General features: G+C 56.0%; 109 protein-coding genes and 2 tRNA genes (2 of these 111 running past the window's edge). 61 read left to right on the top strand and 50 right to left on the bottom strand.

The window, feature by feature from the left end; translation table 11 throughout:
• Positions 1-340, bottom strand: the beginning of a protein-coding gene (locus AAC621_RS01435; RefSeq protein ID WP_340251476.1) for a GH1 family beta-glucosidase. 989 nt of this gene lie to the left of the window's left edge; only the first 340 of its 1329 coding nucleotides appear in the window; its start codon is at positions 338-340; the stop codon falls past the left edge of the window.
• 60 nt (positions 341-400) lie between these two features.
• Complete coding sequence (locus AAC621_RS01430; RefSeq protein ID WP_340251469.1) at positions 401-1420, bottom strand: substrate-binding domain-containing protein; 1020 nt, start codon at positions 1418-1420, stop codon at positions 401-403.
• 337 nt (positions 1421-1757) lie between these two features.
• Between AAC621_RS01430 and AAC621_RS01425 the strand changes: the two genes are divergently transcribed.
• The 7 genes from AAC621_RS01425 to eda all read left to right on the top strand — a co-directional run bounded on the left by AAC621_RS01425 (position 1758) and on the right by eda (position 10758).
• Positions 1758-3119: an ABC transporter substrate-binding protein gene (locus AAC621_RS01425; RefSeq protein WP_340251466.1), complete on the top strand. Its 1362-nt coding sequence runs from the start codon at positions 1758-1760 to the stop codon at positions 3117-3119.
• Between the two features lie 92 nt (positions 3120-3211).
• The gene (locus tag AAC621_RS01420) at positions 3212-4213 is read left to right on the top strand and encodes a carbohydrate ABC transporter permease (RefSeq protein ID WP_317654513.1); all 1002 of its coding nucleotides are present in this window, start codon (positions 3212-3214) and stop codon (positions 4211-4213) included.
• Positions 4213-5391, top strand: a complete 1179-nt coding sequence (locus AAC621_RS01415; protein WP_340251463.1) for a carbohydrate ABC transporter permease — start codon at positions 4213-4215, stop codon at positions 5389-5391. The genes AAC621_RS01420 and AAC621_RS01415 overlap by 1 nt, the downstream gene beginning before the upstream one ends.
• 9 nt (positions 5392-5400) lie before the next feature.
• Positions 5401-7053 carry an alpha-amylase family glycosyl hydrolase gene (locus AAC621_RS01410; protein WP_340251460.1) on the top strand — a complete coding sequence of 551 codons (1653 nt, stop codon included), beginning with the start codon at positions 5401-5403 and terminating at the stop codon, positions 7051-7053.
• A gap of 34 nt (positions 7054-7087) precedes the next feature.
• Positions 7088-8221, top strand: a complete 1134-nt coding sequence (locus tag AAC621_RS01405; protein ID WP_340251457.1) for an ABC transporter ATP-binding protein — start codon at positions 7088-7090, stop codon at positions 8219-8221.
• Positions 8222-8292: 71 nt separating this feature from the next.
• Positions 8293-10098 carry a phosphogluconate dehydratase gene (gene edd, locus AAC621_RS01400; RefSeq protein WP_340251454.1) on the top strand — a complete coding sequence of 602 codons (1806 nt, stop codon included), beginning with the start codon at positions 8293-8295 and terminating at the stop codon, positions 10096-10098.
• An 18-nt stretch (positions 10099-10116) separates the two neighbouring features.
• On the top strand, positions 10117-10758 hold the full coding sequence (eda, locus tag AAC621_RS01395) for a bifunctional 4-hydroxy-2-oxoglutarate aldolase/2-dehydro-3-deoxy-phosphogluconate aldolase (protein WP_340251451.1): 642 nt from the start codon (positions 10117-10119) through the stop codon (positions 10756-10758).
• Here the strand turns inward: eda and AAC621_RS01390 are convergent.
• Positions 10755-11123 (bottom strand): MmcQ/YjbR family DNA-binding protein, encoded by a 369-nt coding sequence (locus tag AAC621_RS01390; protein ID WP_340251447.1) that lies wholly within the window; start codon positions 11121-11123, stop codon positions 10755-10757. The two genes, eda and AAC621_RS01390, sit on opposite strands and share 4 nt — an antisense overlap.
• Before the next feature lie 194 nt (positions 11124-11317).
• Here AAC621_RS01390 and cysS point away from each other — a divergent pair, with 194 nt between their 5' ends.
• The 3 genes from cysS to AAC621_RS01375 all read left to right on the top strand — a co-directional run bounded on the left by cysS (position 11318) and on the right by AAC621_RS01375 (position 15169).
• Complete coding sequence (gene cysS, locus AAC621_RS01385) at positions 11318-12685, top strand: cysteine--tRNA ligase (protein ID WP_340251444.1); 1368 nt, start codon at positions 11318-11320, stop codon at positions 12683-12685.
• Between the two features lie 88 nt (positions 12686-12773).
• Positions 12774-14396: a citramalate synthase gene (gene cimA, locus AAC621_RS01380; protein ID WP_340251442.1), complete on the top strand. Its 1623-nt coding sequence runs from the start codon at positions 12774-12776 to the stop codon at positions 14394-14396.
• Positions 14393-15169, top strand: coding sequence for a squalene/phytoene synthase family protein (locus AAC621_RS01375; RefSeq protein WP_340251440.1), 777 nt, complete (start codon positions 14393-14395; stop codon positions 15167-15169). Before cimA ends, AAC621_RS01375 begins: the two co-directional genes overlap by 4 nt.
• Positions 15170-15171: 2 nt before the next feature.
• Here AAC621_RS01375 and AAC621_RS01370 read toward each other — a convergent pair whose 3' ends face one another.
• The gene (locus AAC621_RS01370; RefSeq protein ID WP_340251438.1) at positions 15172-16389 is read right to left on the bottom strand and encodes an MFS transporter; all 1218 of its coding nucleotides are present in this window, start codon (positions 16387-16389) and stop codon (positions 15172-15174) included.
• A gap of 100 nt (positions 16390-16489) precedes the next feature.
• Between AAC621_RS01370 and AAC621_RS01365 the strand changes: the two genes are divergently transcribed.
• From AAC621_RS01365 to AAC621_RS01345, 5 genes are all read left to right on the top strand, one after another.
• Positions 16490-17116 carry a DNA-3-methyladenine glycosylase family protein gene (locus AAC621_RS01365; RefSeq protein WP_340251436.1) on the top strand — a complete coding sequence of 209 codons (627 nt, stop codon included), beginning with the start codon at positions 16490-16492 and terminating at the stop codon, positions 17114-17116.
• The gene (locus AAC621_RS01360) at positions 17113-17784 is read left to right on the top strand and encodes an alpha/beta hydrolase (protein WP_340251434.1); all 672 of its coding nucleotides are present in this window, start codon (positions 17113-17115) and stop codon (positions 17782-17784) included. The genes AAC621_RS01365 and AAC621_RS01360 overlap by 4 nt, the downstream gene beginning before the upstream one ends.
• A gap of 187 nt (positions 17785-17971) precedes the next feature.
• Positions 17972-18556, top strand: coding sequence for an HNH endonuclease (locus AAC621_RS01355; protein ID WP_340251432.1), 585 nt, complete (start codon positions 17972-17974; stop codon positions 18554-18556).
• A 9-nt stretch (positions 18557-18565) separates the two neighbouring features.
• Positions 18566-19405 carry a YdcF family protein gene (locus tag AAC621_RS01350; RefSeq protein ID WP_340251430.1) on the top strand — a complete coding sequence of 280 codons (840 nt, stop codon included), beginning with the start codon at positions 18566-18568 and terminating at the stop codon, positions 19403-19405.
• 37 nt (positions 19406-19442) lie between these two features.
• A tRNA-Leu gene (locus AAC621_RS01345) sits at positions 19443-19527 on the top strand.
• 15 nt (positions 19528-19542) lie between these two features.
• Here the strand turns inward: AAC621_RS01345 and AAC621_RS01340 are convergent.
• A complete protein-coding gene (locus AAC621_RS01340) occupies positions 19543-20229 on the bottom strand; it encodes a haloacid dehalogenase type II (protein ID WP_340251428.1) in 687 nt (228 codons plus the stop codon).
• A gap of 617 nt (positions 20230-20846) precedes the next feature.
• On the opposite strand from AAC621_RS01340, the gene AAC621_RS01335 reads away from it, so the two are divergent.
• Positions 20847-21503, top strand: coding sequence for a Hint domain-containing protein (locus AAC621_RS01335; protein ID WP_340251426.1), 657 nt, complete (start codon positions 20847-20849; stop codon positions 21501-21503).
• Here the strand turns inward: AAC621_RS01335 and AAC621_RS01330 are convergent.
• The 5 genes from AAC621_RS01330 to AAC621_RS01310 are packed head-to-tail and all read right to left on the bottom strand — an operon-like array spanning position 21500 to position 26064.
• A complete protein-coding gene (locus tag AAC621_RS01330; protein ID WP_340251424.1) occupies positions 21500-22147 on the bottom strand; it encodes a nucleotidyltransferase family protein in 648 nt (215 codons plus the stop codon). The two genes, AAC621_RS01335 and AAC621_RS01330, sit on opposite strands and share 4 nt — an antisense overlap.
• The gene (locus tag AAC621_RS01325) at positions 22101-23402 is read right to left on the bottom strand and encodes an HlyC/CorC family transporter (RefSeq protein WP_340251422.1); all 1302 of its coding nucleotides are present in this window, start codon (positions 23400-23402) and stop codon (positions 22101-22103) included. The genes AAC621_RS01330 and AAC621_RS01325 overlap by 47 nt, the downstream gene beginning before the upstream one ends.
• Positions 23395-24360, bottom strand: coding sequence for a tyrosine recombinase (locus AAC621_RS01320; protein ID WP_340251420.1), 966 nt, complete (start codon positions 24358-24360; stop codon positions 23395-23397). Before AAC621_RS01320 ends, AAC621_RS01325 begins: the two co-directional genes overlap by 8 nt.
• A 12-nt stretch (positions 24361-24372) precedes the next feature.
• Positions 24373-25923 (bottom strand): hypothetical protein, encoded by a 1551-nt coding sequence (locus AAC621_RS01315; RefSeq protein WP_340251418.1) that lies wholly within the window; start codon positions 25921-25923, stop codon positions 24373-24375.
• Positions 25924-25929: 6 nt separating this feature from the next.
• Complete coding sequence (locus AAC621_RS01310) at positions 25930-26064, bottom strand: hypothetical protein (RefSeq protein ID WP_340251416.1); 135 nt, start codon at positions 26062-26064, stop codon at positions 25930-25932.
• Between the two features lie 168 nt (positions 26065-26232).
• Here AAC621_RS01310 and AAC621_RS01305 point away from each other — a divergent pair, with 168 nt between their 5' ends.
• Together AAC621_RS01305 and aroB are read left to right on the top strand one after the other, a co-directional pair.
• Positions 26233-26814 (top strand): shikimate kinase, encoded by a 582-nt coding sequence (locus AAC621_RS01305; RefSeq protein ID WP_340251414.1) that lies wholly within the window; start codon positions 26233-26235, stop codon positions 26812-26814.
• Positions 26811-27926, top strand: coding sequence for a 3-dehydroquinate synthase (gene aroB / locus AAC621_RS01300; RefSeq protein ID WP_340251412.1), 1116 nt, complete (start codon positions 26811-26813; stop codon positions 27924-27926). The genes AAC621_RS01305 and aroB overlap by 4 nt, the downstream gene beginning before the upstream one ends.
• Here the strand turns inward: aroB and gpt are convergent.
• The 3 genes from gpt to fabI are packed head-to-tail and all read right to left on the bottom strand — an operon-like array spanning position 27923 to position 29904.
• The gene (gene gpt, locus AAC621_RS01295) at positions 27923-28441 is read right to left on the bottom strand and encodes a xanthine phosphoribosyltransferase (RefSeq protein ID WP_317654549.1); all 519 of its coding nucleotides are present in this window, start codon (positions 28439-28441) and stop codon (positions 27923-27925) included. The genes aroB and gpt overlap by 4 nt on opposite strands.
• Positions 28442-28460: 19 nt before the next feature.
• On the bottom strand, positions 28461-29081 hold the full coding sequence (locus AAC621_RS01290) for a LysE family translocator (RefSeq protein ID WP_340251410.1): 621 nt from the start codon (positions 29079-29081) through the stop codon (positions 28461-28463).
• A gap of 7 nt (positions 29082-29088) precedes the next feature.
• A complete protein-coding gene (gene fabI, locus AAC621_RS01285) occupies positions 29089-29904 on the bottom strand; it encodes an enoyl-ACP reductase FabI (protein WP_340251408.1) in 816 nt (271 codons plus the stop codon).
• A gap of 153 nt (positions 29905-30057) precedes the next feature.
• Here fabI and pdxH point away from each other — a divergent pair, with 153 nt between their 5' ends.
• The 8 genes from pdxH to AAC621_RS01245 all read left to right on the top strand — a co-directional run bounded on the left by pdxH (position 30058) and on the right by AAC621_RS01245 (position 39640).
• Positions 30058-30669: a pyridoxamine 5'-phosphate oxidase gene (pdxH, locus tag AAC621_RS01280; protein ID WP_340251406.1), complete on the top strand. Its 612-nt coding sequence runs from the start codon at positions 30058-30060 to the stop codon at positions 30667-30669.
• Between the two features lie 238 nt (positions 30670-30907).
• Positions 30908-31414, top strand: coding sequence for a cold-shock protein (locus AAC621_RS01275; RefSeq protein WP_340251404.1), 507 nt, complete (start codon positions 30908-30910; stop codon positions 31412-31414).
• Positions 31415-31433: 19 nt separating this feature from the next.
• On the top strand, positions 31434-31877 hold the full coding sequence (locus tag AAC621_RS01270; protein WP_340251402.1) for a DUF192 domain-containing protein: 444 nt from the start codon (positions 31434-31436) through the stop codon (positions 31875-31877).
• A gap of 54 nt (positions 31878-31931) precedes the next feature.
• Positions 31932-32008 (top strand) — tRNA-Pro (locus AAC621_RS01265).
• A gap of 547 nt (positions 32009-32555) precedes the next feature.
• Complete coding sequence (locus tag AAC621_RS01260) at positions 32556-36215, top strand: vitamin B12-dependent ribonucleotide reductase (RefSeq protein WP_340251399.1); 3660 nt, start codon at positions 32556-32558, stop codon at positions 36213-36215.
• A gap of 417 nt (positions 36216-36632) precedes the next feature.
• Complete coding sequence (locus AAC621_RS01255) at positions 36633-37646, top strand: glycine betaine ABC transporter substrate-binding protein (RefSeq protein WP_340251397.1); 1014 nt, start codon at positions 36633-36635, stop codon at positions 37644-37646.
• Between the two features lie 84 nt (positions 37647-37730).
• The gene (locus AAC621_RS01250; protein ID WP_340251395.1) at positions 37731-38621 is read left to right on the top strand and encodes an ABC transporter permease; all 891 of its coding nucleotides are present in this window, start codon (positions 37731-37733) and stop codon (positions 38619-38621) included.
• Positions 38618-39640: a quaternary amine ABC transporter ATP-binding protein gene (locus AAC621_RS01245; RefSeq protein WP_340251393.1), complete on the top strand. Its 1023-nt coding sequence runs from the start codon at positions 38618-38620 to the stop codon at positions 39638-39640. Before AAC621_RS01250 ends, AAC621_RS01245 begins: the two co-directional genes overlap by 4 nt.
• Here the strand turns inward: AAC621_RS01245 and AAC621_RS01240 are convergent.
• Positions 39637-40311, bottom strand: coding sequence for a helix-turn-helix domain-containing protein (locus AAC621_RS01240; RefSeq protein ID WP_340251391.1), 675 nt, complete (start codon positions 40309-40311; stop codon positions 39637-39639). The two genes, AAC621_RS01245 and AAC621_RS01240, sit on opposite strands and share 4 nt — an antisense overlap.
• On the opposite strand from AAC621_RS01240, the gene AAC621_RS01235 reads away from it, so the two are divergent.
• Positions 40298-40453 (top strand): hypothetical protein, encoded by a 156-nt coding sequence (locus AAC621_RS01235; RefSeq protein WP_340251389.1) that lies wholly within the window; start codon positions 40298-40300, stop codon positions 40451-40453. The two genes, AAC621_RS01240 and AAC621_RS01235, sit on opposite strands and share 14 nt — an antisense overlap.
• A gap of 126 nt (positions 40454-40579) precedes the next feature.
• Here the strand turns inward: AAC621_RS01235 and miaA are convergent, their stop codons facing one another.
• Entirely contained in the window at positions 40580-41470 is an 891-nt protein-coding gene (gene miaA / locus AAC621_RS01230) for a tRNA (adenosine(37)-N6)-dimethylallyltransferase MiaA (RefSeq protein WP_340251386.1), read from the bottom strand.
• A gap of 201 nt (positions 41471-41671) precedes the next feature.
• On the opposite strand from miaA, the gene pyrH reads away from it, so the two are divergent.
• The 9 genes from pyrH to AAC621_RS01185 all read left to right on the top strand — a co-directional run bounded on the left by pyrH (position 41672) and on the right by AAC621_RS01185 (position 50349).
• On the top strand, positions 41672-42403 hold the full coding sequence (pyrH, locus tag AAC621_RS01225; protein ID WP_340256242.1) for a UMP kinase: 732 nt from the start codon (positions 41672-41674) through the stop codon (positions 42401-42403).
• Between the two features lie 69 nt (positions 42404-42472).
• A complete protein-coding gene (gene frr / locus AAC621_RS01220) occupies positions 42473-43039 on the top strand; it encodes a ribosome recycling factor (protein WP_340242782.1) in 567 nt (188 codons plus the stop codon).
• Positions 43040-43063: 24 nt separating this feature from the next.
• Positions 43064-43774 (top strand): isoprenyl transferase, encoded by a 711-nt coding sequence (locus tag AAC621_RS01215; RefSeq protein WP_340251384.1) that lies wholly within the window; start codon positions 43064-43066, stop codon positions 43772-43774.
• Entirely contained in the window at positions 43771-44559 is a 789-nt protein-coding gene (locus AAC621_RS01210) for a phosphatidate cytidylyltransferase (RefSeq protein WP_340251382.1), read from the top strand. The genes AAC621_RS01215 and AAC621_RS01210 overlap by 4 nt, the downstream gene beginning before the upstream one ends.
• 15 nt (positions 44560-44574) lie before the next feature.
• Positions 44575-45753, top strand: coding sequence for a 1-deoxy-D-xylulose-5-phosphate reductoisomerase (gene dxr, locus AAC621_RS01205; RefSeq protein WP_340251380.1), 1179 nt, complete (start codon positions 44575-44577; stop codon positions 45751-45753).
• 15 nt (positions 45754-45768) lie between these two features.
• Entirely contained in the window at positions 45769-47100 is a 1332-nt protein-coding gene (gene rseP, locus AAC621_RS01200; protein WP_340251377.1) for an RIP metalloprotease RseP, read from the top strand.
• 94 nt (positions 47101-47194) lie between these two features.
• Positions 47195-47329: a hypothetical protein gene (locus AAC621_RS01195; protein WP_340251375.1), complete on the top strand. Its 135-nt coding sequence runs from the start codon at positions 47195-47197 to the stop codon at positions 47327-47329.
• 120 nt (positions 47330-47449) lie between these two features.
• Complete coding sequence (bamA, locus tag AAC621_RS01190) at positions 47450-49756, top strand: outer membrane protein assembly factor BamA (RefSeq protein WP_340251372.1); 2307 nt, start codon at positions 47450-47452, stop codon at positions 49754-49756.
• Entirely contained in the window at positions 49756-50349 is a 594-nt protein-coding gene (locus AAC621_RS01185; RefSeq protein ID WP_340251370.1) for an OmpH family outer membrane protein, read from the top strand. Before bamA ends, AAC621_RS01185 begins: the two co-directional genes overlap by 1 nt.
• A 63-nt stretch (positions 50350-50412) precedes the next feature.
• On the opposite strand, the gene AAC621_RS01180 is transcribed toward AAC621_RS01185, so the two are convergent.
• The 5 genes from AAC621_RS01180 to AAC621_RS01160 form a co-directional block, all read right to left on the bottom strand.
• Entirely contained in the window at positions 50413-51723 is a 1311-nt protein-coding gene (locus AAC621_RS01180) for a branched-chain amino acid ABC transporter permease (protein WP_340251368.1), read from the bottom strand.
• Positions 51720-52730: a branched-chain amino acid ABC transporter permease gene (locus tag AAC621_RS01175; RefSeq protein ID WP_340251366.1), complete on the bottom strand. Its 1011-nt coding sequence runs from the start codon at positions 52728-52730 to the stop codon at positions 51720-51722. The genes AAC621_RS01180 and AAC621_RS01175 overlap by 4 nt, the downstream gene beginning before the upstream one ends.
• A 3-nt stretch (positions 52731-52733) precedes the next feature.
• Positions 52734-53453: an ABC transporter ATP-binding protein gene (locus AAC621_RS01170; RefSeq protein WP_340251364.1), complete on the bottom strand. Its 720-nt coding sequence runs from the start codon at positions 53451-53453 to the stop codon at positions 52734-52736.
• On the bottom strand, positions 53450-54232 hold the full coding sequence (locus tag AAC621_RS01165) for an ABC transporter ATP-binding protein (RefSeq protein WP_340251362.1): 783 nt from the start codon (positions 54230-54232) through the stop codon (positions 53450-53452). Before AAC621_RS01165 ends, AAC621_RS01170 begins: the two co-directional genes overlap by 4 nt.
• Positions 54233-54307: 75 nt before the next feature.
• A complete protein-coding gene (locus AAC621_RS01160; protein WP_340251360.1) occupies positions 54308-55492 on the bottom strand; it encodes an ABC transporter substrate-binding protein in 1185 nt (394 codons plus the stop codon).
• Positions 55493-55749: 257 nt separating this feature from the next.
• On the opposite strand from AAC621_RS01160, the gene AAC621_RS01155 reads away from it, so the two are divergent.
• A complete protein-coding gene (locus AAC621_RS01155) occupies positions 55750-56244 on the top strand; it encodes a YaiI/YqxD family protein (protein ID WP_340251358.1) in 495 nt (164 codons plus the stop codon).
• A gap of 81 nt (positions 56245-56325) precedes the next feature.
• Positions 56326-57786, top strand: coding sequence for a ribosome biogenesis GTPase Der (der, locus tag AAC621_RS01150; protein ID WP_340251356.1), 1461 nt, complete (start codon positions 56326-56328; stop codon positions 57784-57786).
• A 55-nt stretch (positions 57787-57841) separates the two neighbouring features.
• Here the strand turns inward: der and grxD are convergent, their stop codons facing one another.
• The 12 genes from grxD to AAC621_RS01090 all read right to left on the bottom strand — a co-directional run bounded on the left by grxD (position 57842) and on the right by AAC621_RS01090 (position 69141).
• Positions 57842-58201: a Grx4 family monothiol glutaredoxin gene (gene grxD / locus AAC621_RS01145; protein ID WP_340251353.1), complete on the bottom strand. Its 360-nt coding sequence runs from the start codon at positions 58199-58201 to the stop codon at positions 57842-57844.
• A gap of 13 nt (positions 58202-58214) precedes the next feature.
• Complete coding sequence (locus tag AAC621_RS01140) at positions 58215-58451, bottom strand: BolA/IbaG family iron-sulfur metabolism protein (RefSeq protein WP_340251351.1); 237 nt, start codon at positions 58449-58451, stop codon at positions 58215-58217.
• 88 nt (positions 58452-58539) lie between these two features.
• The gene (purL, locus tag AAC621_RS01135; RefSeq protein WP_340251349.1) at positions 58540-60702 is read right to left on the bottom strand and encodes a phosphoribosylformylglycinamidine synthase subunit PurL; all 2163 of its coding nucleotides are present in this window, start codon (positions 60700-60702) and stop codon (positions 58540-58542) included.
• Between the two features lie 328 nt (positions 60703-61030).
• Positions 61031-61933, bottom strand: coding sequence for a LysR family transcriptional regulator (locus AAC621_RS01130; RefSeq protein WP_340251347.1), 903 nt, complete (start codon positions 61931-61933; stop codon positions 61031-61033).
• 143 nt (positions 61934-62076) lie between these two features.
• A complete protein-coding gene (locus AAC621_RS01125; RefSeq protein ID WP_340251345.1) occupies positions 62077-62691 on the bottom strand; it encodes a TetR/AcrR family transcriptional regulator in 615 nt (204 codons plus the stop codon).
• Positions 62684-63439, bottom strand: coding sequence for a polyphosphate kinase 2 (gene ppk2, locus AAC621_RS01120; RefSeq protein WP_340251342.1), 756 nt, complete (start codon positions 63437-63439; stop codon positions 62684-62686). Before ppk2 ends, AAC621_RS01125 begins: the two co-directional genes overlap by 8 nt.
• A 192-nt stretch (positions 63440-63631) precedes the next feature.
• On the bottom strand, positions 63632-64579 hold the full coding sequence (locus AAC621_RS01115; protein ID WP_340251340.1) for a homoserine O-succinyltransferase: 948 nt from the start codon (positions 64577-64579) through the stop codon (positions 63632-63634).
• A 34-nt stretch (positions 64580-64613) separates the two neighbouring features.
• Positions 64614-65486 carry an ATPase gene (locus tag AAC621_RS01110; protein WP_340256239.1) on the bottom strand — a complete coding sequence of 291 codons (873 nt, stop codon included), beginning with the start codon at positions 65484-65486 and terminating at the stop codon, positions 64614-64616.
• Positions 65487-65578: 92 nt separating this feature from the next.
• Positions 65579-66694, bottom strand: coding sequence for a hypothetical protein (locus AAC621_RS01105; RefSeq protein ID WP_340251338.1), 1116 nt, complete (start codon positions 66692-66694; stop codon positions 65579-65581).
• 111 nt (positions 66695-66805) lie between these two features.
• Complete coding sequence (locus tag AAC621_RS01100) at positions 66806-67702, bottom strand: DMT family transporter (protein ID WP_340251336.1); 897 nt, start codon at positions 67700-67702, stop codon at positions 66806-66808.
• Positions 67703-67789: 87 nt separating this feature from the next.
• A complete protein-coding gene (mazG, locus tag AAC621_RS01095) occupies positions 67790-68602 on the bottom strand; it encodes a nucleoside triphosphate pyrophosphohydrolase (protein ID WP_340251333.1) in 813 nt (270 codons plus the stop codon).
• An 11-nt stretch (positions 68603-68613) separates the two neighbouring features.
• Positions 68614-69141, bottom strand: a complete 528-nt coding sequence (locus AAC621_RS01090; RefSeq protein ID WP_340251331.1) for a flavin reductase family protein — start codon at positions 69139-69141, stop codon at positions 68614-68616.
• A gap of 136 nt (positions 69142-69277) precedes the next feature.
• On the opposite strand from AAC621_RS01090, the gene speB reads away from it, so the two are divergent.
• Genes speB through ccmE form a run of 5 tightly spaced genes read left to right on the top strand, consistent with a single transcriptional unit; the run spans position 69278 to position 73514 of the window.
• The gene (gene speB, locus AAC621_RS01085) at positions 69278-70249 is read left to right on the top strand and encodes an agmatinase (protein WP_340251329.1); all 972 of its coding nucleotides are present in this window, start codon (positions 69278-69280) and stop codon (positions 70247-70249) included.
• The gene (locus AAC621_RS01080) at positions 70246-71184 is read left to right on the top strand and encodes a lysophospholipid acyltransferase family protein (RefSeq protein WP_340251327.1); all 939 of its coding nucleotides are present in this window, start codon (positions 70246-70248) and stop codon (positions 71182-71184) included. The genes speB and AAC621_RS01080 overlap by 4 nt, the downstream gene beginning before the upstream one ends.
• Positions 71165-71992 carry a glutamate racemase gene (locus tag AAC621_RS01075; protein WP_340251325.1) on the top strand — a complete coding sequence of 276 codons (828 nt, stop codon included), beginning with the start codon at positions 71165-71167 and terminating at the stop codon, positions 71990-71992. Before AAC621_RS01080 ends, AAC621_RS01075 begins: the two co-directional genes overlap by 20 nt.
• A gap of 10 nt (positions 71993-72002) precedes the next feature.
• Entirely contained in the window at positions 72003-73031 is a 1029-nt protein-coding gene (gene argC, locus AAC621_RS01070) for an N-acetyl-gamma-glutamyl-phosphate reductase (RefSeq protein WP_340251323.1), read from the top strand.
• Positions 73032-73070: 39 nt separating this feature from the next.
• Positions 73071-73514: a cytochrome c maturation protein CcmE gene (gene ccmE / locus AAC621_RS01065; RefSeq protein WP_340251321.1), complete on the top strand. Its 444-nt coding sequence runs from the start codon at positions 73071-73073 to the stop codon at positions 73512-73514.
• Between the two features lie 8 nt (positions 73515-73522).
• Here ccmE and AAC621_RS01060 read toward each other — a convergent pair whose 3' ends face one another.
• Both AAC621_RS01060 and guaA read right to left on the bottom strand, forming a co-directional pair.
• Positions 73523-73789 (bottom strand): hypothetical protein, encoded by a 267-nt coding sequence (locus tag AAC621_RS01060; RefSeq protein WP_340251319.1) that lies wholly within the window; start codon positions 73787-73789, stop codon positions 73523-73525.
• A gap of 69 nt (positions 73790-73858) precedes the next feature.
• A complete protein-coding gene (gene guaA / locus AAC621_RS01055) occupies positions 73859-75442 on the bottom strand; it encodes a glutamine-hydrolyzing GMP synthase (protein WP_340251317.1) in 1584 nt (527 codons plus the stop codon).
• A 173-nt stretch (positions 75443-75615) separates the two neighbouring features.
• On the opposite strand from guaA, the gene AAC621_RS01050 reads away from it, so the two are divergent.
• Positions 75616-77163, top strand: a complete 1548-nt coding sequence (locus AAC621_RS01050) for a trimethylamine methyltransferase family protein (protein WP_340251316.1) — start codon at positions 75616-75618, stop codon at positions 77161-77163.
• Here AAC621_RS01050 and AAC621_RS01045 read toward each other — a convergent pair.
• Positions 77118-77468: a DUF6477 family protein gene (locus tag AAC621_RS01045; RefSeq protein WP_340251314.1), complete on the bottom strand. Its 351-nt coding sequence runs from the start codon at positions 77466-77468 to the stop codon at positions 77118-77120. The two genes, AAC621_RS01050 and AAC621_RS01045, sit on opposite strands and share 46 nt — an antisense overlap.
• A gap of 218 nt (positions 77469-77686) precedes the next feature.
• On the opposite strand from AAC621_RS01045, the gene AAC621_RS01040 reads away from it, so the two are divergent.
• Together AAC621_RS01040 and lipA are read left to right on the top strand one after the other, a co-directional pair.
• A complete protein-coding gene (locus AAC621_RS01040; RefSeq protein ID WP_340251312.1) occupies positions 77687-78820 on the top strand; it encodes a DUF6456 domain-containing protein in 1134 nt (377 codons plus the stop codon).
• A gap of 76 nt (positions 78821-78896) precedes the next feature.
• The gene (gene lipA, locus AAC621_RS01035; protein WP_317654603.1) at positions 78897-79847 is read left to right on the top strand and encodes a lipoyl synthase; all 951 of its coding nucleotides are present in this window, start codon (positions 78897-78899) and stop codon (positions 79845-79847) included.
• Here the strand turns inward: lipA and AAC621_RS01030 are convergent.
• Both AAC621_RS01030 and hpt read right to left on the bottom strand, forming a co-directional pair.
• On the bottom strand, positions 79844-80041 hold the full coding sequence (locus tag AAC621_RS01030) for a hypothetical protein (RefSeq protein WP_340251310.1): 198 nt from the start codon (positions 80039-80041) through the stop codon (positions 79844-79846). The two genes, lipA and AAC621_RS01030, sit on opposite strands and share 4 nt — an antisense overlap.
• 31 nt (positions 80042-80072) lie before the next feature.
• Entirely contained in the window at positions 80073-80609 is a 537-nt protein-coding gene (gene hpt, locus AAC621_RS01025; RefSeq protein ID WP_340251307.1) for a hypoxanthine phosphoribosyltransferase, read from the bottom strand.
• Between the two features lie 78 nt (positions 80610-80687).
• Between hpt and AAC621_RS01020 the strand changes: the two genes are divergently transcribed.
• The gene (locus AAC621_RS01020; RefSeq protein WP_340251305.1) at positions 80688-81140 is read left to right on the top strand and encodes a type II toxin-antitoxin system RatA family toxin; all 453 of its coding nucleotides are present in this window, start codon (positions 80688-80690) and stop codon (positions 81138-81140) included.
• A 48-nt stretch (positions 81141-81188) separates the two neighbouring features.
• On the opposite strand, the gene AAC621_RS01015 is transcribed toward AAC621_RS01020, so the two are convergent.
• The 4 genes from AAC621_RS01015 to AAC621_RS01000 all read right to left on the bottom strand — a co-directional run bounded on the left by AAC621_RS01015 (position 81189) and on the right by AAC621_RS01000 (position 84671).
• Positions 81189-82370 (bottom strand): ammonium transporter, encoded by a 1182-nt coding sequence (locus AAC621_RS01015; RefSeq protein ID WP_340251303.1) that lies wholly within the window; start codon positions 82368-82370, stop codon positions 81189-81191.
• Between the two features lie 149 nt (positions 82371-82519).
• Entirely contained in the window at positions 82520-82999 is a 480-nt protein-coding gene (locus AAC621_RS01010; protein WP_340251301.1) for a CinA family protein, read from the bottom strand.
• Positions 82987-83475 (bottom strand): phosphatidylglycerophosphatase A family protein, encoded by a 489-nt coding sequence (locus AAC621_RS01005; RefSeq protein ID WP_340251299.1) that lies wholly within the window; start codon positions 83473-83475, stop codon positions 82987-82989. Before AAC621_RS01005 ends, AAC621_RS01010 begins: the two co-directional genes overlap by 13 nt.
• On the bottom strand, positions 83472-84671 hold the full coding sequence (locus AAC621_RS01000; RefSeq protein ID WP_340251296.1) for a bifunctional 2-C-methyl-D-erythritol 4-phosphate cytidylyltransferase/2-C-methyl-D-erythritol 2,4-cyclodiphosphate synthase: 1200 nt from the start codon (positions 84669-84671) through the stop codon (positions 83472-83474). Before AAC621_RS01000 ends, AAC621_RS01005 begins: the two co-directional genes overlap by 4 nt.
• A 192-nt stretch (positions 84672-84863) precedes the next feature.
• On the opposite strand from AAC621_RS01000, the gene dusB reads away from it, so the two are divergent.
• The 9 genes from dusB (at position 84864) to hflX (ending at position 96795) form a co-directional block, all read left to right on the top strand.
• Positions 84864-85868: a tRNA dihydrouridine synthase DusB gene (dusB, locus tag AAC621_RS00995; protein WP_340251292.1), complete on the top strand. Its 1005-nt coding sequence runs from the start codon at positions 84864-84866 to the stop codon at positions 85866-85868.
• The gene (locus AAC621_RS00990; RefSeq protein WP_340251290.1) at positions 85865-86932 is read left to right on the top strand and encodes a two-component system sensor histidine kinase NtrB; all 1068 of its coding nucleotides are present in this window, start codon (positions 85865-85867) and stop codon (positions 86930-86932) included. Before dusB ends, AAC621_RS00990 begins: the two co-directional genes overlap by 4 nt.
• 15 nt (positions 86933-86947) lie before the next feature.
• Positions 86948-88342, top strand: a complete 1395-nt coding sequence (locus AAC621_RS00985; RefSeq protein WP_340251288.1) for a response regulator — start codon at positions 86948-86950, stop codon at positions 88340-88342.
• 21 nt (positions 88343-88363) lie between these two features.
• Positions 88364-90691, top strand: coding sequence for a sensor histidine kinase NtrY-like (locus AAC621_RS00980; RefSeq protein WP_340251286.1), 2328 nt, complete (start codon positions 88364-88366; stop codon positions 90689-90691).
• Between the two features lie 13 nt (positions 90692-90704).
• Complete coding sequence (gene ntrX / locus AAC621_RS00975) at positions 90705-92093, top strand: nitrogen assimilation response regulator NtrX (RefSeq protein ID WP_340251284.1); 1389 nt, start codon at positions 90705-90707, stop codon at positions 92091-92093.
• Between the two features lie 108 nt (positions 92094-92201).
• Positions 92202-93578, top strand: a complete 1377-nt coding sequence (gene trkA / locus AAC621_RS00970; RefSeq protein ID WP_340251282.1) for a Trk system potassium transporter TrkA — start codon at positions 92202-92204, stop codon at positions 93576-93578.
• Between the two features lie 47 nt (positions 93579-93625).
• Complete coding sequence (locus tag AAC621_RS00965; protein ID WP_340251280.1) at positions 93626-95134, top strand: TrkH family potassium uptake protein; 1509 nt, start codon at positions 93626-93628, stop codon at positions 95132-95134.
• Between the two features lie 132 nt (positions 95135-95266).
• Entirely contained in the window at positions 95267-95500 is a 234-nt protein-coding gene (gene hfq, locus AAC621_RS00960) for an RNA chaperone Hfq (protein ID WP_340251278.1), read from the top strand.
• Between the two features lie 44 nt (positions 95501-95544).
• On the top strand, positions 95545-96795 hold the full coding sequence (gene hflX, locus AAC621_RS00955) for a GTPase HflX (RefSeq protein WP_340256236.1): 1251 nt from the start codon (positions 95545-95547) through the stop codon (positions 96793-96795).
• On the opposite strand, the gene AAC621_RS00950 is transcribed toward hflX, so the two are convergent.
• The 3 genes from AAC621_RS00950 to hemB all read right to left on the bottom strand — a co-directional run bounded on the left by AAC621_RS00950 (position 96792) and on the right by hemB (position 100978).
• Positions 96792-99266, bottom strand: coding sequence for a penicillin acylase family protein (locus tag AAC621_RS00950; RefSeq protein WP_340251275.1), 2475 nt, complete (start codon positions 99264-99266; stop codon positions 96792-96794). The genes hflX and AAC621_RS00950 overlap by 4 nt on opposite strands.
• 11 nt (positions 99267-99277) lie before the next feature.
• The gene (locus AAC621_RS00945; protein ID WP_340251273.1) at positions 99278-99865 is read right to left on the bottom strand and encodes a lipid-binding SYLF domain-containing protein; all 588 of its coding nucleotides are present in this window, start codon (positions 99863-99865) and stop codon (positions 99278-99280) included.
• Positions 99866-99979: 114 nt separating this feature from the next.
• On the bottom strand, positions 99980-100978 hold the full coding sequence (gene hemB / locus AAC621_RS00940) for a porphobilinogen synthase (RefSeq protein ID WP_340256233.1): 999 nt from the start codon (positions 100976-100978) through the stop codon (positions 99980-99982).
• Between the two features lie 119 nt (positions 100979-101097).
• On the opposite strand from hemB, the gene AAC621_RS00935 reads away from it, so the two are divergent.
• Both AAC621_RS00935 and mfd read left to right on the top strand, forming a co-directional pair.
• Complete coding sequence (locus tag AAC621_RS00935; protein WP_340251271.1) at positions 101098-101619, top strand: hypothetical protein; 522 nt, start codon at positions 101098-101100, stop codon at positions 101617-101619.
• Positions 101620-101657: 38 nt separating this feature from the next.
• Positions 101658-105113, top strand: coding sequence for a transcription-repair coupling factor (gene mfd / locus AAC621_RS00930; RefSeq protein WP_340251269.1), 3456 nt, complete (start codon positions 101658-101660; stop codon positions 105111-105113).
• Here mfd and AAC621_RS00925 read toward each other — a convergent pair.
• Genes AAC621_RS00925 through AAC621_RS00915 form a run of 3 tightly spaced genes read right to left on the bottom strand, consistent with a single transcriptional unit; the run spans position 105110 to position 107753 of the window.
• Complete coding sequence (locus AAC621_RS00925) at positions 105110-106321, bottom strand: multidrug effflux MFS transporter (RefSeq protein WP_340251267.1); 1212 nt, start codon at positions 106319-106321, stop codon at positions 105110-105112. The two genes, mfd and AAC621_RS00925, sit on opposite strands and share 4 nt — an antisense overlap.
• A complete protein-coding gene (locus AAC621_RS00920; RefSeq protein WP_340251265.1) occupies positions 106318-106971 on the bottom strand; it encodes a DsbA family oxidoreductase in 654 nt (217 codons plus the stop codon). The genes AAC621_RS00925 and AAC621_RS00920 overlap by 4 nt, the downstream gene beginning before the upstream one ends.
• Positions 106968-107753: a 3-hydroxybutyrate dehydrogenase gene (locus AAC621_RS00915; protein WP_340251263.1), complete on the bottom strand. Its 786-nt coding sequence runs from the start codon at positions 107751-107753 to the stop codon at positions 106968-106970. The genes AAC621_RS00920 and AAC621_RS00915 overlap by 4 nt, the downstream gene beginning before the upstream one ends.
• A gap of 256 nt (positions 107754-108009) precedes the next feature.
• Here AAC621_RS00915 and AAC621_RS00910 point away from each other — a divergent pair, with 256 nt between their 5' ends.
• Positions 108010-109821 carry an extracellular solute-binding protein gene (locus AAC621_RS00910; RefSeq protein ID WP_340251261.1) on the top strand — a complete coding sequence of 604 codons (1812 nt, stop codon included), beginning with the start codon at positions 108010-108012 and terminating at the stop codon, positions 109819-109821.
• Between the two features lie 62 nt (positions 109822-109883).
• Here AAC621_RS00910 and AAC621_RS00905 read toward each other — a convergent pair whose 3' ends face one another.
• The 3 genes from AAC621_RS00905 to AAC621_RS00895 form a co-directional block, all read right to left on the bottom strand.
• Positions 109884-110597 carry a DUF502 domain-containing protein gene (locus AAC621_RS00905; RefSeq protein ID WP_340251259.1) on the bottom strand — a complete coding sequence of 238 codons (714 nt, stop codon included), beginning with the start codon at positions 110595-110597 and terminating at the stop codon, positions 109884-109886.
• A 94-nt stretch (positions 110598-110691) separates the two neighbouring features.
• Entirely contained in the window at positions 110692-111603 is a 912-nt protein-coding gene (locus tag AAC621_RS00900; protein ID WP_340251257.1) for a pseudouridine-5'-phosphate glycosidase, read from the bottom strand.
• Positions 111604-111605: 2 nt separating this feature from the next.
• Positions 111606-112496 (bottom strand): PfkB family carbohydrate kinase, encoded by an 891-nt coding sequence (locus tag AAC621_RS00895; RefSeq protein ID WP_340251255.1) that lies wholly within the window; start codon positions 112494-112496, stop codon positions 111606-111608.
• Between the two features lie 220 nt (positions 112497-112716).
• Between AAC621_RS00895 and rpsB the strand changes: the two genes are divergently transcribed.
• Both rpsB and tsf read left to right on the top strand, forming a co-directional pair.
• On the top strand, positions 112717-113508 hold the full coding sequence (rpsB, locus tag AAC621_RS00890) for a 30S ribosomal protein S2 (protein ID WP_317654632.1): 792 nt from the start codon (positions 112717-112719) through the stop codon (positions 113506-113508).
• A gap of 109 nt (positions 113509-113617) precedes the next feature.
• Positions 113618-113735 carry the 5' end (the start) of a translation elongation factor Ts gene (gene tsf, locus AAC621_RS00885; RefSeq protein WP_340251252.1) on the top strand. The gene runs 758 nt beyond the window's last position, so only the first 118 of its 876 coding nucleotides appear in the window; the start codon lies at positions 113618-113620; the stop codon falls past the right edge of the window.

Genomic DNA, 113735 nt, shown 5'->3' with positions numbered 1-113735 from the left:
ACATCCCGTCAATCAAACGATCATAGAAATCCAAGCCCGCCTTATTCACCGCGCCGCGCCCCTCGGGCATGATCCGCGCCCATGACAGCGAAAAGCGATATATGTCAGCGCCAAGATCACGGATCAGGTCAAGGTCGTCTTCCCATCGGTTCAGGTGATCGCAGGCAAGCGCGCCATTTTCAGCGCGGGTGACGTTGTTGCCCGTTGCGGCGAATGTATCCCAATGGGTCTGGCCCGCGCCACCCTGAGCGTGGCCTTCGATTTGATAGGCTGATGTGGCGACACCAAGCAGGAAATCTTGCGGAAAATCCGACCGCGCGGGAAGGGTGGGGGTGGTCATTGGGAGAGAACTCATTGCAATGCGGCAGCAGGGTTGAAGGAGGGCAGGCAGAGACAGGCGTTAGGGTGCAGGGCCAGTCGAGCGCCCGACCATCAATTCAGCTTCCCATAATTCATGCACAAAGGGCGCGTCAGGCTGTTTGATCCGTTCGATCAAAATTTCCGCACAGCGCCGCCCCGCCAAACGAATTGAACTGCGGGTTGCGGTAAATGCGGGGCCTTCGGCATCATTGTTGAGATAGGAAAGCACATCATCATGGGTGATGATCGAGACATCGCGGCCCAGTTGCAGCCCGCGCTCCCATGCCGCTTGGCGCACCCCAATGGCAGAAATCACTGATGACACCAAAAAGGCGGTGGGGCGGTTTTCACGGTCAAGCAACTGTGCGGCCGCGCGGTGGCCATAGCCTTCGGTCATGACATCGGCATACATCAGGCTTTCGTCAGGGGTGATGCCGCGCGCGCGCAGCGCCTCTTCATATCCACGGCGGCGGCGGGCGGCAAAATCCATCGCCTCTTGGCCATTGATCAGGGCAATGCGACTGTGCCCCATATCCAACAAGAATTCGGTCGCACGGCGAAAGGCCCGCAAATTGGCAATGTCTAGCCAGTTATAGCCGCGCGCATCCCCCGTGCGGCCATGCACCAAGAACGGCAGCCCCAATTCTTGTAGCAGCGCAATGCGCGGGTCCTCTTGGCGGGGGCCTTGCACCATCACCCCATCAACCGAGCCATTCGCGGCCATCTGGCGATAGGCGCGTTCGGCGGCCCCCTCATGCACGATAGATAAAAGAAGGTCATAGCCTTCGCGGGCATAAACCTCGCCCGCACCTGCAAGAAAATCTGCGAAAATCGGGTTCACCATTTCAGTTTCGCCCGTATGCGTAATCACATGGCCAATGGTCATAGCGCGCCCTGTGGCCAAGCGGCGGGCGCGGGAATTGGGTTGATAATTCGCCGCACGCGCCGCAGCCTCGACACGGGCGCGGGTTTCAGGGTTCACCTCGGGATAGCCATTCAAGGCGCGGCTGACTGTGGTCTGAGACAGCCCAAGCGATGATGCCAATTCTTTTAAATTCATCGCCTCCCTCCTTCAAGTGTCGCGCATGGCGCCGGGTCGTTTCATCGTCTTGCGCTACAAGATTGCCTTCAAAGCGCTTTCAAATTTTTCCTCAGCTAGGCGAATTTTATGCGGCTTGTCAAAAATAAATTTTTAAAATGGCGGCGCGTTGCATCTGCGAAAAACAAACGTAAAATCAAATATCTTGTAATTCTCTTGCCCTTTCAGGGTCTTGGGTCATTAAGGACATTTCTTTTCCAAAGCGCTTTGAAAAACTCTTGACGGAATCGCGGAATAGGTTTTGAAATGCGGTTTCTAAGCATCCTCAATGAGGGGGTGCGGTTCTGGGAGGTTACTTATGAAACGTTCGTTTTACGCAAGCGCCGCAGCCCTTGCGCTGTCCTCGGGGATGGCGATGGCTGACGCGCATGGTGGTTTGGTGTTCCCCGTGGGTGAGGGGGATTTCAATTGGGCCAGCTATGAGGCATTCGCAGCGGCGCATGATTTGACAGGTCAGACTGTCACGATTTCTGGCCCTTGGCTTTCGCCTGAGGCGGAACGCTTTGATGCGCTTTTGGCCTATTTCGAGGCGGCAACAGGCGCGGATGCGACCTATACAGGGTCGGATAGCTTTGAGCAGCAAATCGTGATTGACGCTGAGGCAGGCTCTGCCCCCAATATCGCGGTTTTCCCTCAGCCTGGTCTTGCGGCCAATATGGCGGCCAATGGTCTTTTGACCCCGCTTGGCGCGGATAATGCCGCATGGGTGTCTGAGAATTTTGCAGCAGGCCCATCATGGGTTGATCTGGGCACATATGCAGATCAATCGGGCGCGGATCAATTCTATGGCTTCTTCTTCAACGTCAACGTGAAGTCCTTGGTGTGGTATGTGCCTGAGAATTTCGAGGATGCAGGCTACGAAGTGCCAACAACTATGGAAGAGTTGATCGCACTTTCTGACCAGATCGTTGCAGATGGGGGCACACCTTGGTGTATTGGTCTGGGTTCTGGGGCCGCCACAGGCTGGCCTGCGACCGACTGGGTTGAAGACCTGATGCTGCGCACACAGACCCCTGATGTCTATGACGCATGGGTTGCCAATGAGATCCCATTCAATGACCCACGCGTGGTTGAGGCCATCGAAACCTTTGGTCAATTCGCACGCAATGACGCCTATGTGATGGGCGGCGCTGGCGCGGTTGCAACCACCGATTTCCGTGATAGCCCTGCGGGCTTGTTCCAGTCCCCTCCCGGCTGCTACATGCATCGTCAGGCCAGCTTCATTCCGGCCTTCTTCCCTGATGGCACGGTTGTGGGCGAGGATGCTGATTTCTTCTACTTCCCCGCATTCGCGGAAAAAGACCTCGGCAGCCCAGTTTTGGGTGGCGGCACGTTGATGGCCATTACAGATCCATCTGATGCGACCATGGCCTTTATCGAGTTTCTCAAAACACCTGTCGCCCATGAGATCATGATGGCGCAGGGTGGCTTCTTGACGCCACATTCTGGCGTGAACTTGGCTACATATGAAACCGATACGCTGCGCGGTCAGGGGGAAATCTTGCTTAACGCAACGACCTTCCGTTTTGATGGCTCCGACCTGATGCCTGGCGCGATTGGTGCAGGCAGCTTCTGGACGGGTATGGTGGATTATGCAGGCGGCGCAGATGCGGCGGCTGTGGCAGACACCATCCAGCAAAGCTGGGACGCGATTAAATAAAATCGCGCTAGGTTTTGGATCAGCCTGCGTATCGCGGGCTGATCCTATTTTTGATTGCGCGGATTTTTCGTGCGCATCGGGGAAGGGCACCCATGTCACCAATCATGCAAGCGGCATTGACCATCCTGATTGGGGTGGGGGGCTGCGTGGGTTATTTTTACCTCTCGAACCAAATTCTTGATCGCGTGCTGTTTCCTGCGCGCGGGGCAAATGCAGGGCGCAATATCAATCGCGCCAATGCGATACGCCCGTGGCTTTTTCTATTTCCCGCTCTTTTCGCGCTCGCGCTCTATTTGACCTATCCCGTCTTTGAGACATTGCGTCTGTCCTTGACTGACCGCAGCCTTGGTGGCGCCTTTGTTGGGCTTGAGAATTACGCGCGCATGACGGATGACCCCAAGTTTTGGGAGGCGTTGCGCAACAATTTCCTGTGGCTTTTGATTGTGCCTGCGGCCTCGACTGCCTTTGGCTTGTTGGCGGCGCAGCTGACAGATCGGATCAGTTGGGGGAATATCGCGAAATCCCTGATCTTTATGCCGATGGCGATTTCATTTGTTGGCGCGGCGGTGATTTTCAAATTGGTCTATGATGCCCGCCCCGAGGATGTGGCACAGATCGGGATTCTTAACGCCGTTTATTTGCAGCTTGGCGGCGATAGCCCAATCACTTGGCTGACTGTGCCCTTTTGGAACAATATTTTTCTGATCATTGTTTTGATTTGGATTCAGACAGGCTTTGCCATGGTGATCCTATCCGCGGCTTTGCGCGGTATTCCTGAGGAAACCATTGAGGCCGCCATTGTGGACGGGGCAAACCCGTTTCAAATTTTCTTCAAAATCAAAGTGCCGCAAATCGCGGGCACGATTGTTGTGGTTTGGACGACCATTACGATTGTGGTTCTCAAGGTGTTCGACATCGTTTTTGCGATGACCAATGGACAATGGGAAACCCAAGTTTTGGCCAATTACATGTATGACAAACTGTTCCGCGCCAATGATTGGGGCGTGGGTTCAGCGGCCGCCATGGTGATCATGATCTTGGTGCTGCCGATCCTTGTGTGGAACGTCTATAACGCCAGACGGGAGATGCGCTGATGGATCATATTGCGGGGCGCAAATCGGGCCTATCATGGGCGGTGCATTTTTCGGCCTTGGCCCTTGTGATCGTATGGGTGCTACCGACACTGGGGCTATTGGTGTCGTCCTTCCGCACAACGGATCAAATCCGCAGTTCGGGATGGTGGGCTGCGCTGTTTCCTGCGGTGCAAAACGAAACCTATCGCACCGCAGATCCTGACGAGGCGCGGGTGGATTTGGGCGATGGTATCTATCTCGTTTCTGGCAATATTTTTGTCGAGGGCGGGGCCGCCGCAAACCTTGATGAGATCGCCCGAGAGATCAGCGCATGGGGCGCATCCTCGCGCGCGATTGATGCCTATCAACCCGATGAGGTCGCTGATCTGGGCGAGGGGGAAACCCTGACTGTCACGGCGCGCGGCGATTATGAATGGCGCGGCACTGCAGATCAGATTGAGGGGCGCGGTGCGCGGATTTTCGTGACTGTTTCTGCGCCCCCTGATTTCACCCTCGGCAACTATCAAAATGTTTTGTTCGACCCTTCAAACCGCGAGGGGATGTCAAAGGCGTTTTTCAATACACTGACGGTGACAATCCCTGCAACGATTATTCCCATTTTGATCGCGGCTTTTGCGGCCTATGCCTTGGCGTGGATGGAGTTTCCAGGGCGGGCGCTGCTCATTGCGGCTGTTGTGGGGTTGTTGGTTGTGCCGCTGCAATTGGCGCTGATCCCACTGCTGAAGCTGCATAATGATATCGGTATTGGCAAAGGCTATTTGGGCGTTTGGTTGGCGCATACGGGTTTTGGTCTGCCCTTGGCGATTTACCTTTTGCGCAATTACATGGTGGGCCTGCCGCGCGAGGTGATTGAAAACGCGCGCGTGGATGGCGCGACCGAGTTTCAGATTTTCACGCGCATCATCCTGCCGCTGAGTTTTCCCGCTTTGGCGTCCTTTGCGATTTTCCAATTTCTTTGGACATGGAATGACCTTTTGGTCGCGATGGTGTTCTTGATCGACAGCTCGGGCGAAACCACTGTGATGACGCGGCAATTGGTCGAAATGATGGGCACACGCGGTGGTGATTGGGAAATATTGGCAACCTCTGCCTTTGTATCCATCGCGGTGCCTTTGGCGGTTTTCTTTTCCTTACAACGTTACTTGGTGCGTGGCCTTTTGGCTGGCTCTGTAAAATGAGAGATATAAATGACAATCATGCCTGAAATTAACCCCAACGATATCCTTGGCATTGATAAGGATTGGTGGCGTGGTGCGGTGATCTATCAGATCTACCCGCGCAGCTATCAAGACAGCAATGATGATGGGATTGGCGATCTGGCGGGGATCATTCACCGCCTTGATCATATCGCAAGCCTTGGGGTGGATGCGATTTGGATCTCGCCATTCTTTAAATCCCCCATGCTTGATTTCGGCTATGATGTCTCCGATTACCGCGATGTCGACCCGATGTTCGGGACATTGGCTGATTTCGATGCGTTGATTGAAAAGGCGCATAATCTGGGCCTGAAGGTTCTGATTGATTTGGTGCTGTCGCACAGCTCGGATCAGCATCCTTGGTTTATTGAAAGCCGCGAAACTCGCGACAATCCAAAAGCGGATTGGTATGTGTGGGCCGATGCCAAGCCAGATGGCAGCCCCCCCAATAACTGGTTGTCAATTTTCGGCGGCAGCGCGTGGGAATGGTCGCCCGAGCGGATGCAATATTACCTGCACAATTTCCTTGTCGAGCAGCCAGATTTGAACCTGCATAACCCAGATGTGCAGGATGCGCTTTTGGATGTGTGCCGCTTCTGGTTGGATCGGGGGGTTGATGGGTTCCGCCTTGATACGATCAATTTCTATTTCCATGACAAGCTGCTGCGCGATAATCCCGCGCTTGCGCCAGAGCGGCGGAATTTCACCATCGCGCCTGAGGTGAACCCCTATAATTGGCAAGATCACCTTTATGACAAAAACCAACCCGAGAATTTGGATTTCTTGCGCCGTATGCGCGCGGTGATGGACGAATACCCCGCTGCCACCGCCGTAGGCGAGGTGGGTGATGCGCAATATGGCCTTGAGATACAGTCACAATACACCTCAGGCGGTGATAAGGTGCATATGTGCTATAGCTTTGACTTCCTCTCAGGAGAGACGCCAAGCGCGGAAACCGTGGGCGCGGTCATTGAAAAGCAAGAGGCCAGCATTGGCGATGGTTGGGCCTGTTGGGCCTTTTCCAACCATGATGTGGTGCGCCATCCAACCCGTTGGAATTTGGATGAGGCAGGGCAGCGCGTCTTTGCGGCGCTTTTGTTATCGCTGCGCGGTTCAGTTTGCCTGTATCAGGGCGAGGAATTGGGGCTGACCGAGGCCTATGTCGCCTTTGAAGAATTGCAGGATCCCTATGGCATCCGCTTTTGGCCAAAATTCAAGGGCCGTGATGGCTGTCGCACGCCGATCCCATGGGTCAACGACAATCACAATGGCGGGTTTAGCCAAAGCAAGCCATGGCTGCCTGTCGCGGTGGAACATTTGCAGCGCTCGGTCGAGGCGCAGACCCGCCTTGAAGACAGCACTTTGGCATTCTATCGCCGCATGATCACTTTGCGGAAATCTTTGCCCGAATTGGTCAAAGGGGAGTTTGAATTTGTCACCCATACGCAAGATGTGGTCGCGTTCTGGCGCAGATATCAGGGGCGCGCGGTCTTTTGTGCGTTCAACCTCAGTGGTGAGACGCGCGAGCTTCCACTGCCTGCGGGCGCATATGACGATATTACCGCACCATTTCATGCAACTGTTGCAGCGGGCATGTTGACCTTGCCCGCCTATCAAGCATGGTTTGGCGCGCAGAACCGCTAAGGCGCGGCAAGGCTGTTCAAAAGGGGGGCTGAAGATGACCGATTTGAAACTGAGTGCCGTGGAAAAGGCCTATGGGAAGGTCAAGGTGCTGTCTGACATTGATCTTGAGATCAAGACGGGCGAATTGGTTGTTTTCGTTGGCCCCTCTGGCTGTGGGAAATCCACGCTGTTGCGCATGATCGCGGGGCTAGAGCGGATCACGGGCGGCACGTTGGAAATTGACGGGATGCGCGTCAATGATATGCCGCCCTCGCAACGTGGGATTGCGATGGTGTTCCAATCCTACGCGCTTTATCCGCATATGAGCGTCTATGATAATATGGCCTTTTCCCTGCGGATTGCAGGGCAGGGGAAAGAGGCCATCGACAAGGCCGTGCGTGCCGCTGCCGAGAAATTGCAGCTTGGCAGCTTGCTTGATCGCCTGCCCAAGGAATTGTCAGGCGGTCAGCGCCAGCGCGTGGCAATTGGCCGTGCCATTGTGCGTGACCCCAAAGTGTTCCTCTTTGATGAGCCTCTGTCGAACCTAGATGCGGCTTTGCGTGTGGCGACCCGTCTTGAAATCGCGCAGCTTAAAGAGGCGATGCCAGAAACCACCATGATCTATGTGACCCATGATCAGGTTGAAGCCATGACTTTGGCAAGCCGTATCGTGGTCTTGGCAGGGGGCGGTATTGCGCAGGTCGGTGCGCCGCTTGATCTCTACGAGCGGCCCAATTCCACATTCGTGGCGCGGTTTATCGGCAGCCCCGCGATGAACCTGCTCTCGGGCGAGGTGGTTGGCACAGGCAAAACCACCAAGATCCGAGCGGATCAAGGTGGCGGGATCATCACAGCCGCCATCCCGACCCAAAAGGGCGATAAAGGCATGAAGGTTGAGATCGGCATCCGCCCCGAAGATTTTGTCGCCGCAGAAGGGGATGATTTCGCCTTTGAGGGGCGTGTCGGCATCACTGAGGCGCTTGGCGAAGTGACGCTTCTCTATTTCGACAGCACAGGCAGCACGGGCGATGACCCTGTGATTGCAAAACTTTCGGGGATTCACCCCTCAAAGCGGGGGCAAGTGCTGCGACTGGGTGCAGCACCTGAGAAAATTCACCTTTTCCACAAGGGAATTTCGCTGCTTTATCGCGGCAACAAGGTGTTTTTGCCGAATGTAGCCCCGCATTGAGTGCGATTTCCCTCTGGCATAGTTAGCGCTAACATATTATAGCAAGCCTCAGAAGATGGAGGTTTTTGTCTATGTCCTTGGATACCCGTATCGAAGCTGTCACCGCGCGGATCATTGCGCGCTCGCAAGGGCCGCGTAAGACCTATCTAGATCGGATGCGTGCGGCCGCCGCCGATGGCCCGCGCCGCGCGCATTTGACCTGTGGCAATCAGGCTCATGCTTATGCGGCGATGGAGGGGGACAAGGATCCTTTGGTGGCGGCACGCGCGCCAAATCTTGGGATTGTGACCGCCTATAACGATATGCTTTCCGCGCATAAGCCCTTTGAGAATTTCCCCGAACGGATCAAGGCCGCAGCGCGGGCCAACGGGGCCACGGCGCAGGTTGCGGGCGGTGTGCCTGCCATGTGCGATGGGGTCACCCAAGGGCAGGTGGGGATGGAGCTGAGCTTGTTCTCCCGCGATGTAATTGCCTTGGCTGCAGGTGTCGCGTTAAGCCATAACACCTTTGACGCGGCAATTTATTTGGGCGTTTGTGATAAAATCGTTCCAGGTTTGGTGATTTCAGCGGCAACATTTGGCTATTTGCCATCCATCTTTTTGCCTGCAGGGCCGATGACCAGTGGCCTACCCAATGATGAAAAGGCGAAGGTGCGCCAGAAATTCGCCGCAGGCGAGGTCGGGCGCGAGGAATTGATGAAGGCCGAGATGGCCTCTTATCACGGGCCAGGCACCTGCACCTTTTACGGCACGGCCAATTCCAACCAAATGCTTATGGAGTTTATGGGTCTGCATTTGCCAGGTGCTAGTTTCGTGAACCCGCATACGCCCTTGCGCGATGCGTTGACCGATGCAGGTGTTGCGCAGGTGGCCAAGATCACCGCGCTTGGGGATCAGTATCGCCCTGTTTGCGATATTCTGGATGAAAAGGCCTTTGTGAATGGTCTTGTGGGCTTGATGGCCACAGGCGGGTCGACCAATTTGGTCATCCATCTGGTCGCCATGGCCCGCGCGGCGGGTGTGATCCTAGAGCCGCAGGATTTCGCGGATATCTCTGCTGCAACGCCGCTGATGGCGCGGGTCTATCCCAATGGGTTGGCCGATGTGAACCATTTCCACGCCGCGGGCGGTTTGGGCTTTATGATTGGCGAATTGCTAGATGCAGGCTTGTTGCACCCCGACACCCAGACAGTGATGGGGCAGGGTTTGGCCCATTACATGCAAGAGCCAAAACTAAGCGATGGCGGGGTGGTGTATCAGGCAGGGCCCAAGACCACGCTGAACGAAAAAATCCTGCGCCCTGCGAAGGATGCCTTCCAAAGCACTGGGGGGCTTGTGGCGCTTAAGGGCAATTTGGGCGAAGGTGTTATGAAGGTGTCTGCTGTCACCCCAGAGCGTCAGGTGATAGAGGCTCCCGCCGCAATTTTCCATGATCAAGCCTCGGTTAAAGCGGCGTTTCAGTCAGGCGATTTGAACCGCGATGTTGTGGTCGTTGTGCGGTTCCAAGGGCCAAAGGCCAATGGGATGCCAGAGTTGCACAACCTGACACCGATTTTGGCGGTGTTGCAGGATCGCGGCCATAAGGTGGCCTTGGTGACGGATGGCCGTATGTCGGGCGCATCGGGCAAAGTGCCTGCCGCAATCCATGTCAGCCCCGAGGCGTTGGATGGTGGTTTCCTTGCGCGGTTGCGGGAGGGCGATATGATCCGCGTGGATGCCGTCAAAGGCGTGCTTGAGGCTCTGGTGCCTGATCTGGCAGATCGCACTGCAGTCACACCTGATCTCAGCGCTAATGGCCACGGGATTGGCCGTGAATTGTTTGAAATCTTCCGCGCCCATGCTGGCCCCGCCTCAAGCGGTGCCGGTGTTGTCGTGTAAAAAAAGGGAAGGGGTCCCATGACACCGCAAGAGCAATCAAAATTCGCGCGTGGCCTTGCGGCTCACGCCCCCATCATTCCCGTTTTGGTGATCGAGGATCTCGCCCATGCGGTGCCTTTGGCCCGTGCCTTGGTTGCGGGCGGTCTGCCTGTGCTTGAGGTCACATTGCGCAGCGCCTGTGCCTTGGATGCTATCGCCGCCATGTCCGAGGTTGAGGGTGGGATTGTGGGCGCAGGCACGATCTTGACCCCCGCCGATATGAAGGCCGCAAAGGCCGCAGGGGCGCGTTTTGCGGTTAGCCCCGGTGCCACAGATCGCGTCTTGGCCGCGGCAGAAGATGAGGCGCTGCCGCTTCTTCCAGGGGCTGTCACCGCGTCTGAGGTGATGGCGCTTTATGAGCGGGGCTATGATATGCTGAAATTCTTCCCCGCCGAGGCGGTTGGCGGGGCGCCTGCGTTGAAATCCATCGGTGGGCCAATCCCGCAAGTGGCCTTTTGCCCCACGGGTGGGATCGGCCTTGCCAATGCGCAAAGCTATCTGAGCCTGTCCAATGTGCTGTGCGCGGGCGGATCATGGGTCGCGCCAAAGGCGGCCATGGCCGCGGGGGATTGGGAGGCAATCACCAGCCTTGCGCGCGAAGCGGCGGCATTGCCCCGTTAACCCATGAATTGCGCCGCATCAAAGGGCGGCAGGCTGGCCTGTTGGTTTGGGTTTAATTCTGCCCGCACTTGCGCATAGCTTTGCGTGATATAGCGGCGCAGCTCATGGGGGCTTGTGTTGCGCCATTCGACCATCACCCAACCCCCGCTTTTGAGATAGGGGGCAGAAACGGCCTTGCCTTGTTGGATCATTTTTTGCGCCTCTTGGGCTGATCTTGCGCGGATAGACACGCCCGTGCTGCCTTTGGTGTAAGCAGCAAACATCTTCCCGGCCAGCGTCCAGACATACATGTCTGGGCCGAAGGGGTCAGCCAGGCGTGCACCAGGCAGTGATTTGCAGTGGCGCTCGACAAATTCTTCAAACATGGCTCTAAAAATGTGCAATTTCTTATCAAATGCAAGGAATTTGTGAGGCGCTTGTCTGAGGTTTGGGGGGTGTTGACGAGAACGGGCGCGCGAAGGGTTATTTTCAATTCCAAAACAACCTGATAGGGCAATGGCGCGAATTCTGGTGTGGCCGTAGTGCCGCGTCAGGCTCAGGGAGAGGGGCAATCTAAGCGATGGGTGAGATCAAGCTTCGCAATTCTATGACGCGCAAAATCGAGGGTTTAGCCCCGATTGATCCAACGAATCTGCGCCTCTATGTTTGCGGGCCAACTGTCTATGACCGCGCCCATCTGGGAAATGCCCGCCCTGCGATTGTGTTTGATGTGCTGTATCGGCTGCTTTGCCATGTCTATGGCAAAGATCACGTCACCTATGTGCGCAATTTCACCGATGTGGATGACAAGATCAACGCGAAGGCGCGCGAGACGGGCCGCGCGATTGGCGAGATCACTGAGGAAACCATTGGTTGGTATCACGCTGATATGGATGCCATCGGCGTCTTGCGCCCCACCCATGAGCCGCGCGCAACCGCCTATATCCCGCAGATGATCACGATGATTGTAGATCTGATCGCCAAGGGTCACGCCTATGCGGCTGAAGGGCATGTGCTGTTTTCTGTTGTCTCCTATCCTGATTATGGCCGCCTGTCAGGGCGCACAGTCGAGGATATGATCGCAGGCGCGCGGGTCGAGGTGGCCCCCTATAAGCGCGATGCGATGGATTTCGTGCTGTGGAAACCATCCGATGCGGACACGCCCGGATGGGACAGCCCATGGGGTTATGGCCGTCCGGGGTGGCATATTGAATGCTCGGCCATGAGCCACGAATTGCTGGGATCGCATTTCGATATTCATGGCGGCGGCAATGATCTGATGTTCCCGCATCATGAGAACGAGATCGCGCAAAGCTGCTGCGCCCATCAAGGCGCGGGTTTTGCCAATATTTGGATGCATAATGAGATGTTGCAGGTCGAGGGTAAGAAAATGTCCAAATCCTTGGGCAATTTCTTCACCGTGCGCGATTTACTGGATCAGGGCGTGCCGGGCGAGGTGATCCGTTTCGTGATGCTGTCCACGCATTATTCGAAGCCCATGGATTGGACAGCGAAGAAGGCGGCGGGGGCGAAGAAGACGCTGCGCAAATGGTATGCACAGGCCGCCAATGCGCCGCAGGCCCCCGTGCCTGACGCGATGCTTGCGGCGCTGTCTGATGATTTGAACACACCCCTTGCGATTACGGCCTTGCATCAGATTTCGCAATCCGGCGATGCTGCTTGCTTGCGTGCGGGCCTCTCGATTTTGGGTCTAGCCTCAGTCGGGGTGCCTGATTGGGTAGCCTCCCCCGATGTTGATCTTTCGGCATTGGAGGCGCAGTTGTTTGCCGTGCGTCAGGCCGCAATGGAGACAAAAGATTTCGCACCTGTTGATGCCCTGAAATCCGCGTTAACCGATGCGGGGGTCGAGGTGCGGATGACCAAGGACGGGGTCGAGTTGATCCCAACCGCGAATTTTGACCCGTTGAAATTGGAAGGTCTGTTGTGAGTGGCCTTTGGAACAGAATTGCGCCTGCCCCGTGGGGGGCGGTGCGGGCGCTGCCTGCGCTTTGCACGGGCAATACAAGGGGGGCAACATGACCCGCGACCGCCTCTATGTCTATGACACCACCTTGCGGGACGGGCAGCAGACGCAAGGGGTGCAATTTTCCACCCAAGACAAGCTGCGTATTGCCGCGATGCTCGATGATCTGGGGGTGGATTATATCGAAGGGGGCTGGCCCGGCGCCAACCCCACGGATAGTGCCTTTTTCGAAGCGGTGCCTGACACGCGCGCGACCATGGCGGCCTTTGGGATGACCAAACGCGCAGGCCGCTCTGCCGCGAATGATGATGTTCTGGCGGGCGTGATGAATGCGGACACGGCTGCGGTTTGTCTGGTTGGCAAAACCCATGATTTCCATGTGACCGAGGCGCTTGGGATCAGCCTTGAAGAGAACCTCGAAAATATCCGCGCCTCCATCGCCCATCTCGTGGCCGCAGGGCGCGAGGCGTTGTTTGACGCAGAACATTTTTTTGATGGCTATAAGGCCAACCCAGATTATGCCTTGGCCGCCATTCACGCGGCGTACAATGCGGGCGCGCGGTGGATCGTTCTGTGCGATACGAATGGCGGCACTTTGCCTGATGAAATAGGCCAGATCACGCGGGCGGTAATCGCCTCTGGAGTGGCGGGGGATCGGGTAGGGATTCACACCCATAATGACACGGAAACGGCCGTTGCGGGCAGTTTGGCCGCGATAGATGCAGGCGCGCGCCATATTCAAGGCACGCTCAATGGTTTGGGCGAGCGCTGCGGCAATGCCAATCTAACTACGCTGATTGCGACCCTGCTTTTGAAAGACCCCTATTGCAGCCAATATGAAATTGGCGTCAGCGAAGCTGGGTTGAAAAACCTGACCCGTGCCTCACGCTTGTTGGATGAAATTCTCAACCGCGTGCCACAGCGTCAAGCCCCCTATGTGGGCAGCTCCGCCTTTGCGCATAAGGCGGGTTTGCATGCTTCGGCGATCCTGAAAAACCCCGCCACTTATGAACATATCCTGCCCGAGTCGGTCGGAAATGCGCGGGTGATCCCGATGTCCAACCAAGCGGGGCAATCCAATCTGCGCCGCCGCCTGAGCGAGGCGGGGATCATGGTGGATGATGGTGACCCCGCGCTTGGCCAAATCCTAGAGGAGATCAAAGCGCGCGAGGCGGCGGGGTATTCCTATGACACCGCCCAAGCGAGTTTCGAGTTGCTTGCGCGGCGCGCCCTTGGCCAGATGCCCCGCTTTTTCGAGGTCAAACGCTATCGCGTGACTGTCGAGCGGCGCAAAAACAAATATGACAAGATGGTCAGCCTTTCTGAGGCGGTCGTGGTTGTGAAAATTGGCGATCAAAAAATGTTGTCTGTCTCTGAAAGCATGGATGAGACAGGATCAGATCGCGGGCCCGTGAATGCGCTCTCCAAAGCCTTGGCCAAGGATTTGGGGCCGTATCAAAGCTATATCGACACGATCCGTCTGGTTGATTTCAAAGTGCGGATCACCCAAGGGGGCACCGAGGCGGTTACGCGTGTCATCATTGACAGCGAAGATGATACAGGGCGGCGTTGGTCGACTGTGGGCGTTTCTGCGAATATCGTGGATGCGAGTTTCGAGGCGCTTTTGGATGCGGTGCATTGGAAACTGATCCAAGACGGGGCGCCTGCATCATGAGCCAAGATTTGGCGCGGCTTGCAAGCGTGATCGAGCGTGGCGATCCCGAGCGGTTCTTGGCCGTGATGGCCGCGCCGCCCGATCTGCGCTCCCGTCTTTTTGCAATTTATGCGGTAAATTTGGAAATTGCGCGCGCGCCCTATGCCTCGCCTGAGCCATTGGTGGCACAGATGCGCTTGCAATTTTGGGCGGATCTGGCCGATGCATTGCAGGCGGGGCGGGCCTTGCCTGCGCATGAATGGGCGGCCCCTTTGGCGGCCAGTTTGCCTGCGCGTGATGCGGGGCTTTTGTCCGATCTTGTGGCGGCACGGATGCGCGACACCACCATGGATGGCTTCGCAGATGAGGCCGCGTTCAGCGCCTATATCGAGGCCACGGGGGCAGGGCTTTTGTGGATGGCTGCGCGCAGTTTGGGGGCGCAGGACATGTTCGAGCCTGCCATTCGTGCGATAGGTTGGGCCATGGGGTTGGCCAAATATCTGCGCGCGATCCCCGCGCTTGAGGAAAAGGGGCATACCCCTTTGCATGATGGTCGCTCGTCCACTGTGGCCCATTTGGCGCGAATGGGGCTTGGTAAATTGCGCGCCGCGCGCATAGAGCGGGGAATGATCCCCGCCCATGTGACGCCCGCGCTATACGCGGCATGGTTGGCAGAGCCTATTTTGAAAAAGGCGGCTGCCCATCCTGCCCTTGTGGCGCAAGGCGGGCTTGAGCCATCAGAGGCGGGTAAGCGTCTACGCCTCGCCTATGTTTCCCTGACAGGGCGGTGGTAGGGTCAGGCGGCTGCCTCATCAGCAGGGCGCAGCACAAGCCAGATTAGGGCAGCGCCTGCGAGGGCCAAAAACGGGATCATTGCGATATTGACCGCATTCCACCCTGCAAGGGTGGTTTCACCCAAAGACATCAAAACCCCTGATGACAGCGATGCAAGGGTGACGCAGCCAAAGACAAGAAAATCATTCAAGCCCTGCACGCGTCCCCGCTCATGCGCAGGGTGGGCTTGGGTCAGCATGGCGGTTGCGCCGATAAACCCAAAATTCCAACCAATGCCCAAGAGAACAAGCGCGATGAAGAAATTCGTCAATTCAACGCCCATCAAGGCTACCACGCCCGCAAGCGCGAGTAAGAATAGGCCAAGCGCCACAACCCTCACTGCGCCAAATCGCGCTATGATATGGCCCGTGAAAAACGAGGGGGCATACATCGCGATCACATGGGCCGAGACGATATCTGCGGCGGTTCCGGTCGGAAACCCGCATCCGACCACGGCTAAAGGGGTCGATGTCATCATCAAATTCATCAAAGCGTAGGAAACCATGCCGCAGATAATCGCAACGGCGATTTTCGGGTCGCGCAGCAATTCGCGGCGACTGCGGGCCTGCGGCGCATCCGCGCTTGGGGCTTTGGGGGGTGGCACATCGAGAAAAAAGAATAAGGTGACACCGATGAGATTGATCAAAACCACAGAAAGGTAAGTACCCAGAAAGGGCACAACAGTGGCATCGGAGGTGAATTTGACCAATTGCGGCCCGATCAATGCCGACAGAAGGCCGCCCGCCATAACGTAGGAAATGGCGCGCGGGCGAAAATCGTCCGAGGCGCTATCGGCGGCGGCAAAGCGGTAAAACCCATGCGCCGACATATAAATGCCCGTCAGATAGGAGCCGATTAGGAAGACCGCGAAATTGTCGAGATAGAGGCCCAAACTGGCAATGCCCGCCCCTAAGGCCCCGCCAAGCGCGCCGACAAAGAACCCAACCCGCCGTCCATATTTCTGCATGAGTGCCGACAACCATGGCGCAGTGGTCATCGAGCCAAAGACGATCAAAGAAATCGGGATTGTGGCCAATGCAGGGCTTGGTGCGATCATCAGGCCCGCAAGCCCGCCCACCACAAAGATCATCGGCATTTGCGCGCCAAGGAAGGCCTGCGCAAGGATCAAAACGAAAACATTGCGTTTGGCGGCGCGATCATCAATTTGAGCAGTGGTCATGGGATATATTCATTCTTTGGCACATATGGCCACAGGGCTAGGTCTTTCTGCGCATCAGGTCTAGGGTGGAATGCAAGAATTTGCTGCGACAGGTTGAACAATGGATCAGGCTTATCATCTCAAAGACGAAAATTTGCTGTCTGATGGGTTGGCCGCCCTGTGCCAGATTGAATCTGCTTTTGCCCGTGTTGATCCTGCCCGCGTCACCTTGCGATCAAGAGAGGCGGGGTTTGTGGCCCTCGCCAAGGCGATTATCTCGCAGCAGGTTTCAGTGGCCAGTGCGAATGCGATCACCGCGCGCCTTGCAGAGGCGGGAATGTTACAGCCAGATGCGGTTTTGGCAGCATCCGAGGCCGATTTGCGCGTGCTTGGCCTCAGCCGTCAAAAGGCAGGGTATATGCGCGCTTTGGCCGAGGCGCGGATTGATTACGCGCGGCTGCACAGCCAAAGCACCGATGAGGTGGTGGCCGCTTTGACCGCTGTCAAAGGGATTGGCCGTTGGACGGCAGAAATTTACGCGATGTTTGCCCTTGGCCATTCTGATGCCTTCGCTGCGGGTGATTTGGCCCTGCAAGAGGCGGCGCGCGTGTTGTTTGATCTGCCGCAGCGGCCAGATGAGCGCCGCTTGCGCGCCATGGCGGCGCCTTGGTCGCCGCATCGGGCCATTGCTGCGCGGGCGCTCTGGGGCTACTACCATATGGTCAAAGAACGTGAGGGGGTCGCATGACGCGCGCATTGGATTACAAAAGCAGCGAGCCGCAGTCAGGCTATATCGCCCGCGCGGTGATTTTCGTCCATGGCTATGGCGCGGATGGGGCTGATCTTTTGGGATTGGCCGATCCGATGGCCCCACATCTGCCTGACACAATTTTCATCGCCCCTAATGCGCCCGAGGCCTGTTCGGTTAATCCGATGGGGTATCAATGGTTCCCTATCCCGTGGATTGATGGCTCATCCGAGGAGGATGCCCGCGCAGGGCTTGCGCGGGCCTTTGATGATTTCAATGCGTTTTTGGAACAGGTGATGGAAGAGAATAACCTGACACCGCGCGATGTAGCCTTGGTTGGGTTTTCGCAAGGCACGATGTTGAGCTTACATGTCGCGCCGCGCATGGAAGATAGCCTGCGCGCAGTGGTTGGGTTTTCGGGCCGCCTGTTGGAGCCAGAACGCCTGAAAGAGGAGGCGGATTGTCGCCCGCCCGTATTGCTGATCCATGGCGATCAAGATGATGTTGTCCCCCCACAAGCCTTGCCCGAGGCCGCAGAGGCGCTGCAAGAAGCAGGCTGGCGCGAGGTTTATGCCCATATCATGCGGGGCACAGGGCATGGGATTGCGCCCGATGGGTTGCAGGTTTGTCTGGCCTTTTTGCGCGATAAATTCGGGCTCGAAGATTAGACGCACGGGGTGGGTGCCTCCAATGTCACAAAAGTGACGTTCAGTTTCGTTACGCTCGGGATTGTGACCACATAGATGAAGGGGCTTGCCAGATTGCAATGCCCATATATAGTGGGATCAATGCTGGAGCGGGGCTCCCGTTCTGGTGCTTGAGGCGCAGGCAAACAGAGCGGAGACGGAGTCACTCATGGATGGCGATTTCAGGACGGAATTTACGCGCGAACCCGCATCGCTAAGGCAACACCCTGCTTTGGTGCTGAACGCGGATTACCGCCCCCTGTCTTATTATCCTTTATCCCTTTGGCCGTGGCAGGAAGCGGTCAAGGCGGTGTGGTTGGATCGGGTGGATATCGTGGCTGAGTATGACACCTTCGTTCATTCGCCAACGACCAAGATCAAAATCCCCTCTGTGGTTGTTCTCAAAGATTATGTGAAACCTCAAAAGCGCGTGGCCTTCACGCGCTTTAATCTTTTTTTACGGGATCAATTTTCTTGCCAATATTGCGGCTCGCGCGGGGATTTGACCTTTGATCACGTTGTGCCGCGCGCGCGAGGGGGCGTTACATCTTGGGAAAATGTTGTGGCGGCCTGTGGTCGGTGCAACCTGCGCAAAGGGTCAAAAAGCCTGCGTCAGGCGGGTATGAGCCTGCGCCAAGCCCCGCGTCAACCGGGGGCGGAGGAGCTGCGCAATCTGGGCCGAAAATTTCCACCCAATTATCTGCATGAAAGTTGGTTGGATTTCCTGTATTGGGATGCAGAACTCGAAGCGTGAAAGGCTGAGATGGGGGGAGACCTTTTTTACCTCGCGTCTAAACTGATGCGGTTCACGCTCTATGTCGAGCTATGGCCACATATCTTGGGGGGGCTTGGGGTGATGGCGCTGCTTGTGCGGTGGCGGCGTGCCGCGCTTTGGTTCTGGCTCTTATCGCTTGGCTTTGTGGGGTTTGTGATGGCCGCGCCTGTGGATCGTTGGATTGCAGGGCCGCTTGAGGCGCGTTTTATGGCCAATCCTGATCTGACAGGGGCGCGCGGTGTTTTGCTGATGACGGGGGCCGAGAATACGGATCGCACCGCCCGCACGGGCCTCGTCAATACAGGCGAGGCGGCGGATCGTATTTTGGCGAGCATTGCCTTGGCCCATGCCTTGCCGAATGTGCCTGTGATTGTGGCAGGTGGGCAGGGGCGGCTTGATCTTCAAGGCCATTCTTTGAGTGAGGCTGAAGTCAGCGCAAGGGCCATTCGTGAGGCGGGGATTGCAGCTGAGCGCCTCACCCTCGAATCGCAAAGTCGCAATTCAGCCGAGTCAGCGCTGAATGCCGCCGCGATTGTCCGTGAGATCACCCCCGATTTGGCCAATCAGAATTGGATCATCGTGACATCGGCGATGCATATGCCGCGCGCGATCTCTAGCTTTTGTGCGGCGGGGTGGCGCAGTTTGATTCCTTATCCCGTGGATCATAGTCCGATAGCGGATGAGTGGTTTTCTGGGGAATATCGCGATAAGGTCGCGGTTATGCGGCGCGCATTGCATGAGCGCGTCGGGGCTTTGGTCTATCGCTTTACAGGGCGCGCGGTGAGCGAAGATCAAACTTTCGCACTTGGCTGCGTGTTGACCCGTTGACGCGCCCCCGCGCGCGGTATAGGACGCTTTGCACAGAGCCCGAGTGGCGGAATTGGTAGACGCAGTGGATTCAAAATCCACCGCCTAACGGCTTGCCGGTTCGAGTCCGGCCTCGGGTACCAACCTCTGTTTTTCCCTTATCCCCAACGCGCAATGAGCTGATCTGTTAGATCGGTCATATCGCGCGCTATGATGTCGGGTTGCGGTATATCCGCAATCGGCAAGGGCGCATTGCCTGTGCGATGCAAAAATGCGCCGCGATAGCCGCAGGCCTGTGCGCCGATCGTATCCCAGATATGGCAGGCAATCATGCACATCTGATCAGGGGCAAGGTTCAGCGATGTGGCAAGATGTTCGTAAACCGCAGGGGCGGGTTTGAACGCTGCAACCTCGGCCACGCTGAAATTTCCGTCAAAAAAGCGGTCTAGCCCCGCACGAAACAGGGCCGATTCTGCGCCAAGGGGCGAGTTGGTCAATGTGACCAATCGAAACCCCGCAGCACGCAAGCGCGTTAATCCTGCCTCAACATCCCCATGGGGCGGCATATGGGTCAGGGCATGGCCAAGCGCCGATGTATCATCCTTGTGAACAGCGATGCCTTTTACTGTTGCCAGCATTGTAAAGACCGCCATGCCCAGTTCACCAAACGGGCGGTAGTGGCCCGCGAATGTCAGGGTTTGGGAATAAAGGATCAATTCAGAAAACCAGACCCGCATCATGGCCGCATCGCCAAAGGCGCGGGCAAACACAGGTTCAAGCGTGGTCAGGTCAAGCAATGTTTCATTGACGTCAAAGACGAGGGTCGGGCGGTCGGTGGTTTGCATGGGGCCTCACAAAGCGGGAATGGGCGCAATCAGCCTAGCGCGTGATCTGCGTGATGGCAAAACCAAGTCAGCCTTCGATGTTTTGCGTGTGAGGGGCCCCATCAAACTTGTCCCATGTGAGAAACATTCTGTTTCTCTCCAGCCACGTTGGGGGAATGCGGGGCTGAATCGCGTGGCAACACTTGGGATTTGGGGGCTGCTCTCAATGTCGCCTAGGGGAAGCCACATTGAGAGCAGCGGGGTATTAGGGGTGCCTTTATGTTTAGGGTTTTACCGCCATTGACACCAGTTGTCGAAAGTATGGGTTTGGTTATCCTTTGCTGCATCTTCGCGCTTTCGCGCCCGTTGCATGCGGCCGCCATGGTTTTGCAGCCAGACTGTCCTAGGCTGGGCGAAGAGGTGGAAAAAATGTGTTAATATTTTACATTAATAATATATACAGAGATCGGCCATGCGGAATCGGGGGCATGGATTTCAAATGGTCATGAAAGCGCCGCAAGAGCGCCCTAGAATCGTAGCAATTGAGGCAGAGAACAGGCATGTGGCCGTCAAAATTTGGCGCCTCGGCTGGGTCTAAGCCGTGCCATCGAGTTAGTAATGAATTTTGGAGTAAAAAAATGATAGCACAGCCCCAATCCTATTCTAATGCACAAGACGCGCATCCTGCCGTAACGCCCTGCTTTACGCCGGGCACGATGATTGCCACGTTGCGTGGCGAACGCGCGGTGGAGACATTGCAGCAGGGGGATAAAATCGTCACCCGTGACAATGGTGTGCAAGAAATTGCTTGGATTGGTGGCCGTGTTTTGGGGCGTGCAGATATGCAGCGCGCCGCGAGCTTACGCCCCGTCCTTTTGCGTGCGGGCTGTTTGGGACATGGACTACCTGTGCGTGATATGATGGTTTCGCCCAGTCACCGCGTTTTGTTGATGCCTGAACATCCCGCCGCATTGGCGGGCGAAAGCCTGATTGCCGCGCGCGATCTGATTGACCGCCGCGAGGTGATGGCGGTCGATACAGTGCGGATGAATTACATCCATATCATGTTCGAGCATCATCAAATCGTGATGTCTAATAGCATTTGGACAGAAAGCTTTCACGCAGAAACCAAAACACTGCGGGGCATGGATGCGGCGCAACGGCGTGAGATCTTGTCGCTATTCCCAGAGTTAGAGACAGAAGAAGGCCAAAGCGCACAGGTAAGCGCCGCCCGTCCGATTGTTGATTATGCGTCCGATATTCGGACGGATCGGATGATGCGTAATATTATCTAAGCCCGCGATTTGCGCCACGCCGCCCAATCTTCGGGCGTATCGAGGTCCGTTGTCGCGCGGGTTTCGGGAAGGGGGATGTGCACAACGCGCCCCCCATGTTGCTCTAGCACCGCGCGTGCGCCCTGATCACCCGTCACTTTGACAAGTTCGGGCAGAAGATCGCGGGGAAAGACAATTGGATGTCCTGCGCGGCCTTTATTGTCAGCCGCGCGCAAAATGGCATCTGGATGCATCTGTGCGAAGGTGAGCATCAGATATAGGTCATGTGCGGTCAGGTCGGGCAGATCTGCCAACAGGATCATGACCGCGCAGTCAAGCCCCGCAATCCCTGCTTTCAAACTGTCACTCATGTCGCGCCCTGCGGGCAGATGGATGATTTCGATATCCGTGAAATCCCTCAGTTCTGCGGCGCGGTCTGTTTGACCCTCGGCCAGAACCACACGCACCGCAGATGCCCCCGCCTTACGCGCACGCGCCACCATGAGGCGCAGCAAGGCTTGGCCATCGATATCTTCCAACAACTTGTCGCGGCCCCGCATTCGGCTTGATCTGCCTGCCGCGAGAACCACGATTGCGGGCGCTTTATGCGGGATCGGATCAGCCAAGTTTGCGAATTTTGATTTGGGTGAGACGGTTATTCTCACGGGCCACCACCTCAAAGCGGAAGCCATGAAAGGAAAATGCCTGACCGATGACGGGAATTGTTTGCGCCTCATGGATCACCAACCCTGCGACAGTGTTGGCCTCTTCATCGGGAAGGCTCCAATCCGTGGCGCGGTTGAAATCACGAATGGTCATCGCCCCATCAATCAAGAAATGCCCATCGGGGCCAGGTTTCAATTGCGGCGCTTCATCCACATCAAATTCATCGGTGATTTCACCGACAATCTCCTCAAGGATATCTTCAAGCGTGATCAAGCCGCGCAAAGCGCCGTATTCGTCCACCACCAACGCGAAATGCGTTTTGCGGCGCAGGAATTGGCGCATCTGTTCGTCCAATGTGGTGGTGTCAGGCACGAAATAGGGTTTCATGGCCACATCGGTGATACGGAAATTTTCGATCCCCTTCGCGTTTTCACCGCGCGTCAGCCCATCCATGGCGCGCAGCAAATCCTTTGCATGGATCACGCCAATGATATTTTCCGTCTCGCCGCGATAGACGGGCAGGCGGGTATGGGGGGATTGCAAGGCTTGGCTCAAGATTTCCTCAGGGGTGGCATCAGCATTGATCATTTCGATCTTTGAGCGATGCAACATGATTTCCTCAATCATCCGCTCGTGCAAATCTAGCGCGCCAAGCAAGCGGTCGCGATGTTCTTTTTCCACCGCCCCCTCGGAATGGCCAAGCGTGATCGCCCCTGCGATTTCCTCGCGCGCGGATAGGATTTTACTGTCAGGGTCGGTTTGCACACCAAAGAGGCGCAAGACCCCGCGCACCAAAATCCGCACCGCGCCCACAATCGGGGAAAACAAGAAAATCACCACCGCAATCACGGGCGAGACGCGGGCGGCGGTCTTTTCGGCATTGGTGATAGCATAGGTTTTGGGCAGCACCTCGGCAAAGATCAAAACCAACAGGGTCATGACAAGCGTGGCAAGCGCCACCCCCGATTCCCCAAACAGGCGCGTGAACAGGGCGGTCGCCAAAGAGGCAGCCAAGATATTGACCACATTATTGCCTAATAGAACCGATCCGATCAGCCGCTCGCTGTCTTCGGTCATGCGCAAGGCGCGCTCAGCCCCCTTTGAGCCCCGATCCGCCTGTGCGCGCAATTTCCCGCGCGAGGCTGCGGTCAATGCCGTTTCAGAACCTGAGAAAAACGCAGACAGCACCAAAAGCCCCATAATCGAGGCGGCGCTTATCCAAAGGGCAGAATCAAACGAAATCGTTTCAGTCATGGGGCCTATCAATTTTCAGTCGGGCAGATGTATGATCCGCCAATGGGTGATGTTCGAGCACGAGGGCTTTTAACCGCTCATCTAAGATATGGGTATAGATTTCGGTCGTTGCGATATCCGCGTGACCCAAAAGGGCCTGAATGCTGCGTAAATCTGCGCCACCCGCCAATAGATGAGTGGCAAAGGCATGGCGCATGCGGTGCGGGGTGACCGATTGCGGTGGCACACCTGCATCACGGGCAATTTCCTTGATCAGCGTGTAAAACCGCACCCGCGTCATGTGGCCTTCTGTGCCGCGGCTGGGAAACAGGTAGCGCGAGGGTTTTGCCCCCCCCTCGCGTGTTGCGAGGTCTTCCAATGCATCGCGGCGGGCAAGCCAAGAGTGCAGCGCCAAACGTGCGGATTGCGTCAGTGGCAGCATGCGTTCCTTGCCGCCTTTGCCCTTGATCAAGATCAGCTTGGGGTCACCCCGCACGGCGGCCACGGGCAGGGTGACAAGCTCGCTTACCCGCATACCTGTCGCGTATAAAATTTGCATCATGCAATGGTTGCGCAACCGATCATCGGCACTGCGCCCATGGATTTCAGCCTGCGTCAAAAGCCGATCCACGGCCTCATGGCTGAGAGTTTTGGGCAAAGATTTCTCGCGCGCAGGCCCTTTGATTTTGAGGCTTGGGTTATCGGTGCGCAGGCCTTCCTCAAACAGAAATCGACACATTTGTTTCAGCGCAGATAAGCGCCGCGCGCGCGTGGCGCGTGACAGCCCGCGAACCTCTAGATCGGCAAGATAGGTTTCGATCCCATCTCGCGTGATGCTGAGAAAATCTGCGCCGCGATCGGTGAAAAATGCCCGCGCATCGTCCAAATCACGGGCATAAGCCAAGAGCGTGTTTTGCGCTGCGTTCAACTCGGCTGCTTGCGCCTCGAGGAATTGGGTGATCAATTTTTGATCTGTCATGATCGGGCGCTCTTATCCGTTTCTGTCGGGCAGGAGATATAGCTGAAGGGCCGCACGCCGCGCGCTGTCCTCTAGTCCCAAATAGCGCAAGACCCGCAAGGCATCTGAGAGATCGTCCAAATCTGCACCATCCCCCGATAGGGTCAGGGCCGCGAGCAATAGCGCCTCTCCCGCGCGATTGCCTGTAATCAGAGGCGCATAGCGGTCAGGCAGCGCAATTTCGTCAAACCCCGCCGCAAGGGCCATAACCCGTGGGCTTGCCGTTGCGGGCAAATTTGGCATCTGCCCGCGCGCCAAGGCAAAGGCCACCGCCTCATCTGCGGATTGCGGCACGGCGCGCAGGGCAAGGCTTTCGTAATTGCGGGAGAGAAGTTCGATTTTTCGGGCGAGGATCGCCGCCTCACCCACCAAAGGTTGGCGGCCAAGCGGGTCGGCGTAAAGCTGTGCAAAAGCGGGTAAAAGACCCGTGGGGCCAAGGGCATCCACCACGCGGGCAAGGCTGCGGGCAATGGCCGCCACATCACCCGCAAGGAGGCTTGCATCAAATTCCTGAACGGCCGCAACGCGCTCCCATATCCCGCCCGAGGCGGAGGGGCGGCGCGAGGTGGCAATGGCCAACCATTGGCTTGGCTCAATCGCGCCTGCGCGCAACAGGCGTTCTGCGGCATCAAGCTGTGCGCGCCACCCCGCCTGCGGGGCGAGGTCGGCATGGGCAAAGGCCAAAGGCAGCCCAAGCGAGGAGGGGCGTTCTGCAATGGCCGCGCGCATCACATAGCGCAGCGGTGTTATGTCGGGGTCTAGGGGCAAGGGCGGCTCCCCCTCAAATAGCTCGGGATCAAGGAAGCGCGCGATCAAATCCGCCTCATTTTCGGTGATGAACCCCAAGGCAACGCCCGTGCCCATTGAGAGCGCCGCCGCTGACCAATCGCCTGAACGGGCCAAGCAAAAAATCCGTGCGGGATATGTTGGTGCGATATCAGGGCTTGCGCGCATCGCGGCGCAGGCACGATCTGCCTGCCCTAAAAGAAGCGAGACATCGAACCAACGCCGAAATACCTCGCCGTCTTCTACGCCTGCGCGCTCAATCAATGCGCGTGCAGGCTCAAGCGCGCCGCGCGCCAAGAGCATATCAATCCGCGCCAAAAACAGATCATCCGCCGCCGCATCAGTGCCCCCAAGAGGGGGGTCAAGCTCGGACAGGGCCAAACGCTCGGTTAAATCCAAAATTGCGGGCGGCCCCGTCATCGACAAGCGGCGAAACAGGCCTGCAAGCTCGGCACTGTCAGATTGGCCCCAAAGCCCACTGGGAAAGCCCGTAACCCGCGCAGGCAAAAGCCCCACGGCGTTGCGCGTAATTGGCCCTATCGGCATCACGCGGATATCTTCGGTGATAATTTCTGCGGCAACATCGGGGTTGCGCGGCGCAATCGTGTCGGAAAGCCAAGTGGGCGCAATATCCTGCGGCGACATTTGCGGTGTTTGTGCCGCCAATGGCAGCGCAGGCAAAAGCCAAATCAGACCCGCCACAAGCCCCCAAAATGTTCCGCCCGTCAGCCTGCGCATGATCTGTTACTCAAGCGGGATCAAGATTGTGTCCCGCAATTCTACTGTCTCGGGCTGCATCAGACCCGAATAGCCATAACCCAACAGGCCAACAGCAGTGAGCAGGATTAAAATCACCAATCCCATGAACAGCTTAACCATATTTCTCGTGCCTCTGCCTTCTGCGCTTATTCTCGCGCGGTTGCTTGCTTGCGTGTCTGTCCCCCAACGCGTATTGCGTGGAATAATAGACGATCTTGCGCCAATATAGGGGAGTTCGCGCAGAATTTCTTGGGGGAATTTTGCGAAATCTTCGCAAATGCATAAAGGATGCAAAGGGTGAACGGGCAAACACGGGCTGAAACCGCCTATAATTTGCACAAAACCGTGGTTTTGGTCGGGATGCCAGGCTCGGGCAAAACCGCTGTCGGGCGGGCCTTGTCGGCACGGCTTGGGGTCGAGTTGCGCGATTCTGATACCGAAATTGTCGAAAGCGCACAGATGAGCATCGCCGAAATTTTCGAGCGCTTCGGCGAGCCGTTTTTCCGTGACCGCGAAAGCAAAGTTATCGCACGGCTACTAACGGGTGCGCCTGCAGTTCTGTCTACTGGCGGGGGGGCGTGGCTGTCGCCTGAAAACCGTGATTTGATTTCGGCGCAAGCGGCGGTCTTGTGGTTGGATCCCGATATCGAGCTTTTGTGGTCGCGGGTGCACCACAAAACCACTCGGCCGCTGCTCCATGGGCCTGATCCGCGCGGCAAGCTTGAGGCTTTGATGGTGGCGCGCCGCCCTGCCTATGAGCAGGCTGAATTGCGCCTTGAAATCGCGCATGACTGGTCGATTGAGGATACGACCGATCATGTGCTGCGTTTGCTTCACGCTCATAATGTCTTGTCGGAGGTCGCAACATGACATCCACAGTGCGGGTAAATCTGGACAGTCGCAGCTATGATGTGGTGATTGGCTCTGGTCTGATTGCGCAGGCGGCAACCCATCTTGCGCCTTTGTTGCGGCGTCCAAAAGTTTGGATCGTGACCGAAGATCGGGTGGCGCCCTTGCATTTGGCCCATCTTGAGGCGGCCTTGAGCGCAGGCGGGATTGCTGCGCGCGCGCTGACTTTGCCTGCGGGCGAGGGCACAAAATCATGGCAATATCTGACGCAGACCGTTGAATGGCTGCTCGATGAAAAGGTTGAGCGGGGCGATATCGTGATCGCGCTTGGCGGCGGTGTGATCGGGGATCTCGTTGGTTTTGCGGCTGCGATCCTGCGCCGTGGCGTGCGCTTTGTGCAGATGCCAAGCTCGCTTCTGGCGCAGGTCGACAGTTCGGTTGGTGGCAAAACGGGCATCAACACGCGGCATGGCAAAAACCTCGTTGGTGCCTTTCACCAACCTAGCCTTGTGTTGGCGGATATTGATCTTTTGTCCACGTTGGCCCCGCGTGACTTTTTGGCGGGTTATGGCGAGGTGGTGAAATATGGCTTGCTTGGCGATGCCGCGTTTTTCGACTGGCTTGAGGAAAACGCCCCCGCCATGGCCGCAAGTGATTTGGCCTTGCGCGAAGAGGCGGTGCGTTGGTCCGTTCAGATGAAGGCCGATATCGTGGCCCGCGATGAGACAGAGCAGGGGGATCGCGCACTTCTCAATTTGGGCCATACCTTCTGCCATGCGCTTGAGGCGGCCACGGAATATTCTGATCGCCTGTTGCATGGCGAGGGGGTGGCGATTGGGTGCGCTTTGGCGGCGGAATTATCGGCGCGCTTGGGGTTGTGCCCGCAAGAGGAGCCATCCCGCATTCGCGCGCATCTGGCCGAGATGGGCATGAAGCGCGATTTGGCGGATATTGAGGGCGATTTGCCTGATGCAGACGCGCTGCTTGCGCTGATGGCGCAAGATAAAAAGGTGCTTGAAGGGCAGCTGCGCTTTATCTTGATGCGCGGCATTGGCACATCCTTTGTGACCTCAGATGTGCCGCCTCATGCCGTTAAAACACTTTTAAATGAGGCGCTTGGCGCGCGAAATTAATCCTTGCCGCGATAAGGCTCGACATATTGCAGTGCCATATCCCATGGAAAGAAAATCCATGTATCTTGGCTGACACCTGTGATGAATGTGTCGACCATAGGCTCGCCCTTGGGTTTGGCATAGGTCGTGGCAAAATGCGCCTTGGGGTAAAGTTTGCGCACCAGTTCAAGGGTTTTTCCTGTATCGACCAAATCATCCACGATCAGGACGCCCTCACCATCCCCCATCATGTCGACATCTGGGCTTTTGAGCACCTCTGCCTCGCGGCGCTGATCGGCCTTGCCGCCGCCAGAATGGTAGGATTTGACGCTAATCGTGTCCACTGTGCGAATATCCAATTCGCGCGCCACAATCATTGCTGGGGCCATGCCGCCGCGCGTGATGGCGACCACCGCCCGCCATGACCCATCAGGCCCAGGCCCGCGTTTGTCCAAGCGCCACGCAAGCGCGCGCGCATCGCGGTGCAATTGATCCCACGAGACATGAAAGCCTTTCTCATGCGGCAAACGATCCATGGCACTGTTTCTCCTTTGATCAACCAAGGGCAAGCTTGGCACCCATAAGTGCCAGAAGCCCGCCAAATATACGCTCAATCACGGGTTTGAAACCCAAATAGGCACGCCTTGGCCCCGATAGCGAGAAAATACGCGCCACAATCAGGTTCCAGCCTGTGTCATTTACAAAGATCATGCCCAACACCACCGCATAGACCCGGTGATCAGGATTGGCGGGCAGGAAGGTTAGGAAGATCGTGCCGAAAAACACGGCGGGCTTGGGATTGGCAAGCTGTGTGGCAATGCCAAGCCAGATCAATTTCGCCGCCGATTTTGGGGTCTCATCCGCGGGGATTGGCGTGACCTCAAAGGGCAGGGCGGCGCTGCGCCATACCTTAAGAGCCAAGTAAAAGAGATATCCCGCCCCAACCAGTTTTAACCCCAAAAGCACGGCAGGGGCGTGTTCGAACAGAATCGCAAGGCCAAACATGGCGGCTACGGCCCACAAGCAGGCCCCAACGCCAAAACCAATGGCGAGGAAAATTGCGCGATCAAACCCATCGCGCGCCGCGCTGCGGGCCGCCAAAAGTGTTGTGGGGCCAGGGCTCATGGCGGCGGCCAGATGCACCAAATAAATCGCGAGAAATGCCGCGACTGTCATTGCGCCCCTAGTCCTTGCGTCCCGTCACCACATCAATATCAGGTGCATCCACCGCTTTCATGCCCACTACGTGATATCCTGCATCAACGTGCAAATTCTCGCCCGTCACACCAGAGGCGAGATCAGACAGCAGGTAAAGTGCGGATTTGCCCACATCCTCGATGGAGACATTGCGGCGCAGCGGCGAATTCAGCTCGTTCCATTTGAGGATATAGCGGAAATCGCCAATGCCCGAGGCGGCCAAGGTTTTGATCGGCCCCGCGGAAATAGCATTCACGCGGATATCCTGTTTGCCCAGATCTTCGGCCAGATACATCACGGACGCTTCAAGCGCGGCTTTCGCGACCCCCATGACGTTGTAATGCGGCATCACCTGTTCCGCACCATAATAGGTCAGCGTCAGCGCCGAGCCGCCATTGGTCATAAGCTTTTCGGCTCGCTGCATCACGGCGGTGAAAGAATAGACCGAAATATTCATCGTCATTTCGAAATTCGCGGCGCTTGTGTCCACATAGCGGCCGCGCAATTCGTTTTTGTCGGAAAACCCAATGGCGTGAACGATGAAATCGAGACTGCCCCATTTGTCTTTGAGGGACTCAAAAACCGCGTCTAGGCTGTCATTATCGGTCACATCGCACGGCAGCACCACATCGGAACCCAGTTCTGCCGCCAAAGGTTGCACCCGCTTGAGCAGTTGTTCGCCTTGATATGAAAACGCCAATTCGGCGCCATGCTCTGCAAGGGCTTTTGCAATACCCCACGCGATGGATTTGTCATTTGCGAGGCCCATAATCAGCCCGCGCTTGCCAGTCATAATCCCCATGCCGCCCTCAATCCTTGTCGCTATTGTTGGGTTAGGAATGGTTTAGACCTTTGGGGTCACAGCTTCAAGATGTCCCGTCAGCCTTGAAGGGGAGGCGGGTGCGCTCTAGGTTGAGACGCGGCAGAAATGCCGCAATAATAAATGAGGCATAGCATGACCGATCGCACAGGAATTTTTGCAGGGGATGATCCATTCTCCATTGCGCGCGAATGGATGAAGGAGGCTGAGAAAAGCGAACTCAACGATCCTGATGCGATTGCCTTGGCCACGGTTGACTCGTATGGCCTGCCCAATGTGCGCATGGTTTTGCTGCGTCAAATTGAAGATGACGCTTTTGTTTTTTTCACCAATTACGACAGCAAAAAGGGCCAAGAGATCAGCGCGAGCGGCAAGGCGGCCTTTGTGCTGCATTGGAAATCCTTGCGCCGTCAGATTCGAGTGCGGGGTATGGTGACCCGTGAGGATGGGGCGCAGGCGGATGATTATTTTGCGTCACGCTCTCTGAAAAGCAGGCTTGGGGCATGGGCCTCGCGTCAATCACAACCCTTGGACAGTCGCGCCTCACTGATGGCGGATGTTGCTAAAATCACCGTTGAAAAAGGCCCAAACCCACCGCGCCCCCCATTTTGGGGCGGATTTCGCATCAGACCTGTGGAAATTGAATTTTGGGCCGATGGTGCATTTCGTCTGCATGATCGGTTTCGGTGGACGCGTGATCTTGGGGCAGATGCATCGAATTGGACAGTGCAGCGGTTAAACCCTTAAATTGCGCGAGGGCGGGACGTTTCTTGCTGAGAAACGTATCAACTGCGCCATCAGAAATGCTTAATTTGATTACTTTTAGGTGGTGATTTTGCATAAATCATCAATAAATATCTTTTTAGACATAAATTTTAATTTCTTCTTGCAGATATATTCGCTCGGGCCAAACCCTTAGGCTGGGACGGATGGGCTTAGGCCCGAAGACATAGGATGCACCACAACGAAGGAAGTCGATCGCTACATGGGGGTGGCGGTTCGTGGCAAAGTGAAATGGTTTGATGCCACCAAAGGGTATGGATTTATCCTTGCCGATGACGGTGGCCCAGACATTTTATTGCACGCGAATGTATTAAGAAATTTTGGCCAAAGCTCGATTGCAGAGAATGCATATGTCGAGGTGGTCGTGAATTACACAGACCGCGGTGCGCAAGCGCAGGAGGTGTTGTCACTGACACCACCAAGCGAGCAAGAGGTGGATTTTCACCCGCGTATTGATATACCGCAGACAGATGCACCTTTCGTTGCGGCGCGGGTGAAATGGTTTGACAAGGCAAAGGGGTTTGGCTTTGCGAATGAATTTGGCATTGCCGATGACATATTTATCCATGTCGAGATTTTGCGCCGCTTTGGCTTTGCCGATTTGCAGCCGGGCGAGGCGCTTGCCGTTCGCATTGTCGATGGCCCGCGTGGTAAAATGGCCGCAGTGGTGCGCGCGTGGGATTATGTGCAGCACGAGAATTTGGATTAGCACGGCGGCGGCCCTTGGGTTGGCTTTCAGTGCGATATCTGCGCAGGCGGCCTGTCGCCCCGAACGGGTCGAGATCAAAGGTGATTTTGGGACGGCACGCTTTACAGTGGAAATCGCAGACGAGCCGCAAGAGCGCGCAGTCGGTTTGATGAATCGCCCCGCGATGCCGCGTATGGCGGGGATGTTGTTCATCTACGAGCGTCCGCAGCCCGCCAGCTTTTGGATGGAAAACACCCTGATCCCTCTCGATATGCTGTTTATCGATTCGCGCGGGCAGGTGGTTCACATCCATGAAAACGCGGTTCCCCTTGATCGCACGCCCATCAGTGGCGGTGATGAGATTCTCGCAGTGCTGGAAATCAATGGTGGTATGTCAGAAATGCTGAATTTGCAGGTCGGCGCGGTGATCCGCCACCCGCAAATGCCGCAACAGGGTGCTTTGTGGCCCTGTGAAGTTCAATAGAAGTGCATGAGTGCTCTTTTCATCTGTAAAAAGAGGCGCTAAGAGGCACACAGTCGGGGCGTGGCGCAGCCTGGTAGCGCGGCGGTTTTGGGTACCGTAGGTCGTAGGTTCGAATCCTATCGCCCCGACCACTTCCACAAAAGCAGATCGGCATTTGAGCCTGAGATGGGGCGTGGTCCGCGTTTGGCGTGAATTTACCTCTAAAAGACATACTATATTTTGTAGGCAGATCTTGGGGCCAAGGTTTTTATTTGCCAACCGCACCACGATGCGCGCGGCCTGATCCATGGCTTTCGTTTCATGGTCTAACCTGTCGTGCTGTAACAATTCTTTCACAAATTGAGCCCATTCTAGGGGAATTGATGAATCACAGCGCCTGTTGTGGTTTTGCAGTTTGGGCAGATTTCAAGACTGAAAATTTTGAAAATTGACAAAAAAACCGATTGACCAAATATGTGTCCCTACGTCAGGTTGTGGGGGCTGAGAGTGTCACTACAATATCTAGTGGTCTCGGTGCGGGGCAGTTCCTCAACCTTTGTCATAGCGAACCTCTTTTGGCGGTGCGGGCAAATTTGTTTGGGTGTGTAGGGCTGGTTCCGCAAAAAAAGACGGTCAGAGCGCGTAAGACGCTGGCAGGCCGCGTTAGTTGGAACAGGGCTAGTAGCAAAAGAGGCAGCCATGAAAATTGAACGTAGGTTCACCCGCGACGGCGCAGATGTATACGCAAATCTCGAATTCACTCTCACATCTTCTGAAATTCGCAATCCAGACGGCACCATTGTCTTTAAGCTAGACGAAGTAGAGGTTCCCAAATCGTGGAGCCAAGTTGCCTCGGATGTGATCGCACAGAAATATTTCCGCAAAGCAGGCGTTCCTGCACGGCTGAAGCCCGTGAAGGAAAAGGGCGTACCTGATTTCTTGTGGCGCCATGTGGCGGATGACGAGGCCTTGGCCGAGCTGCCCGAAGATCAGCGCATTGTGGGCGAAACATCGGCCAAGCAAGTGTTCCGCCGTTTGGCAGGGGCATGGGCCTATTGGGGATGGAAAGGCGGCTATTTCTCGGCCGAGGCCGATGCGCGCGCCTATTTCGAAGAGATGCAATTGATGTTGGCGCGCCAGATGGCCGCGCCAAACAGCCCTCAGTGGTTCAACACAGGCCTTCACTGGGCGTATGGCATTGATGGCCCAAGCCAAGGTCACCACTATGTTGATTACAAAACGGGTAAGCTGACCAAATCAGCCTCGGCCTATGAGCATCCCCAACCGCATGCTTGCTTCATCCAATCTGTTGCGGACGATCTGGTGAATGATGGCGGGATCATGGATCTCTGGGTGCGCGAAGCGCGCCTGTTCAAGTATGGATCTGGCACAGGCACGAACTTTTCGATGCTGCGGGGCGACGGTGAGAAATTGTCAGGCGGCGGCAAATCCAGCGGTCTGATGGGCTTTTTGAAAATTGGTGACCGTGCGGCGGGCGCCATCAAGTCGGGCGGCACCACACGCCGCGCGGCAAAGATGGTGATCGTGGATGCAGACCACCCCGATATCGAAGCCTTCATCGATTGGAAAGTGATCGAAGAGCAGAAGGTTGCTTCGCTTGTTGCAGGCTCAAAGATGCATGAGAAAATGCTTAACGGCCTTTTTGCGGCGGTCAAGACATGGGACGGGGATCTCGCGGATGCGACCGACCCTGCGAAAAACGGCGCGCTGAAGGATGCAATCCGCGCGGCGAAAAAGGTTTCGATCCCTGAAACCTATATCAAGCGCGTCTTGGATTATGCGCGTCAGGGTTACACCTCGATTGAATTCTCAACCTATGACACAGATTGGGACAGCGAGGCTTATGCCAGCGTCTCGGGTCAGAATTCCAACAACTCGATCCGCGTGACGGATGATTTCCTGCAGGCGGTCAAGGACGGTGCGGAATGGCATCTGAAATCACGCGTGAACGGCAAGCCCACCAAAACCCTGCAGGCCCGTGATCTGTGGGAAAAGGTTGGCCATGCTGCGTGGGCCTGCGCCGATCCTGGCATCCAGTTCCATGACACAGTTAACGCATGGCACACATGCCCTGCAGACGGGCCGATCCGTGGGTCGAACCCCTGTTCGGAATATATGTTCTTGGACGATACGGCTTGTAACCTTGCCTCGATGAACCTGCTGACCTTCTACAGGGATGGCAAGTTTGATGCAGATGGCTACATGCACGCGACCCGGCTTTGGACATTGACCTTGGAAATCTCGGTCATGATGGCGCAGTTCCCCTCAAAGGAAATCGCGCAGCTTTCTTATGATTTCCGCACATTGGGTCTGGGTTATGCCAATATTGGCGGCCTGTTGATGAATATGGGCTTGGGCTATGACAGTGATGAGGGTCGCGCATTATGCGGTGCATTGACGGCGCTTATGACGGGCGTGTCCTATGCAACATCTGCGGAAATCGCGTCTGAACTGGGGCCATTCTCAGGGTATAAGCGCAACGCGGATAATATGTTGCGCGTCATCCGTAACCATCGCCGTGCGGCCTATGGCGAGGCGGATGGTTATGAAGATGTCAACGTCACCCCTGTGCCATTGGATCACGCTAACTGCCCTGATGCGCGTCTGGTCGATCTGGCCAAACAAGCATGGGATGAGGCGTTGGATTTGGGCCAAAAGCATGGCTATCGCAACGCTCAGGCCACTGTGATTGCGCCAACGGGCACAATCGGTCTGGTCATGGATTGCGACACAACAGGCATCGAGCCCGATTTCGCCTTGGTTAAGTTCAAGAAACTGGCCGGTGGTGGTTACTTCAAGATCATTAACCGCTCTGTGCCTGCCGCCTTGGAAAAACTGGGTTATTCTTCTTCCGAGATTGAAGAAATCATTGCCTATGCGGTCGGCCATGGCACGCTTGGCAATGCGCCTGGTATCAACCATACCGCCTTGGTGGGGCATGGGTTTGGTCAGGCTGAATTGGACAAGATCGAAGCGGCTTTGCCACAGGCCTTTGATATCCGCTTTGTGTTCAACCAGTGGACCTTGGGTGAGGAATTCTGCACCAAAACCTTGGGCATTCCGCAGGCCAAGCTGAATGATCCGAGCTTCAATCTTCTGCAACATTTGGGCTTCTCGAAGAAGGACATCGAAGCTGCTAATGATCATGTCTGCGGCACCATGACCTTGGAGGGCGCACCTTTCCTCAAGGAAGAGCATTACAACGTGTTCGATTGCGCCAACCCATGCGGCAAGAAGGGCAAGCGTTACCTCTCTGTCAACAGCCATATCTATATGATGGCTGCAGCGCAGAGCTTTATCTCTGGCGCGATTTCCAAGACGATCAACATGCCAAATTCGGCGACTATCGAAGATTGCCAGGAGGCCTATGAATTGAGCTGGTCTTTGGGGATCAAGGCAAATGCGCTGTATCGTGATGGCTCGAAATTGAGTCAGCCTTTGGCAGCGGCCTTGGTCGAAGATGATGACGAGGCGGCAGAAATCCTTGAAAGCGGCAGCCCGCAGGAAAAAGCGGCTGTTTTGGCGGAGAAGGTGATCGAAAAGATTGTGATCAAGGAAGTGGCCCGCGCCAAGCGCGAGAAACTGCCTGAGCGCCGCAAAGGCTACACCCAGAAGGCAATTGTGGGTGGTCACAAGGTCTACCTGCGCACAGGCGAATATGCCGATGGCGCGCTTGGTGAGATTTTCATCGATATGCACAAAGAGGGCGCAGGCTTCCGTGCTATGATGAACAACTTCGCCATCGCAGTCTCGGTTGGCCTGCAATATGGTGTGCCGCTTGAGGAATTCGTGGATGCCTTCACCTTCACCAAGTTCGAGCCTTCGGGCATGGTGCAGGGCAATGACTCGATCAAGAATGCAACTTCGATCCTTGATTACATCTTCCGTGAATTGGCGGTGTCCTATCTCGACCGCACCGATCTGGCCCATGTAAAGCCAGAAGGCGCAAGCTTTGACGATATGGGCCGCGGTGTCGAAGAGGGTGTCTCGAACGTCAAGGAACTGTCCGACAGCGCGGCGTCAAAATCCTTGGAAGTGCTCAAACAGATCAGCTCAACAGGCTATTTGCGCAAGCGTGTCCCACAGGATTTGGTCGTGTTGCAGGGGGGTGTCTCTAGCCTTGCCGCTACGGCGGTTGGCCAATCTGGCGCGGTCGTGGCCGAGGCGGTGCAAGCTGCTGCTGTCACCACAGCCGCCGTTGAGATTGACGCGCGCACAAAAGCCAAGATGCAAGGCTATGAGGGCGAGGCCTGCGGGGAATGTGGCAACTACACCCTCGTGCGCAACGGCACATGCATGAAGTGCAACACCTGCGGCGGCACATCGGGCTGCAGTTAAGCACAGATTTTCCATCCCGCCGCGCTGATGGTCGTTTGCCCACGATCACGCGCAGCGGGAGGGGAACACGGGGCGGGTGCGCTCGCCCCTGACGCGGATCAAGCCGCAGGCAGAAACAACGGGCGGTAAATAGAGTGAGCTTGATCAGCGAAACTGGGGGTGCCATCGGCGCCCCCATTTTTTTGTGGCGTTTGGTTTGTAACTGAATTGTAAAATGGTGTCGCAAAGCAAATAAATGTCGCTTTTGCGATATTCATCCGTGGGTTGTGAAATATTTTAATCACATTATTTCAGTGTCTTAGGTCGATTTTAGAAATAAGAGCTTGAGAATTTTAAGTCAATATAGAACGATAGCGACATAATTCGTCTGGGTCGCTTTGCGCGGCCCAAAATAAAACGATCGACAGGAGAGATCATATGAAATTCGTAAAACCGCTCGCCGCTGGCATTGTTGGCGCTGCCGCGCTTGGGTTTGGTGGGGCTGCATCTGCGCAAGATTGTGGTTCATTAACCATTGCTGAAATGGATTGGGCCTCAGCCGAATTAATGGCAAATGTTGACAAGATTATCCTGGAAGAAGGGTATGGGTGTGAGGTCGAGCTAATCCCAGGAGCGACCATGACAACTTTTGCCTCTATGAACGAGAAAGCTGAGCCAGATGTTGCGCCGGAGCTTTGGATCAATGCGGTTCGAGATCCTTTGGCCGCAGCTGTTGCTGAAGGTAGTTTGCATTCGGTTGTTGAGGGTCCAATCACCCAACTAGGTGAAGGCTGGTGGGTGGATCCACAGTTCGTAGCTGATTATCCCGAACTCGACACTGTAGAAAAAGTGCTACAGCACCCTGAGCTGTTTCCGTGGGCGGAGGATGAAAGTCTTGGCGCCTTTATGGGTTGCCCCGCGGGTTGGGGATGTCAGTTGTCGAATGCGAATTTATTCCGGGCATTCGGAATGGAAGACCTCGGCTGGCACCTTGTTGACCCAGGATCCGCTGCGGGTCTCGACGGATCTATTGCGCGCGCGGTTGATCGGGGAGAATATTGGTTTGGTTATTATTGGGCGCCGACAGCCATAATTGGAAAGTATAACTTAACTTTGCTAGAATGGGAAACGCCCTGGGGTGGTTCAGAAAACTGGGATGGTTGTATTGTTAAGCCAGAGCAGGAATGTGCTGATCCTCAACCTTCCCGTTATACCGAGTCGGAGGTTCACACAGTGATAACGGATCGTTTGCAGCAAGAGGGTGGCATTGCTGTGGATTATCTCGCAAATCGGGTTTTTCCAGGTTCTGTGATGAACGCTATGCTAGTTTATATGACTGATAATCAGGCTACTGGCGAAGACGCGGCGTACGAATTTCTGCTGACCTATGAGGATATATGGTCACAATGGGTGAGTGAAGACGCGGCGAGCACGATCCGCGATGCACTCTGACAATAATTATAACATACGTTAACTAAAGCGGAGAGGCGGCTGCCTCTCCGCTTTTTCAAATACATATAACTTAGGGTACAACGCATGTGGGATTTTTTCCTTGAGTTTCCTTCTATTGGCAGGCGCGACTTAAGTGCTTTAAGGCAAGGCATAGATGAGGGCTTTAGGTCTTTTTCTCGAAGCTACGGCGAAGCTTTAGAAATTTTTTTTAGCCCTCTCCTGCATTTTCTTGTGTGGTTCGAAAAGCTTCTTTTGGCAACGCCCTGGCCGTTAATATTAATCGTCTTATGCGGTTTAGCTTGGGTGGGTTCCCGCTCAATGAAAATTACAGTTGGAACATTTCTTGCTTTCATATTAATTGGCTACTTCGATATGTGGGAAGAAACCATGGCCACGCTTGCGATTATTTCGGTGGCCACTGTTGTATGCATAGTAATTGGCATTCCACTAGGAATTTTAATGTCGAAATCCGATCGGATTCAAAGTGTGATAACACCTATTTTGGATATAATGCAGACAATCCCGTCGTTTGTTTATCTGATCCCGGTTGTGATGCTGCTTGGCATTGGCAAGGTTCCCGGTCTTATTGCGGTTTGCATTTATGCAATTCCCCCCATCGTGCGCCTAACAAATCTAGGCATCAGATTGGTGGATCGCGAGGTTCTAGAAGCGGCTGAGGCCTTTGGCGCAAGCCCGCGGCAGAAGCTATTTGACGTGCAAATTCCCTTGGCTCTGCCCAATATCTTCGCGGGCGTGAACCAGACGATCATGATGGCCCTGGCCATGGTTGTTATTGCGTCAATGATCGGGGTGCGAGGTCTTGGCGTGCCCGTGTTGCGCGCGATTTCCAATCAATATTTGGCCCTTGGTTTGATGAATGGTTTGGCGATTGTCGCGCTGGCCATCATCTTCGACCGCGTCAGCCAATCCTATGGCAAACGCCTACAGGCGCATCGTGAGGGAGGCGAGAAATGAGCGATCCCAAAATTCAGATCAAAAACCTCTATAAGATTTTTGGCAAATCGCCGCAAAAGGCGTTGAAATCCGTCCAGTCAGGCATGCGCAAGGATGCTTTGCGCGAAGAATCGGGGCATGTTCTGGGCGTGGATAACGTCTCGCTTGATATTGCGCCGCAAAATATTCAGGTGGTGATGGGGTTGTCGGGGTCGGGTAAATCCACCCTAATCCGCCATATCAACCGCCTGATTGAGCCGACCGCAGGTGAAATTTTGGTGGATGGCGAGAATGTTCTGACCATGGACAAGGATGCTTTGCGGGATCTGCGGCGTTTCAACATGTCGATGGTGTTTCAACATTTTGGTCTTTTCCCGCATCGCCGTGTGATTGAAAACGTCACCTATGGCTTGATCGTGCAGGGCGTGGATGAGAGCGAGGCCGAAAAGCGGGCCAAGCAATGGATTTCCCGCGTGGGGCTTGAGGGGTATGAAAACAGTTATCCAGGTCAATTGTCGGGCGGCATGCGGCAGCGCGTGGGTCTGGCGCGCGGTTTGGCAACGGATGCTGATATCTTGCTGATGGACGAGGCGTTTTCTGCGCTCGACCCGTTGATCCGCTATGATATGCAATCCATTTTGATTGATCTGCAAAAAGAATTGCATAAGACGATTGTGTTCATCACCCATGATTTGGACGAGGCGCTGCGCCTTGGCGACAATATCGCGATTTTGCGCGATGGTCATTTGGTGCAGCAAGGCACCGCGCAGGATATCGTGTTGCGTCCTGCCGATGATTACATTGAGGATTTCATCAAGGACATCAACCGCGCCCGCGTGATCAAATTGGGTTCCATCATGCAACCTCTGGGTCGCGGGACATTGCCTGACTCCGCTCCGCGTTTGGATGCTGACACCATTTTGCAAGATGCGCTGATGGTGGTCGCGCAATCAAAGGGCAACACTGTGATTGTCGAAGAACGCGGTCAGCCCAAGGGAAAAATTACCACCCGCGCTGTCATTGAGGCGCTGCATGGCTAAGTGAAACAGGGGCTATCGGTGGCGCGTGCTGACCATTGCCCCTGTTTTTGATCGCGATATGCGGTTGGGGTTGCGCCTGTTTCTTGGCCAAAGGCGCGGGTGAAATAGGCAGGTGACGAATAGCCTAAATCGCGTGCGATTTTCGCGGCGCTGTCATGGGTATCGACCAAACGGCGGCGGGCCTCGGCCATCAGCAGCTCATTGATGAGGGCAAGGGCCGTGCGCCCTGTAATTTCGTGGCAGATGCGGGTGAGATGGGTGGGCGTCACATCAAGGCGCGCGGCATAGTCGGACACGCCCAATTGGGCGTTGAACCCTTGCGCCAAGAGCGCCGCAAAGCGCGAGAGGAGCTGCGCCGATTTGCTGGGCTTTTTGATTTGGGTGCGCAATCTGTGGGTGGCATCGCGGTCACGTTGGCTGGAAATGAGTTTTTCACGCTCAAGCATCGCTGAGAGCAGCAGACCATATCCCCGTTTCATACGTGTCGCCGAAGGGGTGTCTTGATCTTCTAGCCGCGCCATCCGCTCAATTAGGCCCGTCATCTCCACCTGCGCTTCGGCGGAACTGGGCGTGAGGCAAAGGGATGTTTGCGGCAATTCCAAATCGGCAAGATTGGGAAAATAGGCCAATTGGCCTTGTAATTGCGTGGGCAATTCAATGGATAACAGCATTGAGGCTGGAATAAATAACATCTTGGGGCCTGTGGCCATGATCGGGTGCAAATCCATCGTGATGCAGGTTGTGCCGCGCGTCAGTCAAAATAACCGCGATTTGGGGCAGTTATACGCCAATTCATGCCGCCAAGCGTCATGAAGTCGAATTTGACCAATCGTTCGTGCGGCATAGGCGGGCGCGTTGGTAGGACCCATCTCTTGCTGATCCGACATTATCCCCTATCCGATTCGTGCCTATATCCTCAAATTTACAGGCACCTAAAATTTAGACAGGAATATATATATCTGTCCATCCTGTGGACTGCGCGCGCAGCCACGTCCGTTGCTTTTTTGCATATTGGCGCGAGGCGATAATGGCGGCCTCTGTGGCTGTCTCAAGCGAAATGTCACCACGAAGGTGGGCGATCAATTCAGGTGCGCCGATGGCTTTGGCCGCGCCTTGCACCTGATCCCAATGGGGCAAGGCGGCCCGCGCCTCATTTAATGCGCCCTCTTTTATCATTGTATGGAAACGGCGGGCGATGCGGTCATTGAGCCAAGCTCGATCCGCCATGAGTTTGAACGCCGCCACATGATCCAGAGGCAGGAGGGGGGCGGGCGTTTCAGCCTGCCATTGCGAGAGGGGTTTGCCTGTGGCGCGCCACACCTCCCAAGCGCGCTGAACGCGGGCGCGGTTTTGTCGGTCAATCTTTGCATAAATCACGGGGTCGGATTGCGCTAAATCGGCCAAAAGGGCGGCATGGCTTTGTTCATCTGCCACGATGCGCACGGCCTTTGGCACGGGCGGGATTTCAGCCAAACCCTCAGTCAGCGCACGAAAATAAAGCCCTGTGCCCCCCACGATAATGGGGCGCGGCCCTGTCCGCAGCAGCGGCGCAAGATCGCGCAGCCATGCCCCCACGGAATAATCGCCCAAAAACGGCACATGCCCATAGAGATGATGCGGGCATCTCTCCTCGTCCGCGGCACTGGGGCGGGCGGTCAGGAGGCGCCATCCGTCAAAGACTTGCAGCGCGTCTGCATTGATGATTTGCCCACCCCACCTGTCAGCCAAGGCAAGGGCAAGCGCAGATTTCCCGCTGGCCGTGGCCCCCGCAATCAGGATCGGACGATCAGGCGCAATGTCTTTTGCGAATTCCAAATTAAGAGCGTCCAATGCCGTGCCTTTTTTCCTGATCTTTTGCGGCGCGCCTAGCAATATCTGGTTTCGCTTGGGCGTGCTTTGGCATATTTAGTCGCTAGGGCAGGCGCGACCGTTGAAGTGATCCGCATTTTAGACGATGATGCGCTAAGCTCAATCACCCATTGGTGGCTTTGGCCCGATCTGCGGCCTGTCACCCGTTTGAACGAGGATATCATGGCCGCAAGCGATGCCACCCCCAAAACAACCTATAAACGCGTCATGCTGAAAATTTCGGGCGAGGCCTTGATGGGCGATAAGGGCTTTGGCCTCAATCCGCCTACAGTCGAGCGGATCGCGCGCGAGGTAAAATCGGTGCATGATCTGGGGGTAGAGATTTGCATGGTCATTGGTGGCGGCAATATCTTTCGCGGCTTGCAAGGCAGCGCGCAGGGGATGGAGCGCACCACAGCCGATTATATGGGGATGCTGGCCACGGTGATGAACGCGCTTGCGATGCAAAGCGCGCTTGAGGGGCTTGGGGTCTTTACTCGCGTGATCTCGGCCATTCCGATGGATCAGGTCTGCGAGCCTTATATCCGCCGCCGTGCAGTGCGCCATTTGGAGAAAAAGCGCGTCTGTATTTTTGCGGCAGGCACAGGAAACCCCTATTTCACAACAGATACAGCCGCCACATTGCGTGCCAATGAGATGCATTGTGATGCAATCTTTAAGGGCACCAAGGTGGACGGGGTCTATGATAAAGATCCCAAAAAATACGCCGATGCGAAACGCTTTGACGAGATCAGCTATGATGAGGTTCTCGCACAGCATCTTGGCGTCATGGATGCCTCGGCCATCGCGCTTGCGCGCGAAAACGACACCCCGATCATTGTCTTTAGCCTTGATGAGCCAGGTGGATTTCGGGGGATTTTGTCGGGGCAGGGAACCTATACAAAAGTGCGCTAAAGCCATAGAAACAGGCAGCCCCGCAGGCTATATGGGGCCGAAGCGACCTGACAAGCGAGGAGTGAGGCAATGTCAGCAGATGAATTCGAACTTGATCTAGATGATCTGACCCGCCGGATGGAGGGCGCAATTTCCGCGCTGAAAACGGAATTCGCCTCTCTGCGCACAGGCCGCGCCTCCGCCACAATGCTCGAACCTGTGATGGTGGAGGCATATGGCCAGATGACCCCAATCAATCAGGTGGGCACCGTAAACGTGCCAGAGCCGCGCATGGTCACCATCAATGTGTGGGACAAGGCAATGGTCGGTAAAGTGGAAAAAGCCATTCGTGAATCGGGCTTGGGTATTAACCCGCAACTCAACGGCACGATCATCATGCTGCCGATCCCCGAATTGAACGAAGAACGCCGCCGCGAATTGACCAAAGTCGCTGCGCAATATGCCGAACACGCCCGTGTGGCCGTGCGCAATTTGCGCCGTGACGGGATGGATCAGATCAAAAAAGCCAAATCAACGGGCCTGAGTGAAGATGACCAGAAATTCTGGGAGGCCGAAGTGCAACAGTTGACCGATAGTTTTATCGCCAAAGTTGACGCGGCGCTTGAGGGCAAGCAAGCCGAGATTATGCAGGTTTAGGCAAAGCAAAAAGGGGATACGCGGATGAGCCGAAGCAATCCTGCCCATGTCGCCATTATCATGGATGGCAATGGTCGTTGGGCAAAGATGCGCGGCCGCCCGCGTCTTGTTGGCCATCATGCGGGTGCTGCGCGGGTCAAGGAAATCGCGCGGGCCTGCCCCGATTTGGGTGTGAAATACCTGACGATTTTCGCCTTTTCGACCGAAAATTGGAAACGCACCCAAACAGAAGTTGCGGGCCTCATGCGGCTGTTTCGGCGGTATCTGGCCAGTGAAACCAAGGCCTTGATCAAGGCAGGGGTGCGGGTGCGTTTCATCGGGGATCGCGTGCGCCTTGAGCCGTCCTTGGTCGAGATGATGGACAATCTCGAATTGATGACCGCTGAAAATGACAAGCTGCATTTGACGGTTGCCTTGAATTATGGCGGCCGCGATGAGGTGAGCCGCGCCGCCAAGCGTTTGGCCCATGATGTGGCCGCGGGGAAAATCAAACCCGCCGATATTGATGACGAAACCTTCCCAAAATATCTCGACACCTATGTGTTGCCTGATCCTGATCTGGTGATCCGTACATCGGGCGAGGCGCGCATTTCGAATTTTCTTTTGTGGCAATCGGCGTATTCCGAATATGAATTCGTCAATACGCTTTGGCCTGATTTCACCGCCCAAGAATTTGCAGAAATTCTTGCCCGCTATGGCCTGCGTGAGCGCCGTTTTGGTGGGGTCACTGCGTGAGCGATCAAGCCCAAAGCCTGTTTTCTGATTTCTGGCCGCGTATGATCACAGGGCTTTTGATGGCTGTGACGGGTCTTTATGCGGTTTGGTTGGGCGGCCCCATTTATGTTGGCATGATTTTCCTGATCGCAGGGATTTTGATCTGGGAATTGGCCGTGATGTTGGGCGGCTCGTTAATGCGCTCGGCGGGGCTTGGAGCAGGGATGATTGCCTGTCTTTATGCCGCCCATAGTCTGCCACCCGCCTATGCGCTGCCTATTTTGTTTTTGCCTGCCTTTCTTGGCCTTGTTTTGCTGCAAGAGCGGCGCGAGAAATATATGCCCTTCGCGCTGTTGATCAGCTTTGCCGCTTACGGCCTTTTGGCACATCGCGAGACCTTTGGCTTTGTCTGGGTGACATGGCTCGTTTTGGTTGTGGTTGTGACCGATATTGCGGGCTATCTCGTTGGCCGCGTTGTGGGCGGGCCAAAGTTTTGGCCGCGTGTTAGCCCAAAGAAAACATGGTCTGGAACGATTGCAGGCTGGATTGGCGCGGGCTGTGTTGGGGTTGCCTATATGACCCAAACAGAAGCAGGCGCAGGGATTATTGCAATTTCAGTTGCTTTGGCCTTTGCCAGCCAGATGGGCGATTTGGCGGAAAGCGCCATCAAGCGTCATGTGGGGGTCAAGGACAGCTCGCGATTATTGCCCGGACATGGCGGGGTTTTCGATCGTTTTGACGGTATGATTGGCGCTGCGGCTTTGCTACTCTTGGTTGAAAGCTTAACAAGCTTCCCACCGCAATAAGGAAAAATTGCTCAGATGCGCCGTGTCAGTATTTTTGGGGCCACTGGCTCCATCGGGCAGAACACCCTCGATTTAATCGCGCGCGCCCCTGATGCCTATCGGGTTGTAGCGCTTTCGGGGGGGGGCAATATTGACCAATTGGCGCGGGATGCCATCGCACATCGTGCCGAAATTGCGGTAACCGCCTATGAAGATCGGCTTCCTGATCTGAAATCTGCGCTTGCAGGGACCGGGGTTGAGGCCGCCGCAGGCGAGGCCGCGTTGATTGAGGCCGCATCGCGCCCTGCCGATTGGGTCATGTCGGCCATTGTTGGGGCTGCGGGAATCGCGCCGGGATTTGCGGCACTTGAACAAGGCGCAACGCTGGCCTTGGCAAATAAGGAAAGCTTGGTTGCGGCGGGGCAATTGCTTTTGGCAACGGCCGCATCCCTTGGCGCGCGGATCTTGCCCGTAGACAGCGAACATTCCGCCGTATTTCAAGCCCTTGTCGGCGAAGATATTGCTGAGGTTGAGCGCGTGATCATCACCGCTTCAGGCGGCGGTTTGCGGCATTGGCCGATTGAGAAATTGGCCCATGCGACACCCGAAGATGCGGGGGCGCATCCGAATTGGGATATGGGGCAACGGATTACAATCGATAGTGCGTCAATGTTTAACAAGGCGCTGGAGCTCATTGAAACGCGGGAATATTTTGGGATCGTGCCTGCGCAGATAGAGACCATCATCCACCCGCAATCCTTAATCCATGCTTTGGTGGGGTTTCGCGATGGTGCGTTGATGGCCCATCTTGGCCCGCCAGATATGCGCCATGCTATTGGCTATGCCTTATATTGGCCAAAGCGTCAGGATCTTCCTGTCGCGCGGCTTGATCTGGCGCAGATTGCGCAACTGCAATTCGAGGCGCCAGATTTGGCGCGTTTCCCTGCCTTGCGCCTTGCCCGCGATGTGATGGAGGTGCGCGGGGGGGCTGGGGCCGCCTTCAACGCCGCCAAAGAAGTGGCACTTGACGCGTTTTTGGCGCGCGAGATTGGATTTATGGATATGGCCGCAGTGGTTGAAGAGACGCTTGCCGCGCTCTCCCAGGAATTAACCCTGTCAAATCCGCTTGAAACCCTTGCAGATGTTCTCGCGATGAACCATCTCGCAAGGGTGCGGGCGCGGTCAGTGATTTCTGCGCGGATCAAAAAGACATAAAATACAGGGCAAGTGATGGATTTCCTCCCCCAATTCGGCAGTTTTGCCTTTACCATGTTGGCCTTTATCGCTGCGATTTCAATCATCGTAGCGATCCATGAATATGGTCATTACATTGTTGGGCGGTGGTCTGGCATCCGTGCGGATGTGTTTTCTATTGGGTTTGGGCCTGTCCTGTTCTCCCGTAAAGATCGGCGGGGCACGCAATGGCAAATTGCGGCTTTGCCGTTTGGCGGTTATGTCAAATTTGCAGGCGATGCCAATGCGGCCTCGGTCGGGGCGGATACGGAGGTCACGCCTGCGCGTCATACGATGCATGGCGCGCCCCTTTGGGCCCGCGCGGCCACGGTTGTGGCGGGGCCAGTATTCAATTTCATCCTGTCCATTGCGATTTTCGCAGGCGTGGTCTTGGTCTCGGGCCAAGCAACGGATGAGCCCCGTGTGGGGGCGCCGCGCGACCTGCCGCCCGTCTATCAATCGCTTGAGGCGGGGGATCTGATCCTTGCGCTTGAGGGGCAGGAGATCGAAAGTTTTGCGGCGCTTTTGCAAATCGCCTCTGACCTGCCGCCTCGTCCGCGTGTGAGCTATGAGGTGCTGCGCGATGATCGCGCCATTTTGGTCGAGGCCTCAACGCCGCTGCCGCCTGTCGTTGATGGCGTTCAGCCGCAATCGGCGGCCATGGAGGCAGGCTTGCGCGAGGGCGATGTGATTTTGGCCGTGAATGGCGCGGATATCTGGAGCTTTTCCCAACTCCGCGCAGCGGTTGATCAGGCCGAGGGTGCGCCGATTGATTTGACGCTTTGGCGGGCAAATGGCACCCAAGAGGGGCAGGAAATCGCTGTAACGCTGTCGCCGCGGCGCACCGATTTGCCTGTCGCATTGGGTGGGTTTGAAACGCGTTACCTAATCGGCGTCACAGGGGGCATGCTGTTTGTTCCGCAAACCGAGGCCGTGGGGCCATTGGCTGCGCTTTCCTATGGGGTGTCGCAAACTGGGTTCATTATCACCTCATCGCTATCGGGGCTTTGGCATATGATAACGGGGGCAATTTCGACCTGTAATCTGCAAGGCCCAGTGGGGATTGCGGAAACCTCAGGTGCCGCCGCCGCGCAAGGGATTGCGAGCTTTATCTGGCTTATTGCGGTTCTCTCTACCGCCGTTGGTTTGATGAACCTTTTCCCGATCCCGATTTTGGATGGTGGGCATCTAATGCTTTACGCCTTTGAGGCCGTTGCAGGACGCAAACCGCCTGAAATGTTCATGCGTGTTTTCATGACACTTGGGTTGACCCTGATCATGGGGTTGATGGTGTTCGCGGTGTTCAACGATGTTCTGCTCTGCCCCTGAGGCAGGCCGCTGAATTCCCCTGAATTCGCCCCAATTTTGCCCAAGTGATTTGGTATCCGGTCATGTGTTTCACATATTCGGGGATCAAAGACCGATGAAATTTTTACAGCGCCAATTGCCGCGTCTCAGCTATCTGTCGGCGATTCTTGGGGATCGCATTCTTGGCCCCAGTATTGTTGTTTTGGCTTTGGGTTTTGCGGTGATGCTTGCACCGATTTTGCAAAGCTAACACCGAGACGCTGAAAAGGGCGTAAGTTTCGCCCGTTTTTGCGCGCATTTTTTTGACATTGCCCCCTGCACTCGCTAGGGATGCTTTAGGATTTGCTAAAGCAAAAAAGGCGGGCGCAGAATGTCGCGTAAATCAAACAATCGCAAATATCGCAGCGGGCTGATGACAGCCTCGGTTTTGGCGATGGGGATGGCCCTTTCAGGGCTTGCGGTTGCGCAGGATATTGCGCTGGACGCTATTGTGATTGACGGAAATATCCGTATCGAAGAGGCAACCATCCTCTCATATGCAGGCATCGCGCCCGGCGGCACAATCACAGCGGGCCAAGCCAATGATGCCTTGCGCCGCCTGCAGGATACAGGCCTGTTTGAAACAGTTGATCTGCGCTTAGAGGGCAACACGGTGTTTATCGAGTTGCAAGAATACCCCACGATCAACGAGATCAGCATCGAGGGAAATGATCTGCTCGATGATGATGCGCTGGCAGCTTTGCTGACGTCACAACCGCGCCGCGTCTACAGTCCCGCCATCGCCGAGGCCGATGCGCAGGCCATCGTGGATGCCTATCGCCAGACAGGCCGCTTGAGTGCAACGGTGACCCCGCAGATCATCCGCCGCAGCGACAACCGCGTTGATCTCGCCTTTGAGATCACCGAAGGCCGCGTGGTGGAAACTGAAAGCATCACCTTTGTCGGCAACCGCGCCTTTTCAGACCGCCGTTTGCGCCGCGTTCTGCAATCCACCCAAGCGGGGTTTTTCCGCGCGATTATTAGCCGCGATACATTCGTGGCGGATCGACTGGCCTTTGATCAACAGCTTTTGACCGATTTCTACCGTGATCGCGGCTATGTTGATTTTGAAGTGCAATCTGTCACATCAGAACTTGCCCGTGCGCGGGACGGGTTCTTTGTGACCTTTAACATCGTTGAAGGGCAAAGCTTTTCCTTCGGGGCCTTAACCGCAAGCAGCGACTTGCCCGAAGTGAATGTTGAAGAATTCCAAGCCGCAATTGACCTAGACGAGGGTGTAACCTTTTCGCCGCGTCTGGTGGACCGCACGATTTCGCGGCTTGAAAATCTGGCGACCGAGCAGGGGTTGCGCTTCATCCGTGTTGAGCCGCGGATCACCCGAAATGACGAAGATCTCACCTTGGATGTGGAATTTGCCATTGTCCGCGGCCCGCGTGTTTTCGTAGAGCGGATTGATATTGAGGGCAACGCAACCACGCTTGACCGCGTTGTGCGGCGTCAATTCGATATGGTCGAAGGGGATCCGTTTGATCCACGCGAAATTCGCCAAGCGGCGGAACGGATCCGTGCGCTGAATTTCTTTTCAAATGTTGACGTGAATGCGCGCGAAGGCACTGGCAGCGATCAGGTGATCGTGGATGTGAATGTCGAAGAAACGCCAACAGGCACGCTTGGCTTCTCGGTCAATTATTCGACCGATGTTGGCACAGGGCTTGCGGTTCAGTTTAACGAACGCAATTGGCGCGGGCGGGGTCAGACAGTGGGTCTGTCCTTTGACACCACCTCTGGGTCGCGCACCCTTCGGGCTAATTTCGTAGAACCCGCCTATTTGCGCCGTGATTTGGAATTGGCTCTGTCGGTTTTCGGCAGTTCGACTGACCAACAAAATGCCACCTACAACACCAACGAAGTGGGTGTCAGCGGTGCGTTGGAATTCCCTGTCAGTGAATACGGCCGTTTGCGCCCCTCTTTGCGGATTGCGCAGCAAGAATTGAGCAATGTTCCGACCACATCATCGGATATTCTGCGGCGCGAGTCGGGCAGCTATGACAGCAGCTCCATCGGTCTGGGCTATATTTACGACACGCGCGGCGTGGGGCTTGACCCAACTTCGGGCATATTGGTGCGCGCCAATGCTGAATTGGGGGGATTGGGTGACGATCAATTCCTGCGTGCCACCGCGCTTGTGCAGGGGGAAACAACGGCCTTCCGTGAAGAGGTTTCGTTGCGTGCCGCGTTCGAGCTTGGCTCGGTAAATATGCTTGATGGCAATAGCCGCGTTACGGATCGTTTCTTCCTCGGGTCGCGCCAAATGCGCGGTTTTGATGCAGGCGGGATCGGGCCACGGGATCGCAATTCTGCGAACCAAGACGCGCTTGGCGGCAACCAATTCGCTGTTGCGCGCTTTGAGGCAGGCTTCCCCATCGGGGTGCCCGCCGAATATGGCATTTCAGGCGGCGTCTTTTATGATGTTGGCACGCTGTGGGGCTTGGATGACGTCTTGGGCACAGGTGGCAACCTCATTGACGATGACAGCTATCTGCGCAGCACGGTTGGCTTCTCAATCTTCTGGGATACGCAAATCGGCCCGCTGCGGTTTAACTTCTCGCACCCTGTCTCGAATGAATCCTATGACCGCACCCGCAACTTCGACTTTACGGTTGAGGCGCGCTTCTGATGGCTTTGCGCGCTTGGCTGCGCGTGGGTGGATGTGCCCTTATGCTTGCCATCCAAGGGGCAGGGGTGAGGGCGCAGGATATCACCGTTCAACCCCCGCAAGCACCCGCACAGGTGTTGCTGATTGATCAAGATCGTCTGTTTTCTGGGTCGGTCTTTGGTCAGGCGGTCGGGGGGGTGATTGATCGCGTGGGGCGTGATCTTTCGGCACAGAACCGTGAGATTGAAGATGTCCTTACCCAAGAAGAGCAACGGTTGACCGAATTGCGCAGCAGCCTCAGCATTGAGGACTTCCGCCTGCGTGCGGCCGAATTTGACGCCCGTGTCGTTGAAATCCGCAGTGGGCAAGACGCGAAAAACCGCGCGCTTGGCGCCTATGCCGAAGCGGCGCGACAGCGGTTCCTTGAGATCATGGGACCAATTCTTATTGATCTGGTGCAGCGCAGCGGGGCAGAGGTGCTGATGGATCGCCGCGCTGTGATCTTTGCCCGAGACGATATTGATATCACCGATGAGGCGATTGCGGCGATTGATGCGGCCTTGGCAGATCGCATTGATGAAATCCTAGCCGAGTTACCTGAACCTCAGCTTTGACGCGTGGTTTTGATGCGCCCGCGCAGCCCAAGGGGAACCCTTCGCTTCGCGGGCGCTGTTTTTTCAGCGTTCTGGCAACAGGCCCCGCGGGCTGAAGCGTAAGACCAAAAGCAGGATAAGACCCATGGTCAAAAGGCGCATATGCGCGGCGGCATCCATAAGGTGATCTTTCAGCCATCCTTCGGCCATGCCCGCCGTGATCCCCTGCAACAGTAACAGACCCAAAGGTTCCACCTGAATCCAGAACCACCAGATCAAGAAGCCGCCCAAGACCGCGCCGATATTGTTGCCTGATCCGCCCACAATCACCATCACCCAGATCAAGAAGGTAAAGCGCAGCGGTTGATAGGTGCTTGGCACAAGTTGGCTGTCCAACGTGGTCATCATTGCGCCCGCAAGGCCACAAACGGCCGAGCCAAGGATGAAAATCTGCAAATGCCGGGCGGTGACATTTTTTCCCATCGCGGCGGCAGAAACTTCGTTGTCGCGAATGGCGCGGATCATCCGCCCCCAAGGCGAGTTGAGCGCGCGCTGTGTCAGCCAGATCAGGGCAATCAGAACGATTGAGAATAACACCGCATAGGCCAGCTTGACCGTGATGGAGGAGGCGGTGACAGGGTCAGCGCCTAATCCTTGCATCGCGCCAACAAAGGCTTGGTTGGCTTGTAGGTCAACCTCGTAGGGTACAGGGCGGGGCAAGCCGATGACGTTTTTCACGCCGCGTGCCAACCAATCTTCGTTTTTCAGGATGTAGATGATGATCTCAGCCACACCCAAAGTGGCAATCGCCAGATAATCCGACCGCAGACCAAGCGCAGTTTTCCCGATGATCCATGCGGCCCCTGCGGCAAGCAGCCCACCCACAGGCCATGCCAAAATGATGGGCAAACCAAGGCCCCCGATATTGCCCGTCAGGGCAGGGTCAATGGCCTCAACCGTGGTCACGGCAGGGTCAAACACCGCGCGGAACATGAAAAAGCCCGCAATTAACAAGCCCGCCATCGCAAGGCCGCGCAGTTTGTGACCTTTCATCTTGCCCCATAGCGCAATTGCGGCGGCAATGGTTGCGCCGCCCATCAACAGGGCAAGCAAGATTTGCCATCCGCCTGTGGCCCCCCATGCCCCCTCAACAGGATCAGAGGCCATCAAAACAGCCGCCAAACCGCCAAGCGCGGTGAAGCCCATGACGCCCACGTTAAAAAGGCCCGCATAGCCCCATTGGATATTCACACCAAGCGCCATGATGGCCGAGATCAGGCCCATGTTCAGAATAGACAGCGCGGTGTTCCATGATTGAACAAAGCCTGTGCCGATATAAAGCACAGCCACCAACGCAAAGAGAACTGCCGCCTTGCGATCCAGTGTCAGGTTCATACCGATTTTCCCTTCATGATCCCTGTGGGTTTAAACAGAAGCACGATCAGAAGGATCGTAAAGCTGACGGCAAATTTATAATCAGTCGACAGAAGCTGCAGCATTCCTTCGGGGCTCCAGCCTTCGGGGCCGATATATCCAACGACCTTACGGAAGGCATAGGTGACCGCGATTTCGGAATAGGCGATCAGGAAGCCCCCCAAAATTGCCCCCAGAGGATTGCCAAGCCCGCCCACAATCGCGGCGGCAAATATGGGCAAGAGCAGTTGGAAATAGGTAAAGGGCTTAAAGCTTTTGTCGAGACCATAAAGCACGCCCGCCGTGGTCGCCAAAGCCGCCACAATCAACCATGTGATCATCACAACGCGTTCAGGGTTGATGCCTGAGAGCAGTGCCAAATCTTCGTTATCGGAAAACGCGCGCATGGATTTGCCCGTGCGGGTTTTGTTCAAGAACCAAAATAGGGCCACCACCGCCAAAATCGCCACGATCACTGTGATTGCTTGGGTCGAGCGGATGGCGAGCCCTTCATCAAGGCCTGTCATATCTTTGAAATCACGGGCAGAGATAAGAAACCTTGCCCCATCGGCGAAGTTTTGATCATCAACCCCGATGATAAAGCGCACGATCCCGTTCATCACGAACATCACGCCGATTGAGGCAATCACAAAGATCACAGGTTTGGCTTTGGTTTCGCGATAAAAACGATAGACCATCTTATCCGTGCCGACCACCAAGGCGGCTGTGGCAGCGATGCCAAGGGGCAAGGCGATAAGGGCGGTTGGCAAGGGCCCCGCCGTGACGCCTAAAGATTGCAGGCCCCATGTGGCCAGAATGGTGATCATCGTGCCAAAGGCCATCGTGTCACCATGCGCGAAATTGGAAAAGCGCAAGATGCCGTAAATCAACGTCACCCCAAGCGCACCAAGCGCCAATTGCGCGCCATAGGCGGTGGCAGGCACAATCACGAAATTCAACAAAGCGACAATTGCGTTTAGAAAATCCATTCCTCACCCCCCCAAGAAGGAGCGGCGCACATCCGCATCTGCCAAAAGCTCTTTGCCCGTGCCTGTATGGGCGTTGCGCCCTTGCACCAAAACAAAGCCCTTATCCGCGATTTCCAACGCCTGACGCGCGTTTTGTTCGACCATCAAAATGGGGATGCCCGTGCGGGACACTTCGATGATGCGGTCAAATAACTCGTCCATAACAATGGGCGAGACACCTGCGGTCGGCTCATCCAACATCAACACTTTCGGCTTGGTCATCAGCGCGCGCCCCACGGCCACTTGTTGACGCTGACCCCCCGATAATTCGCCCGCCGCTTGGCGGCGTTTGTCTTTTAGGATTGGAAAGAGGCTATAGACCTGATCCATCGTGTCGCGGAAATCATCGCGGCGGATATAGGCACCCATTTCCAAATTTTCCTCGACCGTCATAGAGGTGAAGATGTTATTGGTTTGCGGCACAAACCCCATCCCGCGCACAACGCGATCTTGCGGCGAAAGTGCGGTGATATCATCCCCATCCAACACAACACGCCCCTCGCGCAGCGACAGCATGCCAAAGACCGCCTTCATGGCGGTCGATTTGCCCGCGCCATTAGGGCCCACAATGACGGCGATCTCGCCGCGCTCGACCGCGATGGTGCAGCTGTGCAGGATATCGGCCCCTTTGCCATATCCGCCCGTCATCGCCTCGCCGATCAAAAAGGGTGATGTCTCGCTCATGCCCCGATCTTGTCCTTATTTTTTAGACCTGTCCCAAGATAGGCCTCAATCACATCGTCATTGGCTTTGATCTCGTCCAATGTGCCTTCGGCCAAAACGCGCCCTTCGGCCATCACGATCACAGGGTCACAAAGCCGCCCGATGAAATCCATGTCATGTTCAATGACGCAAAATGTATATCCGCGCTCTTTGTTCAGGCGGATGATCGCATCGCCGATCGTGTTCAACAGCGTGCGGTTAACGCCTGCACCCACCTCGTCTAGAAACACGATTTTTGCATCCACCATCATCGTGCGGCCCAGTTCCAACAGCTTTTTTTGGCCACCAGAAATCGCGCCTGCCGGATGATCTGCGAGATGGGAAATGGTTAGAAACTCCAACACTTCATCAGCCTTGGTTTTCAGCGCGCGCTCTTCTTCAGCAATGCGTTTGCGGCCAAACCATGTGTTCCACAGCGTTTCCCCCGATTGGCCGCTTGGCACCATCATCAGGTTCTCGCGGCAGCTCATGGATGAGAATTCATGCGCGATTTGAAATGTGCGCAGCAATCCCTTGCCAAATAGCTCGTGGGGCGGAAGGCCCGTAATATCCTCGCCATCCATAACAACGCGGCCAGATGTCGGGGGCAAAACGCCCGCAATCACGTTAAACAGCGTGGTCTTTCCCGCGCCATTGGGGCCAACCAGACCCGTGATAGAGCCTGTTTCAATTGTCAGGCTTGCGCCATCCACGGCGTGAAAGCCGCCAAAATGTTTGTGCAGATTTTCGACAGTAATCATCGCTTGTCCCGCATCCTTTAAACGAAGCAGCCCGGAAATCACTCCGGGCTGCCCGTTGGTCTTGATTAGATCAACTTAGCGGAAACGTGCTGTTGTGATCTCGCCGCCAGAGATTTCGATCTCGCGATAGTTGCCCGCGGATTCACCTGGCTCGATCAATTCAACGGCAGAGGCACCAACATAGTCTATGTCTTCGCCCGCTGCGATCAATTCCAAGGCTTTGCCCAATTCACCAGGCAGAATTGGTGTGCCTGGGGCGTTTGCGATATCCATGATCTCGCCTGCGTAATCGGCAGGGTTGCTTGAGCCTGCGGCCTGCATGGCCAACATGATCAAGGCTGCTGCGTCATAGGATTCTTTCGCGAAAGGCTGGGTGCCATCGAACCCTGCTTCAGCGGCGAGGGTTTCGAAAATCGCTGCACCTTCGCTATCGGTGCCAGGGTGCTGGCCGAAGGAGCCATCAATCTCGCTGCCAAAGTTTCCAACGAGAGCAGAAGACACCATGCCGTCAGGGAAGACGAAGGTTTCAAATGCGCCAGAATCCAGTGCTGCGCGGATGATGCCCGAGCCGCCCTGATCCACATAGCCTGCAACGACCAATGCGTCACCGCCCGCAGCCGCCAAGGCGCCTACTTCTGCAGAGTAATCCGCACGGCCATCTTCATGCGCTGCAACGAGGGTTACAGTGCCGCCCGCCGCTTCGAATGCTGCGGCAAAGCTATCAGCCAAGCCTTGGCCGTAATCGTTGTTGGTATAGGTCACCGCAACGGATTTGATGCCGCGATCCATGATCACCTCGGTCATCACAACACCTTGACGCGCGTCAGATGGCGCGGTGCGGAAGAAGAGGCCATTGTCTTCAACGGTGGTCAGCGCAGGCGAAGTGGCGGATGGGGACACCATGACCATGCCGTTTGGCACGGCTACGTTTTGCAGCATTGCGTTGGTGACGCCCGAGCAATCCGCGCCGACAATCCCGCTGACGCCATCAGATGTGATGAGGCGTTCTGCAACAGCAGTTGCAGCGGCCGCGTCAATACAAGTGCTGTCGCCGCGCACGGAGACAACAGTCGCGCCGTTCAGGAAATTGCCGCTTGCGTTCACTTCGTTCATCGCCAATTCCGAGCCACCAGCCATGTCAGGCGCAAGCGATTCAAGCGGGCCTGTAAAGCCCACAACAGTGCCGATCTTTACCTCTTGTGCGGTTGCCATGGACGCAAGCGCCAATGAGGCGGCCGAAGCCAGCAAAAGTTTTTTCATGAAGAACTCCCAAGTTGTTGTTATTACCCCAGATGGATAAGAATTAATGCCAGCTTACGGGGTTGGAAAGAGAAAACGACCCACAACGGCGGGGAATTGAACCGCATTTGCATGGATTTGCCGATCATTCGCCTGTGGATAGAGGGAATTAAGCCAATTCGCCTTACATTTTGCTGCAAAATGCCCCGCTAGACAATTTTTTTCCCGCGGGCGGAAATTTGGAAGATTCGCGGATAGCAGACGCGGGAGACGTGAAAATGACGGCAGATGCCCCTAAAACTGAAATGCCAAGGCCAAGCTCACCGATGGTGTTTGTGGATGCAGATGCCTGTCCCGTGCGCGAAGAGGCCATTCGCGTGACGCTGCGCTACAAGATTGGAGTGCGCTTTGTGGCCAATCAATATTTGCGTCTGCCCGATCACCCACTTTTGGCGATGCATCTGGTGGGGGACGGGTTTGATGCCGCTGATGATGCGATCATAGCCGGGCTTGAAGCGAATGATATTGTGGTGACTGGCGATATTCTTTTGGCGGAACGCGCGTTGAAATTAGGCGCGCAGGTAATTTCGCCCAAGGGGGATGCCTATACAATGGACACAATCGGCGCGCAGGTGGCAACACGCGCGCTGATGGCTGATTTGCGGGCTGGCCTGCCGCAGGAGGGCACCCCTTCTGGCCCGCGCCCCTTTGCCAAGGCGGATCGTTCGCGGTTTCTTGAGCGGTTCGATCTGATGCTGCGCCGTGCAAAATAGCGGTCGAAATTTGCTTGGGCTTTCCTTCGTCCCTGCCTTACGATAGGGGACGGGTCTTAGGAATTTTACACTGTCGAGATCATGAGCTTTACCCTCGCCATTATTGGTCGGCCCAATGTGGGCAAATCCACCTTGTTCAATCGTTTGGTGGGCAAGCGCCTTGCCTTGGTTGATGATCAACCTGGCGTCACCCGTGATCTGCGCGAAGGCGCGGCGCGGCTTGGATCCATGCGGTTCACTGTGGTTGACACGGCGGGTCTTGAGGAAGCCACAGATGACAGTCTGCAAGGCCGTATGCGCCGCCTGACAGAACGGGCGGTTGATATGGCGGATGCGTGTCTGTTTTTGATTGACGCGCGCACAGGCCTGACGCCGACCGATCATGCCTTTGCCGATCTGCTGCGCAAGCGCGGCGTCACTGTCCTTTTGGGCGCAAATAAATCCGAAGGACGAGCAGGGCAGGCAGGGTGGCTTGAGGCCTATGAACTGGGTTTGGGCGAGCCTTTAGCCCTATCCGCTGAGCATGGCGAAGGTATGGGCGAATTGGCCGTGGCCCTTGCCCCGCTGATCGAGGCGAAGGAAGCTGAAGATTATAGCCCCGAAACCGATATCGAGCTTGATGAGGATGAAACCGAGGAAGGGGGTCTGCGCGAATTAACGCTTGAGCGGCCTTTGCAAATCGCCGTTATCGGCCGCCCAAATGCAGGCAAATCCACCCTCATCAACCAAATCTTGGGGGAGGAGCGTTTGCTCACGGGCCCCGAGGCGGGGATTACCCGTGATGCGATCTCGCTTCCAGTGACATGGGATGGGGTGCCGATGCGGATTTTCGACACGGCAGGGATGCGCAAGCGCGCCCGCGTGCAGGAAAAACTGGAAAAGCTCTCCGTGGCCGATGGTCTGCGTGCTGTCAAATTTGCCGAAGTGGTCGTGGTTTTGCTGGATGCGGCCATTCCATTTGAGGCGCAAGATTTGCGCATCGCTGATCTGGCCGAGCGCGAGGGGCGCGCGGTGGTGATTGCGGCAAACAAATGGGATGTTGAGGATGAGAAGCAGGAAAAACTCAAATTCCTGCGCGATCGTCTTGAAAAATTATTGCCGCAGATCAAGGGCGTGTCGATGGTCACGGTTTCGGCCAAGACAGGCAAAGGGCTAGATCGGCTGCATGCGGCAATCATTAACGCTGCCAAGATTTGGAACCGCCGTGTGCCAACAGCCACGCTGAACCGATGGTTGGGGGAAATGATCGAGGCGCATCCACCGCCCGCACCATCAGGGCGGCGTATTCGCCTGCGCTACATGACCCAAGCCAAAGCGCGCCCGCCCTCGTTTGTTGTGATGTGTTCGATGCCAGAAAAGCTGCCTGAAAGCTATTCGCGCTATTTGGTCAATGGGTTGCGCGATAGTTTTGGCATGCCAGGTGTGCCGATCCGTCTGTTCATGCGCAGCCAAGCGGATAAAAACCCCTACAAGGATCGCAAAAAAACCATTCCCTCGCGCCTAAGCAAACATGTTCGCAAGGGCGATACGAAAAAGAAATGAAAAATGGCGAGTCAGGCAAAACCTAACGCGCCATTTTTCACAATATTAAACGAAATCAGGTGTTTGCCTCGCGAATTTTATCTGCTGCTTCTTTGTCATAGCTGACATTTTGCGCGTCAAACATCGCGTCCAACTCGCCTGAGAGTGTCATCTCGGTGATGATATCGCAGCCGCCCACGAATTCGCCCTTCACATAGAGTTGCGGGATCGTGGGCCAATCTGAGAAATCCTTGATCCCTTGGCGGATATTTTCATCTTCCAACACATTCACATCGGCAAATTCCACGCCCATGTAATTCAAAACACCTGCCACGCGGCTGGAAAACCCGCATTGTGGCATGGATTTTGTGCCTTTCATGAACAAGACCACGTCATTTTTCGTGATCATCTCTCTGATCTGATCTTCTACGCTCATCTGGGTCTTCCTTTTAATCGGGGGCGCGGGTGGTGAGGGCAAGCGCGTGCAATTCGCCCGCGCTGCCATCCATTTTGCCTTTAAGGGCGGCATAAACAGCACGTTGTTGGGCCACGCGGTTCATGCCCTTAAAGCTGGCATCAATCACTTGAGCAGCGAAATGCTGGCCATCATTACCCTCAACCGTGATCTGCGCTTGAGGAAAAGATGCGCGGATTAGGTCCTCGATGTCTTGTGCTGTGATTGCCATATCTGCCCTCATGAATTCCGGTCTGTTACGTCTAATCTATGCCCCGATATGGCCCCAAACAAGGGGCCTATTGGGGGCGCGTTATGGCTCAGTCAAACAGGCGGGACAGCGTGCCATCTGATAGGGCCCGAAGCGCATCAAGGCTTTCGCTAGAGCCGCCAATGGTAATCTGGTCGCCACCAAATTTACCAACCGTGGTGATCTGAAGGCCCACCTGGCCCGCGGCAACCATCAAGGCTTCGGCCTTATCGGTCGAGCAGGCAATCAAATAGCGCCCCTGATCTTCGCCAAACAAGCTGGCCGCATGGCTTGCATCCAATGTCACACCCGTGTCTGAGGCTGTGGCCATCTCAAACGCAGCCAAGGCAAGCCCGCCATCCGAGAGGTCATTACACGCTGAAATCATTTCGCGATTGTCGAGAATGAATTGGCCCGCTTTCCGCTCTGCCTCAAGATCCACGGGGGGGGCATCGCCCTCTACGCGATGGAACACTTCGGCCAACAGCGCGGATTGGCCCAAATGACCATGGGTTTCCCCGACCAGAAGCGCCCAGTGACCTTCGCGTGCCGTTCCGTTGATCAGGTCGCGGTCAATATCCGCAATCAAGCCAACCGCCCCAATCGTGGGGGTGGGCAGGATCGCGCTGCCATCGGTTTCATTATAAAGGCTGACATTGCCCGAAACGATTGGGGTGTCGAGCGCTGAACAGGCCGCGCCAATGCCCTTAATGGCACCCACGAATTGGCCCATAATTTCAGGCTTTTCGGGGTTGCCGAAATTCAGGTTGTCAGTGGTGGCAAGCGGTGTTGCCCCTACAGAGACAAGGTTGCGATAGGCCTCAGCCACGGCCTGCTTGCCGCCCTCAAAGGGGTTCGCTTTGACATAGCGCGGCGTCACATCCGAGGTGAATGCCAACGCCTTATTCGTGCCTGCCACGCGCACAACGCCCGCCCCATAGCCCGGCGTGCGGATCGTGTCTGCGCCAACTTGGGTGTCGTATTGTTGATAGACCCAGCCGCGCCCGCAGTAATTGGGCGAAGACAAAAGCGCCTTTAACCCATCAATCGGGTCGATTTCTGGGATGAAATCCACCGCCCCGGCGGCAGGGGTTTCGACCCAAGGGCGGTCATATTCTGGTGCCGTAGAGGACAGTTTCGACAGCGGCAAATCCGCCTTCACCGCATTGCCGTGCATGATCACGAAGCGGTCTACAGCAATCGTTTCCCCGACAATGGCAAAATCGAGATCCCATTTTTCAAAAATGGCGCGCGCCTCGGCCTCTTTTTCGGGGCGTAGCACCATCAACATGCGCTCTTGGCTTTCGGAGAGCATCATTTCATAGGCGGTCATATTCGGCTCGCGCTGCGGCACATGATCAAGTTGCAGCTTGATCCCCAAGCCGCCCTTATCCCCCATCTCGACCGCAGAACAGGTCAGGCCTGCGGCGCCCATATCTTGGATCGAGATCACCGCGCCTGACGCCATCAATTCAAGGCAGGCCTCAAGCAAGCGCTTTTCTGTGAAAGGGTCGCCAACCTGAACAGTTGGGCGCTTTTCTTCAATCGTGTCGTCAAATTCGGCGCTGGCCATCGTGGCCCCGCCAACCCCATCACGACCTGTCTTGGCGCCCAAATAGACAACAGGCATTCCCACGCCAGAGGCGGCGGAATAGAAAATCTTATCCGTCTCAGCCAGACCTGCGGCAAAGGCATTGACCAAGCAATTGCCATTATATGCCGCGTCAAAGCGCAACTCGCCCCCCACAGTGGGGACGCCAAAACTGTTGCCATAGCCGCCAACACCGCGCACAACCCCATGGATCAAAGAGCGTGTTTTGGGGTGATCTACTGCACCAAAGGAGAGTGCATTCATCGCCGCAATTGGACGCGCGCCCATCGTGAAAACATCGCGCAAAATCCCACCCACGCCCGTGGCCGCGCCCTGATAGGGCTCGATATAGGAGGGGTGGTTGTGGCTTTCCATTTTGAACACGACAGCCTGACCATCGCCAATATCAACAATGCCTGCGTTCTCGCCCGGCCCGCAAATGACCTGCGGCCCTTCGGTTGGTAGGGTGCGCAACCATTTTTTTGAAGATTTATACGAGCAATGCTCGTTCCACATGGCCGAAAAAATGCCAAGTTCCGTGAAATTCGGGATGCGTCCGATGATCTCGAGGATGCGCTCATATTCATCAGGCTTAAGGCCATGTGCGGCGATCAACTCGGGGGTGATTTCGGGTTCGGTCATGGGGTATCGTTCCTGTGGCGAGGCGCAATGGCGCGCAGACACCCCGTCTTTACGGCATAGGCGAGGGAGGGGAAAGGGGGGCGGGGCACAGGTTGTGCAAAAGCCGCATCTTGCGCTTTGGCCAAAAAAAAGGCCGAGACAAGTCTCGGCCGAAGTCCAACAGGGAGGTAGTCATGACACTTTGTTCAAATGTCATCACTACTGCCCAATTAATGATCACTTTGCGAAGTATCAAGAAAAATCCCGCCACAAGAATGCAAACCCGCTATGCATGTGGCGCATATCACACACGGTCATGGCGGAAATGTCACGCAGGAGTTCGGGCCGTTTAGACGTTTCCGTCCCGTTCTTTGCGGCGATGTGCGATGATTTCTTCGGTCACAAATTCGCGGAAGGCCTCGATGCGTTTGGACTGTCGCAGTTCTTCGGGATAGGCAAGGAAAACGGGCACATCATTGCTTTCGACATTGTCGAGAACGCGCACCAAATTGGGAAAGTCTTGCGTCAGGTAATCGGGCAAGACCCCAATGCCAAGGTGATGGATGACGCCCTGCAGCACCCCGAAATAGTTATTCACAGTCAAGAAGCTGCCAATTTCATAAGACATCAGCTGACGCACCAAAAGCGCACCTGAGGAGACCTGTGCCGCCGTTGCATTCTGACTGATCAGGCGATGGTCGCGTAAATCCTCAAGTGTTTGGGGAACGCCGTTTTGTTCGAGATATTGGGGCGAAGCGTAAAGACGCATGCGAATATTCATCAAACGCTTGCGAATGAGATCCGCTTGGCTGGGTTCCTTCATGCGGATGGCCACATCGGCCTCGCGCATTGGCAAATCCAGCACCCGTTCCTCAAGCATCAAATCGATCTTGAGATTGGGATATTTTTCATAAAGCGCGGGCAGGCGCGGTGCCAACCATAGCGAGCCAAAGCCGATGGTGGTGGTCACGCGCAATTCACCAAAGACCTCTTCTTCGCTGTCGCGAATGCGGGCTGCGGCAGCATCAAGGCGCTTTGCCATATGGCGCGTGGCATCAAAGAGCAATTCGCCCTGTTCGGTCAGAATCAAACCGCGCGCGTGACGGTGGAACAGGGTTGCGTTTAATTCGTCTTCTAAGGATCGAATTTGGCGCGACACCGCCGATTGGCTGAGATGCAACACGTCCCCCGCATGGGTCAAACTGCCTGCATCCGCCACGGCGTGAAAGATCCGTAAACGATCCCAATCCATTGCATTCATCCTGCGCGCATATCCAAGTATTTGGACTATAAGGGTTTTCTTGCATTCCTTAAAGGGAGATCGTCACATTTGTGTAAATTTTACGGGCCAGTGCCATTTTTTTTGGCATTGCGTGACGTCTCCTGTGTCCTGCGCTAACAGTCTTTGTCGAGCAGGCCAAGACCGCGCAGATAAATCCCGATCCCTGCCTCAAGAAGGTCTTTGGCGGGAAAGGGGGCATTGCCACCTTCGCGACCGCGCGCGAAGAGTTCAACAACCCCGTGGCTCATGGCCCAGATATGTGCGGTAAACATGGATGCAGGCGGGCGTCTGTCGGCGGGCAATTGTGCGCTAAGTGCCTCGGCGGCCCGTTCCAAAATCGCGCGAGATCTTTCTGATGCACGGGCCAAATCAGGATGGGCATTGGCCGAAAGGCCGCTTTCAAACATGGCCATGTAGTGACCGGGATAAGATTGCGCAAACCGCAAATAAGCGCGGCCCGTGGCCTCGAATGCGGCCAGAGGGGCGGATTTGCTGTTGAATGCGGCCTCCATCGCCTCGCGAAAGATCGCGTGACCTTGCAAGGCGGCCTCGGTGATCAATTCTTCACGGCCTTGAAAATGGCGATACACGGCGGCAGGGGTCACGCCCGCATCCTTGGCCGCCTCGGCCAAGGTGAAACCTGCGGGGCCTTTCTCGGTGATCAACCGCAAAGCGGCCTCAACCAAGGCTTGACGCAAATTGCCGTGATGATAGCCCTGTTTACGCATGGTCCCCTTGATCTGTCCAAACCTCAGGCCCGCCACTTATGGCAGGATCGGGGGCGGACGCAAGGTTGGGGTCTTTTTCTGGATACTCATACTGGCTGAGAATCTGTCGGATCACCGCCAAACGCGCGCGGCGTTTATCATCAGCACGGATCACATGCCACGGCGCTGTCGCGGTATGGGTGCGGGTCAGGGTTTCACGGATCGCGGCGCTGTATTCGTGCCATTTTGCCAGACCATCGACATCGATACGCGACAGTTTCCAATGTTTGAGCGGGTCATTCTCACGCGCCAAAAAGCGGCGCAGTTGTTCGGCACGGCCCAGATTGAGCCAGATTTTCGTCGGGCTGATCCCATCCTCAAGCAGCATATCCTCGAACCGTGGGGCTTGGGCAAAAAAGGCCTCGCGTTGCGCGGGCGTGCAAAACCCAAACACATGTTCCACAACGCCCCGATTATACCATGAGCGATCAAAGAGCGGAATTTGCCCGCGGCTTGGCAGATGCTGAATATAGCGTTGGAAATACCATTGCCCCGGTTCGGTTTCGCTGGGTTTCGACAAGGCCGCGATTTGCGCCACCCGCGGATTTAGGTTTTCCATGACGCGCACAATCGCGCCGCCCTTGCCCGCTGCATCGCGCCCCTCAAAAATCACAGCAATCCGTTGACCTGTTTCGCGCACCCATGCGTGAAATTTTGCCAGTTCGATTTGCAATGCGGTCATTTCAGCCATGTAGAGACTATTTTCCATCCGCGCAGCATAGGGGTAGGTCGGATCAAGAATGTCAAAAGTCTCGGCTGTCTTGAGGGCCGCGCGGATCGCCTAGGACGCATCGTCTTCAAAATAGCGCGTAATTGCGCCATCAAATGGTTTTCTATCAATCATGGCCAATTTCCCAGTGCAGTCTGGGTTGAATATAGGGGCGCATCTTGCGCCCGTCTATCACCGCCGCAGATCGGTGCTGTCTTGGCCAATGCGCGCCATATCAAAGGGTGTCGTCAGGTAGATTTCCGAAATCCAATTGCCGAATAGAAGATGGGCATGGCTGCGCCAGCGGTTGAGCGGTTTTTGGCTTGGATCATCATGGGGGAAGTAATTGACGGGCAGGGCGATACTGGCCCCGTCCACCTGAACATTCCCCAGATCACGTTGATATTCTTCGGCCAAGGTGGTGCTGTCATATTCAAGATGGTTGAAGATATAGAGCGCGCGATGTGCGCTATCTTCGACCAAGGCAGGGCCCACCTCGGGACTGTCGAGTAACACGGGCAGGCCCGCTGCCTCGATCTCGGGGCGGCGCATTTCCGTCCAACGGCTGACGGGCATCACCAAATCATCGGAGAACCCGCGCAAATAGGGGCTGTCCGATTGCAGATTGCGATGCCGATAGCACCCGAATTGCTTTGCGGGCAGCATATGTTTTTTGACGCCGTGGAAATAATTGATCATCGCCATCCCGCCCCAGCAAATGCCAAAGGTGGAATGGACATTGGTTTGCGTCCATTCGAAGATTTCGCACAGCTCAGACCAATAGGTCACATCTTCGAAATCCAGATGCTCAATCGGCGCGCCTGTGATGATCAGACCATCAAATTTTTGCTCGCGCACATCACGAAATGGGTGATAAAACTCGGCCATATGTTCCGCGGCGGTGTTCTTTGTTTCATGTTCGCTCATGCGGATCAGCGAGAATTCCGTCTGCAATGGCGATGCGCCAATCAGGCGGGCAAATTGCGTCTCGGTCTGAATTTTCTTGGGCATCAGGTTCAAAAGCCCAATTTTCAATGGCCGAATATCTTGGCTTTCTGCCGCGCTGCGCCCCATGACCATCACCCCCTCATCCCGAAGGATGGAGAATGCAGGCAGGCTGGTTGGCAGGGTTATCGGCATTTGGTGATCCGTATCTTCAGCGCGAAAAGGGGATTTAGGTGATCTCGCCGCGCGCCTCAAGGGCTGTGGCGATCAAAGCAATCACATCTTGTGCATCGGACACACGCGCGACATCCTCGGCGCTGACCCTCAGGCCCCAGTTCTTCGCCATGTCGCGATAGAGCGGCGCGCGATGATGCAAGGCTGCCGCATAGGTGTTGCGGATAAAATCATCTGGATTGACCGCATCGGGCAACAGCCCCGTTTCGGCCAGATAGTCAGCCCATCGCGCATTCAGAAATTGCGGCTGGTAATACATGGGCTTTGGCGCACGGGTGAAGCGGCGGATCAATTCCTCGGTATGATCTTCGCTGCCTTCAATCCAAATCATCAGGCAATTATGCGCAAGCGTGCGCAGCACTTCGTCTTGCGGGTCGTTGGGGTCAACAACCTCACAAATAGAGCCGCCCGTGTCGCAGACGAAATTGGCATATCCATAAAGGTCGCGCGCGCGGCTGATAAAGCTGGGCGTGTCCAAAAGGGCGTTGATCTCAGCGCGCCGATGCAACGCCTGACGGCGCATATATTCTTCAAACCCGACCCCACCCTTGGCAGGATCACCAGGTTTTCCGAGGAAGGTAGAGAGCGGCGCGAGGTTGTTAAACGTGATGTTTGAGCCGATATAAATGGAATCCGACTTCAGCAAATCTGCCAGAAACGGCACTTGCATTGCCTGACGTTTGAGGTTGTCGACAATATGCTCGCCCATATAGGCGGTGCCAATGCGGTAATCGATGGAATAGTGGAACCAATCCCCAGCATCGCGTAGCAAATTGGCAAGCCGTGTTTTACCAAGGCCTGACATCCCGAAAAAAAGAACCTGTTTTTGCGCCGCTGCACGCCAATCGCTTGCGGATTTATAAAGCATTTCCATAGGGCCTGCCGCCTTTGCCAAAGCCTTGTTTTGGCAGGTCTATCCCGAAAACCTGCCAAATTCCAATGGCGATTTTGTGGGCGACCTTAAAAGCGATGGCTGAGACGGATCGTGACAAGCCTTGCTCTGTTTCCGTTGAACCGCGCAAAGGGCGTGGTTCCAAGCCCCGTTGTTGTGTCGTCAAATCGCACCTCAGAGAGGGCAAACCCGATGGCCGCGCCGCCGCGCGTATATTCGGCCCCAAGCGTGAAGGCGCGTAGGCCATCAACAGGGGCAAGGTTGCTAGATAGCCCGCCCGTTTGCGGCTCTTGCGAATACAGGGCCGGTATACCCCACTCCTCGCTCAGGCGATGCTTGATGCCCAAATCATAGCGCATGACATCATCACGATAGGTGACCAATGCCCCCGCGGGGTAAAGGTTTGGCCTGATCTCAAATCCCCCCGAACGGCTTTGTTGAATGCGGCCAAAAAGGGCGGTGTTGGTCGCAATGCCCTGTTGGAAATCAAAGCTGAGGGTTGCGGGCATCTCAACGCCAAATCGCGTGTCGCTGAGGGCAGGGGTTGCGCCTGCCACGCCCAATACCCGCCCCTCTTGGCTTGAAAACGTCAGATCAATCGGGCTAGTATAGCTCAGGGCAAGACGGGTGCCGAATTCAGGGCGGCTATAGGCAAGCCCCAGAACATAGCCAAGGCCCGTATCGCTTTTGCCATCAAAGCGGTAGGAAAAGACATTCGGCACGCCTGCATTCAGCGAAACGTAAATATCACCATCCGATTGCAACAGGCGCAGACCACCATAAGCAAAGGCGTTTTGGCTGATGTCATAGGATAAAAGTGCTGTGATGGCACGGCTTTCCAATGTGGCAGTGGTGCCGTTCAGCGGATACCCCACCGCGTTATAGGCAGTGTTGGCAGCATAGGGGGTGGTGATTTGCAACGCCACGCCCATGCGGTCACCCAAATCTTGCTTATGTCCCAAATTCAGCGTGGTGCGGTTTTGCAGGACATTTTGTGCGCCCACGTTTGGCGCGGCGATAAGTGCGCCTGACACAGTAATATCGCGGCGCTGTGCGCTGATTTCGGCATAACCGCCATCCTCGAACAGGATTAGCGGTGAGAATGTGGTTTGATCTAGGCCCCCTGCATGGGCGACTTGGCCAATGCACAGGCTGCATAAAAGTGAATAAACAGATGCAAGCAACAAACGCTTACGGGTAATGATGGGTGTCCCTCCTACAATGATCCGCCTTGGTGATCATTAAGCGCAAGCACACCCGTCTTGTATATATAAAAAATGCCTAAAAAATTACATTTAACTGGTTGCGGCCTTGCGGCGCTCTAGCCGCGCGGCGCCCGTAATATTCAGGTAATTTGCCCCAAAAATAAGGGCTGCCCCCAAAAGCACTATTGGGTCAAGGGGTTCGGCATACAGTATGACCCCAATCAGGGCAATCACAGGCAGGCGCACAAAATCCAGTGGCATCACCACCGAGGCGGGCGCGACACTGAGGGCGGATGTCAAACAAAAATGCGCCACGAGCCCCGCAAAGCCGATCAAAACAATCCACGCCACATTGCCCCCTGTCGGCAAGGCCATATCCCCATCTGCAAGGCTGCACACCAGACCAAAGACCAGTTGCATGATCGTGAGATAGAACATGATGCAGGTGATGGTTTGGCTCTGTGTCAGGCGCTTGGTGAAAATCGCGGTGCTGGCAAAACAAAGCGCCGCCGCCGCGGCAATGATCATCCCCGCAGAGGGGGGCGCCACCCAAGGGCGCACGACTAGGAGGATGCCGATGAACCCCACAACCGCGACAAACAGCTTGAGCCGCGTCAAACGCTCGCCCAAAAACAGGGCAGCCAAAAGCATGACCCAAAGCGGCGAGGTGAATTCAAGCGCGAAAACCTGCGCAAGTGGGATCACAGTGATCGCGTAAAACCACAGGTTTTGCCCCGCAAAGTGAAAGATATTGCGCCCCATATGCATCGGCAACTTGTCGCGTTTGACCTCGCCCCATTTGCCAAAGACCGTGGCCAGGATCGCAACCACCGCCACCCCCACAGCCGAGCGATAGGTCATGATTTCGAACGTGTCCAATTCAAAGGAGACAGCGCGCCCCGCAATGGCCATCAGGGTAAAGGCGACAATCGCCCCCGTCATCCAGAGCGCCGCCAATGCGGGGCGCTGTTGGTTCGCTTGGCTCATCTGTGCACGCTTTCCTAGGTTAGGCGCCCCAAAATCGCGCCAAAGCAGGAAGGTAGCTAAAATCACAGGCTTGGCAAGATGGCGGCGTTACAGCCCCTTGGTTTTGGCCTCTTGCCACAAGGCTTCCATCTCTTCGAGATTGGACTGATCTGCGCTGCGACCATCTTCCCGAAGTTGGTTTTCTATATAATTGAAACGGCGGGTGAATTTCTCATTCGCGTTGCGCAAGGCCGTTTCGGGGTCAACCTTGAGATGACGCGCGAGATTGGCCATCACAAACAGCAAATCGCCCATTTCTTCGGCAATTTTCTCTTGGGGGAGGGTCGCGCGCGCCTCAGCCAATTCAGCGGATTCTTCGGCGATTTTATCGATCACTTGATCAATCTGCGGCCAATCAAACCCCACGCGTGCTGCCCGCTTTTGCAGCTTTTCCGCCCGCATCAAGGCGGGCAAGCCGAGTGCGACATCGGCCAAAACCCCCGTTTTCGCACGGGCGGCGCGCTCGCGGGCTTTGATCTTTTCCCAATCTTCGACCTGTTGGTCTGCCGATTTGTCGCGATTTTCTGCACCAAACACATGCGGGTGGCGCGCGACCATTTTGTCGGAAATGTCGCGCAGAACATCGTCAAAGGTGAAATACCCTGCCTCTTCCGCGATTTGCGCGTGATAGACCGATTGCAGAACCAAATCCCCCAATTCGCCGCGCAATTCGCCCCATGAACGGCGCGAGATTGCATCGGCCACCTCATAGGCCTCCTCAATCGTGTAGGGGGCGATGCTGTCGAAATCTTGCTCGATATCCCAAGGGCAGCCCGCCTCTGGGTCGCGCAAGGCGCGCATGATCTCTAGGAGGCGGGCCATTGAGCCGCCGCCATTTTCAATCAGATCACGATTATACATGGCGCATCCCTTTATTTGGTTTCGGGCGTAAGGGCGCGAAAGCGGCGTTTGTGGTAAATCAGCGGGTCGGTCTGATCGGATAGGGTCACGGCGCGCACTACGCCGAAAATCACATGATGCGTCCCGATGGTGTCTGATTTCAAAATGGTGCAATCAAAGGCGGCCAAAGCATCTGAGAAAACGGGCGCGCCCGTGGCAAGTGGGGCACAGGCAACCCCGTCAAAGCGCGCAGCCCCTGTGAGGCCATGCCGGCCTGCAAAAATTTCTGCTGTTTGATCAGATCCTTGGCCGAGGATATTGATGCAAAATACGCCATTTTTCAGAATGACAGGCAGCGATGTCGAATTGGCATGAACGCAAATCAACATGGTTGGGCCATCGGCTTGGGTGTCTGGGTCTGCAGAAACAGAACTCATGGCCGAGACGGTCAAGCCCCCCAAACCTGCAACGCCATCGGTGCTGACCACGCAGACGGAATTCGCGCAAAGGCTCATCGCGTCAATAAAATCTTGGCGCAATTTATCGGTCTGCTCGGTCATCTGCCCATCCTTTTTGATCTTTGGGCTAGATCTAGTCGAATTTCACCCTTGAGGCCAGTCGCCGCGGCGGGTTTGGCTTGAGTTTTTCCCAAAGCTGGAACAGAACGGATCAAGGACAGTAAGGGAGAGGCGCAAAATGGCGCTGGAAGATGCCAAAAGCCAAATTGATCTGGCCATTACGGCGGGATCGTTCAAAGGGCTTGCATTTGAGAATGCGTTTTCTGGGGTGCCTTCTTTTTTGCGCCGCAAACTGTCTAAAGACCTATCGGGGGTGGACTTGGCTATTACAGGCATTCCCTTTGATCAGGCGGTGACGTATCGCGCAGGCACCCGATTTGGCCCGCGCGCCATCCGCGCTGCCTCAAGTTTGCAACCTTTTGATCCGCCCTTTGGGTGGGATGGTTTCTCTCCGCTTGAGCAATTTGCGATTGCCGATTACGGCGATATGGCACTGGACTATGCGCAACCCACGCAGACGCCCGCCGCAATTGAGGCGCATATTGCGGGCATTTTGGCCCAAGGGGCGAATGTCATCAGCTTGGGCGGGGATCATTCGATCACCCTGCCGATTTTGCGCGCCCATGTGGCCAAATTCGGGCCCGTGGCCTTGCTGCAATTTGATGCCCATACCGACACATGGCCTGATGATGCGCCTGCGCGGGTGGATCATGGAACCTTCTGCTACAAGGCGGTGAAGGAAGGTTTGATTGATGTTCAGCGGTCAATCCATGTGGGTATTCGCACAGTGGTGGAGGACAATCTGGGCATCGAAATCATCAGTGCCCAAGATGTGGCGCGGCGCGGTGTGGCGGATGTGGTTTCAGCGATCCGCACGCGGCTTGGTGATGCGCCTGTCTATCTTTCATTTGACATTGATGCGCTTGATCCGGCCCATGCCCCGGGAACAGGCACGCCTGTCTGGGGGGGCTTGAGCAGCCGTGAGGTGGCCTTGATCCTGCGCGGATTGGCGGGGATTAACCTAATCGGCGGCGATGTGGTTGAGGTTTCCCCCCCCTATGACACGGGCGAGATCACGGCGGTGGCTGCCGCCCATGTTGCGTTAGAGCTGATCTGCCTTTGGGGTTGGCCGAAGCGGGGGCATGGATGACAGAACATCCCCGCAAATTAAAGCGTTATCAGGTGGCGCGTGATATCACCTATGCGACCTCGGCGCAGACCCGAATGGGGCGTGCGGTGATCCGTTTGTTGGAAAACACGACAGGGCGCCTGTCCTTAATCCGCCGTGCCGAAGGCTATGAGGATCAAGTGGCGGCAGGTCATGATTTTTGGCAGGTGATGTGCGATCGCTATGGCCTGAAGATCAAGTATCACGGGGCAGGGCTCGAGGGCATCCCCGAGGTGGGGCCACTGATTTTGATTGCGAACCATCCGTTTGGCATTTTGGATGGGTTGATTATGGGACATATCCTATCCCAGCGCCGGGGCGGGGATTTTCGCATTCTCGCGCATCAGATTTTCCGCAAGGCCCCCGATCTTGAGCGGATCATTCTGCCCGTCTCGTTCGATGAAACCAAAGAGGCGGTTGCGCAAAACATCACCACACGCAAGGCCGCGTTTTCCTATTTGGATCAAGGGGGCGCGATTGGCATTTTCCCTGGCGGCACAGTTTCGACTGCGGCCAAACCTTTTAGCATTCCGATAGATCCAGATTGGCGGGTCTTTACCGCGCGCATGGTCGCGCGTTCAGGCGCAACCGTGATCCCGATTTTCTTTGAAGGGCAGAATTCGCGTCTTTTCCAGATCATGAGCCATATCCATGTCACCTTGCGTATGGGGTTGCTGATCCGTGAATTTCGCAAACGGATGAAAGTGCCGCTTGAGGTGACATTGGGCAGGCCAATTTCGCGGCAAGATATGGCAGCTCATCTGGACAATCCGCCCGCATTGATGGATTTTCTACGCAGCGAAACCTATCGCTTGAGCCAAACGCCGATTGACCCTCGCTTGCGCGGGTTTGAATTTGATCAAAAGCGTCTCGCCAAGCGGCATGAAAGGCAGGAAGATGGCGGTCGGCATATTTGACTCAGGCCTTGGCGGGCTGACAGTGTTGGATGCGGTCACGCGGCGATTGCCCGATTTGCCGTTGGTATATTTTGGCGATAACGCGCACACGCCCTATGGGGTGCGTGATGCAGAAGATATTTACCATCTGACCAAGCGCGGGGTGCAATGCCTGTTTGATCAAGGCTGTGATCTGGTCATTTTAGCCTGTAACACCGCCTCTGCGGCCGCGTTGCGGCGGATGCAGGAGGGGTGGGTTCCGAAAGACAAGCGCGTCCTTGGTGTGTTTGTCCCCCTGATTGAGGCGCTGACCGAGCGGCAATGGGGGGATAACTCGCCCCCCCGCGAAGTTGCGGTAAAACATGTGGCGCTTTTTGCCACGCCTGCAACTGTCTCAAGCCGCGCGTTTCAACGTGAATTGGCCTTTCGCGCCATTGGTGTTGATGTCGAAGCACAGCCCTGTGGCGGCTTAGTGGATGCGATTGAGATGGGTGATATGATCTTGGCTGAGGCGATGGTGCGCAGCCATGTTGAGGCGCTGTTGCGCCGTATGCCGCGCCCCGAGGCGGCCATTTTGGGCTGCACCCATTACCCGCTGGTTGAAGAGCATTTCCGCACTGCCCTTGGCCCTGATGTGGCCGTATACAGCCAGCCCAATCTGGTTGCCGAAAGTTTGGCCGATTATCTGACCCGCCGCCCTGAAATGGCAGGTGCGGGGGCCGTGACGAAGTTTTTGACAACGGGCGACCCGCAAAAAGTATCGAACAAGGCCACACAGTTTTTGCGCCGCAAGATTGCCTTTGAACAGGCAGCGCTTCCTGATGCATGAAAGAGATGGAATGACAAAGAATATCGCGATCCTAGGGGCCTCTGGATATACGGGCGCGGAATTGGTGCGGCTGATCCATGGGCATGGGGGCATGCGCATCATGGCCCTGTCAGGCGAGCGCAAGGCGGGCATGGCGATGGGGGATGTGTTTCCCTTTTTGCGTAATTTAGATTTGCCCGTTCTTCAGAAAATTGAAGAAATCGATTTCACGAATGTTGATCTGGCCTTTTGCGCGCTGCCCCATGCGACCTCGCAGGCGGTGATCAAAGACCTGCCGCGCAATTTGAAAATTGTGGATCTCTCCGCGGATTTTCGTCTGCGCGATCCTGTGGCCTATGAAAAATGGTATGGCCAGCCCCATGCCGCCCCAGAATTGCAGACCGAAGCGGTCTATGGCCTGACTGAATTTTACCGTGATGAGATATCAGCGGCGCGTCTTGTCGCAGGCACGGGCTGCAACGCGGCCACGGGGCAATATGCCTTGCGGCCTTTGATTTCGGCGGGGCTGGTTGATCTTGATGAGATCATCATTAACATGGTGGTTGGCGTGTCTGGGGCAGGGCGCAGCCTTAAAGAAAACCTGCTTCATGCTGAAATCTCCGAAGGCACAAACCCCTATGGGGTAGGCGGCACACATCGCCATTTGGGGGAATTTGATCAAGAATTCTCAGTCCTCGCAGGGCGCAAGGTTGAGGTGCAATTTACCCCCCATCTCGCCCCGTTTAACCGCGGGATCTTGGCCACGGTCTATGTCAAAGGCGAGGCTGAGGCGATTTACGACACATTGGCCGCAACCTATGCATCTGAGCCTTTCGTGCATGTGCTACCCTTTGGCGCAGCCCCGTCAACGCATGATGTGCGCGGCTCGAACCATGCCTATATAGGGGTGGCAAACGATCGGCGCGCGGGCCGCGCGATTGTTTTTGCCGCGCTTGATAACCTGTGCAAAGGGTCATCGGGTCAAGCGTTGCAAAACGCCAATTTGATGCTTGGGTGTGACGAAAAGCAAGGGTTAGAAAACCTCGCGCTTTTCCCATGACCTCACGTGACGGTGTGATGGAATGATAGGTGTAAGACGATGCAAACATTGAAAAAAAGACGCCGTATTCAGATTGTTATGCTGGCCGTATTTTGCCTGGTAGGCATGACCGCGCTGGTTGGGTATGGATTTCGTGATGGCATCAATTTCTTCATGCCGCCCGCCGAGGTTGCCGAAAACCCGCCCGCAGCGAATAAAACCTTCCGCATCGGCGGCCTTGTGGAGGAGGGGACCTTGCGCCGCGGCCAAGGGGCGACCATCACTTTCAACGTCACTGATGGCGCGGCCTCCATCCCTGTGTCTTACACGGGTGTTCTGCCAGATTTGTTTGGCGAGGGCGAAGGCATGGTTGGCACAGGCCGCCTGATTGATGGCGTGTTTGAAGCAACCGAAATCCTTGCCCGCCATGACGAGACCTATATGCCCGAAGAAGTGATTGACGCTCTTAAAGAGCAGGGTGTTTACGTGGCGCCTGAGAGTTGAGGGACAATTCAGACGTCACGTGCCTTTGCGTCATATTCGGCCAAAGCTGCGTCCCATGTCGGAATATTATCGGCCTCATATCCATGCACCTTGCCCGTAGCAATTTGGGCGAACACCCCCATGGATTTAAGATGCGCAGGTGATCTGCGATAGGCCATCATATCGGCTTTGCTGTCCCACACAGTCAAGGTATGATGCACACCTTGGCGGATTTTCGTGCCGACAAAGCGCGCGCCTTTGGCTGTTTGCGCTGCGCGAAAGGCGGGGATTGCCAAGGCCTAAAACCTGATCCAACTGATCATGCGTTTGGTTTTCAGACCTGTGACTGACACATATATCGCGCCTCACTCCCACTCAATCGTTCCGGGCGGTTTCGAGGTGATGTCATAGGTCACGCGGTTGATGCCCTTGACCTCGTTGATGATGCGGGTGGCGGTTTCGCCCAAGAAATCATGGCTAAAGGGGTAATAATCCGCTGTCATCCCATCAACTGATGTCACCGCACGCAGGGCGCAGGCATAATCATAGGTGCGGCCATCGCCCATCACACCCACGGTGCGCACGGGCAGGATCGCCGCAAAGGCCTGCCAAATCTCGTCATAAAGCCCATGCTTGCGGATTTGGTCGATATAAACCGCATCGGCCTTGCGCAGGATTTCTAGCTTTTCGCGGGTGATCTCGCCGGGGCAACGGATCGCAAGACCAGGTCCGGGGAAGGGGTGGCGGCCGATGAAATGTGCGGGCAGACCCAGTTCACGACCCAAGGCGCGCACCTCGTCCTTGAACAATTCGCGCAAGGGTTCGACCAGTTTCAGCCCCATCTTTTTGGGCAGGCCACCCACATTGTGATGGCTTTTGATCGTGACGCTTGGCCCGCCAGAAAAGCTTACGCTTTCAATGACATCAGGGTAAAGCGTGCCCTGCGCCAAAAAGGAGGCGCCTTCGATGCTATCGGCATATTTCTGGAACACATCAATAAATAATTTGCCGATGGTTTTGCGCTTCACCTCGGGGTCACTGACCCCTTCGAGCGCACCAAGGAACAAATCCTGTTCTTGCGCGTGGATCACAGACAGGTTCATGTGGTCGCGGAACATCGTGACCACCTCCTCAGCCTCGCCCATGCGCAGCAGGCCATGATCCACAAAGACGCAAGTGAGCTGATCGCCAATAGCCTCATGGATGAGGGCCGCAGCGACCGAACTATCAACCCCGCCTGACAGGCCGCAAATCACCTTAGCATCGCCGACCTGTTCGCGAATGGCGGCGACCGCTTGGTCACGATAGCCCGCCATTGTCCAATCGCCGCGGAAACCTGCGATGGAGAGAAAATTCTTATAGAGCTGCGCGCCATTGGGGGTGTGATGCACCTCGGGGTGGAATTGCACCGCGTAAAAACGGCGGTTCACATCGGCGGTGATCGCAAAAGGCGCGCCTGGGGATGTGCCAAGCACTTCGAACCCATCGGCAATTTTGCTAACATGGTCGCCGTGGCTCATCCAAACTTGTTCGCGGCCATCTTCCGCGCTGAACCATCCATCCACAAAATCTGATTGGGCGGTGGTTTTGGTCACATAGGCGCGTCCAAATTCGGCGGTGGCGTGTTCGCCTGCCTCAACCTTGCCACCTAGATCCTGCATCATCACCTGCTGGCCATAGCAGATGCCCATGATCGGCACGCCCAGATCATACACGGCGCGCGGCGGGCGCGGAGATCCTTCGCGCATCACCGAATCTGGCCCGCCCGAGAAAATCACCGCCTTGGGATCGAATTCCGCCAAAAACGCGGCATCGACATTTTGATAGGGGTGAATTTCGCAATACACATTTTGCTCGCGCAGGCGGCGGGCAATCAGTTGCGTCACTTGGCTGCCGAAATCAATGATCAGAAGCCGCTCATGGGATTGGGCAATGGGTTCTATTGTCATATGCTTCGCATAGGCGAGGCTTTGCGCGCGCGCAAGAGCGCGAATGTCGCTTTCCCCTCGCAAATGGCGCAAATCGCCATCGCCCTCATTGTTTCGCAAGATAAAAGCGGCAACACACCTGCCCCGCAATTTTTGCGGGATTGAAATTTATGTCACTTCGAGAGGGCAAAATCATGAGCGAAGCAGCAGCAGATCGACGTCGGGGCAGAGGGGGTGGCGGAGCCGCCCGCCGTGCGGAGCGCAGCGCACCCAAACTTGAAGCGGCGAAATATATCGAACGCAAAATCCCCAATCTCGAAATCCTCTCGGACGAGGCGCTAGAGATCATCGAGGCGAATGCGGAAACTGTTCTCGAAGAGATCGGTGTCAATTTCGTGGAAAATCCCGAGGCGCTGAAGCGTTGGAAAGATGTGGGGGCCGATGTCAACGGCGAGCGTGTGCGTTTTCCCAAGGGACTGCTGCGCAGCCTGATTAAAACCGCGCCGTCCTCGTTTGTCCAACACGCCCGTAACCCAGAGCGCAGTGTTGAGATCGGCGGCAAATCTTTGGTGCTTGCCCCTGTTTATGGCCCTCCATTTGTTTGGGACAGTGTCGGCGGCCGCCGTTATGCGACTATGGCTGATTTTCAGAAATTCGTGAAACTGGGCTATATGTCGAAATGGCTGCACCATTCGGGTGGCACAGTGTGCGAACCTACCGATATTCCCGTCAACAAGCGCCATTTTGATATGCTTTATGCGCATATGAGCCTGAGCGATAAGCCCTTTATGGGGTCGGTCACCGAACCATCGCGGGCGCAAGACTCGGTTGATATGTGCAAAATTCTGTTCGGCGAAGACTTCGCGACCAATAACGCGGTCATGACATCGCTGATCAATATCAATTCCCCGCTGACTTTCGATGCAACCATGATGGGCGCATTGGAGGTTTATGCCGCGAATAATCAGGCTTGCATCGTCTCGCCCTTTATCGTGGGGGGCGCGATGGCGCCTGTTTCGGTTATGGGTACGCTGACCCAAGTGTTGGCCGAGGTGATGGTGGCTGTCGCCTATAGCCAAATGATCCGCAAAGGCGCGCCTGTGATATTCGGGACCTTTGTGACATCGATTGATATGAATTCAGGCGCACCGACATTTGGCACGCCAGAAGCTGCGCAAATCACCTATGGTGCAGGGCAATTGGCGCGCCGCTTGAACCTGCCTTACCGCTCGGCAGGGTCGTTTAACGGCTCGAAATTGCCCGATGCGCAGGCAGCCTATGAGACATCAAATTCGCTGAATATGGGTTTGCTGTCTGGCGTGAATTTCATGCTGCATGCTTGCGGTTGGCTTGAGGGTGGCTTGGCCGCAAGCCCTGAGAAATTCGTGCTTGATGCGGATCAGCTTGGCGTGTTGCACCATTTGGCGGCGGGTGTGCCGATTGACGAGAATGCCCAAGCGATGGATGCGTTGCGCGAGGTTGGCCCGGGCGGGCATTTCTTGGGCTGTGCGCATACACAGGCGAATTTCAAAACCGCCTTCTGGAAAACCAATGTGCTTGATTACAAGCCCTATGAAACATGGGTTGATGAGGGCAGCCGTGACAGCGTGGCCTTGGCGGCTGCGCGGGTGGACAAAATGCTGTCTGAATATGTCCAGCCCGCGCTAGACCCTGCGGTTGATGAGGCCCTCAAGGCCTATATAGCGCAACGCAAATCTGAGATGCCAGACGCCTTTATCTGAGCGTCTAGGTCACTGGATCTTTCGCCGCCCCATGCCACAAGCTTGGGGCGGTTTTCTTTTGCGACAGTCGCATCTGTGTTTTTGCGCTCAGCCAGTTGGATCAGCGCGGCAAGGGTCATGATATGTTGGGTGGGTGAATAATGGGCAGCCCCGCTCAAGCGCGCAGTATTGAGGGCTTCTTCGCGTGATAAGAGATCTTGGCTTGATTGGCGCAAGGGTTTTTGACCTGCGGCGGCAAAGCGCGCCGCACGCACAAGAGAAGGCGGGCGGCGCATATCTTGAAGGGTGGTCATCAAATCAGCCATGGGGAGAGGTCTTTCTCTGATAAAGATTTACCACCCAAAGAATGCACTCGCATATCAAAGGCTTGCATAATTCCGCGCACAGCGCGCGCGGCCCGTTTTTCTTTACGAAATTTAAAGAGTTTTCCCCATATTCGCAAAAATTAACCCTTCAGTAACCCTTTGCGGGAAATCTTAAACAACTTAACCGCTATGGTTGTTTTATCTGGGGGGCTCCGTCCATGACTGATGATGATCTGACCTATCAGATTGATCTTCCCGACCCAGATCGGCTGACGGAGTTTTCTGACCCAGTGCAGCACTACATTTGCCACGTTAATTACGGGCTGACCTTCACCAAAATCGCCGCGGCCTATCACAGCCATCCCAGCACGATATTGCGCCATGTGCGCCAAATCGAAGATGCCCGTGATGATCCACTTTTAGATCAGGCTTTGGCTGATCTCGATGACCCCCTCCCTCCCAAGGATGTTGTTCCCATGCCCTCAATTCCGAATGCTCATGCGCCAAAGCAGGCGCTAAAATCTTCCTCTAATAGCGATAGCGAGGCGCGGCGTATCTTGCGCCGTCTTTGCGAGAAAGACGCGTTTTTGGTTGTGGCTCAAGATATGGATCGCGCGGTTGTTTTGCGCCCGAACCTCGAAGGGGGGCAAACCCGCACGGCGGTGATGGATCGCAGCCACGCGCAATCTTTTGTGCTGAAGGATTGGATATGCGCCACGCGCAAGGGGCGGGTGGCCTCCTATCGGATTACGCCAACGGGGCGCTTGGCCTTGAAACGCCTGATCGAAGAAGACCGCCGCCGCCGCAAATCGGATGGGGATTTGGGGCAGGGGCCAAATGTCTTTGCCGCGCAGCATGCTGATTATGGCATCAAGCGCGAAAATTTTGCCAATGGCAGCCATGTGCAGATGCGCGTTAACCTTAACGGTTCCCCCCTGTCAGGCTTGGCTCGGCGCAAGGACGCCGATGGCAAGCCGTTTCTGAGCGCGCCTTTGGTGCAGGCTGCTGAACGCCTGCGCGAAGATTTTGAGCGCGCTCAAATGGGGCCGCGCGTGGCGCAAAATTGGGATTGGTTTTTGACCTCGGCAGATCGCGGCGTGTTTGGCGATGGTGGGATCGGCGAAGGGCCAGCCGCCGCGCGCAAACGTGTCTTGGATGCCATGGAACATTTAGGGCCGGGTCTGTCTGATGTGGTGATGCGGGTCTGCTGTTTCCTTGAGGGGATGGAATCGGCCGAGCGCCGTTTGGGATGGTCGGCGCGGTCGGGAAAGGTTGTTCTGAAAATTGGGCTGCGACGCCTTTTGGAATTTTATCAAACCCATCACGGCTTGGTGCCCGCTATGATTGACTGAGGCAATGTGATCTGCGGGGTTACAATCGTGTAGCAAAGGGATTAAATTACCCCCGCAACGTCACGGAGCCAGACCCATGCGCGACCTTAAATTGCCCGAGCAACGCCATCCAGAAAAGGCGCATCGCCCCGATCAGGCACAGCCGAAAAAACCCTCTTGGATTCGGGTGAAGGCCCCCGTTGGGGAAGGCTATAAGGCCACGCATAAAATCATGCGCGAGCATAAATTGACCACCGTTTGCGAGGAGGCGGGATGCCCCAATGTCGGCGAATGTTGGAGCCAAGGTCACGCCACGATGATGATTATGGGCGAGGTTTGCACCCGTGCCTGCACGTTCTGCAATATCGCAACCGGTAAGCCGCCCGAGGCCTTGGATGTCTTCGAACCGGGCCGCGTGGCCGATGCGGTTAAGAAACTTGGCCTGAACCACGTTGTCATCACTTCGGTGGATCGCGATGACATTGAGGATGGTGGGGCAGAACATTTTGCCCAGACCATTCGCGCTATTCGCCGTCAATCCCCCGACACGACCATCGAGATCCTGACCCCCGATTTTTTGAAATGCGACCCAAGTGTTTTGGAAATCGTGGTGCGTGCAAAGCCCGATGTGTTCAATCATAACCTCGAAACTGTGCCGGGTCTTTACCCTGAGGTGCGCCCTGGCGCGCGCTATTTCCATAGCCTGCGCCTGCTGCAGCGGGTCAAGGAGATGGATCCGACCATGTTCACCAAATCTGGTATCATGGTTGGCCTTGGGGAAGACCGCCAAGCCGTGTTGCAGGTGATGGATGACATGCGGGCCGCCGATATCGACTTTTTGACCATTGGCCAATATCTGCAGCCAACCCCGAAACATCACGCGGTGGATCGTTTTGTGACGCCAGAGGAATTCAAGGCCTATGAAAAGGCGGCCTTTGGCAAAGGGTTCTTGATGGTTTCGGCCACGCCTTTGACGCGGTCTAGCTATCATGCGGGCGATGATTTTGCCCGCCTCAAAGCGGCGCGTTTGGCAAAATTAGGCGCTTAAGGCAATTCTTTGAGATATTGCGCAATTGCGGCCCGATCATCGGGCTGCAGCATGGCCATGTTTCGGATCACATTGACCATATGACCGCCTGCGCTGTCAAAGCTTGGGGTGAAGCCATCATTGAGATAGGCTGCGATCTCATCCTTTGACCATGTCAATTCGTCTGGGGTGAGGGGGGGATGCGCCCCTGTCATATGGGGGCAGATCGCCTTGGCTGCAATTGGCTTAGGTGAAGCGCACGGCGCCGATATAGGGCAAATTGCGATTTCGTTGCGCGTAGTCAATGCCATAGCCCACTACAAAATGATCGGGAATTTCGAACCCCGTCCATGTGGCGCTGATGTCCACCTCGCGGCGCACGGGTTTATCCAAAAGTGCGATGGTTTCCAACCGCTTCGGATCGCGCGATTTTAACAGCGACAGAACATGGCTCAGGGTAAACCCCGTATCCACGATATCCTCGACAACCAACACATCGCGCCCCCCGATTTCGCCGCGTAAATCCTTGAGAATTCGCACCTCCCGTGAGGAGGTCATTTCATTCCCGTAGGAAGACGCCTCTAAGAAATCGACTTCAACAGGCAAGTTCAATTCGCGCAACAGATCCGCAATAAACATAAAAGATCCGCGCAAAAGCCCCACAACCACCAGTTTATCGGTATCCTCAAATCGCGCTTCAATCTCGCGTGCCAGTTCCTCGATCCGCGCGGCAATGGCCTTGGCCGAGATTAAAACGTCAATTTCATAGGGGCGATCTGTCATTTTCTTGCGCTTATTACCTTGAATTCCGCCGCCATATCTAAGACATCACAAGGTGCAAAGAAAGATGAAAGGCTGTCTATGCCCTCCCATTCCGAGACGCGCACGCTGCCCTATCGCGCCCATGAGATCTATGATCTTGTGGCGAATGTGGCGCGCTATCCTGAATTCATCCCTTGGGCCGTGGCCGCACGCGTGCGCAGTGTGACAGATCAGGGCGACCATCGCGAAATGTTGGCGGATTTAATCGTGGGTTTTAAGATGTTCCGCGAAAAATTTGGCAGCCGCGTGCGCCTGTTCGATGCAGAAATGCGGATTGAAACCGCCTATATTGATGGGCCTTTTCACCACATGATTTCCAATTGGCGCATGCGCGATTTGTCCGAGGGCGGGTGTGAGGTCAGCTTTGATGTGGATTTCGAATTCAAAAATCGCCTGCTGCAAGGAGCGGCAGGCATGTTTTTCCACGAGGCGATGACGCGGATTGTGCGCGCCTTTGAGGCCCGCGCAGAGGCGTTATATGGGAAAAAATAAAAAGCGGGCCTGACAGCCCGCTTTTATGTCGTCAGGTAAACCCCTGATTTAGCTGCTCATATCATAGGCGCGTTCGCCATGGACGCTGAGATCAAGGCCATTAACTTCGGTCTCTGCATCCACGCGCAGCGGCGTGATCATGCCAACCAGTTTTACAAGGGCCACGGTCAAGACGATGGTGTACGCGCCCACCACCGCCAAGGCACCAAGCTGCGCCACCCATGCACCCTGTCCAAAGACGGCGATCATGATGGTGCCGAAAATCCCGCCCACACCATGCACAGCGAAGACATCCAATGTGTCGTCAATCTTGACCTTGTTGCGGATCAAATTCACCGCCTCTTGGCAAAGAACGCCAGCAATTGTCCCGATGATCAGCGCCGCCACAGGCCCAACAAAGCCAGAGGCAGGGGTGATGGAGGCCAAACCTGCAATCGTGCCCGTGACGACACCCACAAGCGAGGTCTTGCCGTATTTCACGCGCTCCCAGAGCCCCCAGCTGAGCGAGGCTGCTGCGGCAGAAATATGCGTCACCGTCAGCGCCATTGCCGCGCCGCCATCCGCCGCTAGCTGACTGCCGCCGTTAAAGCCGAACCAACCCACCCACAGCATCGCGGCCCCGATCATCACAAAGCCCGGATTATGGGGGGGCGTGGTTTGATTTTTCCGTGCGCCCAAGAAAATTGCGATCACCAAAGCCGCAAGGCCTGCGGTTTCATGCACGACAATCCCGCCCGCGAAATCGCGCACGCCTGCCTCGCCAAAGATGCCACCATCCGACATCATGCCGCCGCCCCAGATCCAATGCACGACAGGCGCATAAACGATCAGCATCCAAAGCGCAGAAAACAAAAGCACAAAGCCAAATCCAACACGTTCCACATAGGCGCCCACAATTAAGGCGGGCGTGATAATGGCAAAGGTCATTTGGAACGCAAAAAACAGGATTTCCGGCAGGCTGCCAGACAGGCTATCTGCGGTGACCCCGTTGAGAAATGCCTTGTCCAATCCGCCCCAAAATCCTGAGGTGCCAGATCCAAAGGCGATGGAGTAGCCAAAAGCGAGCCATAAAATCGACATCAAACAGGCGATTGCGTAGCAATGCATAAACACGCTAAGCACGTTACGCGCACGCACCAACCCCCCATAGAATAGCGCCAAGCCTGGCAAGGTCATGAATAGAACCAACGCTGTGGCGACTATGATCCACGCTGTATCGGCAGCATTCATTGCATCGTCCCTTCTTTTTTCATTTGCCCGCCTCAAAGCGGGATTCATCTGACGAAAAAAGAGGCAAGCTGTGAAATGGGCGATGAAATCTTGGTCAATCTTCAAATTGGCGCGAAATTAATGCGGAAATTGCACGCTGTGATTAAATTTTAATCGTTTTGCGAAATGGCGTGGTGCAGCAGGCGCAAGGCGTAATCGCGCGCGGCGATGCGCACATTCGCGCGTCCAAGCGCACCAAAATCCACTTGCTCAAGCGCCACACCCGCAGGGCTTGAAAGGCCAAAGCAAACGCGGCCCTCAGGTTTATGCGCGCTGCCCCCTGGCCCGGCGATGCCTGTAATCGACACGGCCATATCGACCCCCGCACGGGTTTTGGCCCCAAGGGCCATTTCACGCGCCACCTCGTTTGAAACCGCGCCAAACGCCGCAAGCGTCTCAGGCGAGACACCGAGAAGGTCAATTTTGGCCTCATTGGAATAGGTGACAAAGCCGCGCTCAAATACGGCGCTTGATCCAGCAATATCGGTAAGCGCGGCACTGACCATCCCGCCCGTGCAGCTTTCGGCAGTGGCGATGCGTAGCCCCTTGTCGCGGGCCGTCTGGATGATATCCGCGCTTAAATCAGCCATAGATGTGCAATAGCGGCCAGAATTGCGACCACAAGCGCGGCAAGCCAGCCTGCAATCACATCATCCATCATCACCCAAACCCCGCCGCGCTTTGCATCTGCCCAAGCCACGGGGGCGGGTTTCCATATGTCGAAAAGACGAAACGCGATAAAGGCCGTCAGAATGCCTGGCCACAGCGCCAAGATAGAGATATCCGCGAAGATCGCCCCATAAGAGACGGGCCAAAGCGCGATCCATTGCCCTGCAACCTCGTCAATCACGAATTCCGAAGGGTCATCTTCGGCGCCATTGCGGATTTCTATTTCAATGGCCCATGATCCAAGGGCAAAGACGGCGATTGTCGCCGTGGCAAGCAGCCAAAACCCGCCCAATTCATGCAAGGCCCATGCAAGCGGCAGCGCGGCCAAGCTGCCCCATGTGCCAGGGGCAGGGCGCAGGCGACCCACGCCAAAAACAGTTGCAATCCAATATGTCATGGTTTCACCAATGTGACTGTGGCCATCGCGGCGATCCCTTCCTTGCGGCCTGTAAAACCCAGTTTCTCGGTTGTTGTGGCTTTGACCGATACGCGATCTTGGTCGATACTCAGCAATTCTGCCAAACGCGCACGCATCGCGGTTGAGACGGGCCCGATCTTTGGGGCCTCGCACATGAAGGTCAGATCAACATTACTGATCCCATAGCCACGCGATGCTGCCAGTTTGACAGCATGAATGAGGAAAATGTCGCTTGGCGCGCCTTTCCATTGCGGGTCGGATGGCGGGAAATGGGTGCCAATATCCCCTTCGGCCAAGGCCCCGTAAATCGCATCTGTTACAGTGTGCAACCCAACATCCGCGTCCGAATGCCCTTTGAGGGCGCGATCATGTGGAATTTTCACCCCGCAGAGGATCACGTGATCCCCCGCGCAAAAGGCATGAACATCAAAGCCATTACCAATCCGAATATCCATTGCGCCGTTTGCCCCTATGACATGGCCCGCGCGGATAAAATCCGCCGCTGTGGTCAGTTTAAAATTTTGTTCATCCCCCGCAACCACCTTAATTTTCACGCCATGCGCAAGGGCAATGGCGACATCATCCGCGGCGTCTTCGCCTGCGGCGGCATAGGCCTGTGAAATGGTGGAATAATGAAAGGCTTGTGGCGTTTGTGCGCGAAACAACCCATCTCGAGATTGAATTTGTGAAACGTGGCCTTCGGCCGCGCGCCACAGGGCATCGGTCATGGGCAGGGCAGGTGCGGCAGCAAAACAGCCGGGTTCGCGCAGCGCGGCAATCACATCTTGCACGATGCGGGCCGCCACAAAGGGGCGCGCGGCATCATGGATCAAGACTTGGGCTGTTTTATCATTCACAGCGGCCAAACCCGCCTGCACCGAGGCGCTGCGCGTGGCCCCGCCGAGGGCGAATGTAAGTCGCGCGGCATCCGCGCCAAGCGCCTCACGGGCGAGCGCCTCATCATCGGGGTGAATAACCACGATGGTTTGCGCGAAATCCGCAGCATCCCAGAGCGCCCGAACGGCGCGGCGCAAAACGGGGACGCCCCCCAAACTGTGATATTGTTTGGGCAAACCGCTGCCTGCGCGCGTGCCCCGACCCGCGGCCACAACCAGCGCCACGATCGGTGCAGCCGTCAAAGAGTGTGCGGTGTGGGATGGGCCAGATTTATCCATGGATCAGGTGATAGGGGCTAAGCCTATGACGCACAATACGGATCAGCGTCCTGCACATTTTTTGGTCGTGGTGATTAAATATTGTGCATTTGTGTAAATTGCCCCAGTATAAGGTCGCGTTTCTTTTGATCTCCCGCCCCAAAGCAGATTAGGCCAAACCCATCTGCACAAAGAATAGGCAGCGCAGCGCACATGCCCATCCAACTTGGCGATATCACCCTTGACCCGCCCGTCTTTCTGGCCCCGATGGCGGGGATCACCGATTTGCCGTATCGCAAATTGGTTGCGTCTTTCGGGGCGGGGTTGGTCGTCTCAGAGATGGTTGCAAGCCAAGATATGGTCAATGTTAAGCCCGCCGCCCGCGCGAAGGCCGAGCTTGGGTTCGGCATTGCGGCCTCGGCCGTTCAATTGGTTGGCCGCGATCCCCACTGGATGGGGGAGGCCGCCCGCATGGCAGAGGCCGAAGGGACAAGAATCATTGATATCAATATGGGCTGCCCTGCGAAAAAGGTCACATCTGGCTCAGGTGCAGGGGCCTGTGGGGCGGCTTTGCTGCGCGATCTGTCTCATGCCCGCGCCGTGCTTGAGGCGGTGACATGTGCAGTTAATGTTCCCGTCACCCTTAAGATGCGCCTTGGTTGGGATGATGCCTGCGAAAACGCACCACAGGTCGCCCGTATGGCCCAAGATTTGGGGATTGCCATGCTAACCGTGCATGGCCGCACACGCGCACAGTTATATAAAGGCCATGCAAATTGGCAGGCCATTCGCGCCTTTCGTGAGGTGGTTGATATTCCGCTGATTGCCAATGGCGATATCGTGGATGCGCGAAGCGCCACGCGGGCGATGGCGCAATCAGGGGCAAATGGCGTCATGGTGGGGCGCGGTGCGCAAGGGCGGCCTTGGGTGCTACGCGATATCGCGGCGGGTCTATCGGGCCAGACGCGCGCTAATACCCCCAAAGGTGCGGCTCTTTTTCAGATAATCGCGCGCCATTACGAGGATATGCTGTCCTTTTACGGCAAAACACTGGGGGCAAAGGTCGCCCGCAAGCATCTGGGTTGGTATCTGGATGCGGCTGGTGTTGGGGATGCACCACGCCGTGCCGTGTTGACCACAGATGACCCCGAACAGGTGTTGCGCCTGCTGCGCGCGGCGCTAACCGATGGACACGCACAAACGGGCTGCGCCGCATGAGCCCTGTCACATCCGACATGATCTGGTCATCCTTGCCGATCCCCGGGCTGATTATTGACGGGGGCGATTTGATCCTATCGGTCAATCCTGCGGCTGAGACATTTCTGAACGCATCCGAACGCAGTTTGAAAGGCAACCCTGTCTGGGATCGCGTCTTTGTGGATGCCCCGATGGAGGAGGCTTTGGCCCGCGTGCGTCAAGGTCAATCCGCGCTTTTTGTGGGCGGTGTGGATGTTGGCACAGGATCCAAAAAACCAGTATCTTGTGACGTGCAGCTTGCCCCTGTGAGCGAGGGGGGCGATCAGGTGATGATGCTGCTTGAAAGCCGCGAATTGGCGGGGCGGCTTGATCGGGGCTTGGTCAGTAAATCCGCCGCGCGGTCAGCCATTGGTATGGCCGAGATGCTGGCCCATGAGATCAAAAACCCGCTTGCGGGTATCACGGGTGCGGCGCAGTTGATTTCGATGAATGCCAGCGGCGAAGACCGTGAGCTGACCGATCTCATTGTAGAGGAAACGCGGCGTATCGTAAAACTGCTGGAGCAGGTCGAAGAATTCGGAAATCTGCGCCCGCCTGAATGTAAGGCGGTTAATATCCACGACATTCTTGATCGCGCGCGCAAATCTGCGGCGGTGGGGTTTGCTGCGCATATGCGCATTTTGGATCAATATGACCCGTCTTTGCCGCCGACTTGGGTGGACTCGGATCAGATTTTGCAGGTGTTCTTGAACCTTTTGAGAAACGCCGCCGAAGCGGGCCGTGAAGGGGGCACAATCACCATCCGCAGTTTTTACGAGGCGGGCTTGCGATTGCGCAAACGCGATGGCAGCGCCGCATCTATGCCCCTGCAGGTCGAGATCATTGACGATGGCCCAGGCATTGCGCCCGAGCGTCAAAGCGAAATTTTTGAACCCTTTGTATCGGGGCGCGAAAATGGCACGGGGCTTGGCCTTGCCTTGGTTTCTAAAATCATTTCCGACCACGATGGCTGGATTGCGCTGGACAGCGCGCCGGGCCGAACTGTGTTTCGGATATCTTTGCCAATCGCGCCGCGCGGCGTGTGAGTAGGAGTTGAGACGATGGATGGCACCGTTCTGGTTGCAGATGATGACCGCACAATCCGCACTGTATTGACGCAAGCGTTGACGCGGGCGGGGTGCAAGGTTCACGCAACGTCTAGCTTGATGACGCTGATGCGATGGGTCGAAGAAGGCAAGGGCGATCTGGTGATCTCTGATGTGGTCATGCCCGATGGCAATGGCCTTGAGACATTGCCGAAGATCACGGAAACGCGCCCCGGCCTGCCGGTGATCATCATATCGGCCCAAAATACCATCATGACGGCGATCCAAGCCACCGAAAAAGATGCCTATGATTATTTGCCGAAACCCTTTGACTTGCCAGATTTGATGAAACGCGCGGCCCGCGCGCTGGATCAAAAGCGGCGGGCGGCTGTTGCGCCGCCTGCGCGGGATGGTGGCGCCGATGGTGAGGCGCGCGCCACTGTCGCGCAACATGATCTGCCGCTTGTGGGACGCACGGCTGCGATGCAGGCGCTCTATCGATTGGTTGCGCGGGTGATGAACACCGATCTGCCCGTTCTGATTTCTGGCGAAAGCGGCACGGGCAAAAGCCTGATTGCGCGGGCGATCCATGATTTCTCAGACCGCCGCACGCTGCCTTTTGTTGTGGCAAGCGCCGATGATCTTGAGGGGGTCGATGGCCCCTCCACGCTGCTTGCGCGGGCCAAGGGCGGCTCGATCCTCTTTGATGAGGTGTCTGATCTCAGCGATGAGGCGCAGGCCCGTATCGTGCGTCTGCTTGACACGATGCGTGACAATGATGCCCGTGTAATGGCCACAAGCCAGCGCGATCTGTCCGAAAAAATGGATGCAGGCGATTTTCGCCAAGATTTATTCTACCGCCTTGGGGGCGTGTCGATTTCTGTGCCCTCCTTGCGCGAAAGGGTGGATGATATTGCGCTTTTGGCAGAGCATTTCTTGATCCGCGCTGAACGCGATGGCATGCCCTTGCGCCGCTTGTCCGATGATGCGGTTGAATTGATGCGCGCCTATTCATGGCCGGGAAATGTGCGGCAATTGGAGAACACCATTCGCCGTTTGGTGGTCACAGGGCAGGGCGAAGAAATCGCGCGTGCCGAATTGCAAATTGTGCTTGGCAATCAGCCCGCGATGGAGCCATTAACGGGCGGCGGCGATGGGGATCGTTTATCCGCCTCTGTGGCCAAGCATTTGCGGCGTTATTTTGATCTCCATGGCGGTGTTTTGCCGCCCCCTGGCTTGCACGCACGAATCCTGCGCGAAGTTGAAACGCCCCTTTTGGAAATCGCGCTTGATGCCACGGGCGGCAATCAGGCGAAATGCGCCGATTTGCTCGGGATCAATCGAAATACCCTCAGAAAGAAAGTCTCTGATCTCGATATCCGCGTGACACGGCGGCGCAAATTGATGTAAACCCGCCACAGGGCGTGACATATGGGCGACATATGGCGCGCGTCAGGCGAAATTCGTGGCCGCTTTTGCGGGCCGCGTAAAAGACAGGCGGGGCAGGTGGCAAAGCCATCAAATGATAAGGCGATATCGGCTTGGCGCCGATTGATCCTGTTACAAAGCACCAAACGCTTGCGCAATGCGGGCACATTGGGGCTTGTAACGCTCGGGCCTGTATTGGCACTTTTGACCTTTTTGGTGCTTGGCCCGCTTGGCGATTTAGCCTCTTCGCCTGCCTTGCGCCTGATCTTGTTGGCGGATTTGGTCTACATTCTTGTAATTGCCGCGCTCGTAGCGCGCCAAGTGGTGCGGATGATCGCAGCACGGCGCAGCCGCTCGCAAGGATCGCGATTGCATATGCGCCTGACAGGTGTCTTTGCGATTGTTGCACTTTTGCCGACCATTTTGGTCGCGGTCTTTGCAACCATTACTTTGAACATGGGACTTGAAGGATGGTTTTCGACCCGCGTTTCAGGCGCGCTTGGCAATTCGGTGGATGCGGCCATTGCTTATCAACAAGAACATCGCACGGATTTAGACGAGGATGTGCGCGCCCTTGCGGCCTTTTTGGACAATGCCGCCCGCAATGACGGGGCTGCCACCGATGGCGACCTTCGCCGCCTTTTGGGGCAAGGGCAGGGCCTTATCCAACGTGGTCTGCGTGAGGCTTATGTGATCAGTGCAACAGGCGAAATTCGCGCGCGCGGGGAGCGCTCGTATTTATTTGATTATGATCAACCCAGTGACCCTGATCTTATCCGTGCGGCTGAGGGTGAGGTGGTGTTGATCGAAGATCGCGCCCAAAACGAGTTTCGCGCCCTGCTGAAGCTCTCGCAATATCTTGAACGCTATCTCTATGTCAGCCGTGAGGTGGACGGGCAGATTATGTCACTGCTTGATGAAACCCAACAAACTGTGCAGCTTTACAGACAATTGGAAAATGAGCGCGGGCGCGTGTTATTCGAATTTGGCCTGCTCTATATTGGCTTTGCGCTGATTGTGATCATGGCGGCCATTTGGTTGGGGCTGTGGTTTGCCGAACGTCTGTCGCGTCCTGTGGGGCGTTTGGCCGCCGCCGCCGAACGGATCGGTGAAGGTGATCTTGAGGCGCGCGTGCCTGAGGAAAAAAGCGGCGATGAAATCGCAACGCTTGGCCGCGTGTTTAACCAGATGACCTTGCAACTGAAGGCGCAGCGCGATCGCTTGGTTGAACAAAATGATAGAACCGAGGGGCAAAGACGCCTCTTTGATAGTGTGCTTGGGTCGGTTACGGCTGGCGTGATTGGTGTCACAGCAGAGGGCGATGTTGAGTTTATCAACCGCTCTGCGCAGCGGCTTTTGAGCCTGTCTGAAGATGAATTGCACCATCACGGTGCCTTGGCGGCGCTTGTGCCTGAATTTGCTGATCTGCCCTCGCGCTTGCGGGAACGGGGCAGCGATACGTTGCAAGAGGAATTGCGCCTCACCCGTAATGGGGCGCAAGAGACGCTTTTGGTGCGCATCGCGGTGCGGGGACGCAGTGATGGCGCGATTGAGGGATATGTGGTTGCGTTTGATGATGTCAGCGATTTGGTCGCGGCACAGCGCATGGCCGCATGGGGCGATGTCGCGCGGCGCATTGCACATGAGATCAAAAATCCACTCACCCCTATTCGTTTGTCAGCGGAACGTGCGGCCCGAAAATTTACTAAGATTTTGCCCGAAGAAGACGGTCAAAGCCTGAAAGAGTTGACCGATGTGATCGTGCGCCAGACCAATGATCTGGCCCATATTGTGGATGAGTTCTCGCGCTTTGCGCGTATGCCTGAACCAAGCCGCCGCCGTGAGGATATCGCCAAACTGTTGGAGGGGGTTGTGACCCTTCAACGCGCAGGTCAGCCTGAGGTTGAGATCACCCTCACAAAGCCCGAAGGCGAGATTTGGGCCGAGATTGACGCAACCATGATTGGGCAAGCGTTTACCAATTTGATCAAAAACGCGGGCGAGGCTATCGAAACATATCGCGAGAAACATCCACAAACGCCCCATCACGGCGAGGTTCGTGTGGCTTTGGCGATTGAAACTGGTGCCGCGCAGCCCGTGCTAAAAATCACAATCAGCGACAATGGAATTGGCCTGCCCGAAGACCGCGCGCGCCTCTTCGAACCCTACGTCACCACCCGTGAAAAGGGGACGGGGCTTGGCCTGCCAATTGTGAAAAAAATAATCGAAGAACATGGCGCAAGCCTAGAATTGAGAGATGCGCCGCCATTTGGGGATGGCGCGCATCAAGGAGCGCAGGCGGTGATCCACCTGCCGTTAATGATTGGCTAAATGAGGGGTATTCATGGCTGATATACTTGTTGTCGATGATGAGCGTGATATTCGCGAATTGGTTTGCGACATTCTGCAGGATGAGGGGTTTTCCACGCGCATGGCGGGAAATTCCGATGAATGCATGGCGCAATTGCAGCAAGAGCTGCCCGCGCTGATCATCCTCGATATTTGGCTGAAAGACAGCCATATGGATGGGATTGATATCCTCAAAACGGTCAAGCGCGATATGCCTGAAGTGCCCGTGGTCATCATTTCTGGTCATGGCAATATCGAAATCGCGGTGGCTGCGATTAAACAGGGGGCTTATGATTTCATTGAAAAGCCCTTTAACATTGATCAGCTATTGGTGGTCATTCGCCGCGCTATGGAAACGTCCAAACTGCGCCGCGAGAATTCGGCACTGAAACGTGGCGAGACGCGGGTTGGCGAAATGCTCGGGCAATCTGCCACCTTTCGCAATCTCAAATCACAATTGGATAAGGTCACGAAATCCAATGGTCGCGTGATGCTGACAGGCCCTGCAGGCAGCGGCAAGGAGATGGCCGCGCGCTATATTCATGCGCATTCCAACCGTTCGGACGGGCCTTTTGTCACTGTGGCCTGTGCCGCGATTGCACCTGATCAGATGGAGGTGGTGCTATTTGGCCGCGAAAGCCCTGAACGCGGGGTTGAGCAGGGGTTACTTGAGCAGGCAAATGGTGGTGTTTTGCTGCTTGATGAAGTTGCGGATATGCCCCTTGGCACGCAGTCGAAAATCTTGCGAGTTTTGGTTGATCAGGCCTTTACCCGCGTTGGCGGTGCTTCAAAGGTGCATGTGGATTTGCGGGTGATTTCCTCGACCACAAAACATCTGCCAAACGAAATTTCCGAAGGTCGCTTCCGCGAGGAGCTGTATCATCGCCTCAATGTTGTGCCGATTGAGGTGCCAAGCCTTGAAGCTCGCAGCGAAGATATTCCCGTCTTGGCTGAATATTTCATCGAGATGTTCCACCGCGAGCAAGGTCTGGCTTTGCGCAAAATTGCCGATGATGCGATGGCAACTTTGCAAACCATGCGCTGGCCAGGCAATGTGCGCCAATTGCGCAACTTGATCGAGCGCGTCTTGATCTTGGGCGAAGGGACAGGCCCGATCAGCTTGGATGATCTTCCTATGAGCGATGAAGGAAAATCAGGCACCAGTGAGGCCAGCCTCTCACCGGGTTTGACCATGCTGCCCTTGCGAGAGGCGCGTGAATTGTTCGAACGGCAATATCTGATGGCCCAGATCAACCGCTTTGGCGGCAATATCAGCCGAACTGCGGGCTTTGTCGGGATGGAGCGCAGCGCGCTGCACCGCAAGCTGAAATCGCTCGGCGTGGTGACATCTGGCAAGACACAAGCAGGCGAAGAGGTGGAGTAAGCCACGATTATGCGGGTGGGTATTGGCAATTGACCCCGTGCTGGGTTTCTGCCAATCCTAATCCTCTTGAAGGCGCACTGAACGTTATCGCGTAAGGATACGGGAAAGATGAAAGTCATCATTTGTGGCGCGGGCCAAGTGGGTTGGCAAATTGCGCGACACCTTTCAGGCGAAAGCAACGATGTAACGGTGGTGGATAATAACCCCGAATTGGTGCGCCGTGCGACCGATACGCTGGATGTGCAGGGCCTCACGGGGTTCGCCAGCCACCCCGATGTGCTAGAGCGCGCAGGCGCGCGCGATGCTGATATGGTTATCGCAGCTACCTATTCTGACGAGGTGAACATGGTCACCTGTCAAGTGGCGCACTCGGTCTTTGGGGTTCCGCGCAAAATCGCGCGATTGCGCGCGCAATCCTACCTAAAGGCGGATTATTCCGATCTCTATCGTAGGGATCACCTGCCCATTGATGTTGTAATTTCCCCCGAACGCGAGGTGGCCGAGGCCGCATTGCGCCGCTTGTCACAACCCGCAAGTTTTGAGTCCGAGGTATACCTCAGCGGTAAAGTGCAGCTGCTTGGCATTCAGCTTGAGGATGACAGCCCCGTCTTGGAAACCCCGTTGCGCCAGTTGACGGAATTGTTCTCGACCTTGCGCGCGATGGTCGTTGGGGTGCGCCGTGACGGCACCCTCTTCGCCCCCGAACCTCGCGATCAGCTTTTTGCAGGGGATCAGATTTACGTCTTCACCCATACGGATGATGCGGCGCGAACCCTTGAGATTTTTGGCAAAACGCAATCGCGCCAAGAGCGTGTTGTGATCATTGGCGGGGGCAATGTGGGTCTTGCTGTCGCGCGCAAATTGGAAAGTGCTGCACATCGTCCCCGCGTGCGTCTGATTGAGGCCAATCGCGCCCGCGCTGAACGGGCGGCAGATGCGTTGGAACGCTCCATCGTGCTTTATGGCGATGGCATGGATATAGAAATCCTGCGCGAGGCGGGGATTGATAAATCAGACGCCGTTCTTTGCGTCACAGATGACGATAAAACCAACCTTCTCGCCTCTGTGCGCGCCAAGGCCGAAGGGGCAGGGATGGCGATTGCGCTTGTGAATGATCCTACTATGGTGCCGATGATGGGGCCATTGGACATTGATGCCTATGTCAACCCGCGTGCAACCACAGTGTCGAGCATCCTGCGCCATATCCGCCATGGCCGTGTGCAAGGGGTCTATTCAATTGGCGATGCTGAGGCCGAGATCATCGAGGCCGAAGTGATGTCAACCTCGCCGCTTGCGGGTAAGCAAATCCGCGATATCGAATTCCCCGAGGGCGTTTTGGTTGGGGCGCTGCTGAAAGCGGGGGATGTGGTCCGCCCTGCAGGCTCGACCCGTTTGGATGAGGGCGATATTATCGTGATGTTCGCCTTGTCGAAAGATGTGCCTGCGGTCGAGGCCCTGTTGCAAGTCTCGGTCGATTTCTTCTAAGCAGCCGCCGCTGCGGCCCGCCCGTCTAGTCAGCCCGTGAAGTCAGTATGAGCATTGGTCAAAGCATCGCTAAACTGCCGCTTTTCGTGATCCTCATCGGGATTTCGGCAGGGGCGATGTTATTGCCCTCAATCGTGGCTTTGGGGCAAGACGATATGCCAACAAGCCGCGTCTTCTTTTACAGCGCGATTTTATTCTTCATCTTGGCAATGCTTCTTGGGTTTGTAACCACCAGTTCTGCGCGGGTGCAAACGGGGTGGACACAGTTGATCACCTTGCTTTTGGCCTATCTGCTTTTGCCGCTGATCTTGGCCTTTCCCATGGATGCCTCCATGAAGGATGCCCGATTTTTCACCTGCTATGTCGATATGGTTTCGAGCCTAACTACGACAGGCGCCAGTTTCTTTAATGCAGAACGCCTCAGCGACCCGTTGGTGATGTGGCGCGCGACTGTGGCGTGGTTTGGCGGTTTCTTAATCTGGCTCTCTGCGATTGCGATTTTGGCACCGCTGAATTTGGGCGGCTATGAGGTGACATCCGAGGCGCAGGTGCAGGGGCTTCAGACCCGATCAGCAGGGCAGATGCGCGCGGCTACGCCAGAGCAGCGCCTTGTCAAACACGCACGCCGCTTGGCCCCGACCTATATCGCCTTGACGATTATCTTGTGGGTTTTGCTGATGATCACAGGGTCGGAAAGCTTGTCCGCGCTGATCCATGCAATGTCAACCTTGTCCACATCGGGGATCAGTTTGAATGGTCAAATCGGCTCTGTTGGGGCCGAGACGATGGTTTTGATCTTTTTTATCTTCGCCCTGTCACGCCGCAGCTTTACCCATGCGTTGAACCGCGAATACCCGCGCCGCATGTTAAAAGATCGCGAAGTGCGTTTGGCCTTAGCCGCGATTGTGATCGTGCCTGCGCTGTTGTTCCTGCGCCATTGGTTTGGTGCCGTTGAGACGGAAACAGCGCGGTTTTCAGATGCGGTAGCATCCCTATGGGGGGGCATATTCACCGTGGCCTCTTTCCTGACCACAACGGGCTTTGTCAGCCAAGGCTGGGATGCTGCAAGCCAATGGTCTGGCATTGATGCGCCGGGCATGGTGTTGATCGGTCTGGCCCTGATGGGGGGTGGGGTTGCGACCACGGCGGGCGGGGTGAAGTTGCTGCGGGTTTACGCGCTCTATAAGCACGGGTTGCGAGAGGTCGAGAAACTGATCCACCCGCATTCGGTCGCGGGTGCAGGCCGCTTGGGGCGGCGTATCCGCCGTGAGGGGGCCTATATCGCATGGGTGTTTTTCATGCTTTTGACCCTCTCCATGGCGTTGTTCATGTGTCTTTTGGCGGCCACGGGCCTCGATTTTGAGACAGCCATGATTTTGACCATCTCTGCGCTCACCACCACAGGGCCTTTGGCCGCTGTTGGGGGGGGGACGGCGATCAGCTTTACGGGTCTGAATGACCTTGCCAAAATGTTATTGGCCTTTGCGATGATTGTGGGGCGGATGGAGACATTGGTGCTGGTCGCATTGATCTCGCCCGGGTTCTGGCGCGGTTAATATATATTTTTTCACGTTTTATTTTGGCAGTTTGAAATCGGGGTTTAATTTTCCCAAAATTATCTTCATACTTCACGCAATCTGTAAGTGTTTGGAGCCAACCAAACAGAACAACGATAAGGCGAAACTAAAATGGCCGACACGAAAACAAACTTGCAGGAGTCTTTCCTGAACCATGTGCGCAAGGCAAAAGTGCCTGTGACAATTTTCTTGATTAACGGGGTGAAGCTGCAAGGCGTCGTCACTTGGTTTGATAATTTCTGCGTGCTTCTGCGCCGCGATGGCCAGTCGCAGCTTGTCTATAAGCATGCGATCTCCACGATTATGCCCGCGCAACCAATCAGTCTCTATGAAGGCGAAGAGTGACGCCAAATAAAGGCCGTGATGAAGGTCTGACCAAGGGCCCGGATATGCGTGCCTTTGTTCTCCACCCTGACATCCTGAGCGATGAAAACCGTCCCGAATCCACCGCGGCCCTTGAGGAGGCGGTGTCACTTGCCATGGCGTTGCCTGAACTTGAGGTGGCCCTGTCTCAGGTGGTGCGTCTGCCTGCGGCCAAGCCGGGGCGTTTGTTTGGCACGGGCAAATTGGCGGAGTTGAAAGATCAGATCAAAGACCACAATGTGGGGCTTGTCTTGATCAATGGCGCTGTTACGCCCGTGCAGCAGCGCAATTTGGAAAAGGATTGGGGGGTCAAGCTGCTGGATCGCACAGGCCTGATCCTTGAGATTTTTGCAGCCCGCGCCGCCACCCGCGAGGGGGTGTTGCAGGTCGACTTGGCGGCCCTGTCCTATCAGCGCACCCGCCTTGTGCGCGCATGGACGCATCTTGAACGTCAGCGCGGTGGTTTGGGGTTCGTGGGCGGCCCAGGAGAAACCCAGATTGAGGCAGACCGCCGTGCCATTGACGCGCAAATGGTGCGCCTGAAGCGGCAATTGGAAAAGGTGGTCAAAACCCGATCTTTGCATCGCGCGGCGCGCGCCAAAGTGCCTTATCCCGTTGTGGCCTTGGTGGGATATACCAATGCGGGGAAATCTACGCTGTTCAATCGCGCAACCGGTGCGGATGTTTTGGCTCAAGATATGCTTTTTGCCACGCTTGATCCGACCATGCGCGCCATTCATTTGGCTGATGGGTCAGAGGTGATCTTGTCCGATACGGTTGGCTTTATCTCGGATTTGCCGACCCAATTGGTGGCGGCCTTTCGTGCCACCTTGGAGGAGGTTTTGGACGCGGATCTTATCTTGCATGTGCGCGACATTTCCCATCCACAAGCCGAGGAACAGGCCGCCGAAGTGCATTTGATCCTTGATCAATTGGGGGTGTCCAAAGATGTGCCGCAGATCGAAGTGTGGAATAAGATCGACCGACTTGGCCCTGAGGCGCAGGACAGCTTGCGCGTGTTAGCCGCGCGGCGCGCTGATGTTGTCGCAATGTCTGCATTGACTGGCGAGCGGGTAGATCACCTGCACCGCATGATCGCCGCGCAACTGGCCCCGCCAAAGATCACCGAAACCCTGCATTTGCCCCATTCCGCAGGCCGCGCGCGCGCATGGCTGTTTGAGCAGGGCGTGGTGCGCGAAGAGCGGGTTGATGATCAGGGCCAACATTTCACAGTCGAATGGACTGCCACCCAAAGCGCGCGGTTTTCAAAACTTTAGCGCGGGATCAAGGTTGTGATCCCAAGGTTTCCTGCCCGTGCAAGGGTTGGGTCAAGGCTCATGGGAAGGTATTCGCCGCGCCGCCACAGTTCAGATAAGTCGTCATAATGACGGCTCAACGGGTGGCCCGATTGGCCCGTGGAAATGACAAAGACACTGCTGTCGAGATCGGCAAAGTCATACACCCCGCGATAGCCTGCCGCGTGACGATTTTCATAGGGCGCATCCCCCTCCCATGAAATAGCCCCGCGCATCAGGCTATGCGGCCCGCCCGATGTGGATTGGCGGATATTCACAATCCACGAAAAAAGATCGGTTTGGCCCAAGACGGGGTGACGATGCACCGCCTCATGTGCCGCGCCCCACCGCCAACTGTCCAAATTCGCACCATATGTCTCGCGCAATTCAAGCAAGGCGTCGTCAAGCGCGGCCTCTGCGATTTCGGGGCAGGTCTCAACGTGCGATGTCGTTCGCAGATCACACCAAACTGCTGCGCCATCGATGTTACGGAACACGCGCTCGATAAAAATTGGCTCAACCGCGTAAAATTGATCGGCCAAGGGGCCGATATCGTCACTGATGAGCCGCTGTTGTAGCGCGCGCATCCACGCGATGTAGATCAAGGGCTCGGGCATATGCTCGTTCATATTGCCGTCCCAGTCCGCCAAACGCTCCAAGGCGCGGGCGCGCATCCGCTCCGGCGTGCCTTCGGGGGCGGTTGTGCTTGTGAACCACAACTCCGCCCCAACCAAAGGTAGAATATTCACAGCCGCAGCAGAGACGGGATCAAGCTGCGCCTCGATGAAACTATCGCGGGTATGCACCTCGCGCATTTGCATCAGTCGCTGCCAGCGCAATACGCGCTGCGTATCGCCCCAATTATAGCTCAAATGATCTGGAAAGGCGCGGTCTATCGTTTTGTTATTGGTGTTGCCAACAATGCCGCCCTCTGGGTTCACAAAGCTTGGATTGGCTTCAGCGGGCATCATGCCGCGCCATCGGTTCTGGTCAAGCCATCCTTGCGCAGGGATGCGCCCTTGACCAATCATCTCGGAATTGCGGCGGGGTTGGCGGCCAATGACCTGCAGCGCAATATTGCCCGCACTATCGGCCAATGTCAGGTTTTGCGAAGGCGCGATGTGACCGCGCGTGGCGCGAATGGCTGCATCCACGGATTGCGCACGCATCAAGGCAAGCCCCGCTTGCAAACTTGTATTGCGGGGGTTGAGCGCCGTCCATGCCAAAGCCATGACATGGTTTTCAGGCGTGACCGTTCCCAAATCCCAATGGGTCGCAGGGATGACAGGGCCATTTCGGCTGTTGCGCAGAGTGATGGTTACAGGTGCACTATCTGCGACTTGAATGATTTCTTGGCGCGTCTCAAAGAGGATAAACTCCGCCCCCGCGCGGTAAAGCGTGGGATCGTTTGGATCAAGTTCTTCAACGAAGAGATCCATATCATCGATATAGGCCGAAGTCATGCCCCATGCCAAACGATCAGACCGCCCAACGGCCACGATGGGCATACCAGGAATGGTCGCCCCAATCACCCCACCTGAGGCCAGTTCAAGCCGCGCCAGATACCAAATCGATGGGGCGCTTAAACCCAAATGGGGATCATTGGCCAGAAGGGTCGCGCCGCTTGTCGCGCGAAACGGGGCTGCGGCCCATGCGTTGGACGCCCCCGCAAGGCCGCGGGGCGCCACATGATAGAGCGGGTCCTCGATGCGCGGCGTGGTTGTGATTTCGGCAAAATCACTGGGATCTGCGTTGAATAGGATTGCATATTCCGGCAGCGCCGCAATGCCCGCACCCGGAGCATCGGGCAGCAAATCACGAATGCGTTCAGGGCGATCTAGGGCCAAAATCGCGCGGGCTCGTAAGACATCGCTTTGCGCTTGGTCACTCAAGGTGAGGGCCATCAACATTGAGATGGCGATACTGTCTTGCGGCCGCCATGGGGCGATATCGGGCTCGAACAAGAACAATTCGGGCGCACCACGCCCTAAGGCCTCGCGCGCGATTTGATCCAACCACCCATTAACCCCTGCGGCATAGGCCTCGAGATCGTTGCGGGCGGCGGCCGAGTAATTGGCATAGGATGCTTCTGCATAGGCGTCAAAATCAAGGCGGCGCATGAGGTCATCGCTGCGCAGGCTGCGGTCTCCGAATATTTCAGAAAGGCGGCCTTGTGCCGTGCGGCGCAAAACCAACATCTGCCACAGCCTGTCTTGCGCATGCGCAACACCAAGGCCGTAGAACACATCTTGGTCGGTCGTCCCAAAAATATGCGGGATTGCCCCTTGGGCGCGCACAATCTCGGCGCCGTTTTCCAAGCCCGCCATGCGCCATGTGGCGTTATACTGGGGCAGGGATCGCGCGGCAAACCAATAGGCAATCGTGGTTGCAACCACGACCACAAAGATCACCACTGAGGTGATCCGCACAAACCAACGCAGCAGCGACCCCATTGCCCTGTCAGTTACGGGATGATGCGCGAGTAGCGCGTGCCTTCAAGCGTGGCGCCCGCAATCAGCCCCGCCTGACCAAACACCACCGCAATCACGGGATTTGTCAGGGTGTTGCTGTCGATGCCCAAAGACGCACCGCTTGCGTTAAAGGCATAGCGCACATCGGCACCAACCACCCAACCCGGCGAGCCACGGAACAAGCTGAGCGCCTCTTCGGTCATGAAAAACAGCGCATGCGCATATTGCTGCGCGCCGATCTGAAATCCGAAAGATCCGCTGATTGCGTTGTAATAATCAACCGTTGCGCCATTGATACGCAATGCGCCGCGCCCATAAGATGCGCCAAAGCCAAAGCCAGCCTCGGTGACCAATGGCATGATCAGAACACCCGCCGCGTTATAGGCCAGTTCTTCTGTTCCTGGAACTTCTTGGAACATGAATTCCTGCGCGCTGTCTACGCGTGCATCCAGACGCTGCGAGGCTTGTGAATTCACCCCATTGCCGCAGGCCGCCAAGAGCGGCACCGCTGTCCCACCAAGCACAAAATTGCGGCGGGTCAGAATTTGGGGCAAATGAGATTGTTTTGTTTCACTGCTCATATGTGACCTCATTCCCTGTAATGTCTCTGCCCATCTTTTACGGGGTTGCGCGCGATTTGTCATGACCAAAGCGGCGCGATTTGATCAAATGACGCAGGTTTGATGTGTTTTTGCCTAGCCCTGTAGGATCGCCGCAACCCGTGGGGCGAAATAGGTCAGCACACCATCACAGCCTGCGCGGCGGAAACACATCAGGCTTTCAAGCATGACTTTTTCGCCGTCAATCCACCCGTTCGCCGCGGCGGCCTCGATCATCGCGTATTCGCCTGAGACCTGATAGGCATAGGTCGGCGCGCCGAAGCGGTCTTTGACCGCGCGCGCAATGTCGAGATAGGGTTGGCCTGGTTTCACCATAACCATATCCGCCCCTTCCATCAAATCGCGCTCAACGCAGGCCAAGGCCTCGTTGCGATTGGCGGGATCAATTTGATAGGTCTTTTTATCGCCTTCCAGCGCACCAGACGCGCCCACCGCATCACGAAACGGCCCGTAATAGCTTGAGGCGAATTTGGCAGCATAGGATATAATCGTCACATTGCGGTGGTTTGCCCCTTCAAGCGCGCTGCGAATGGCGCGGATGCGGCCATCCATCATATCCGATGGCCCCAAGATATCTGCGCCAGCCTCGGCCTGCGCCAATGCCATTTTCACCAATGCCTCAACGGTTTCGTCATTGATGATTTCACCATCGCGCACATAGCCGTCATGCCCGTTGATATTATAAGGGTCGAGGGCAATATCGGTCATGACCGCAATATTGTGGGCGTTCTTTTTAATCGCGGCAATCGCGCGATTGGTCAGGTTTTTAGGGTTCCACGCCTCGGCGCAGTCCTCGGTTTTCAGCGCGGGATCCGTATAGGGGAACAGGCAGATCGCGGGAATGCCAAGCGCCTCGGCCTCCTGCGCGGCTTTGACCACCAGATCAAGCGACAAACGATTGACCCCAGGCATGGAGGCGACAGGTTCGCAAACCCCTTCGCCATCGCGCAAAAACACGGGCCAAATGAGATCATTGACGCTTAATTCCACCTCGCGGGTCAGATTGCGCAAAGCGGCGCTCGCGCGGGTGCGGCGATGACGGGCGAGGGGAAACGGGGCTTGGGTCACGCTGATCTCCTTGATCCTATCTGCCTCAAATTTCTGACAGGTCACAGGAGATTTCTCAAGGCTAGAAAAGGCCATAATTGCCGCGTAGAAGGGAGTGGGGTGCGAAAAATGGGCCCAGAAAATCAGTGCAGTTTCTCGATCATATCATCACGGTTTTGGATTTCTCCGCTTTTGAGGCGGTGTGGTATTGGGTGTTGTTTGCGCTTTTGTGGTCACATTGGACACAAACCACGCTTGGTGTGCCCTTTGCTATGATTCGCCGTGCCGAATTGGGGGATGAAACCGCGCGAAGCGATGCGCTGCAATTGGCCGAGATCACCGCGCGTGATTTACGCAGCCTCAATGCACAGCTTGGGCCAGTCTTGGTGACGCTTTTAGAGCTGATCTTGGGGTTTCTGGCTGCGCTTGGCTTTTATTATGACAGCCCCTTGGCGCAGTCGGTGTTCTTTCTTGTGATGCCCGCCGTGGGTGTCGGCTATTTGCGCACTCGTTTGGCACAGGCTTGGCCACAGATCTCACCACAGGATCAGATCCGCGCATTGATGCGCCATCGCCGCCGTTTGCAAGTCCTTGGCAGTGTGTTGATTTTTTTCACGGCGATTTGGGGCGTGTTTTTCCTTCAACGTGTCCCACAATCACCGCTTTGATCTTGACACGCGGGGCTGCCCCTTTACCTGACGCTTCCATGTCACATGCAAAACCGCAACCCGCCCATATTCGCGCCTCTGGCGTGCCCGAAGGATATGACGCGCAGATGATCCTGCGCGAGTTAGAGCGCGCGAGGACTGATGAGACAATGGTGCTGCATATTGCGCGCGATGATAAACGTGCTGAAAGCATTGCCGCTGCGCTGCAATTCTTTGCCCCTGATCTGACCCTTCTGCGCTTTCCCGGCTGGGATTGTCTGCCCTATGATCGCATCTCCCCCAATGCCGAGATTTCAGCGCGGCGCATGGCGACCTTGGCGCGGTTGGTGCAGGGCGGGGTTGGGCCTGCGGTTGTTTTAACCACGCTCAATGCGGCCACGCAATTTTTGCCCCCGCGCGATTTGCTGCGCGAGGCGGCCTTTCACGCCACAGTGGGCCAGCGCATAGACGAAGACGCCTTGCGCGCCTTTTTGGTGCGCATGGGGTTCACGCAAACCCCTACTGTGACCGAGGCGGGGGATTATGCCCTGCGCGGCGGGATTATCGACATTTGGCCTGCGGGAACGCCGCAGCCCTATCGACTTGACCTTTTTGGCGATGTGCTTGACGGGCTGCGCAGTTTTGATCCTGTGACGCAGCGCAGTCTCGAAACCCTGACCCATTTATCGCTTTCGCCCGTCTCCGAGGTTGTGATGGACGAGGCCGCAATCACGCGGTTTCGACAGAATTACCGCATCGAATTTGGGGCTGCGGGAAATGATGATCCGCTCTATGAGGCGGTCAGTGCGGGGCGCAAATATCAAGGCGTGGAACATTGGCTGCCCTATTTTCACCCCAAGCTTGAGAGTTTGTTCGATTATCTGCCCGATGCCGTGGTCACGATGGATGACCAGACCGTGCCGCAGCACGCCGCACGATGGGAGACGATCAGCGATCAATATGACACGCGCAAAACGGCATTGACGCAAAAGGGGCGCTTGGACAGTGTCTATAAACCTGTGCCGCCTGGCTTGCTCTATCTTGACGAGACGCGGTTTGCTGCCGCCTTGACGCCGCATCGGGTTTTGCATTTCTCACCGCTGCCGGCCGCCACGGGCCCAAATGTGATTGATGCAGGCGGGCGTGTCGGGCGCAATTTCGCGCCTGAACGGCAGCAAGAGAATATCAATATATTTGAGGCGCTTTGCGATCATATCCGCGATATGCGCCAATCGCGCGCGGTGATTTTGGCCTCTTGGTCAGAAGGGGCGCGGCAACGCCTGATGCAGATTTTGACCGATCAAGGCTTGTCCGGTTTGATCAAGCTCGATCATTTCACGCCTGATCTGCCCAAAGGCAGCATCTCCTGCGTGATTTGGCCGCTTGAGGAGGGGTTTACCGCCCCCAATCTGGCGGTGATCTCAGAGCAAGATGTGCTGGGCGACCGCCTGATCCGTCCGCGCCGTAAAACCAAACGCGCCGAGAATTACCTGACCGAGGCGCAAAGCCTGTCAGCAGGTGATCTGGTGGTGCATGTTGATCACGGCATCGGACGGTTCAAGGGGCTGGAAACCATCACCGCGGCAGGCGCCCCGCATGAATGTTTGGCGCTTGAATATGCGGGCGGGGATCGTCTGTTCTTGCCCGTTGAGAATATCGAACTTCTCAGTCGCTATGGCCATGATGAGGGGCTGCTTGATAAGCTTGGCGGTGGCGCATGGCAGGCGAAAAAGGCGCGGATGAAAGAGCGCATCCGCCTGATCGCGGATAAGCTGATCCGTATCGCCGCCGAACGTGAATTGCGCCAAGCGCCGATTTTGGGCACGCCTGACGATATGTGGGAGAATTTCTGCGCCCGCTTCCCCTATGAGGAAACCGAGGATCAGCTGTCTGCCATCGCGGATGTGGTGGAAGATTTGGCCCGTGGCCGCCCCATGGATCGCTTGATCGTGGGCGATGTTGGGTTTGGCAAAACCGAAGTCGCCATGCGCGCGGCCTTTATCGCGGCGGCCTCTGGCCTGCAGGTGGCGGTGATCGCCCCCACGACATTGCTTGCGCGTCAACACGCCCGCACCTTTGCCGAGCGGTTTCGTGGCTTCCCCCTTAAAGTTGCGCAATTGTCCCGCTTTGTGTCCGCGAAAGAAGCCGCAGAAACCCGCACAGGGTTGGCGGATGGGACAGTTGATATTGTCATCGGCACCCACGCGCTCTTGGCCAAAGGGGTGCGCTTTGCCAATCTTGGGCTTTTGGTAATTGATGAAGAACAACGCTTTGGGGTGAACCACAAAGAGCGGCTCAAAGAATTCCGCTCTGAGGTGCATGTGTTGACCCTATCGGCCACGCCCATTCCGCGCACATTGCAAATGTCGCTTTCTGGTGTGCGTGACCTTAGCCTGATTGGAACGCCGCCAGTTGATCGGTTGGCCATTCGATCTTACGTCAGTGAATTTGACGCGGCCACCATCCGCGAGGCGCTATTGCGCGAACATTATCGCGGTGGTCAGTCCTTTTATGTTGTGCCGCGCATTGAAGATTTGCCCGAGATTGAAACCTTCCTGCGTGATCATGTGCCTGAGGTCAGTTTGGTGGTGGCGCATGGCCAGATGGCCGCAGGTGATCTCGATGATCGCATGAACGCGTTTTATGATGGCAAATACGATGTTTTGCTTGCCACAACGATCATTGAATCCGGGATTGATATCCCGACCGCCAATACGATGGTCATTCACCGCGCGGATATGTTTGGTCTGGCGCAGTTGTATCAGATCAGGGGCCGTGTCGGACGCGCGAAAACCCGCGCCTACGCCTATCTCACGACCAAGCCCCGCGGGAAATTGACCCCCGCCGCTGAAAAACGCCTCAGGGTTTTGGGCAGCCTCGACAGTCTTGGTGCAGGCTTCACCATTGCATCCCAAGATCTCGACATTCGCGGTGCGGGTAATATCGTGGGTGAGGAGCAATCGGGCCATGTCCGCGAGGTGGGGTTTGAGCTGTATCAATCCATGTTGGAGGAGGCGATTGCCGCCATCCGCTCTGGTGCGGCGGAAAGCACTGTCAGTGACGGGCAATGGTCGCCGCAGATCAATCTGGGCGTGCCCGTCATGATCCCCGAGGCCTATATCCCCGATTTGGATGTGCGGCTTGGCCTCTATCGCCGCCTGTCGCAATTGGAAAGCAAGGTTGATCTCGAAGGGTTTGCCGCCGAGATGATTGACCGCTTTGGCCCGCTGCCGCGCGAAGTGAATACGCTGCTTTTGGTCATGCGGATCAAGGCTATGTGCAAACGCGCCCATATCGCCAAGATGGATGCAGGTCCCAAAGGGGCGACTTTGCAATTCCACAATGACAAATTCCCGAACCCTGCGGGCCTTGTGGCCTTTGTCGAAAATCAGCGCGGGCTGGCTAAGATCAAGGATAATAAAATCGTCATTCGCCGTGACTGGGCCAAGGATGCCGATAAGATCAAAGGGGCCTTCGCAATTGCCCGTGATCTGGCCGAACAGGCGAAGGGCTAGCCTGCCTGTTCGGATTTCGGCATCATTTGCATCAGCCCCACGGCGATTGCGGCAAAGATCAGCGCGAATGAGATCAGGGGCAGGGGCGTGCCGTCAAAAAACTGCCCGACAATCGCTCCCAAAACTGCCCCGCCGATGGTTGCGATGGCGCCCATCACCGAACTGGCCGTGCCCGCGATATGGCCCAGAGGCTCTAGCGCGAGGGCGTTCAGATTGCCCAAGGTAAAGGCTGCAGCGGCAAAGATTGTCAGCGTCCATGCAATATAAAGCGCAAAGCCCTGTCCTGCCTCAAAGATCAGGCCAAAGGCCAATAGCGCGATGCTGCTGTTGAACAGCACCACAAATAACGTGCCTCGCACCATCGCGCGCATACCAAATCGCATAACCATTTTGCCGTTGATCGGCCCTGAGGGGGCGGCCATCAATGCAATCGCACAAAACCAGAATGGAAATTCAGCGCCGCGTCCAAAGCTGAGGTCAAACACCTGCTGAATGGAGGAAATCACCCCAAAAAGGGCCCCGAATATGCAGGTTTGCACAAGAATAGAAAGCTGCATTTGCCGCATGCCAAGGACGGTCGAAATGGCGGATTTGAGGGCGGCAAGATTTGGCTTTTGCCGCCGCTCTGGCGGTAGCGTTTCGGGCTGCCGCAGACCCAGCCATGAGACTGATAAAAGGATAAAGACCAAAAACGCCACGAAGATCGCCCGCCAGCCAAAGCCCGCGATAATCGCTGCACCGATTAACGGGGCGATGGCGGGGAAAATCGTGAAAACCAACATGGCATAGGACACAATCTGCGCCATCGCGCGGCCCTGATAAAGGTCGCGCACCATTGCCAAGGTCACAACACGCGGGCCTGCGGCACCAATGCCCTGCAAAACGCGGGCCGCCAAAACAAGCTCGAGAGAGGGGGCATAATGAGCCAAGATTGCCCCAAGCGCGTAGAACCCTGCGCCGAGATAAATCACGGGCTTGCGTCCCAAAGCGTCTGAAATTGGGCCAGCGATGAAAATTCCAATCCCCATGCCAAAGATAAATGAGGTCAGGATCAATTGCGCGCGATTGATGTCATCTGGCGAAAGCTCGGCCGCAATTTGGGGCAGGGCGGGCAGCATTGCATCCATCGAAAAAGCGATGGTTGCAAAGAGCACCCCCATCATCGCCGTAAATTCAAGCTTTGAGGGGGATTTTGGGGCAGGGGTCATTCGGGGGCCGTTTCTTGGACTTGTTGGTTAAGCTCATCAATTACATTGAGCCAGAAATCGCGAGGCTGTGCGCCGGTAACAACGTGTTGATTGGCGATAATAAAACAGGGCACCCCCGTCACCCCACGGGTGCGGGCATGTTGGTCGCGTGCCGTGATGTCGGCCTGATCCGCATCACCCGCCAAGAGGCGCGCGATCATGGCGCGGTCAAGACCGATCTCGCTTGCGATATCCTCTAGAACATCTGCGGCACCGATATCGCGGTGGCTGAAGAAATAGGCCTTGAAAATCGCCACAGTAGCCGCGGTTTGGCGCCCCTCTAGCCCCGCCCAATGGATGAGGCGGTGCGCGTTTAATGTATTGGGCGTGCGGGGGATGGCTGCAAAATCTATCGACAAACCCGCTTTTTTGGCATGTTCCAGAACGGGGGCATAGGCGGTGGCGGCATTGGCCCGCCCGCCGAATTTTGTCTCAAGATAGGTGGCACGATCCATCCCTTGGGGCGGCATATCGGGGTTCAATTGGAACGGATGCCATTCGACCACAAAGGGGTGGTCTGCGCGCTGTTCCATTGCGCGGGCAAGGTTTGTCCAACCAATATAGCACCACGGGCAAATCGGATCGGATAGGATATCAAGTTTGATGCTCATAGGGCTGTCCAGCCGCCATCAACGGACACGGTTGTTCCTGTGATCTGATTGGCGGCGGCGCTGCAAAGAAACGCAACTGTGCCGCCCAATTGTTCGACTGTGGCGAATTCTTTGGAAGGTTGGCGGGCCAACATCACATCCCGCACAACTTGGTCACGGCTCATATTATGCGTTTTCATTTGATCTGGGATTTGCGCTTCGACCAACGGGGTTAGGACATAGCCTGGGCAAATGGCGTTTGCTGTGATGGGGTCTTCGGCGGTTTCAAGGGCGGTCACCTTGGTCAGGCCAACGACCCCGTGCTTTGCTGCCACATAGGCCGATTTATAGGGCGAGGCGGTCAATCCATGCGCCGAGGCAATATTGACCACGCGCCCCCAACCCGCCTTGCGCATAATCGGCAGCGCCACAGCGGTGGTGTGAAAGGCCGAGGAAAGATTAATCGCGATGATCGCGTCCCATTTTTCGGGCGCGAAGCCCTCGATCGGGGCGACATGTTGAATGCCTGCATTGTTAACAAGAATATCACAGCGCCCTGCCGCCTCAATCAGGGCGCGGCATTGATCGGGCGTGGACATATCTGCTGCAATATAGCGCGCGGTGATGCCATGACGTTTGGCCAAATCAGCCGCCAGATCATGGTCTTCGGGGCGGTCAGTAAAGGAATTGAGCACAACATCCGCGCCCGCCTGCGCCAGTATCTCAGCCACGCCCAGCCCAATCCCCGAGTTTGAACCCGTGATAACGGCGGTTTTTCCTGAAAGATCAGTCTGTAATGCCATGGTAAGAATCTCCTGCGGCTCGAATATGGGGGAGGGGGCCTAGACCCGCTGCCGCAGAGAAAACCCCAAAAAAAACGCCGGCACAAGGCCGGCGCAAGTTATTGAGGCAGGTTTCATACAGGCAAGAAACCTATCGAGCAGTGCCTTATGTATAACCATGTTTGCGGTAGAGTTCCAAGAGAAAAGTTTGCGCTTCTTACGCCAAGTCCCTAGCATTGTTCCTATAATTAAAAAGAAAACGGGGATTGTTTTCAAAATGGCACGAGTTTGTTTCAGACGTTTTGGGGTATGGGTGGGGGCCGCGATTGTCGCTGTGTCAACCGCACATGCCGAACCGCAACATGGCATCGCTATGTATGGCGAGCCTGCCCTCCCACCAGATTTTGTGCATTTGCCCTATGCAAATCCAGATGCGCCGACAGGCGGGCGGATCGTGACAGGCGAGGTTGGGGGCTTTGACAGCCTCAACCCGCATATCCGTTTGGGCAGCACACCATGGCAATTGCGGTTCTTGGCATATGAGTCGCTTTTGATCCGCTCTTGGGATGAACCATTCACGCTTTACGGCCTGTTGGCCGAATCGGTTGAGGTTGATCCTGCGGGATTTTGGGTTGAGTTCACGCTTAACCCTGCGGCGCGCTTCTCGGATAATAGCCCTGTCACAATGGAAGATGTGATTTGGTCATATGAGACTTTGGGCACTGAAGGGCATCCGCGCTATCTGAATGCGTGGCAGAATGTCGACACAATCGAGGCGCTTGATGAGCGCCGCTTGCGGATCACGATCAAGGAAGCAGATCGTGAAATGGCGCTGATCATGGGCCTGCGTCCTATTTTGAAAAAGGCGCAATGGGATGGGCAAGATTTTCAAGCTTCAGGTTTGGATGTGATCCCCATCGCTTCGGCCCCTTATGTGATTGATGATTTCGAGGCAGGGCGCTTTGTGTCCTTACGCCGCAATCCTGATTATTGGGGCGCGGACTTGCCCGTGCGCCGTGGCACCAATGTGATTGATGAAATCCGCTTGGAATTCTTTGCAGATGGCAACGCCATGTTTGAGGCGTTCAAAGCGGGTATCGTGACCACGATGCGCGAAACCAATGCCGCAAATTGGGCCCAAAACTATCAATTTCCCCGCGTGCAATCGGGCGAGGTTATTCTCTCCGAAGTGCCGCATCAGCGCCCCTCTGGAATGAATGGGTTGGTGATGAACACGCGCCGCGCGGCCTTTGCCAATTGGCGCGTGCGCGAGGCGATGATCCAAGCCTTTAATTTCGAATATATCAATCTCACCTTGAATGGCGGGGTCGAGCCGCGGATTACCTCCTATTTCTCAAACTCGCCCTTGGGCATGCGCGATGGGGCGGCCACGGGCCGTGTGGCCGAGTTCCTTGCACCGTTTGAGGCGGATTTGCTGCAAGGGGCGCTTGAGGGCTATGCCCTGCCACAAACTGATGGCACCGAGGCCAATCGCGCAGGCATTCGCCGCGCAATGGCCCTGCTTGAGGAGGCAGGATATCGCGTTGAAAATGGGGTGATGCAGACGCCCGAAGGGGCGCCTTTTACGTTTGATATTCTGCTCTCCCAAGGGTCGACCGAGATGCAATCCATCGTGAATATCTATGTCGAGGCCTTGGCACGGCTTGGGATTGTTCCCACAGTCACCACTGTTGACAGCGCGCAATATCGCGAACGGATTGATAATTTCGACTTTGATATGACCGATATCACCCGTGGTCTGTCGCTAAGCCCGGGCAATGAGCAGCGGCTTTATTGGGGCTGTGATTTGGCGGAAACCACAGGATCACGCAATTTGATGGGGGCCTGTCATCCAGCGATTGAGGCGATGATTGACCAAATGTTGACCTCGGCAAGCCAAGAGGATTATCGCGCGGCTGTCCACGCCTTGGATCGCGTGCTGATGAGCGAGCGTTATGTGATCCCGTTTTGGTATTCGCCAATCAGCCGCTTGGCGCATAATGCAGAGCTGAAATTCCCCGACTACATCCCGATTTATGGCGATTGGATCGGATGGCAGCCCGATGTCTGGTGGGTAGAGCCGCAATAAAGAACAAGGGCGGTCGGAGGGCCGCCCTTTTTTATTGGGTTTTAGGCCGAGCGGTCACGGATCTATTTCGCGGTCTTGGACGCGGCCATAGCCTCGATCGCCTTTTTTGCATCCTTGCCATTAGGATAGACAAGCCCCGCGGAAATGATCAGCTTTGCTGCGTCCTCGACAGTCATATCCAGTTCAATCGTGTCTTTGCGAGGCACAAACAACAAAAAGCCCGATGTCGGGTTTGGTGTGGTGGGCAGAAACACGGAAATCAGATCATCGCCTAGCCTGTCGGCCACTTCGCCCTTGGCCTTGGTCGAGACAAAGGCGATGGCCCAGATACCTTTGCGCGGATATTCGACCATGCAGGCACGGTCAAAATTCTGCTCGCCTTGTGCCAAAACAGTTTCGACAATTTGTTTCAGCCCTGAATAGACAGAGCGCACAAGCGGGATCGACAAAACCAAACTTTCGGCCCAACGGATCAGCGAGCGGCCAATGAGGCCCTTGGCAACCCAGCCAACAATCACCGCAAAAACAAGGAAGGTCGCCACACCAAGGCCGCGAATATCAACCTGAAGGCCTGTATAGTGTTGGATCAAAAGCAGCGGGTTATAGCGGCCTGGAATAAACGGCAAAACCCAACTGTCGATCCAGCCGATCAGCGTCCAAACCAACCAAATGGTCACCGCAATCGGGGCAATAACGACCACACCTGTAAAGAAATTATTGCGTAGGGCGGCCAAGATACCGCGGCGTGGGGGTTTGGGATTTTCGGGTAATTGCATGATGCGGGGGCGCGTTGGGGAACCGTTAAACCTGTATCGATCAGATGTAAGGGGGTTTCGTTAACCTTACAAGAGGCAAGGGGCGGCGGGGTCGTTAGGGCTCCATTGCCATGGCCAGCGCAATCTGGGCGCCAAGGCGGGCATTGTTACGGATCAGGGCAATATTGGCTGCAAGGCTTGCCCCTTGGGTGGCCTCTAGAATTTCAGCGAGAAGAAACGGGGTCAGTGCCTTTGCCGTGATGTTCTGTGCATCGGCCTTGCGCACTGCATTTTCGATCACGGGCGCAAGGGTTTCGGCGGCGATTTCATCCGTCTGAGGGATTGGGTTTGTGACCAATTGCCCGCCCTTCAGCCCCAATGTCCCGCGCATCAGATGGGCGCGGGCGATCTCTTGGGGGCTGTTCATTTGCAGGGGCGCGCGAATGCCACTGTCGCGTGACCAAAAGGCAGGGATCATCTCTTGGCCATAGGCAATGACAGGCACGCCCAATGTTTCGAGCGTTTCAAATGTTTTGGGCAAATCCAAAATGGCCTTTGCCCCCGCACAGACCACCGTCACAGGCGTTTCGGCCAGTTCTGGCAAATCGGCAGAGATGTCAAAACTTTGCTCCGCCCCGCGATGCACGCCCCCAATGCCCCCCGTAGCAAACACGCGAATGCCCGCAAGATGGGCGCAGATCATCGTTGCGGCCACTGTGGTGCCACCGGTCTGGCCAAGAACAAGCGCCGCCGCCAAATCAGCCCGAGAGAGTTTCGCAGCCCCCGTGACCTGCGCAAGGTTGCGCAACTGTGTCTCGGAAAGCCCAATTTTGATTTTCCCCTGAACCACGGCGATTGTGGCAGGCACGGCGCCCTGATCTCGAATTTCGGCCTCAACGGCCTGTGCGGTTTCAAAATTGGCGGGGTAGGGCATGCCATGGGTGATGATGGTGCTTTCAAGGGCAACCACAGCGCCGCCTGTCTTTAAGGCATGTGCAACATCCGGGGCGATGGTGAGGGGAAGCATGCTTAATCCTTTCCTGCCACATAAGCGGCGGCTTCGTTGAGCGCAAAAATTTGCGCTTCTTGACGCGATGCACCACCGTTTTCGGCGGCGATATGGGCGGCCATGAACCGATCCCCTGCACCTGTCGCGCGGGTGGCGGTGACCTGTGGTGGCGTGCCCGTCACTGTTTCCGCACCCGCCTTGGCGTCTACAGTCAGGCCCGCACCATCGGTCACGATCACGCGCGCAGCCCCCGCCGCGATCAGCGCATCTGCGGCGTCTGTGGCCGAGAGGTCAGGCGCTTGCCCTGCAATCAAACAGGCCTCACGGCGATTGACATAAAGGCTTACCATTGGGTGATGCAAAAGCGGGCAAAGCCGCGTGGCTTTGCCGGGTGATGCGGGCGCAATGCGTAAATCCGCCGCCTGAAAGGCAGGGGCGTCCGCGACATAAGCTAAAAGCGTCTCGGTCAAATTGCCATCAAGCGCCACAACGCCTTTATAGGGGGCCGCGGCATCCCCCAAGGGGCCATGCTCTAGGGGGGCTAAAATCTGCGCGCCTGCGGCCTCAAGGCCATGTGCATCGGCGATGGCAGCCATCACTTGGCCTTGCGCCTCAATCGCCATGTAATGGTCAGTCGGCCAGTCAGGGCTGCGAAAAATATGGTCGCAATTCATGCCGCGCTTTTCGCAAAAAGCCAGCAAATCTGCGCCTTCGGCATCATGCCCGATCATGGTCAGCAAAACGGGCTGAATCCCATAGGCAGCAAGCCCGATGGCAATATTCAACGCCACCCCCCCAGGAATGCGCGCGATACGCCCCGCAACATCATCGCCAAGGGCCATTGCAGTATCTGTGCGACCAATCACGTCCCACAGAACCGATCCGATGCAGATAATGCTATTCTTTGTCATGGCTGCGTCTCTATCCCGCCCAAGGGCCTGCGTCTATGCCCCAGCGGTGCTGTTGCAGATGGCCCTTGCGGGCAGGGGAAAAATGCCCTAAAGCGCGCCTGTCCGAAAGGGTAATTCACAGGCGAGGGCGGGTCGCATAGGGGAGACATCCCTATCGATCCACCGGTTGGGGCACGGCCCCTGATCCCTCGCTCAGGCGCAAACCGGAAAGGAAACTATTATGGCGCTTCCTGATTTTTCTTTGCGTCAGCTTTTGGAAGCTGGCGTGCACTTTGGTCACCAGACCCATCGTTGGAACCCTCGCATGGCCCCGTATATCTACGGCGACCGCAATGGGATTCACATTCTTGACCTGACCCAGACTGTTGACCTGCTTGAGCAGGCTTTGGTTGCTGTGCGCGAAACTGTTGCCAAAGGCGGCAGCATCTTGTTCGTAGGCACCAAGCGTCAGGCACAGCGCCCCATTGCCGAAGCGGCAGAGCGTTGCGCACAGTATTACATGAACCACCGTTGGTTGGGCGGCACGCTGACCAACTGGCAGACTGTTTCCAACTCGATCAAGCGTTTGAACGAGATTGATGAAGCGATGCAAAATGGTATTGAGGGCCTGACCAAGAAAGAGCGTCTTGGCATGGAACGCGATCAAGCGAAGCTGCAAGCCTCGCTTGGCGGTATCCGCGAAATGGGCGGCCTGCCTGATCTGATCTTTGTGATTGACGTCAACAAAGAAGACCTCGCCATTGCCGAAGCCAACAAGCTGGGCATTCCTGTTGTGGCGGTTGTTGATAGCAACTGTTCGCCCGCAGGCGTGGATTACGTCATTCCTGGAAATGATGACGCGGCGCGTGCCATCAGCCTTTACTGTGATCTGATCTCGCGCGCAGCCCTTGATGGGATGAGCGCGCAGATGGATGCAGCTGGCGTTGATCTTGGCGCAATGGAAGAGACTGTCGAAGAAACCTTGGCCGAAGCAGCACCTGCTGAAGAAGCCGCAGAAGACGCTTCTGCCTAAGGGGTTCCAAGTTTGGCGGGGAAGCGCACCTTTCCCGCTCGACTCACATATCTGTGACATATCGGCGGGGCATATCCCCGCCTGACTTACAAATCAGGAGATTCTCACCATGGCAATTACTGCTGCAATGGTAAAAGACCTGCGCGAAGCAACTGGCGCAGGCATGATGGACGCAAAAAAAGCGCTGACCGAAACCGATGGCGATTTTGACGCCGCGATTGACTGGT

The organism is Roseobacter sp. HKCC-CH-9208, from assembly GCF_037805125.1.
In the GTDB taxonomy this organism is placed as follows: domain Bacteria; phylum Pseudomonadota; class Alphaproteobacteria; order Rhodobacterales; family Rhodobacteraceae; genus M30B80.
This window is presented reverse-complemented; position numbering and strand designations above follow the sequence as displayed.

What these genes read in the sequence shown, in the direction of transcription:
- AAC621_RS01360 (WP_340251434.1), top strand. Translation starts at nt 17,113, where the DNA reads ATGACGCGCGCATTGGATTACAAAAGCAGCGAGCCGCAGTCAGGCTAT.
- AAC621_RS01010 (WP_340251301.1), bottom strand. Translation starts at nt 82,999, where the DNA reads ATGGCTGATTTAAGCGCGGATATCATCCAGACGGCCCGCGACAAGGGG.
- AAC621_RS01320 (WP_340251420.1), bottom strand. Translation starts at nt 24,360, where the DNA reads ATGACAGATCAAAAATTGATCACCCAATTCCTCGAGGCGCAAGCAGCC.
- fabI (WP_340251408.1), bottom strand. Translation starts at nt 29,904, where the DNA reads ATGGGGATTATGACTGGCAAGCGCGGGCTGATTATGGGCCTCGCAAAT.
- AAC621_RS01080 (WP_340251327.1), top strand. Translation starts at nt 70,246, where the DNA reads ATGACAGAACATCCCCGCAAATTAAAGCGTTATCAGGTGGCGCGTGAT.
- AAC621_RS00965 (WP_340251280.1), top strand. Translation starts at nt 93,626, where the DNA reads ATGAGCATTGGTCAAAGCATCGCTAAACTGCCGCTTTTCGTGATCCTC.
- hpt (WP_340251307.1), bottom strand. Translation starts at nt 80,609, where the DNA reads ATGACAGATCGCCCCTATGAAATTGACGTTTTAATCTCGGCCAAGGCC.
- gpt (WP_317654549.1), bottom strand. Translation starts at nt 28,441, where the DNA reads ATGGATCGTTTGCCGCATGAGAAAGGCTTTCATGTCTCGTGGGATCAA.
- AAC621_RS01040 (WP_340251312.1), top strand. Translation starts at nt 77,687, where the DNA reads ATGACTGATGATGATCTGACCTATCAGATTGATCTTCCCGACCCAGAT.
- AAC621_RS01255 (WP_340251397.1), top strand. Translation starts at nt 36,633, where the DNA reads ATGAAATTCGTAAAACCGCTCGCCGCTGGCATTGTTGGCGCTGCCGCG.
- AAC621_RS01100 (WP_340251336.1), bottom strand. Translation starts at nt 67,702, where the DNA reads ATGAGCCAAGCGAACCAACAGCGCCCCGCATTGGCGGCGCTCTGGATG.
- AAC621_RS01430 (WP_340251469.1), bottom strand. Translation starts at nt 1,420, where the DNA reads ATGAATTTAAAAGAATTGGCATCATCGCTTGGGCTGTCTCAGACCACA.
- hflX (WP_340256236.1), top strand. Translation starts at nt 95,545, where the DNA reads ATGCGTGCCTTTGTTCTCCACCCTGACATCCTGAGCGATGAAAACCGT.
- AAC621_RS01075 (WP_340251325.1), top strand. Translation starts at nt 71,165, where the DNA reads ATGGCGGTCGGCATATTTGACTCAGGCCTTGGCGGGCTGACAGTGTTG.
- argC (WP_340251323.1), top strand. Translation starts at nt 72,003, where the DNA reads ATGACAAAGAATATCGCGATCCTAGGGGCCTCTGGATATACGGGCGCG.
- AAC621_RS01410 (WP_340251460.1), top strand. Translation starts at nt 5,401, where the DNA reads ATGACAATCATGCCTGAAATTAACCCCAACGATATCCTTGGCATTGAT.
- AAC621_RS01355 (WP_340251432.1), top strand. Translation starts at nt 17,972, where the DNA reads ATGGATGGCGATTTCAGGACGGAATTTACGCGCGAACCCGCATCGCTA.
- der (WP_340251356.1), top strand. Translation starts at nt 56,326, where the DNA reads ATGAGCTTTACCCTCGCCATTATTGGTCGGCCCAATGTGGGCAAATCC.
- AAC621_RS01235 (WP_340251389.1), top strand. Translation starts at nt 40,298, where the DNA reads ATGGATAACAGCATTGAGGCTGGAATAAATAACATCTTGGGGCCTGTG.
- AAC621_RS01180 (WP_340251368.1), bottom strand. Translation starts at nt 51,723, where the DNA reads ATGAACCTGACACTGGATCGCAAGGCGGCAGTTCTCTTTGCGTTGGTG.
- AAC621_RS01390 (WP_340251447.1), bottom strand. Translation starts at nt 11,123, where the DNA reads ATGTTTGAAGAATTTGTCGAGCGCCACTGCAAATCACTGCCTGGTGCA.
- AAC621_RS00915 (WP_340251263.1), bottom strand. Translation starts at nt 107,753, where the DNA reads ATGGCATTACAGACTGATCTTTCAGGAAAAACCGCCGTTATCACGGGT.
- frr (WP_340242782.1), top strand. Translation starts at nt 42,473, where the DNA reads ATGTCAGCAGATGAATTCGAACTTGATCTAGATGATCTGACCCGCCGG.
- AAC621_RS01160 (WP_340251360.1), bottom strand. Translation starts at nt 55,492, where the DNA reads ATGAAAAAACTTTTGCTGGCTTCGGCCGCCTCATTGGCGCTTGCGTCC.
- ppk2 (WP_340251342.1), bottom strand. Translation starts at nt 63,439, where the DNA reads ATGGAAAATAGTCTCTACATGGCTGAAATGACCGCATTGCAAATCGAA.
- AAC621_RS01415 (WP_340251463.1), top strand. Translation starts at nt 4,213, where the DNA reads ATGGATCATATTGCGGGGCGCAAATCGGGCCTATCATGGGCGGTGCAT.
- mfd (WP_340251269.1), top strand. Translation starts at nt 101,658, where the DNA reads ATGTCACATGCAAAACCGCAACCCGCCCATATTCGCGCCTCTGGCGTG.
- AAC621_RS01375 (WP_340251440.1), top strand. Translation starts at nt 14,393, where the DNA reads ATGAGCCAAGATTTGGCGCGGCTTGCAAGCGTGATCGAGCGTGGCGAT.
- ntrX (WP_340251284.1), top strand. Translation starts at nt 90,705, where the DNA reads ATGGCTGATATACTTGTTGTCGATGATGAGCGTGATATTCGCGAATTG.
- AAC621_RS01185 (WP_340251370.1), top strand. Translation starts at nt 49,756, where the DNA reads ATGGCTTTGCGCGCTTGGCTGCGCGTGGGTGGATGTGCCCTTATGCTT.
- guaA (WP_340251317.1), bottom strand. Translation starts at nt 75,442, where the DNA reads ATGACAATAGAACCCATTGCCCAATCCCATGAGCGGCTTCTGATCATT.
- edd (WP_340251454.1), top strand. Translation starts at nt 8,293, where the DNA reads ATGTCCTTGGATACCCGTATCGAAGCTGTCACCGCGCGGATCATTGCG.
- AAC621_RS01340 (WP_340251428.1), bottom strand. Translation starts at nt 20,229, where the DNA reads ATGCAAACCACCGACCGCCCGACCCTCGTCTTTGACGTCAATGAAACA.
- AAC621_RS00900 (WP_340251257.1), bottom strand. Translation starts at nt 111,603, where the DNA reads ATGCTTCCCCTCACCATCGCCCCGGATGTTGCACATGCCTTAAAGACA.
- cimA (WP_340251442.1), top strand. Translation starts at nt 12,774, where the DNA reads ATGACCCGCGACCGCCTCTATGTCTATGACACCACCTTGCGGGACGGG.
- AAC621_RS01310 (WP_340251416.1), bottom strand. Translation starts at nt 26,064, where the DNA reads ATGGTTAAGCTGTTCATGGGATTGGTGATTTTAATCCTGCTCACTGCT.
- AAC621_RS00925 (WP_340251267.1), bottom strand. Translation starts at nt 106,321, where the DNA reads ATGACCCCTGCCCCAAAATCCCCCTCAAAGCTTGAATTTACGGCGATG.
- AAC621_RS01045 (WP_340251314.1), bottom strand. Translation starts at nt 77,468, where the DNA reads ATGGCTGATTTGATGACCACCCTTCAAGATATGCGCCGCCCGCCTTCT.
- lipA (WP_317654603.1), top strand. Translation starts at nt 78,897, where the DNA reads ATGCGCGACCTTAAATTGCCCGAGCAACGCCATCCAGAAAAGGCGCAT.
- AAC621_RS01305 (WP_340251414.1), top strand. Translation starts at nt 26,233, where the DNA reads ATGCAAAGGGTGAACGGGCAAACACGGGCTGAAACCGCCTATAATTTG.
- AAC621_RS01370 (WP_340251438.1), bottom strand. Translation starts at nt 16,389, where the DNA reads ATGACCACTGCTCAAATTGATGATCGCGCCGCCAAACGCAATGTTTTC.
- ccmE (WP_340251321.1), top strand. Translation starts at nt 73,071, where the DNA reads ATGCAAACATTGAAAAAAAGACGCCGTATTCAGATTGTTATGCTGGCC.
- AAC621_RS01140 (WP_340251351.1), bottom strand. Translation starts at nt 58,451, where the DNA reads ATGGCAATCACAGCACAAGACATCGAGGACCTAATCCGCGCATCTTTT.
- AAC621_RS01020 (WP_340251305.1), top strand. Translation starts at nt 80,688, where the DNA reads ATGCCCTCCCATTCCGAGACGCGCACGCTGCCCTATCGCGCCCATGAG.
- AAC621_RS01125 (WP_340251345.1), bottom strand. Translation starts at nt 62,691, where the DNA reads ATGCGTAAACAGGGCTATCATCACGGCAATTTGCGTCAAGCCTTGGTT.
- rseP (WP_340251377.1), top strand. Translation starts at nt 45,769, where the DNA reads ATGGATTTCCTCCCCCAATTCGGCAGTTTTGCCTTTACCATGTTGGCC.
- aroB (WP_340251412.1), top strand. Translation starts at nt 26,811, where the DNA reads ATGACATCCACAGTGCGGGTAAATCTGGACAGTCGCAGCTATGATGTG.
- AAC621_RS01000 (WP_340251296.1), bottom strand. Translation starts at nt 84,671, where the DNA reads ATGGATAAATCTGGCCCATCCCACACCGCACACTCTTTGACGGCTGCA.
- pdxH (WP_340251406.1), top strand. Translation starts at nt 30,058, where the DNA reads ATGACCGATCGCACAGGAATTTTTGCAGGGGATGATCCATTCTCCATT.
- grxD (WP_340251353.1), bottom strand. Translation starts at nt 58,201, where the DNA reads ATGAGCGTAGAAGATCAGATCAGAGAGATGATCACGAAAAATGACGTG.
- AAC621_RS01240 (WP_340251391.1), bottom strand. Translation starts at nt 40,311, where the DNA reads ATGCTGTTATCCATTGAATTGCCCACGCAATTACAAGGCCAATTGGCC.
- AAC621_RS00920 (WP_340251265.1), bottom strand. Translation starts at nt 106,971, where the DNA reads ATGAGCATCAAACTTGATATCCTATCCGATCCGATTTGCCCGTGGTGC.
- AAC621_RS01165 (WP_340251362.1), bottom strand. Translation starts at nt 54,232, where the DNA reads ATGATTACTGTCGAAAATCTGCACAAACATTTTGGCGGCTTTCACGCC.
- AAC621_RS01350 (WP_340251430.1), top strand. Translation starts at nt 18,566, where the DNA reads ATGGGGGGAGACCTTTTTTACCTCGCGTCTAAACTGATGCGGTTCACG.
- AAC621_RS00945 (WP_340251273.1), bottom strand. Translation starts at nt 99,865, where the DNA reads ATGAGCAGTGAAACAAAACAATCTCATTTGCCCCAAATTCTGACCCGC.
- bamA (WP_340251372.1), top strand. Translation starts at nt 47,450, where the DNA reads ATGTCGCGTAAATCAAACAATCGCAAATATCGCAGCGGGCTGATGACA.
- AAC621_RS00895 (WP_340251255.1), bottom strand. Translation starts at nt 112,496, where the DNA reads ATGACAAAGAATAGCATTATCTGCATCGGATCGGTTCTGTGGGACGTG.
- AAC621_RS01325 (WP_340251422.1), bottom strand. Translation starts at nt 23,402, where the DNA reads ATGACTGAAACGATTTCGTTTGATTCTGCCCTTTGGATAAGCGCCGCC.
- AAC621_RS01425 (WP_340251466.1), top strand. Translation starts at nt 1,758, where the DNA reads ATGAAACGTTCGTTTTACGCAAGCGCCGCAGCCCTTGCGCTGTCCTCG.
- AAC621_RS00980 (WP_340251286.1), top strand. Translation starts at nt 88,364, where the DNA reads ATGGGCGACATATGGCGCGCGTCAGGCGAAATTCGTGGCCGCTTTTGC.
- AAC621_RS00950 (WP_340251275.1), bottom strand. Translation starts at nt 99,266, where the DNA reads ATGGGGTCGCTGCTGCGTTGGTTTGTGCGGATCACCTCAGTGGTGATC.
- pyrH (WP_340256242.1), top strand. Translation starts at nt 41,672, where the DNA reads ATGGCCGCAAGCGATGCCACCCCCAAAACAACCTATAAACGCGTCATG.
- AAC621_RS01215 (WP_340251384.1), top strand. Translation starts at nt 43,064, where the DNA reads ATGAGCCGAAGCAATCCTGCCCATGTCGCCATTATCATGGATGGCAAT.
- dusB (WP_340251292.1), top strand. Translation starts at nt 84,864, where the DNA reads ATGCCCATCCAACTTGGCGATATCACCCTTGACCCGCCCGTCTTTCTG.
- AAC621_RS01365 (WP_340251436.1), top strand. Translation starts at nt 16,490, where the DNA reads ATGGATCAGGCTTATCATCTCAAAGACGAAAATTTGCTGTCTGATGGG.
- AAC621_RS01420 (WP_317654513.1), top strand. Translation starts at nt 3,212, where the DNA reads ATGTCACCAATCATGCAAGCGGCATTGACCATCCTGATTGGGGTGGGG.
- cysS (WP_340251444.1), top strand. Translation starts at nt 11,318, where the DNA reads ATGGGTGAGATCAAGCTTCGCAATTCTATGACGCGCAAAATCGAGGGT.
- AAC621_RS00990 (WP_340251290.1), top strand. Translation starts at nt 85,865, where the DNA reads ATGAGCCCTGTCACATCCGACATGATCTGGTCATCCTTGCCGATCCCC.
- AAC621_RS01275 (WP_340251404.1), top strand. Translation starts at nt 30,908, where the DNA reads ATGGGGGTGGCGGTTCGTGGCAAAGTGAAATGGTTTGATGCCACCAAA.
- hfq (WP_340251278.1), top strand. Translation starts at nt 95,267, where the DNA reads ATGGCCGACACGAAAACAAACTTGCAGGAGTCTTTCCTGAACCATGTG.
- AAC621_RS01315 (WP_340251418.1), bottom strand. Translation starts at nt 25,923, where the DNA reads ATGCGCAGGCTGACGGGCGGAACATTTTGGGGGCTTGTGGCGGGTCTG.
- AAC621_RS00985 (WP_340251288.1), top strand. Translation starts at nt 86,948, where the DNA reads ATGGATGGCACCGTTCTGGTTGCAGATGATGACCGCACAATCCGCACT.
- AAC621_RS01005 (WP_340251299.1), bottom strand. Translation starts at nt 83,475, where the DNA reads ATGACATATTGGATTGCAACTGTTTTTGGCGTGGGTCGCCTGCGCCCT.
- rpsB (WP_317654632.1), top strand. Translation starts at nt 112,717, where the DNA reads ATGGCGCTTCCTGATTTTTCTTTGCGTCAGCTTTTGGAAGCTGGCGTG.
- AAC621_RS00905 (WP_340251259.1), bottom strand. Translation starts at nt 110,597, where the DNA reads ATGCAATTACCCGAAAATCCCAAACCCCCACGCCGCGGTATCTTGGCC.
- AAC621_RS01050 (WP_340251316.1), top strand. Translation starts at nt 75,616, where the DNA reads ATGAGCGAAGCAGCAGCAGATCGACGTCGGGGCAGAGGGGGTGGCGGA.
- AAC621_RS01405 (WP_340251457.1), top strand. Translation starts at nt 7,088, where the DNA reads ATGACCGATTTGAAACTGAGTGCCGTGGAAAAGGCCTATGGGAAGGTC.
- AAC621_RS01015 (WP_340251303.1), bottom strand. Translation starts at nt 82,370, where the DNA reads ATGAATGCTGCCGATACAGCGTGGATCATAGTCGCCACAGCGTTGGTT.
- AAC621_RS01245 (WP_340251393.1), top strand. Translation starts at nt 38,618, where the DNA reads ATGAGCGATCCCAAAATTCAGATCAAAAACCTCTATAAGATTTTTGGC.
- eda (WP_340251451.1), top strand. Translation starts at nt 10,117, where the DNA reads ATGACACCGCAAGAGCAATCAAAATTCGCGCGTGGCCTTGCGGCTCAC.
- AAC621_RS01090 (WP_340251331.1), bottom strand. Translation starts at nt 69,141, where the DNA reads ATGACCGAGCAGACCGATAAATTGCGCCAAGATTTTATTGACGCGATG.
- speB (WP_340251329.1), top strand. Translation starts at nt 69,278, where the DNA reads ATGGCGCTGGAAGATGCCAAAAGCCAAATTGATCTGGCCATTACGGCG.
- mazG (WP_340251333.1), bottom strand. Translation starts at nt 68,602, where the DNA reads ATGTATAATCGTGATCTGATTGAAAATGGCGGCGGCTCAATGGCCCGC.
- AAC621_RS01260 (WP_340251399.1), top strand. Translation starts at nt 32,556, where the DNA reads ATGAAAATTGAACGTAGGTTCACCCGCGACGGCGCAGATGTATACGCA.
- trkA (WP_340251282.1), top strand. Translation starts at nt 92,202, where the DNA reads ATGAAAGTCATCATTTGTGGCGCGGGCCAAGTGGGTTGGCAAATTGCG.
- AAC621_RS01155 (WP_340251358.1), top strand. Translation starts at nt 55,750, where the DNA reads ATGACGGCAGATGCCCCTAAAACTGAAATGCCAAGGCCAAGCTCACCG.
- AAC621_RS01335 (WP_340251426.1), top strand. Translation starts at nt 20,847, where the DNA reads ATGATAGCACAGCCCCAATCCTATTCTAATGCACAAGACGCGCATCCT.
- AAC621_RS01030 (WP_340251310.1), bottom strand. Translation starts at nt 80,041, where the DNA reads ATGACAGGGGCGCATCCCCCCCTCACCCCAGACGAATTGACATGGTCA.
- AAC621_RS01250 (WP_340251395.1), top strand. Translation starts at nt 37,731, where the DNA reads ATGTGGGATTTTTTCCTTGAGTTTCCTTCTATTGGCAGGCGCGACTTA.
- AAC621_RS00910 (WP_340251261.1), top strand. Translation starts at nt 108,010, where the DNA reads ATGGCACGAGTTTGTTTCAGACGTTTTGGGGTATGGGTGGGGGCCGCG.
- AAC621_RS01110 (WP_340256239.1), bottom strand. Translation starts at nt 65,486, where the DNA reads ATGCTTTATAAATCCGCAAGCGATTGGCGTGCAGCGGCGCAAAAACAG.
- AAC621_RS01290 (WP_340251410.1), bottom strand. Translation starts at nt 29,081, where the DNA reads ATGACAGTCGCGGCATTTCTCGCGATTTATTTGGTGCATCTGGCCGCC.
- AAC621_RS01195 (WP_340251375.1), top strand. Translation starts at nt 47,195, where the DNA reads ATGAAATTTTTACAGCGCCAATTGCCGCGTCTCAGCTATCTGTCGGCG.
- dxr (WP_340251380.1), top strand. Translation starts at nt 44,575, where the DNA reads ATGCGCCGTGTCAGTATTTTTGGGGCCACTGGCTCCATCGGGCAGAAC.
- AAC621_RS01170 (WP_340251364.1), bottom strand. Translation starts at nt 53,453, where the DNA reads ATGAGCGAGACATCACCCTTTTTGATCGGCGAGGCGATGACGGGCGGA.
- AAC621_RS01130 (WP_340251347.1), bottom strand. Translation starts at nt 61,933, where the DNA reads ATGGATTGGGATCGTTTACGGATCTTTCACGCCGTGGCGGATGCAGGC.
- AAC621_RS01175 (WP_340251366.1), bottom strand. Translation starts at nt 52,730, where the DNA reads ATGGATTTTCTAAACGCAATTGTCGCTTTGTTGAATTTCGTGATTGTG.
- purL (WP_340251349.1), bottom strand. Translation starts at nt 60,702, where the DNA reads ATGACCGAACCCGAAATCACCCCCGAGTTGATCGCCGCACATGGCCTT.
- AAC621_RS01115 (WP_340251340.1), bottom strand. Translation starts at nt 64,579, where the DNA reads ATGCCGATAACCCTGCCAACCAGCCTGCCTGCATTCTCCATCCTTCGG.